Annotated in this window: 103 protein-coding genes and 2 tRNA genes (2 of these 105 cut by a window edge); 60 read left to right on the top strand and 45 right to left on the bottom strand. The window is 51.9% G+C overall.

From position 1 onward, the window contains the following. On the top strand, nucleotides 1-2,339 hold the 3' portion of the coding sequence (gene ptrA / locus FGI04_RS14230) for a pitrilysin (RefSeq protein WP_342700461.1). It extends 559 nt beyond the left edge of the window; the window shows 2,339 of its 2,898 coding nt (coding positions 560-2,898); its start codon lies off the left edge, out of view; its stop codon occupies nucleotides 2,337-2,339. 99 nt (nucleotides 2,340-2,438) lie between these two features. Here the strand turns inward: ptrA and argA are convergent, their stop codons facing one another. Beyond that, on the bottom strand, nucleotides 2,439-3,764 hold the full coding sequence (gene argA, locus FGI04_RS14225) for an amino-acid N-acetyltransferase (RefSeq protein WP_342700462.1): 1,326 nt from the start codon (nucleotides 3,762-3,764) through the stop codon (nucleotides 2,439-2,441). Nucleotides 3,765-3,987: 223 nt separating this feature from the next. Here argA and amiC point away from each other — a divergent pair, with 223 nt between their 5' ends. Then, nucleotides 3,988-5,226: an N-acetylmuramoyl-L-alanine amidase AmiC gene (amiC, locus tag FGI04_RS14220; RefSeq protein WP_342700463.1), complete on the top strand. Its 1,239-nt coding sequence runs from the start codon at nucleotides 3,988-3,990 to the stop codon at nucleotides 5,224-5,226. 64 nt (nucleotides 5,227-5,290) lie between these two features. Here the strand turns inward: amiC and FGI04_RS14215 are convergent. Together FGI04_RS14215 and FGI04_RS14210 are read right to left on the bottom strand one after the other, a co-directional pair. Further along, a tRNA-Met gene (locus tag FGI04_RS14215) sits at nucleotides 5,291-5,367 on the bottom strand. 39 nt (nucleotides 5,368-5,406) lie between these two features. Further along, nucleotides 5,407-5,483: transfer RNA gene (locus FGI04_RS14210), tRNA-Met, on the bottom strand. Between the two features lie 212 nt (nucleotides 5,484-5,695). On the opposite strand from FGI04_RS14210, the gene mltA reads away from it, so the two are divergent. Then, complete coding sequence (mltA, locus tag FGI04_RS14205) at nucleotides 5,696-6,856, top strand: murein transglycosylase A (RefSeq protein ID WP_342700464.1); 1,161 nt, start codon at nucleotides 5,696-5,698, stop codon at nucleotides 6,854-6,856. Nucleotides 6,857-6,893: 37 nt separating this feature from the next. Here mltA and FGI04_RS14200 read toward each other — a convergent pair whose 3' ends face one another. Genes FGI04_RS14200 through FGI04_RS14190 form a run of 3 tightly spaced genes read right to left on the bottom strand, consistent with a single transcriptional unit; the run spans nucleotide 6,894 to nucleotide 8,852 of the window. Beyond that, nucleotides 6,894-7,373: a GNAT family N-acetyltransferase gene (locus FGI04_RS14200; RefSeq protein ID WP_407274685.1), complete on the bottom strand. Its 480-nt coding sequence runs from the start codon at nucleotides 7,371-7,373 to the stop codon at nucleotides 6,894-6,896. Continuing rightward, the gene (locus FGI04_RS14195) at nucleotides 7,373-8,386 is read right to left on the bottom strand and encodes a D-2-hydroxyacid dehydrogenase family protein (protein WP_407336894.1); all 1,014 of its coding nucleotides are present in this window, start codon (nucleotides 8,384-8,386) and stop codon (nucleotides 7,373-7,375) included. The genes FGI04_RS14200 and FGI04_RS14195 overlap by 1 nt, the downstream gene beginning before the upstream one ends. A 19-nt stretch (nucleotides 8,387-8,405) precedes the next feature. Continuing rightward, nucleotides 8,406-8,852: a GNAT family N-acetyltransferase gene (locus FGI04_RS14190; protein WP_407322219.1), complete on the bottom strand. Its 447-nt coding sequence runs from the start codon at nucleotides 8,850-8,852 to the stop codon at nucleotides 8,406-8,408. A gap of 249 nt (nucleotides 8,853-9,101) precedes the next feature. Between FGI04_RS14190 and tcdA the strand changes: the two genes are divergently transcribed. After that, nucleotides 9,102-9,929, top strand: a complete 828-nt coding sequence (gene tcdA / locus FGI04_RS14185) for a tRNA cyclic N6-threonylcarbamoyladenosine(37) synthase TcdA (protein WP_407336893.1) — start codon at nucleotides 9,102-9,104, stop codon at nucleotides 9,927-9,929. Here the strand turns inward: tcdA and csdE are convergent. Further along, entirely contained in the window at nucleotides 9,917-10,360 is a 444-nt protein-coding gene (gene csdE / locus FGI04_RS14180; protein WP_407336892.1) for a cysteine desulfurase sulfur acceptor subunit CsdE, read from the bottom strand. The genes tcdA and csdE overlap by 13 nt on opposite strands. A 3-nt stretch (nucleotides 10,361-10,363) precedes the next feature. Further along, nucleotides 10,364-11,569: a cysteine desulfurase CsdA gene (gene csdA / locus FGI04_RS14175; protein WP_342700469.1), complete on the bottom strand. Its 1,206-nt coding sequence runs from the start codon at nucleotides 11,567-11,569 to the stop codon at nucleotides 10,364-10,366. A 171-nt stretch (nucleotides 11,570-11,740) separates the two neighbouring features. Here csdA and FGI04_RS14170 point away from each other — a divergent pair, with 171 nt between their 5' ends. The 4 genes from FGI04_RS14170 to rlmM all read left to right on the top strand — a co-directional run bounded on the left by FGI04_RS14170 (nucleotide 11,741) and on the right by rlmM (nucleotide 14,810). Beyond that, complete coding sequence (locus tag FGI04_RS14170) at nucleotides 11,741-11,962, top strand: YgdI/YgdR family lipoprotein (protein WP_342700470.1); 222 nt, start codon at nucleotides 11,741-11,743, stop codon at nucleotides 11,960-11,962. A 350-nt stretch (nucleotides 11,963-12,312) separates the two neighbouring features. Next, the gene (locus FGI04_RS14165; protein ID WP_012883647.1) at nucleotides 12,313-13,239 is read left to right on the top strand and encodes a transcriptional regulator GcvA; all 927 of its coding nucleotides are present in this window, start codon (nucleotides 12,313-12,315) and stop codon (nucleotides 13,237-13,239) included. An 82-nt stretch (nucleotides 13,240-13,321) separates the two neighbouring features. Continuing rightward, nucleotides 13,322-13,708: a DUF423 domain-containing protein gene (locus FGI04_RS14160; RefSeq protein WP_016942131.1), complete on the top strand. Its 387-nt coding sequence runs from the start codon at nucleotides 13,322-13,324 to the stop codon at nucleotides 13,706-13,708. Nucleotide 13,709: 1 nt separating this feature from the next. Beyond that, nucleotides 13,710-14,810 (top strand): 23S rRNA (cytidine(2498)-2'-O)-methyltransferase RlmM, encoded by a 1,101-nt coding sequence (gene rlmM / locus FGI04_RS14155; RefSeq protein WP_407274688.1) that lies wholly within the window; start codon nucleotides 13,710-13,712, stop codon nucleotides 14,808-14,810. Nucleotides 14,811-14,913: 103 nt separating this feature from the next. Here the strand turns inward: rlmM and xni are convergent, their stop codons facing one another. Together xni and ppnN are read right to left on the bottom strand one after the other, a co-directional pair. Then, nucleotides 14,914-15,675 (bottom strand): flap endonuclease Xni, encoded by a 762-nt coding sequence (xni, locus tag FGI04_RS14150; protein ID WP_342700473.1) that lies wholly within the window; start codon nucleotides 15,673-15,675, stop codon nucleotides 14,914-14,916. A gap of 55 nt (nucleotides 15,676-15,730) precedes the next feature. Then, entirely contained in the window at nucleotides 15,731-17,095 is a 1,365-nt protein-coding gene (gene ppnN / locus FGI04_RS14145; RefSeq protein ID WP_016942128.1) for a nucleotide 5'-monophosphate nucleosidase PpnN, read from the bottom strand. Between the two features lie 385 nt (nucleotides 17,096-17,480). On the opposite strand from ppnN, the gene syd reads away from it, so the two are divergent. The 4 genes from syd to FGI04_RS14125 all read left to right on the top strand — a co-directional run bounded on the left by syd (nucleotide 17,481) and on the right by FGI04_RS14125 (nucleotide 20,298). After that, entirely contained in the window at nucleotides 17,481-18,029 is a 549-nt protein-coding gene (gene syd / locus FGI04_RS14140; RefSeq protein WP_342700474.1) for a SecY-interacting protein, read from the top strand. A 689-nt stretch (nucleotides 18,030-18,718) separates the two neighbouring features. Continuing rightward, complete coding sequence (locus FGI04_RS14135) at nucleotides 18,719-19,039, top strand: YqcC family protein (RefSeq protein WP_342700475.1); 321 nt, start codon at nucleotides 18,719-18,721, stop codon at nucleotides 19,037-19,039. Between the two features lie 2 nt (nucleotides 19,040-19,041). Next, complete coding sequence (gene truC / locus FGI04_RS14130; RefSeq protein ID WP_342700476.1) at nucleotides 19,042-19,827, top strand: tRNA pseudouridine(65) synthase TruC; 786 nt, start codon at nucleotides 19,042-19,044, stop codon at nucleotides 19,825-19,827. An 18-nt stretch (nucleotides 19,828-19,845) separates the two neighbouring features. Next, complete coding sequence (locus FGI04_RS14125; RefSeq protein WP_342700477.1) at nucleotides 19,846-20,298, top strand: flavodoxin; 453 nt, start codon at nucleotides 19,846-19,848, stop codon at nucleotides 20,296-20,298. Nucleotides 20,299-20,434: 136 nt separating this feature from the next. On the opposite strand, the gene FGI04_RS14120 is transcribed toward FGI04_RS14125, so the two are convergent. From FGI04_RS14120 to map, 4 genes are all read right to left on the bottom strand, one after another. Continuing rightward, a complete protein-coding gene (locus tag FGI04_RS14120) occupies nucleotides 20,435-20,821 on the bottom strand; it encodes a DUF3461 family protein (RefSeq protein ID WP_016942188.1) in 387 nt (128 codons plus the stop codon). Between the two features lie 124 nt (nucleotides 20,822-20,945). Continuing rightward, complete coding sequence (dapD, locus tag FGI04_RS14115; RefSeq protein WP_342700478.1) at nucleotides 20,946-21,770, bottom strand: 2,3,4,5-tetrahydropyridine-2,6-dicarboxylate N-succinyltransferase; 825 nt, start codon at nucleotides 21,768-21,770, stop codon at nucleotides 20,946-20,948. A gap of 74 nt (nucleotides 21,771-21,844) precedes the next feature. Then, nucleotides 21,845-24,529: a bifunctional uridylyltransferase/uridylyl-removing protein GlnD gene (gene glnD / locus FGI04_RS14110; RefSeq protein WP_342700479.1), complete on the bottom strand. Its 2,685-nt coding sequence runs from the start codon at nucleotides 24,527-24,529 to the stop codon at nucleotides 21,845-21,847. A 51-nt stretch (nucleotides 24,530-24,580) separates the two neighbouring features. Beyond that, nucleotides 24,581-25,375 (bottom strand): type I methionyl aminopeptidase, encoded by a 795-nt coding sequence (gene map, locus FGI04_RS14105; RefSeq protein ID WP_248588203.1) that lies wholly within the window; start codon nucleotides 25,373-25,375, stop codon nucleotides 24,581-24,583. Nucleotides 25,376-25,740: 365 nt separating this feature from the next. Between map and rpsB the strand changes: the two genes are divergently transcribed. From rpsB to tilS, 19 genes are all read left to right on the top strand, one after another. Continuing rightward, a complete protein-coding gene (gene rpsB / locus FGI04_RS14100; RefSeq protein ID WP_102801195.1) occupies nucleotides 25,741-26,466 on the top strand; it encodes a 30S ribosomal protein S2 in 726 nt (241 codons plus the stop codon). Between the two features lie 125 nt (nucleotides 26,467-26,591). Next, nucleotides 26,592-27,449, top strand: coding sequence for a translation elongation factor Ts (gene tsf, locus FGI04_RS14095; RefSeq protein WP_342700480.1), 858 nt, complete (start codon nucleotides 26,592-26,594; stop codon nucleotides 27,447-27,449). A gap of 170 nt (nucleotides 27,450-27,619) precedes the next feature. Next, on the top strand, nucleotides 27,620-28,351 hold the full coding sequence (gene pyrH, locus FGI04_RS14090; RefSeq protein ID WP_012883662.1) for a UMP kinase: 732 nt from the start codon (nucleotides 27,620-27,622) through the stop codon (nucleotides 28,349-28,351). A 141-nt stretch (nucleotides 28,352-28,492) separates the two neighbouring features. Then, the gene (frr, locus tag FGI04_RS14085; RefSeq protein WP_023639093.1) at nucleotides 28,493-29,050 is read left to right on the top strand and encodes a ribosome recycling factor; all 558 of its coding nucleotides are present in this window, start codon (nucleotides 28,493-28,495) and stop codon (nucleotides 29,048-29,050) included. A 201-nt stretch (nucleotides 29,051-29,251) separates the two neighbouring features. Then, nucleotides 29,252-30,445 (top strand): 1-deoxy-D-xylulose-5-phosphate reductoisomerase, encoded by a 1,194-nt coding sequence (ispC, locus tag FGI04_RS14080; protein ID WP_342700482.1) that lies wholly within the window; start codon nucleotides 29,252-29,254, stop codon nucleotides 30,443-30,445. Nucleotides 30,446-30,626: 181 nt separating this feature from the next. Continuing rightward, complete coding sequence (gene ispU / locus FGI04_RS14075; RefSeq protein WP_342700483.1) at nucleotides 30,627-31,388, top strand: (2E,6E)-farnesyl-diphosphate-specific ditrans,polycis-undecaprenyl-diphosphate synthase; 762 nt, start codon at nucleotides 30,627-30,629, stop codon at nucleotides 31,386-31,388. Between the two features lie 9 nt (nucleotides 31,389-31,397). Then, nucleotides 31,398-32,255, top strand: a complete 858-nt coding sequence (gene cdsA, locus FGI04_RS14070) for a phosphatidate cytidylyltransferase (RefSeq protein WP_407273052.1) — start codon at nucleotides 31,398-31,400, stop codon at nucleotides 32,253-32,255. 21 nt (nucleotides 32,256-32,276) lie between these two features. Continuing rightward, the gene (gene rseP / locus FGI04_RS14065; RefSeq protein ID WP_342700485.1) at nucleotides 32,277-33,632 is read left to right on the top strand and encodes a sigma E protease regulator RseP; all 1,356 of its coding nucleotides are present in this window, start codon (nucleotides 32,277-32,279) and stop codon (nucleotides 33,630-33,632) included. 34 nt (nucleotides 33,633-33,666) lie between these two features. Next, the gene (gene bamA, locus FGI04_RS14060; protein WP_342700486.1) at nucleotides 33,667-36,084 is read left to right on the top strand and encodes an outer membrane protein assembly factor BamA; all 2,418 of its coding nucleotides are present in this window, start codon (nucleotides 33,667-33,669) and stop codon (nucleotides 36,082-36,084) included. A 137-nt stretch (nucleotides 36,085-36,221) separates the two neighbouring features. Continuing rightward, nucleotides 36,222-36,719, top strand: a complete 498-nt coding sequence (gene skp, locus FGI04_RS14055; RefSeq protein ID WP_012883669.1) for a molecular chaperone Skp — start codon at nucleotides 36,222-36,224, stop codon at nucleotides 36,717-36,719. A 3-nt stretch (nucleotides 36,720-36,722) separates the two neighbouring features. Beyond that, complete coding sequence (gene lpxD, locus FGI04_RS14050) at nucleotides 36,723-37,748, top strand: UDP-3-O-(3-hydroxymyristoyl)glucosamine N-acyltransferase (protein WP_016942174.1); 1,026 nt, start codon at nucleotides 36,723-36,725, stop codon at nucleotides 37,746-37,748. Nucleotides 37,749-37,898: 150 nt separating this feature from the next. Next, nucleotides 37,899-38,354 (top strand): 3-hydroxyacyl-ACP dehydratase FabZ, encoded by a 456-nt coding sequence (gene fabZ / locus FGI04_RS14045; RefSeq protein ID WP_012770826.1) that lies wholly within the window; start codon nucleotides 37,899-37,901, stop codon nucleotides 38,352-38,354. 3 nt (nucleotides 38,355-38,357) lie between these two features. Continuing rightward, a complete protein-coding gene (gene lpxA, locus FGI04_RS14040; protein WP_019844310.1) occupies nucleotides 38,358-39,146 on the top strand; it encodes an acyl-ACP--UDP-N-acetylglucosamine O-acyltransferase in 789 nt (262 codons plus the stop codon). Between the two features lie 3 nt (nucleotides 39,147-39,149). Next, the gene (gene lpxB / locus FGI04_RS14035) at nucleotides 39,150-40,298 is read left to right on the top strand and encodes a lipid-A-disaccharide synthase (protein ID WP_210176629.1); all 1,149 of its coding nucleotides are present in this window, start codon (nucleotides 39,150-39,152) and stop codon (nucleotides 40,296-40,298) included. Then, nucleotides 40,295-40,891 carry a ribonuclease HII gene (gene rnhB, locus FGI04_RS14030; RefSeq protein ID WP_342700488.1) on the top strand — a complete coding sequence of 199 codons (597 nt, stop codon included), beginning with the start codon at nucleotides 40,295-40,297 and terminating at the stop codon, nucleotides 40,889-40,891. Before lpxB ends, rnhB begins: the two co-directional genes overlap by 4 nt. 97 nt (nucleotides 40,892-40,988) lie before the next feature. Then, entirely contained in the window at nucleotides 40,989-44,471 is a 3,483-nt protein-coding gene (gene dnaE, locus FGI04_RS14025; RefSeq protein WP_342700489.1) for a DNA polymerase III subunit alpha, read from the top strand. A gap of 12 nt (nucleotides 44,472-44,483) precedes the next feature. Continuing rightward, the gene (accA, locus tag FGI04_RS14020) at nucleotides 44,484-45,443 is read left to right on the top strand and encodes an acetyl-CoA carboxylase carboxyl transferase subunit alpha (RefSeq protein ID WP_210193872.1); all 960 of its coding nucleotides are present in this window, start codon (nucleotides 44,484-44,486) and stop codon (nucleotides 45,441-45,443) included. Between the two features lie 207 nt (nucleotides 45,444-45,650). Continuing rightward, the gene (locus FGI04_RS14015; protein ID WP_407336891.1) at nucleotides 45,651-46,040 is read left to right on the top strand and encodes a VOC family protein; all 390 of its coding nucleotides are present in this window, start codon (nucleotides 45,651-45,653) and stop codon (nucleotides 46,038-46,040) included. After that, the gene (tilS, locus tag FGI04_RS14010) at nucleotides 46,030-47,376 is read left to right on the top strand and encodes a tRNA lysidine(34) synthetase TilS (protein ID WP_407336890.1); all 1,347 of its coding nucleotides are present in this window, start codon (nucleotides 46,030-46,032) and stop codon (nucleotides 47,374-47,376) included. Before FGI04_RS14015 ends, tilS begins: the two co-directional genes overlap by 11 nt. Before the next feature lie 45 nt (nucleotides 47,377-47,421). Here the strand turns inward: tilS and rof are convergent, their stop codons facing one another. Next, the gene (gene rof / locus FGI04_RS14005; protein WP_012883679.1) at nucleotides 47,422-47,682 is read right to left on the bottom strand and encodes a Rho-binding antiterminator; all 261 of its coding nucleotides are present in this window, start codon (nucleotides 47,680-47,682) and stop codon (nucleotides 47,422-47,424) included. Beyond that, a complete protein-coding gene (locus FGI04_RS14000; protein ID WP_012883680.1) occupies nucleotides 47,669-47,869 on the bottom strand; it encodes a YaeP family protein in 201 nt (66 codons plus the stop codon). Before FGI04_RS14000 ends, rof begins: the two co-directional genes overlap by 14 nt. Before the next feature lie 238 nt (nucleotides 47,870-48,107). Here FGI04_RS14000 and FGI04_RS13995 point away from each other — a divergent pair, with 238 nt between their 5' ends. Next, entirely contained in the window at nucleotides 48,108-48,656 is a 549-nt protein-coding gene (locus FGI04_RS13995) for a YaeQ family protein (RefSeq protein WP_016942165.1), read from the top strand. Nucleotides 48,657-48,701: 45 nt separating this feature from the next. Beyond that, nucleotides 48,702-49,304 carry a copper resistance protein NlpE N-terminal domain-containing protein gene (locus tag FGI04_RS13990; RefSeq protein ID WP_407336889.1) on the top strand — a complete coding sequence of 201 codons (603 nt, stop codon included), beginning with the start codon at nucleotides 48,702-48,704 and terminating at the stop codon, nucleotides 49,302-49,304. Between the two features lie 93 nt (nucleotides 49,305-49,397). Here FGI04_RS13990 and mutS read toward each other — a convergent pair whose 3' ends face one another. After that, nucleotides 49,398-51,956: a DNA mismatch repair protein MutS gene (gene mutS, locus FGI04_RS13985; protein WP_407340096.1), complete on the bottom strand. Its 2,559-nt coding sequence runs from the start codon at nucleotides 51,954-51,956 to the stop codon at nucleotides 49,398-49,400. Between the two features lie 446 nt (nucleotides 51,957-52,402). On the opposite strand from mutS, the gene FGI04_RS13980 reads away from it, so the two are divergent. Further along, complete coding sequence (locus FGI04_RS13980; protein ID WP_342700498.1) at nucleotides 52,403-52,573, top strand: hypothetical protein; 171 nt, start codon at nucleotides 52,403-52,405, stop codon at nucleotides 52,571-52,573. A 255-nt stretch (nucleotides 52,574-52,828) separates the two neighbouring features. Here the strand turns inward: FGI04_RS13980 and FGI04_RS13975 are convergent, their stop codons facing one another. Both FGI04_RS13975 and FGI04_RS13970 read right to left on the bottom strand, forming a co-directional pair. After that, nucleotides 52,829-54,418: a methyl-accepting chemotaxis protein gene (locus FGI04_RS13975; RefSeq protein WP_407336888.1), complete on the bottom strand. Its 1,590-nt coding sequence runs from the start codon at nucleotides 54,416-54,418 to the stop codon at nucleotides 52,829-52,831. Nucleotides 54,419-54,963: 545 nt separating this feature from the next. Continuing rightward, a complete protein-coding gene (locus FGI04_RS13970; protein ID WP_407336887.1) occupies nucleotides 54,964-55,854 on the bottom strand; it encodes an oxidoreductase in 891 nt (296 codons plus the stop codon). Between the two features lie 568 nt (nucleotides 55,855-56,422). On the opposite strand from FGI04_RS13970, the gene FGI04_RS13965 reads away from it, so the two are divergent. The 6 genes from FGI04_RS13965 to uidA all read left to right on the top strand — a co-directional run bounded on the left by FGI04_RS13965 (nucleotide 56,423) and on the right by uidA (nucleotide 63,789). Beyond that, the gene (locus FGI04_RS13965; protein ID WP_407336886.1) at nucleotides 56,423-58,336 is read left to right on the top strand and encodes a BglG family transcription antiterminator; all 1,914 of its coding nucleotides are present in this window, start codon (nucleotides 56,423-56,425) and stop codon (nucleotides 58,334-58,336) included. A 109-nt stretch (nucleotides 58,337-58,445) separates the two neighbouring features. Next, nucleotides 58,446-58,772, top strand: coding sequence for a PTS lactose/cellobiose transporter subunit IIA (locus FGI04_RS13960; protein ID WP_407320989.1), 327 nt, complete (start codon nucleotides 58,446-58,448; stop codon nucleotides 58,770-58,772). A gap of 12 nt (nucleotides 58,773-58,784) precedes the next feature. Then, entirely contained in the window at nucleotides 58,785-59,090 is a 306-nt protein-coding gene (locus tag FGI04_RS13955; RefSeq protein ID WP_342699382.1) for a PTS sugar transporter subunit IIB, read from the top strand. Between the two features lie 58 nt (nucleotides 59,091-59,148). Next, nucleotides 59,149-60,417 (top strand): PTS sugar transporter subunit IIC, encoded by a 1,269-nt coding sequence (locus FGI04_RS13950; protein ID WP_342699383.1) that lies wholly within the window; start codon nucleotides 59,149-59,151, stop codon nucleotides 60,415-60,417. A 279-nt stretch (nucleotides 60,418-60,696) separates the two neighbouring features. After that, complete coding sequence (gene uidC / locus FGI04_RS13945; RefSeq protein ID WP_016941722.1) at nucleotides 60,697-61,971, top strand: glucuronide uptake porin UidC; 1,275 nt, start codon at nucleotides 60,697-60,699, stop codon at nucleotides 61,969-61,971. A gap of 48 nt (nucleotides 61,972-62,019) precedes the next feature. After that, nucleotides 62,020-63,789: a beta-glucuronidase gene (gene uidA, locus FGI04_RS13940; RefSeq protein WP_407320990.1), complete on the top strand. Its 1,770-nt coding sequence runs from the start codon at nucleotides 62,020-62,022 to the stop codon at nucleotides 63,787-63,789. A gap of 181 nt (nucleotides 63,790-63,970) precedes the next feature. Here uidA and FGI04_RS13935 read toward each other — a convergent pair whose 3' ends face one another. Then, the gene (locus FGI04_RS13935) at nucleotides 63,971-64,819 is read right to left on the bottom strand and encodes a helix-turn-helix transcriptional regulator (protein ID WP_342699385.1); all 849 of its coding nucleotides are present in this window, start codon (nucleotides 64,817-64,819) and stop codon (nucleotides 63,971-63,973) included. A 189-nt stretch (nucleotides 64,820-65,008) separates the two neighbouring features. On the opposite strand from FGI04_RS13935, the gene FGI04_RS13930 reads away from it, so the two are divergent. Further along, nucleotides 65,009-65,590 carry a YbhB/YbcL family Raf kinase inhibitor-like protein gene (locus tag FGI04_RS13930; RefSeq protein ID WP_407273058.1) on the top strand — a complete coding sequence of 194 codons (582 nt, stop codon included), beginning with the start codon at nucleotides 65,009-65,011 and terminating at the stop codon, nucleotides 65,588-65,590. A 171-nt stretch (nucleotides 65,591-65,761) separates the two neighbouring features. Here FGI04_RS13930 and FGI04_RS13925 read toward each other — a convergent pair whose 3' ends face one another. From FGI04_RS13925 to FGI04_RS13875, 11 genes are all read right to left on the bottom strand, one after another. Continuing rightward, a complete protein-coding gene (locus tag FGI04_RS13925) occupies nucleotides 65,762-66,550 on the bottom strand; it encodes an aspartyl/asparaginyl beta-hydroxylase domain-containing protein (protein WP_407273059.1) in 789 nt (262 codons plus the stop codon). A gap of 13 nt (nucleotides 66,551-66,563) precedes the next feature. Next, nucleotides 66,564-67,124, bottom strand: a complete 561-nt coding sequence (locus FGI04_RS13920) for a GNAT family N-acetyltransferase (RefSeq protein ID WP_407273060.1) — start codon at nucleotides 67,122-67,124, stop codon at nucleotides 66,564-66,566. 19 nt (nucleotides 67,125-67,143) lie between these two features. Next, on the bottom strand, nucleotides 67,144-68,481 hold the full coding sequence (locus FGI04_RS13915; protein ID WP_407336885.1) for an MFS transporter: 1,338 nt from the start codon (nucleotides 68,479-68,481) through the stop codon (nucleotides 67,144-67,146). Between the two features lie 2 nt (nucleotides 68,482-68,483). Beyond that, nucleotides 68,484-69,152 carry a TfuA-like protein gene (locus tag FGI04_RS13910; RefSeq protein ID WP_407336884.1) on the bottom strand — a complete coding sequence of 223 codons (669 nt, stop codon included), beginning with the start codon at nucleotides 69,150-69,152 and terminating at the stop codon, nucleotides 68,484-68,486. A 3-nt stretch (nucleotides 69,153-69,155) separates the two neighbouring features. Beyond that, nucleotides 69,156-70,307, bottom strand: coding sequence for a YcaO-like family protein (locus FGI04_RS13905; RefSeq protein ID WP_342699391.1), 1,152 nt, complete (start codon nucleotides 70,305-70,307; stop codon nucleotides 69,156-69,158). Next, nucleotides 70,304-73,321, bottom strand: a complete 3,018-nt coding sequence (locus FGI04_RS13900; RefSeq protein WP_407336883.1) for a carbamoyltransferase C-terminal domain-containing protein — start codon at nucleotides 73,319-73,321, stop codon at nucleotides 70,304-70,306. Before FGI04_RS13900 ends, FGI04_RS13905 begins: the two co-directional genes overlap by 4 nt. Before the next feature lie 38 nt (nucleotides 73,322-73,359). After that, entirely contained in the window at nucleotides 73,360-74,193 is an 834-nt protein-coding gene (locus FGI04_RS13895) for a multinuclear nonheme iron-dependent oxidase (protein WP_342699393.1), read from the bottom strand. Then, the gene (locus tag FGI04_RS13890; RefSeq protein WP_342699394.1) at nucleotides 74,190-74,774 is read right to left on the bottom strand and encodes a hypothetical protein; all 585 of its coding nucleotides are present in this window, start codon (nucleotides 74,772-74,774) and stop codon (nucleotides 74,190-74,192) included. The genes FGI04_RS13895 and FGI04_RS13890 overlap by 4 nt, the downstream gene beginning before the upstream one ends. Nucleotides 74,775-74,776: 2 nt before the next feature. Beyond that, nucleotides 74,777-75,037, bottom strand: coding sequence for a ubiquitin family protein (locus FGI04_RS13885; protein ID WP_407336882.1), 261 nt, complete (start codon nucleotides 75,035-75,037; stop codon nucleotides 74,777-74,779). 15 nt (nucleotides 75,038-75,052) lie between these two features. Further along, entirely contained in the window at nucleotides 75,053-76,138 is a 1,086-nt protein-coding gene (gene moeB, locus FGI04_RS13880) for a molybdopterin-synthase adenylyltransferase MoeB (protein ID WP_407320997.1), read from the bottom strand. Between the two features lie 98 nt (nucleotides 76,139-76,236). After that, nucleotides 76,237-76,359: a hypothetical protein gene (locus FGI04_RS13875; protein WP_012883698.1), complete on the bottom strand. Its 123-nt coding sequence runs from the start codon at nucleotides 76,357-76,359 to the stop codon at nucleotides 76,237-76,239. 543 nt (nucleotides 76,360-76,902) lie between these two features. Between FGI04_RS13875 and FGI04_RS13870 the strand changes: the two genes are divergently transcribed. Further along, nucleotides 76,903-77,073 (top strand): type 2 periplasmic-binding domain-containing protein, encoded by a 171-nt coding sequence (locus FGI04_RS13870; protein WP_407274960.1) that lies wholly within the window; start codon nucleotides 76,903-76,905, stop codon nucleotides 77,071-77,073. Nucleotides 77,074-77,106: 33 nt separating this feature from the next. Here FGI04_RS13870 and FGI04_RS13865 read toward each other — a convergent pair whose 3' ends face one another. Together FGI04_RS13865 and FGI04_RS13860 are read right to left on the bottom strand one after the other, a co-directional pair. Then, the gene (locus FGI04_RS13865; protein ID WP_407273066.1) at nucleotides 77,107-78,042 is read right to left on the bottom strand and encodes an ornithine cyclodeaminase family protein; all 936 of its coding nucleotides are present in this window, start codon (nucleotides 78,040-78,042) and stop codon (nucleotides 77,107-77,109) included. 10 nt (nucleotides 78,043-78,052) lie between these two features. Next, complete coding sequence (locus FGI04_RS13860; protein ID WP_407273067.1) at nucleotides 78,053-79,216, bottom strand: DSD1 family PLP-dependent enzyme; 1,164 nt, start codon at nucleotides 79,214-79,216, stop codon at nucleotides 78,053-78,055. 102 nt (nucleotides 79,217-79,318) lie between these two features. Between FGI04_RS13860 and FGI04_RS13855 the strand changes: the two genes are divergently transcribed. After that, nucleotides 79,319-80,230, top strand: coding sequence for a LysR family transcriptional regulator (locus tag FGI04_RS13855; RefSeq protein WP_407336881.1), 912 nt, complete (start codon nucleotides 79,319-79,321; stop codon nucleotides 80,228-80,230). Nucleotides 80,231-80,360: 130 nt separating this feature from the next. On the opposite strand, the gene FGI04_RS13850 is transcribed toward FGI04_RS13855, so the two are convergent. Continuing rightward, on the bottom strand, nucleotides 80,361-81,581 hold the full coding sequence (locus tag FGI04_RS13850) for an MFS transporter (RefSeq protein WP_342699400.1): 1,221 nt from the start codon (nucleotides 81,579-81,581) through the stop codon (nucleotides 80,361-80,363). Between the two features lie 315 nt (nucleotides 81,582-81,896). Here FGI04_RS13850 and FGI04_RS13845 point away from each other — a divergent pair, with 315 nt between their 5' ends. Continuing rightward, nucleotides 81,897-82,238 (top strand): zinc ribbon domain-containing protein YjdM, encoded by a 342-nt coding sequence (locus tag FGI04_RS13845; protein WP_012883700.1) that lies wholly within the window; start codon nucleotides 81,897-81,899, stop codon nucleotides 82,236-82,238. 86 nt (nucleotides 82,239-82,324) lie between these two features. Here the strand turns inward: FGI04_RS13845 and FGI04_RS13840 are convergent, their stop codons facing one another. From FGI04_RS13840 to FGI04_RS13825, 4 genes are read right to left on the bottom strand one after another with little or no spacing between them, the layout of a single operon-like run. Beyond that, the gene (locus tag FGI04_RS13840) at nucleotides 82,325-83,050 is read right to left on the bottom strand and encodes a GGDEF domain-containing protein (protein WP_407273070.1); all 726 of its coding nucleotides are present in this window, start codon (nucleotides 83,048-83,050) and stop codon (nucleotides 82,325-82,327) included. 4 nt (nucleotides 83,051-83,054) lie between these two features. After that, on the bottom strand, nucleotides 83,055-83,474 hold the full coding sequence (locus FGI04_RS13835; protein WP_210193901.1) for a DUF1987 domain-containing protein: 420 nt from the start codon (nucleotides 83,472-83,474) through the stop codon (nucleotides 83,055-83,057). 2 nt (nucleotides 83,475-83,476) lie between these two features. Further along, nucleotides 83,477-84,028 (bottom strand): SiaB family protein kinase, encoded by a 552-nt coding sequence (locus tag FGI04_RS13830; protein WP_016941735.1) that lies wholly within the window; start codon nucleotides 84,026-84,028, stop codon nucleotides 83,477-83,479. 17 nt (nucleotides 84,029-84,045) lie between these two features. Further along, a complete protein-coding gene (locus tag FGI04_RS13825; protein WP_407336880.1) occupies nucleotides 84,046-85,290 on the bottom strand; it encodes a SpoIIE family protein phosphatase in 1,245 nt (414 codons plus the stop codon). Nucleotides 85,291-85,909: 619 nt separating this feature from the next. Between FGI04_RS13825 and FGI04_RS13820 the strand changes: the two genes are divergently transcribed. Both FGI04_RS13820 and FGI04_RS13815 read left to right on the top strand, forming a co-directional pair. Then, nucleotides 85,910-86,494: a hypothetical protein gene (locus FGI04_RS13820; protein ID WP_342699403.1), complete on the top strand. Its 585-nt coding sequence runs from the start codon at nucleotides 85,910-85,912 to the stop codon at nucleotides 86,492-86,494. A 748-nt stretch (nucleotides 86,495-87,242) separates the two neighbouring features. Continuing rightward, a complete protein-coding gene (locus FGI04_RS13815) occupies nucleotides 87,243-87,773 on the top strand; it encodes a GNAT family N-acetyltransferase (protein ID WP_407336879.1) in 531 nt (176 codons plus the stop codon). A gap of 72 nt (nucleotides 87,774-87,845) precedes the next feature. Here the strand turns inward: FGI04_RS13815 and FGI04_RS13810 are convergent, their stop codons facing one another. Then, nucleotides 87,846-89,117 (bottom strand): MFS transporter, encoded by a 1,272-nt coding sequence (locus tag FGI04_RS13810; protein ID WP_407336878.1) that lies wholly within the window; start codon nucleotides 89,115-89,117, stop codon nucleotides 87,846-87,848. 10 nt (nucleotides 89,118-89,127) lie between these two features. Beyond that, a complete protein-coding gene (locus tag FGI04_RS13805) occupies nucleotides 89,128-90,555 on the bottom strand; it encodes a M20 family metallopeptidase (protein ID WP_407336877.1) in 1,428 nt (475 codons plus the stop codon). A gap of 222 nt (nucleotides 90,556-90,777) precedes the next feature. Between FGI04_RS13805 and FGI04_RS13800 the strand changes: the two genes are divergently transcribed. Then, nucleotides 90,778-91,728 carry a LysR family transcriptional regulator gene (locus tag FGI04_RS13800; protein ID WP_407273074.1) on the top strand — a complete coding sequence of 317 codons (951 nt, stop codon included), beginning with the start codon at nucleotides 90,778-90,780 and terminating at the stop codon, nucleotides 91,726-91,728. A 22-nt stretch (nucleotides 91,729-91,750) separates the two neighbouring features. Here the strand turns inward: FGI04_RS13800 and FGI04_RS13795 are convergent, their stop codons facing one another. Next, entirely contained in the window at nucleotides 91,751-92,407 is a 657-nt protein-coding gene (locus FGI04_RS13795) for an HAD family hydrolase (protein ID WP_407273075.1), read from the bottom strand. A 39-nt stretch (nucleotides 92,408-92,446) separates the two neighbouring features. Here FGI04_RS13795 and FGI04_RS13790 point away from each other — a divergent pair, with 39 nt between their 5' ends. The 6 genes from FGI04_RS13790 to FGI04_RS13765 all read left to right on the top strand — a co-directional run bounded on the left by FGI04_RS13790 (nucleotide 92,447) and on the right by FGI04_RS13765 (nucleotide 99,158). Then, complete coding sequence (locus FGI04_RS13790; protein WP_342699409.1) at nucleotides 92,447-92,707, top strand: hypothetical protein; 261 nt, start codon at nucleotides 92,447-92,449, stop codon at nucleotides 92,705-92,707. 311 nt (nucleotides 92,708-93,018) lie between these two features. Continuing rightward, the gene (locus FGI04_RS13785; RefSeq protein ID WP_407273077.1) at nucleotides 93,019-94,119 is read left to right on the top strand and encodes a 5-methyltetrahydropteroyltriglutamate--homocysteine S-methyltransferase; all 1,101 of its coding nucleotides are present in this window, start codon (nucleotides 93,019-93,021) and stop codon (nucleotides 94,117-94,119) included. Between the two features lie 309 nt (nucleotides 94,120-94,428). Continuing rightward, on the top strand, nucleotides 94,429-95,475 hold the full coding sequence (locus tag FGI04_RS13780) for an asparaginase (protein WP_407336876.1): 1,047 nt from the start codon (nucleotides 94,429-94,431) through the stop codon (nucleotides 95,473-95,475). Between the two features lie 375 nt (nucleotides 95,476-95,850). Then, entirely contained in the window at nucleotides 95,851-96,372 is a 522-nt protein-coding gene (gene aroL / locus FGI04_RS13775) for a shikimate kinase AroL (RefSeq protein ID WP_407336875.1), read from the top strand. Nucleotides 96,373-96,407: 35 nt separating this feature from the next. After that, nucleotides 96,408-96,692: a pyrimidine/purine nucleoside phosphorylase gene (gene ppnP, locus FGI04_RS13770; protein ID WP_012770784.1), complete on the top strand. Its 285-nt coding sequence runs from the start codon at nucleotides 96,408-96,410 to the stop codon at nucleotides 96,690-96,692. Between the two features lie 675 nt (nucleotides 96,693-97,367). After that, nucleotides 97,368-99,158, top strand: a complete 1,791-nt coding sequence (locus FGI04_RS13765; RefSeq protein WP_342699413.1) for a methyl-accepting chemotaxis protein — start codon at nucleotides 97,368-97,370, stop codon at nucleotides 99,156-99,158. Nucleotides 99,159-99,210: 52 nt separating this feature from the next. Here the strand turns inward: FGI04_RS13765 and rdgC are convergent, their stop codons facing one another. Then, complete coding sequence (gene rdgC / locus FGI04_RS13760) at nucleotides 99,211-100,122, bottom strand: recombination-associated protein RdgC (protein ID WP_342699414.1); 912 nt, start codon at nucleotides 100,120-100,122, stop codon at nucleotides 99,211-99,213. A 192-nt stretch (nucleotides 100,123-100,314) separates the two neighbouring features. Here rdgC and mak point away from each other — a divergent pair, with 192 nt between their 5' ends. Further along, the gene (gene mak / locus FGI04_RS13755; protein WP_407336874.1) at nucleotides 100,315-101,226 is read left to right on the top strand and encodes a fructokinase; all 912 of its coding nucleotides are present in this window, start codon (nucleotides 100,315-100,317) and stop codon (nucleotides 101,224-101,226) included. 94 nt (nucleotides 101,227-101,320) lie between these two features. Here mak and FGI04_RS13750 read toward each other — a convergent pair whose 3' ends face one another. Together FGI04_RS13750 and sbcD are read right to left on the bottom strand one after the other, a co-directional pair. Next, nucleotides 101,321-105,004 (bottom strand): AAA family ATPase, encoded by a 3,684-nt coding sequence (locus FGI04_RS13750; protein ID WP_407336873.1) that lies wholly within the window; start codon nucleotides 105,002-105,004, stop codon nucleotides 101,321-101,323. Next, the gene (gene sbcD / locus FGI04_RS13745) at nucleotides 105,001-106,233 is read right to left on the bottom strand and encodes an exonuclease subunit SbcD (protein WP_407336872.1); all 1,233 of its coding nucleotides are present in this window, start codon (nucleotides 106,231-106,233) and stop codon (nucleotides 105,001-105,003) included. The genes FGI04_RS13750 and sbcD overlap by 4 nt, the downstream gene beginning before the upstream one ends. 320 nt (nucleotides 106,234-106,553) lie before the next feature. On the opposite strand from sbcD, the gene phoB reads away from it, so the two are divergent. The 6 genes from phoB (at nucleotide 106,554) to proY (ending at nucleotide 114,192) form a co-directional block, all read left to right on the top strand. Further along, entirely contained in the window at nucleotides 106,554-107,243 is a 690-nt protein-coding gene (gene phoB / locus FGI04_RS13740; protein WP_012883719.1) for a phosphate response regulator transcription factor PhoB, read from the top strand. A gap of 27 nt (nucleotides 107,244-107,270) precedes the next feature. Then, nucleotides 107,271-108,593: a phosphate regulon sensor histidine kinase PhoR gene (gene phoR / locus FGI04_RS13735; RefSeq protein ID WP_342699418.1), complete on the top strand. Its 1,323-nt coding sequence runs from the start codon at nucleotides 107,271-107,273 to the stop codon at nucleotides 108,591-108,593. 97 nt (nucleotides 108,594-108,690) lie between these two features. Beyond that, nucleotides 108,691-109,665, top strand: a complete 975-nt coding sequence (locus FGI04_RS13730) for a PstS family phosphate ABC transporter substrate-binding protein (RefSeq protein WP_407336871.1) — start codon at nucleotides 108,691-108,693, stop codon at nucleotides 109,663-109,665. Nucleotides 109,666-109,909: 244 nt separating this feature from the next. Next, nucleotides 109,910-111,025 carry a cobalamin-independent methionine synthase II family protein gene (locus FGI04_RS13725; RefSeq protein WP_342699420.1) on the top strand — a complete coding sequence of 372 codons (1,116 nt, stop codon included), beginning with the start codon at nucleotides 109,910-109,912 and terminating at the stop codon, nucleotides 111,023-111,025. A gap of 399 nt (nucleotides 111,026-111,424) precedes the next feature. Continuing rightward, nucleotides 111,425-112,744, top strand: a complete 1,320-nt coding sequence (gene brnQ / locus FGI04_RS13720) for a branched-chain amino acid transport system II carrier protein (RefSeq protein ID WP_342699421.1) — start codon at nucleotides 111,425-111,427, stop codon at nucleotides 112,742-112,744. A 98-nt stretch (nucleotides 112,745-112,842) separates the two neighbouring features. Beyond that, on the top strand, nucleotides 112,843-114,192 hold the full coding sequence (gene proY / locus FGI04_RS13715; protein WP_342699599.1) for a proline-specific permease ProY: 1,350 nt from the start codon (nucleotides 112,843-112,845) through the stop codon (nucleotides 114,190-114,192). A 328-nt stretch (nucleotides 114,193-114,520) separates the two neighbouring features. On the opposite strand, the gene FGI04_RS13710 is transcribed toward proY, so the two are convergent. Next, nucleotides 114,521-115,343 carry the 3' portion of an MFS transporter gene (locus tag FGI04_RS13710; RefSeq protein ID WP_407336870.1) on the bottom strand. Its footprint extends 401 nt past the window's final position, so only the last 823 of its 1,224 coding nucleotides appear in the window; its start codon lies beyond the right edge, outside the window; it ends in the stop codon at nucleotides 114,521-114,523.

Below are 115,343 nucleotides of genomic sequence, written 5' to 3'. Positions count from 1 at the left end.
CCATCAACCCGGCACATCCTGGTTCCCGCTTCGCAGGCGGCAATCTGGAAACCCTGAGTGATAAGCCCGGCAGTAAGCTGCATGATGAGCTGGTCGCGTTCTACCAGCGTTACTACTCCGCCAATCTGATGAAAGGTGTGATTTACGGCAAGCAGCCGTTGCCGGCGCTGGCGGCTATTGCGACCTCGACATTTGGGCGGATTGCGAATCATCAGGCGAGTGTGCCGCCGATTACCACACCGGTAGTCACGGATGAGCAACGCGGGCTGTTTATTCACTATGTTCCGGCGCAACCTCGCAAGCAGCTAAAAATTGAGTTTCGGGTTGATAACAACAGTCCGGCGTTTCGCAGTAAAACGGATACCTACATCAGTTATCTGATTGGTAATCGTAGTCAAAATACGCTTTCTGACTGGTTGCAGAAGCAGGGACTGGCTGAGTCCATTCGTGCCAGCTCTGATCCAATGTCCGAGCGTAACAGCGGTGTATTCAATATCAGTGTCGATTTGACCGACAAGGGACTGGAACAGCAGGATGATGTGATTGCCGCCGTATTCAGCTATCTGGATAAACTGCGTAACGAAGGCATTCAGTCGCGTTACTTCGATGAGATCTCGCGGGTGCTCAACATTGACTTTCGCTACCCCTCCCTGAACCGTGATATGGGGTATGTGGAATGGCTGGTGGATACTATGTTGCGTCTGCCGGTGGAGTACACCCTTGAAGGGCCTTATCTGGCTGATCGCTTTGATCCCGATGCTATCAAGAGCCGGTTATCGGGCATGACGCCACCGAATGCCCGCATTTGGGTGATAAGCCCGGAACAACCCCATGACAAGGAAGCCTATTTTGTCGGCGCACCTTATCAGGTGGATAAAATCGGCGATGCCAGAATGACGAAGTGGCAGAAAATGGCCCAATCGCTGGCGCTTAGCTTACCGACGCCTAATCCTTATATCCCGGATGATTTTTCACTGATCACGGCTGATGCGGCAATTACGCACCCCAGGAAAGTGGTCGACCAGCCGGGGTTGCGCGTGTTTTACATGCCAAGCCGCCATTTCGCCAGCGAACCCAAAGCCGATATTACCGTGATGTTGCGTAACCGCATGGCGAATGATTCTGCCCGCCACCAAGTGTTGTTTGCCCTGAACGACTATTTGGCAGGTGTCGCGCTGGATGCGCTCAGTTATCAGGCTTCAGTTGGCGGTATCAGCTTTTCGACCAGCAGTAATGACGGGTTGGTGATGACAGCCAGCGGCTATACCCAACACTTGCCAGAATTATTGCTGACACTGGTTGAGCAGTATGCCAGTTTTAACGCGACGCAAGAGCAACTGGAACAGGCGAAATCCTGGTACGCCGAGCAACTCGACGCCACCGAGAAGGCTAAAGCCTATGAACAGGCGATGTTCCCCATTCAGGGGTTATCGAGCGTACCGTATAGCGAGCGAAGTGAACGGCGCAATTTGCTCAAGGACATCACGCTGCAAGAGCTGATGGAATACCGTAAGGCGTTGCTGCAGCAGGCGGCACCAGAAATGCTGGTGGTGGGTAATCTGGCTCAGGATCGCGTGGTCAGACTGTCCTATAGTCTGCATGAGCGCCTGGGATGCGGGGGTACGCAGTGGTGGCGTGGGCAAGCTGTCAGCATTAGTCAGTCACAAAAGGCCATGTTGCAACGTGCCGGCAGCAGCACCGATTCAGCGCTGGCGGCGGTCTATATTCCGGCGGGATATGGTGAGGTACAAAGTGCGGCGTACAGCAAGCTGTTAGGGCAGATTATTCACCCCTGGTTCTTTAATCAATTGCGGACTGATGAGCAATTGGGATATGCCGTGTTTGCCACACCGGTTTCCATTGACCGGCAGTGGGGGATTGCGTTCCTGTTGCAAAGCAATAACAAGCAACCGGCCTACCTTTACCAGCGCTATCAGGATTTTTTTGGCAAGGCTGAGCAGCGGTTGAACGCAATGAGCGCCGAGACTTTTACCCAGAATAAGCAGGGGCTTATCAATGCGCTCAGTCAGCCGCCTCAGACGCTGGATGAAGAAGCCGCCCGCTTGCGTGGCGATCTGGACCGGGAGAACTTTGCCTTCGATACCCGTCAGCAGTTGATCGGGCAGTTGGCGTCCATCTCATCGGCACAATTAACGGACTTTTTCCGACAGGCGCTGCATCCGCAAGGGTTGGCCATTTTGTCCCAGATTTCCGGGAGTGCGAGTGGGCATGTTGACTATGCCCGGCCATTGGAGTGGCAATTCTATGCATCAACGTCCGCGTTGCAACAGACGTTACCACTAAAGCCCACTGAGCAAAAACAAACGGAAACGCAGTAGAACCCTGTAAGGGAGTATTGAGCGGTAACGCGTGGTGATGGGCCACGCGTTATGAGTTTGTAAGCAATGACTTTATGAGTATTGCTTTAACTGATCTGTTTACAGGTCGATGACCAGGATCTTGGAACGACGTTGGTAGTTGTAAAGCTCCTGCTTGCGTTTTGGCAACACCTCCACTTCCGCTGGCTGGAAACCACGTTCCTGGAACCAGTGAATGCTGTGGGTGGTCAATACAAACAAGCGTTTTAACCCTTGCTGGCGCGCTTGCACGGAGATGTGATGCAGCAACTGATCGCCACGCGATGAATTGCGGTATTCCGGGTGGACCGCTACGCAGGCCATTTCACCGATACTCTCCTCTGGAAACGGATAGAGTGCAGCACAGGCAATGGTGAGATTGTCGCGGACCACAACGGTGAATTTGTCGATCTCCATTTCCAGTTGTTCGCGAGAGCGGCGCACCAGAATACCCTGTTGTTCCAGCGGACGAATCAGCTCCAGAATCCCACCGATATCGTTGATGGTCGCCCGGCGGATTTGCTCGGCGCTTTCCATCACGATTTGGGTACCGATGCCGTCACGGGAGAACAGTTCCTGCAGCAACGCGCCATCTTCCTGGTAGCTTATCAAATGGCTGCGGCGCACTCCGCTGCGACAGGCTTTCACCGCTCCGCGCAGGAAACGTACGACTTCGGAATTGTAGTCGCCCGCGTCTTCCAGTGACTGAATGCGCTGCTGGGCTTCGTCGGGCAGCAACTCCGATACGATGTTGCCTTCGACATTCGTGACCCCTTGAGAGGCACAAAAGCCAATCATTTTCTCGGCTTTGAGCTTGATAGCCAACTGAGTGGCGACTTCTTCCGAGGTCAGATTGAAACTTTCGCCAGTGACGGAAACCGCTACCGGTCCCAGCAACACAATGGCACCGCTGTCCAACTGACGATGTAACGCTTCTTCGTCAATCCGGCGGATGCGCCCGCTGTGGCAGTAATCTACGCCATCATCGACCCCCAGCGGTTGTGCGATGATAAAGTTACCACTGACCACATTGATGTGTGCACCCTGCAACGGTGTGTTCAGCAGACTCATCGACAGCCGTGCGGTGATATCCAGTTGCAGCATACCGGCTGCCTGTTTCACCAGCTCCAGCGTGGTACTGTCCGTTACACGGGTGTGCTTGTGGTAGCGAGGTTCATAGTGATGGGCCATCAGATTCGCATCTATCTGGGGGCGTGCGCCATAAACCACCACCAGCTTGATACCCAGACTGTGTAACAGACCGATATCATTAACAATTTTGGTAAAGTTTTGGTGTTCGATGGCCTCGCCGCCGAGCATAATGACAAACGTTTTACCACGATGTGCGTTGATGTAAGGAACTGAGTGGCGGAAGCCTTGAACCAGTTCTGTACTACGTTCCTTCACTGCGAGCCCTCTTGAATTTTTATTCGATATTTTCGTATTTTTATTCCTTGCCAACTAAAAGGCAAGCGATAACTTTTCGGTCTGACCTGATAGTTTAGCGAAGCCCGCCTGACACAGTAAAAAACATGAAAATGATTTTTGCATGACAGCGTGAGAGGTATTGGTTAAAGTTTTTGACGTTTTTCTCAATCTGTCTGATTTTTATAGTCATTAGCGGAGCCGCATGTCTGATCCGAAGCACCATCTGACCCGTCGTCATTTATTGCAGGGCGCCGCCGCCACCTGGTTATTGAGTATCAGTGGCGTGGGGCTTGCCGCTACCTCGCAGGTGATTGCTGTGCGAGTGTGGCCTTCTTCAGCGTATAGCCGAGTGACGCTGGAATCCAGCCAGCCGCTCAAATACCGGCAATTTATGCTGGAACACCCTGACCGGCTGGTCGTCGATATTGAAAATGCCTCGCTAAACAGTGTGCTGAAAAATGCGGGTCGACAATTCGAGCGGCCAGATCCCTTCATCAAGACGGCTCGGGCCGGGCAATTCGATAAAAATACCGTGCGTCTGGTGCTGGAGTTGCGTCAGAAGGTTAACCCCAAGCTATTTACGTTGGCCCCGGTCGCGGGCTTTCGACACCGTCTGGTCATGGATTTGTATCCCACTGCTGGGCGTTATGATAATGCGGAGGATCCGCTACTGGCCTTGCTGGAGGATTACAATAAAGGCGATCTGGAGCGGACGCTGCCGCCGGAAAGGCCTAACGATGGTAAGGGCGGGCGTGAAAGACCGCTGATTATTATGCTGGATCCGGGGCACGGCGGCGAAGACCCTGGCGCTATCGGTAAAAACCGAACCCGTGAAAAAGATGTGGTGCTGCAAATTGCCCGGCGCCTGAAAGCGCTGATTGAGCGTGAGCGCAACATGAAGGTCTACATGACCCGCAATGAGGATGTGTTCATTCCGCTTAAGGTGCGGGTCGCCAAAGCGCGTAAACAGCGTGCCGATTTGTTTGTCTCTATCCATGCAGATGCCTTTACTAACCGCTCAGCTCGCGGTTCTTCCGTGTTTGCATTGTCTAAAAAAGGTGCGACCAGTTCAGCGGCGCGTTATCTGGCACAAACGCAGAATGAATCGGATTTGATAGGGGGCGTGAGTCTCAGTGGTGATCACTATTTAGACAGCACGATGTTTGATATGGTGCAAACCGCGACCATTAACGACAGCCTGAAGTTTGGTAAGGAGATCTTGCACCGGCTGGGGACTTTTAATCATCTGCATAAGAACAGCGTCGATCAGGCCGGTTTTGCGGTGCTGAAAGCACCGGATATTCCATCCGTACTGGTGGAAACGGCATTCATCAGTAATCTGGAGGAAGAGCGTAAGCTGCGAACCAGTCGTTTTCAGCAGCAAGTAGCGCAATCAATTATGGATGGGATAAAGGCTTATTTTGCAGCGCAGGCGCGTTAAGCGCCGTGGCGAAAATAGTCTGAGCGACAGACATAAAAAAACACCCATCAGGGTGTCTGTTTATTGGTTGCGGGGGCCGGATTTGAACCGACGACCTTCGGGTTATGAGCCCGACGAGCTACCAGGCTGCTCCACCCCGCGTCCGTCTTCTTTCTTTTGATATGATGCTGGTACATCAATTGGTTGCGGGGGCCGGATTTGAACCGACGACCTTCGGGTTATGAGCCCGACGAGCTACCAGGCTGCTCCACCCCGCGTCCGTGGATGCGCACTATACTCCGCGTTCGCTTCGATGCAACCTCTTTTTTCAAATAGTTTACGTTTTTACAGATAGATGGTGAAAATCTCATCATGGTGTTTCTTTTTTAGACTGCTGTGGCTCGTTTTGTCATGATGCGTTTTATTACCTCCGTCTGTTTGCTATCGTTTTGCGTGGTTTCACACTCAAGAAAACAAGAGAGCACGGAAAATGAAAGGATGGTGGGGGAAATACGTGTTGACCGGTGTGGTCATCGCGATTCTGGCAGGTTGCCAGACCCGGCCCAGCGATCGCGGTCAACAGTATAAAGATGGGCGTCTTGACCAACCGCTGGAGTGGGTAAATACGCCGAATGCCAATGGTAAGCCGGTGAATGCAGGCGATTTTTCTCAGCAGATTAGCCAGATCCAGGCCTCCTCTCCCGGCCTCTATTCCCGTAACAGTGATATTTTTCAGGCCGTCCAGAACTGGCTACAGTCTGGTGGTGACACGCGCCATCTGGCGCAATTCGGTCTCAATGCCTGGCAGATGGAAGGTGTCGACAGTTTCGGCAACGTGCAATTTACTGGTTATTACACCCCGGTAGTGCAGGCGCGTCGCTACCGTCAGGGGGAGTTCCGCTTCCCGTTGTATGCCATGCCGCGTGTGCGTAAAAACGGCCGTTTACCGGACCGTGCCGCCATTTATTCCGGTGCATTGAGCAACGAACTGGCTATCGCCTGGACCAATTCGCTGATGGACAACTTCATGATGGAAGTGCAGGGCAGCGGCTATGTTGATTTTGGTGATGGTGGTCCTTTGACCTTTTTTGGTTATGCCGGCAAAAACGGCCATGCTTACCGCAGTATCGGCAAGATATTGATTGACCGAGGGGAAGTCCCCCGAGAAGAAATGTCGATGCAGGCAATTCGGCAGTGGGCCGATCGGCACACCGAGGCGGAAGTGCGAGAGCTATTGGTGCAGAATCCTTCTTTTGTGTTCTTTAAGCCTATGGCATCAATGCCCGTGAAAGGGGCGAGCGCGGTACCGCTGGTAGCGCGAGCGTCGGTCGCGTCTGACCGTTCATTAATACCGGCGGGTACCACGTTGCTGGCGGAAGTCCCGTTGCTGGACGCACAAGGCAAGTTTACCGGTAAGTATGAGATGCGCCTGATGGTAGCGCTGGATGTGGGAGGCGCGATTAAAGGACAGCACTTCGACATCTATCAGGGGATCGGCCCGGAAGCGGGTCATGCCGCCGGGTTTTACAACCATTATGGCCGGGTGTGGGTGCTGAAAAACGCGCAGTCTTCCTCTGCCATGCCGTTGCTCAGTGCAGGTAATAACGCCGCCGCACATGTTGGCGGGTTGATAGCCAGTAATCCAAATTAACCGATGACCCCGCCAGCGCTATGCGGTGGCGGGTTTATCAACTGAGCGTTTTGACCATCGGGATACACGGCAGTGAAAAGCCGCGTGGCGACTGATAAAGACTGATCTCACCGCCTTCGAACCCCTGAGCGCGGTAAAACGGCGCGGCGTTAAGGCTGGCATCGAGCCTGATTTCCACCAGACCCGCCGCGCGCGCCAGCGTTTCCAGATGCAACATCATCCGTTTGCCGACCCCTTGCCCCATCACATCCGGTTCCACGAACACCGCATCTATCATTCCGGTATGAAGATTGACCATCCCCGTCCCGACAATCCGGGTAGCTATCTCTGCCAGATGAAAATGGTGGGTGACGGTGTTCTCAAATCTCTCGCTGAGTTCACCGCTGGTCCACAGCTGTAGTTGTTCTGCCGGGTAATCGTGTCGGCAACCGTGCAAGATGGCGCGATTACGCAGTTCAAATGCGGCCGGTGCATCGGCCCGGCGAGCCTTACGCAGCGTGATGGTCGGTGTCTGCATTACTCGGTTCCTGCGGCGGTATCATGAGATGCGGCGTCGGCAAGTGCTGCGTGGTTCACCAGATTGGTTGGGTGACCGGCAGCAAATGCCACCGCATTCTCGAAGGCGGCTTTAAAGTACAGCTCGTAGCTACCTCGCTCGACATAACCGATATGCGGTGTAGCCAGGACATTGGGCAGCGTCAGCAGCGGCTCGTTTTCTGACGTGGCCGGTTCATTGTCGAACACGTCCAGGGCCGCCTGTTTGCCCGGATGAGCACGGAGTTCATGCCAGAGCGAGCCCGGTTCCACCAGTTCGGCGCGGCTGATGTTAACGAACAGCGAGTCCGGCTTCATCAGTGCGAGGTCTTCCTGAGTGACGCAGTGGCGTGTGGCCGCGTTCAAACGCAGATGTAACGACAGAATATCCGCGCTGGCGAAAAAAGATGCCTTGCTGTCGGCTGCGGTAAAACCGTGCTGGCGTGCCAGCTCCCGCGATGTGTCACTGCCCCACACCAACACCGTCATCCCAAAGGCGGCAGCGTAGCGGGCGATACGCTGCCCGATTTTACCGTACCCCCAGATACCGAGCGTCAGACCGTATAAGGTTCTACCAAGCCCCAGAGGGCCGTTTTGCTGCCAATTGCCCTGAGTCAACTGCGCATGATAGCCAGGCAGATGGCGTGACGCCGCCATAATAAGGCTCCAGCATAATTCTGCGGGCGCAATCGGTGAGCCGGTGCCTTCAGCCACCGCAACACCATGCCGGGTACAAGCGTCTACGTCGAGGTGCTGGCTCACTTTACCGGTCTGGCTGACCAGTTTTAGCGAAGGGAGCAGGTTCAATAGCGCGTCGTTAATACGGGTGCGTTCGCGAATCAGCACCAGCGCGTCAACATGTTGCAATTGGGCCGCTAGTTGGGCGGTATCGGTATAGGTTTTATTTAGAATCCGGACCTGATGGTCTTGCAACAGTGAAAAGCAATTCAGTTGTCTGACGACGTCCTGATAGTCATCCAGAATGGCGATGTTCATGCTAATCCTTAACCGCGTTTTATGGTGTGTTGGGGAGGCAAGTCATAATGAACTCGCGCTCGTTTTGGTCGGTGACCCGAAACCCCAGCCGGTGATACAGATGGCGGGCCGGGTTATTTTTCAGCACGCTCAGCACCACCGGCTGGTGTTGCGTGGATGCCTGAGCGAGCAGCTTTTCAATCAGTTGTTTGCCAAGTCCACAGTTTTGAAAGTCTGGGTGGATTTGAATCTGTATCAGATACCAATGTTGCTCTTGTGGCATGAAACAATACTTGAACAGCCCGGCAGGTTGCCCGTCGACCTCTACAATATGCGCGTGTTCAAATCCATAACGCACTCGGCGCATCAGGCTCTCAGCGTCTGTCGAGGCGCCACTATCCGTCAGGTATTTCCCCATGGTGAGCCGGCGTAGTTGTAGCAGGAAGTCGATATCGGATTCGGTAGCGGGGATCAGGTCAACATGCATGGTTCTTTCTCCGGCAGCGCTGGGTTTCATGATGTATCAGTAGTTAAAGTGCCACAGCTCACCGGAGTTCGTCACCTGCCAGAGTGATAAATAGGCGTGTCGACCCGGTTTGTGTAAACCGGATGGGGCAAGGGAAGGCGGTTGGACAACAGGATGACCTACAGGTAGCGCTTCTGGAACGGTATACGCTGCGTAAACCGTTTGGCTGGGGTATCATCGCTGCCGTTTGTGATTGAAAGAAGGTGAGCGATGAGTACGCAGTTATCCGAAAGTTATTTGCAGCGTTTTGGCGGTACGGCGCGATTGTACGGCCAGCGGGCGTTGTCGCTGTTTGCTGGAGCACATGTCTGTGTTATCGGTATCGGCGGGGTTGGCTCGTGGGCGGCTGAGGCGTTGGCTCGCACCGGTATCGGCGCGATTACCCTGATTGACATGGATGATGTGTGCGTCAGCAACACCAACCGGCAGATTCACGCCTTGCGTCAGCACACCGGGCAGTTGAAAACCGAGGTGATGGCACAGCGCATTCTGGCGATCAATCCGGAATGTAAGGTGACTTGCGTTGATGATTTCATCAGTACGGATAACGTGGCGGAACTGCTGGATAAGCGTTTTAGCTATGTGATTGACGCGATTGATAGCGTGCGCCCTAAAGCTGCGTTGCTGGCCTGGTGTCGCCGTAACAAGATTTCGGTGGTGACGACCGGCGGGGCTGGTGGGCAGATTGATCCCACCCGTATTGAGGTCGCTGATTTGGCGAAAACTATTCAGGATCCGCTGGCGGCCAAGCTGCGCGAGCGGTTAAAGCACGATTTCAATATCGTTAAGAACAGCAAAGGTAAGCTAGGGATCGACTGTGTGTTTTCCAGTGAGCCTCTGGTCTACCCGCAGCCGGATGGCTCGGTTTGCGCCTCACGCAGCACTGCTGACGGTGTGAAACGCATGGACTGTGCATCCGGTTTTGGTGCCGCGACGATGGTAACTGCCACGTTTGGCTTTGTGGCAGTATCCCATGCATTGAAAAAAATGATGGCGCGTGATGCTCGTCAGGCTACGGCATCCAATCAGGATTCGTGACAGGCGATCTCCTGGATGCGGTTGGCCAGTGCGGCCAGTCCGCCTGCACGTGAGGCGCTCAGTTCGGTACGCAGACCCAACGTATCGAACAGCGCCAGCGGGTCGTTCTGTCGTAATGTTTGTGCCTTTTTACCTTCCACCGCTGTCAATATGATAGCCAGCAGTCCACGCACAATGCGGCCGTCGCTGTCGCCATAGAAATGCAGTGTGCCGTCCGTCTGGCGTTGATATCCCAGCCAGACGCGGTTTTCACAGCCAGACAGTTCAATCTGTTCCTGACGATAGGCTTCCGGCAGGGACGGCAAGGTTTTACTGAGCAGAATCAACTGGCGGTACCGCTCTTCCCAGGAACGGCAGGCGCTAAAACGTGCCATCAATGCCGCTTCATCGATATCGGTACCAAACGGGTGATGTGTGGAGTCGGTAGTCATCAATCAATCCATCAGTAATTCAAGTGCTTTTTGGGTCGAGTGGACCAGTTTGTCCACATCCTGTTGCTGGTTGTAGGGCGCAAATGAAGCGCGCAGCGTGCCCGCGACCCCCAGCGCCGCCATCAGCGGTTGGGCACAGTGGTGGCCTGCCCGCAGGGCGATGCCGTCTTCCGCCAGCAATGTCACCAGATCATGGTGATGCACTCCTTCTATAGTGAAGGACAGCAGGCTGGAATTGGGAGCCCGGAAACTGCGAAAGCCGGGCAATACGCTCAGTTGTTGCTCTGCATCGCTCGCTAACGTGATGCTGTGCTTGTCTGCGGCGATACGATCCTGTTGCTGCCACCAGTCAATCGCTGCCGCCAGACCGATAACCCCAGCAATATGTGGCGTACCCGCTTCAAACCGTTGCGGGATCGATTGAGGCGTAAAACCGTCAAACGATACCGTCGTCATCATTTTTCCCCCTCCGTGCCAGGGCGGCATGCTTTCCAGCAGGTCGGGTTTACCGTACAGCACGCCAATACCGGTCGGGCCATACAGTTTGTGACCAGAGAAGGCATAAAAGTCGGCATCTAACGCTGAGATATCCGTTTGCCCATGCACAATGCCTTGCGCGCCATCGACCATCACCACGGCACCGGCCTGATGTGCCAGTGTAATCGCGAGTCGCAGATCCGGCATTCCACCCGTCACATTCGACATCTGGCTAATCGCCAGCAGGCGAGTTCGGGTATTGAGCAGCGAGGGGAGCAGATGGAGGCTGGGTTGATGGTCTGCGTCAATCGGCAGTTTTACCACGCGCGCCCCTGTTTGCTGCGCCACCATCAGCCACGGGATCAGGTTCGCATGGTGCTCGGATTCACAGACCAGAATTTCATCACCGGGTTGTAACCGGGGGCGGGCATAACATTGTGCTACCAGGTTGATGGCTTCCGTTGTCCCTTTCGTCCAGACAATGCTGCGCGCCTGCCGGGCGCCAATGAAGCTGGCGACTTTTCCGCGCGCCAGTTCAAACGATGCCGATAACTGGCGGGCAGCACGGTGCTGGCTGCGGTGCACATTACCCGTTTCACTGGCGTAACACTGCTCAATTGCGGTGATGACGGCATCCGGCTTCAGCGCGGTGGCGGCGCTATCGAGATAGACGCCTGGCTGACGAAGCGCAGGAAAGTGCTGGCGAAAAGATGGGGCGTTGAACGGTTTCATGTCGATCCTCTGTTGAACGACAGATCCTGTCCCATTTTTGTGGCTGAAACAAGTTTAGGACGATCCTGAACGAAAACTGCGCGCATCTTGCTACCCTTAACCTTGCTGGTTTTAGCGTTTAATAACGAGAAATGCCATAATTTAGGCATTAAAAATCATCAGGAGTTAATTATGAAGAATAAGATTGTTGTTCTTATCGCGCTGGGTGTGGTGTTGTCGTTGTCAGCCTGTTCCAGCAACTATGTGTTGGAAACCTCTGATGGGCGGACTATCGTTGCTAATGGTAAACCCAAAGTGGATGATGAAACGGGCCTGATTAGTTACACCGACGCCTACGGTCATCATCAACAAATTAACCGTAATGACCTGAAATCAATGACGGAAGCGAAGTGACGGATAACGTCAGAGTCGACAGTACAGACGAAAAAAAAGCACCGCAAAAATGCGGTGCTATGCAAAAATCACTTAGACAGACAGGGTAAATGTACAGGAAATGAAAGGTAGCATCGCTACCACGTCTGAAATGCAGACAGTAAATAAATAGCAAACACAACATCACAACCACAAGCCAAAAACACATCAGCTAGCTGGTGTGCTTCTCGTTCCGGCTCAGGGAAGTGGCGCTACTATAGGTATTTGCTGGTACATCCTCAACGGACAATTTATAATGCATCGGATTACAAAAACTAATGGCAAATCGCGGTACGGCTACCGGGATAAGCCGCTTATGAAGAATCCGGTTTATGTCGAAACGATTGCCGCCTCTCAATGCCCTACGTGTCTTTGATGCTGCTGCCCGCCACCTGAGCTTTACCCGTGCAGCCGAAGAATTATTTGTTACCCAGGCTGCCGTTAGCCATCAGATCAAATCGCTGGAGGATTTTCTCGGCCTGAAATTGTTTCGCCGTCGTAACCGTTCTTTATTGCTGACGGAGGAAGGACAGAGTTATTTTCTGGATATCAAGGAAATCTTTTCCGCGCTCAATGAGGCAACCCGTAAGTTGCAGGCACGCAGTGCTAAAGGTGCGCTCACCGTCAGTCTGCTGCCCAGCTTTGCCATCCATTGGCTGGTCCCCCGTTTATCGAGTTTTAATACTGAATACCCCGGTATTGATGTGCGAATTCAGGCTGTTGACCGTGAAGAAGAACGATTGTCTGACGATGTGGATGTGGCGATTTTTTACGGCCGGGGTAACTGGCCGGGGCTGCGGGTGGAAAAGCTCTACGCTGAGTATCTGCTACCGGTTTGTGCGCCGCAGTTACTGGCAGGAGAGCATCCGCTGAAAACGCCGGCGGATTTGGCATGGCATACGCTGTTGCATGATGCCTCACGGCGTGACTGGCTGGCTTACACCCGCCAGCTAGGTATCGCACAAATTAATGTGCAGCAAGGGCCGATTTTTAGTCATAGTGCGATGGTGCTGCAGGCGGCGATCCACGGGCAAGGGGTGGCGCTGGCTAACAATGTGATGGCACAAACGGAAATTGAGGCTGGCAGATTGGTGTGCCCGTTTAACGACGTGCTGGTCAGTAAGAATGCGTTTTATCTGGTTTGTCATGACAGTCAGGCGGAACTGGGTAAAATAGCCGCCTTTCGTCAGTGGATCCTGGCGCGGGCGGCCAGCGAACAGGAAAAATTCCGTTTCCGCTACGATAACACGGCGCGTTGATCGACCGTTTTCGTTGCACATTCCGTTTACACTGAGCCCTCCGGGTTCAGTCTCTTTTTCTTGATATGGATACACTCGAACGATGAACAGCCGTTTTATGTTGATATTTGCTGCCGTCAGTGGGTTTGTCTACGTGGCATTGGGCGCATTTGGCGCTCATGTACTGAGCAAGTCGCTGGGCGAAGCTGAAATGTCCTGGTTGCATACCGGGCTCCAGTATCAGGCGTTTCATACGCTGGCGATTCTGGTGTTGTCGGTGATGATGCATCAACGGGCGAATGTCTGGTTTTACTGGAGCGCGGCGTTTCTGGCGTTAGGTACGCTGCTGTTTAGCGGCAGTCTGTATTGCCTGGCCTTGTCGCAGCTCAAACTGTGGGTATTTGTCACCCCGGTAGGGGGCTTCTGCTTCCTGACGGGTTGGCTGTTACTGTTAATTGGAGCCTTACGCTTAAAGAAAAAGGCTGAGTAGCATGAATAAAGTGATTTTGTATTGCCGCCCTGGGTTTGAGAAAGAATGCGCGGCGGAAATTACCGACAAAGCAGCGCATCATAATGTTTATGGCTTTGTACGGGTAAAAGACAATAGCGGTTATGTGGTGTTTGAGTGCTACCAGCATGAAGATGCCGATCGACTGATTAAAGAATTACCGTTCCAGGAGTTGGTGTTTGCTCGTCAGATGATGGTTTGTGGCGAGTTATTACGTGACTTACCACCGGAAGATCGCATCACGCCGATAGTGGGCATGCTGACTGGGGCGCTGGAGCGTGCCGGTGAGCTTCGGGTTGAAGTACCGGATACGAACGAAAGCAAGGAACTGATGAAGTTCTGCCGTAAGTTCACGGTGCCGCTGCGCGCTGCACTACGGGAAAACCGCATCCTGCTGGCGCAGGAGAAAGCCAGCCGCCCGGTGATTCATGTGTTGTTTATCGCCCCCGGTTGCTGCTATGTCGGCTATTCCTACAGCAATAACAATTCGCCGTTCTATATGGGCATCCCCCGGCTGAAATTCCCTGCGGACGCCCCCAGCCGTTCGACGCTGAAGCTGGAAGAGGCCTTTCATGTTTTTGTACCGGCTGACGAGTGGGATGAACGTCTCGCCAGTGGTATGTTCGCGGTGGATTTAGGTGCCTGCCCAGGGGGCTGGACCTATCAGCTGGTTAAACGCAGTATGATGGTGCATGCCGTCGATAACGGTATGATGGCACCGAGCCTGATGGATACCGGGCAGGTTATCCATCATCAGGCTGACGGTTTTCGTTTTGAGCCACCACGCAACAATATCTACTGGCTGGTGTGCGATATGGTAGAAAAGCCGGCCAAAGTCACCAGCCGGATGGCGGACTGGCTGGTTAATGGCTGGTGTCGTGAAGTGATCTTCAACCTCAAACTACCGATGAAAAAGCGTTATGAGGAAGTGACCCAGAATCTGGCCCTGCTGGCGCAGCGGCTGGAAGAGAACGGCATTAACTTCGAGATCCACGCCAAGCACCTCTATCATGACCGTGAAGAGGTGACTGTCCACGCACGACGTATTTGGGGTGCGATTCCCGGTCGTCGCGACGAGCGCTAAGTGTGTGACAGGGCTGCCGTTGGCCGCAAGGTGCATGCCATTGCGCAACGGTCCAACGACAGCCTGACTTTATGTCTCTAACCCCACATGTCTAACCCCACGCCTAACCCGATACGGGCAGACGCAATTGTTGCAGGTTGCCGTTCAGTACCAGATCGGTTCTGAGTGTCGCAACCTGACGGCAACGGTAAGCCATCTCTTGTTGCGATTCGAGCTTGCGACGCCATTTCTCCGGTATCTGTTCTAACTGCTGGTACAACGCTTCCAGCGAGCCTGCCTGTTGCAGCAACTGTGCGGCCGTTTTTGGCCCAATACCGCTGACGCCGGGTATTTTGCTGCTGCTGATACCCGCCAGCCCCCAGTAATCCGGTAGCTGTTCTGGTTGCACGCCAAATTCCTGCTGGATGAACGGAACATCCAACCAACGCTTTTGAAAGTAATCCCGAATGCGCAGGGTGGGTGCCAGTAACTGGCAGTAGCCTTTGTCGGTTGACACGATGGTGGCCTGGTGCCCTTGGGCGGCGACTTTGCTGGCAAGCGTGGCGGCCAGATCGTCCGCTTCATTGCCTGGCGAGTGCCAGCTAGCGACCCCGAGCGCCAAAAAGGCCTCTCTTATCTGCGGTAACTCATGCGACAAATTTTCCGGCATAGGTGCGCGCCCGGCCTTGTACTCCGGTAGCAACTGATGGCGCCAGCTCTGGTCGCGATGTTCGTCGTCAAAAACGGCAACGGCGTGGGTGGGTCGACTGTGCTGGAGCAACTGATTCAACGCATGCTGACAGGCGGTCAGACAAGGCGAGCCCTGTACCGCATGAATGCGTCTTATCAGGTTGAGCGCGTCGACAATCAATAGGTGTACGGCCATAAGCGGTGATCATGTGAGTGGTCGCCACCAGCTAATGCCGGTGGCTGACTGATGGTCAGGAACAGATTTCATAGCATGGCACATAGGCGCTGCCGGGCAGCTTCATGCGCTGCTGGGAGACAAAGTCCTGCAACAGCCGGTCCATGTTTTTCATGATGTCGGCGTTACCGTGCAACTTGTAAGGGCCGAATTCTTCGATCAGGCGGATACCTGCGTCTTTGACGTTACCGGCCACGATACCAGAAAAGGCCCGGCGCAACGTTGCAGCCAGCTGTTCGGCGGGCTGGTCGGGATGCAGGTTGAGATTCGCCATGTTCTCATGCGTCGGCTCAAACGGCAGTTGCAGGTCTGGCGCGATACGCAGCGACCAGTTGAAGCTGTAAGCATCGCCGGTGTGGCGTCGGTGCTCTTTCACCTGCGGCATGGTTTTCTTCATTTGCCGGGCGACTTCGGCCGCATCGTTAATGATGATGGAATAATAGCGACGAGCCTGACGACCCAAGGTACTGACAATGAATTCATCAAGCACCCGGAAGTAGTCGGCGCTTTCCCTCGGACCGGTAAGAATAATCGGCAGCACCTGCTCGCTATTGCACGGGTCCATCATGATGCCCAGCAAATACAGGAACTCTTCCGCCGTACCCACCCCGCCGGGGAAAATCACGATGCCATGGCCGATGCGCACAAAGGCTTCCAGGCGCTTTTCAATATCCGGCATGATAATCAGTTCGTTCACCAGCGGGTTAGGGGGCTCAGCCGCGATGATGGAAGGCTCGGTCATCCCGATAAAACGTCCGTCCCGGTAACGCTGCTGGGCATGGCCTACGGCGGCACCTTTCATTGGCGCTTCCATCGCGCCCGGACCGCAACCGGTGCAAATGTTCAGTTCGCGTAAACCCAGCTGACTGCCGACTTTACGGGCATACAGGTATTCGTTTTCATTGATGGAATGACCGCCCCAGCATACAACCAGATTCGGCTCCTCGCCGACGTGTAGGGCTCTGGCGTTACGCAGAATGGAAAACACCAGATTGGTGATGTGGGTGGAGTCTTCAAGATCCAGATTCTGATAACGACCAGCATTCGCTATCTGGCCGTTCACAAACAGGATGTCGCGCAACACGGCGAACAGGTTGGCTTGCAGTGAGCGGATAATTTGCCCATCAACAAACGCCTCTTCGGGGGGGTTGACCAGTTCCAGTTTGACGCCACGCTCACGGCGCAGCACGTTGATGTCGAAATCCTCGTAGCGGGAGAGCAACTCCTTGCTGTTGTCCGTTTGACTGCCAGAATTCAGTACAGCGAGGGAGCAGTTACGGAATAACCGGTAAAGATCGCTGCTGGCGGTGCTTTTCAGCATGTCGACTTCCAACTGCGACAATAAATCCATGGATCCTAACGGGCTGATGTGTGTGATCATACTACTCCCTGAAACGCAGTGTGCGGCTACAGTTGTTCAAGACATTGTTGTCGTTCATTGATAAATCCATACACTCATAAAACCATACAGTTATCAGACTTATGTATTGAGACAATACCGGGTTGATGCAATATCGTGCAGATACAACACGATGCCGATACGAGATAACCGGGATACAAACGCGGGTTCAATGCGTTTGTGTGGTATGTTTCTCTGATACCTCACCTTAACGTGTCGCATAGTCTTTTGCCAAGGTATGCTCGCGCTTCAACGGTAAAGTTGCGCAGCGTTACGCACTTTGATGCGTATTCTGTCGACGTCGGGCACCATAATCAGGATAAAATGCGTACCAGTAGTCGTTAACCGGTACAGAGTGAGAGGCAAGATGGAGCAGCAGGTATCACAGGCGCTGAGCGTGTTCACCCGGCATTATGTCGAGCTATGGCAACGAGAAACCGGGCACCCACCGGCGAGCGATGAGCTGTACGGCGTGGCTTCCCCCTGTATTGTCACCACATTGGAAAACCAGGTGCACTGGTTGCCACAGACGTCGGCCACCCCTGTGCAACTGGATGGCGTTGAGAAGGCATTGGAGATTCAGTTACATCCGGATATTCATGCTTTTTATACCAGCCAATTTGCCGGTGATATGACGGCACGTTTTGAGGCGCTGGATTTCACGCTGCTTCAGGCCTGGAGCGAGGATGATGTCATTCGTCTGCAAGAGAATCTGATTGGTCACCTTTTGACACAAAAACGACTAAAATTGTCACCTACATTATTTTTGGGGACAACGGATTCTGAAATGTCGCTAATCTCTTTATGTAACCTGAGTGGCGAAGTGGTGCTGGAAGAATTTGGTACACGCCAGCGTCGGGTGTTGTCACCCAATCTGACTGATTTTCTATATAAGCTATTGCCATTGATTCCATAATGCTGAATCGTGTTTCGCTTTTCGGCGTGTGAGAGATCTCTTACATTGTGTGTAAGCGATCTCTTATCTTTAATATTAAACTAAGATTTCCATTCGATTTTTGTATTATTAATTAATGAATTAATGGCAATCGCCATCAAGACGCACTTTTTGTATGGTTATTGTGGCATTTGGGTGGCTTGCTGATTCGCTTTAATTAATACATCTTATTATTCAGTTTCGTAACACGGTAACAGGTTATGTCGACCATGCCAGGAGGGCAGGACGCGTAAACGTTGTTACAGCCAGACTCTTTTTTCAGGATGAAATAAGGGACACCTCCAGGAAGGAGAATGAGAGCCGGCCTGGGAATGCCGGTGGGGCAGGAGCCTAAAGGAATGGGATCACGGATGATTGTGAAGGAGCGAACGTCACGGATGAAAGAGGGATCGCCAGCAAGGATTGTGGGTTAGGACGACCATAAAGGACAAGTTTTCAAGGACGAGCAGGGAAGCAACAAGGTAGCGGGATTGCTGCAAACGAACCAGAGGGAACCGAGAAATCGGTTCCCTCTTTTCGTTGTGGGGGTTATCCCTTTTTTATTCTCTCGCTTGCTGTGGTTGCGTTGATGTCGGGGATCGGAGTGCCAGAATACAGTAACGATGCTATGCTTTGCCGCCCTGTTATTGTGCCTGATGAGAACCTGGCCCATGAGTGTAGAGATTCAGATTCGACAATCGCTGTTTGCTATTGAGCGTGCGCTGAAAGCGAGCCCGCTATGGCAGTCTTCTGCGCCTGACGAAACCGCATTTGCCAGCCAGGAGCCGTTCTGTATCGATACGATGGCGGCGGAACAGTGGCTGCAGTGGGTTTTTTTACCGCGTATGCATGCATTGCTGGATGGTAACGCACCGTTGCCAACGCGGCTCGCGATTCTGCCTTATTTCGAGGTGGCGTTCGATGGCCGTTCGGCGGAAATAGGTGAGTTGCTGACGCAACTGCGTGTGCTTGACGCTTTGTTTGAGGGATAAGGATGCTGGAGATTGTTTATCAGGATGAGCATCTGATAGCGGTAAATAAACCATCAGGTTGGCTGGTGCATCGCAGTTGGTTGGATCGCAAAGAAAAAGTGGTGGTGATGCAAACGGTGCGCGACCAGATTGGTCAGCATGTGTTTACCGTACACCGCCTCGATCGCCCAACCTCCGGCGTGTTGTTAATGGCGTTATCGTCGGATGTGGCGCGCCTGCTGGCGCAGCAGTTTGAGCAACATCAGATGGAGAAAATGTATCACGCAGTGGTACGTGGCTACGTGATGGAAAATGGCGTCATTGATTATGCTTTGACGGAGGAACTGGACCGCATCGCTGATAAATTCGCCGACCCGGATAAAGCGCCACAGCCTGCCGTCAGCCATTATCGGGTGCTGGCTCATGCTGAATTGCCTGTGGCTATCGGGCGTTATGACACGGCCCGTTACAGCCTGCTGGAGTTAACGCCTAAAACCGGCCGTAAGCATCAACTGAGGCGACATATGGCGCATTTGCGTCATCCCATCATTGGGGATACGACCCACGGCGACCTGCGTCAGAATCGTGGCATGGCGTCGCACTTTGGCTGTGCCCGCTTGATGCTGCATGCCAGCCAGTTATCGCTCATCCATCCGGTGACCAACGAGCCGCTGGTTATCACAGCGCGCTGGGATGAGGCATGGCAAGGCGTAATGACGCAGTTTGACTGGCAAGGCCATCTCCCTGATGTTGAAAGGGTTGAGTTTCCGTCGGCGTCGGGTCAGGATAGCAACCTGACGTCAGCGTAAAAAAGGAGAGTCAGCGTCATGGCGCAAGTAGGTATTTTTGTTGGCACCGTATACGGTAATGCGTTGCTGGTTGCGGAAGAAGCGGAAAGCATTCTCAAAGCTCATGGACATGAGGTGAAAATTTTCGAGGATGCTTCAGTGGATGACTGGCTGGCTTACAGTCAGCAAACGGTACTGGTGGTGACCTCTACCACCGGACAAGGGGACTTGCCTGAGTCTATCCTGCCGTTGTACGAGGCGTTGCGCGAAAAAGTGGGTTATCAGCCAGACCTACATTATGGGCTGATTGCGTTGGGCGATAGCAGCTACGATACCTTCTGTGGCGGTGGGCATCAGTTTGATGCACTGTTACAGGAGATGGGTGCAAAACGTGTTGGCGAGTTGTTGGAAATTGACGCGGCTGAGCATCCGGAGCCGGAAGTGGTTTCCTGCCCATGGGTAGAGTCCTGGGCAGCGATGCTGACGGCCTAATGGCTGTCTGCATTCAGGTTGTGAAAACGGGGCCATCAGGCCCCGTTTCTTGTATGGCTGGCGTAGGGTTGTCGTATCACAAACCGCGTTGGTGATACGGCATCAGCCTCAATAGCAAGGGGTGATGCCCGCTAGCTTAACGTTGGGTCAGTTTTTCCAGATCGGCTTCGATTTCGCTGATCTTATTGGTGACCACGCTTTCCAGATGGCGCAGGTCAGACAGAATCTTACGTTTCAAATCCACTTCAGCCTGATCACGCTGGCAAATCTGATCGAGTTCATCCACGACATAACGCAGATTGGGGCTGATCTCGTTGATTTCTTTGTAACCCTGCCCGGCATTGTCTGCCACGATGGTTTTACGCTGGCGTGGGTACTTGAATTTGACGCTTTTAGCGAAGAATTCCCCTTTATCCTTGCGAAAGTAAATTTTCAGAATATCGTTGTTGGCCTCCTGACGGAGACTGTACCTGTCGATATCTTCCGGGTTGGAAATCCCAAGACTTTTCAGATTGTCGTACATAACACCACCTTTCTTGTTTTACGTCGGCCTGAAAAACTGTGCCAGTACTGTTGGTCGTGACGGCGAGATGCCGTAAAAAATGGCGGGTTGTGTTACCCGCCATTCAGTTTAGTCGATAGTGGTATTAGTCGATAGTGCGCAATAACTCATTAATGCCCACTTTACCGCGGGTTTTCGCGTCCACTTTTTTCACGATCACCGCACAATACAGGCTATAGCTACCATCTTTGGATGGTAGGTTGCCGGAAACGACCACAGAGCCTGCCGGTACACGGCCGTAATGCACTTCGCCGGTTTCACGATCGTAAATCTTGGTGCTCTGGCCGATGAAGACACCCATCGAAATGACTGAGCCTTCTTCAACGATCACGCCTTCAACGACTTCAGAACGCGCACCGATGAAGCAGTTATCTTCAATGATAGTCGGGTTGGCCTGCAGCGGCTCAAGTACGCCACCGATACCCACACCGCCGGACAGGTGTACGTTTTTACCAATCTGGGCGCAGGAGCCGACGGTTGCCCAGGTGTCCACCATCGTGCCTTCGTCAACGTAGGCACCGATATTGACGTAAGAAGGCATCAGCACGGTATTACGGGCGATAAATGCCCCCTGGCGCACGCTGGCCGGAGGGACAACACGGAACCCTTCACGCTGGAAACGTGCTTCGTCGTAACTGGCGAATTTCATGGGCACCTTATCGTAGTAGCGGGTTTCCGCGCCTTCCATCAGGTGATTGTCATTGATGCGAAAAGAGAGCAGCACCGCTTTCTTCAGCCATTGGTGCGTTACCCACTGACCGTTGATTTTCTCAGCCACACGCAGCACACCGCTGTCCAACTGGCTGATAACCTGATTTACCGCTTCGCGCGTCACCGCGTCCACACTGGCCGGGGTGATCTCTGCGCGACGCTCAAATGCGGTCTCGATGATGTTCTGTAATTGCTGCATCCTGTTTCTCTTTCGTGATTAATCAAACCAGGCCGCGTGCCACCAATACCCGATGGTGGAACGCAGCTTAATATTTAAGAAGCTACTTTATCGTTTGGGTCGAGGGCTTCTGTCAACCGTTGTTGCAATTTAAGCCGCAATTCGGGGCTTAATGCCCGCCTTTCGCCATCAGCCAGAATAAACAGGTCTTCGACCCGTTCGCCGATGGTGGAAATGCGCGCGCCATGCAGCGACAAGTTGAGGTCGGCAAATACTTCGCCGACCCGAGCCAACAAACCGGGCTGGTCGAGAGCAATCAGCTCCATATAGCTGCGCCTGTCGGTATGGGTCGGCAGGAAGCTGACTTCCGTTGGTACGCTGAAGTGGCGCAAGCGGGAGGAAGGTCGCCGCACCCTGGGATGCTGGTAATCTCGCTGGGTCAGGGCCTGCTCGATGGCATGGCGAATCATATCGTGCCTATCCGGTGCCAGTGGGCTGCCGTCCGGCTCCAGCACGATAAACGTGTCCATCGCCATACCGTCGCGGCTGGTGAAGATCTGGGCGTCGTGTACGCTGAGATTCCGGCGGTCCAGCTCGCCTGCGACCGCCGCAAACAAGTAGGGGCGATCCGGGCTCCAGATGAAGATTTCGGTACCGCCGCGGCTGGCCTGATGGCTAATTAAGACCATCGGCTTACTGGCATCATGCTCCAGTAAATGGCGGGCATGCCAGGCCAGTTGATTTGGCGAGTGACGCAGGAAATAGTCTGCACGGCAGCGACTCCAGATATGGTAGAGCGCTTCTTCGTCGATATTATCCATACGCAGCAACGCCAGTGCCTGCAAACGGTGGTGACGCACCCGTTCGCGCAAGTCCGGCGAGTTCTGCATGCCGCGGCGCAACTGTTTTTCGGTGGCGAAATACAGCTCGCGCAACAGGCTTTGTTTCCAGCTGTTCCACAGCGTTTCGTTGGTGGCGCAGATGTCTGCCACGGTCAGGTTCAGCAGGTAACGCAACCGGGTTTCACTTTGTACCTGTTCGGCAAACTGCTGAATGACTGCTGGGTCTTGAATATCGCGTCGCTGGGCGGTGACTGACATTAACAGGTGACAGCGTACCAGCCAGGCCACCAACTGCGCTTCTCGTGAGTTCAGCCCATGCTGTGCGGCGAACTCCAGCGCGTCTTTGGCTCCCAGTTCCGAGTGATCGCCGCCGCGTCCTTTGGCAATATCATGGAATAGTGCTGCCAGTAGTAATAATTCCGGTTGCGGCAGGCGCGGATACAACTCCACGCACAGTGGGTGGGATGCGCGTGTCGCCTCTTCGGTAAAACTCTCCAGTTTCAGCAGCACCCGGATGGTATGTTCATCCACGGTGTAGGCATGGAACAGGTCAAACTGCATTTGCCCGACAATGTTGCCCCACAATGGCATATAGGCCCACAGGACGCTGTGGGTATGCATCGGCAACAGCGCGCGGCTGACGGCGCGCGGGTGGCGCAGAATGTTCATGAACAGGCTACGGGCTTCCGGTATGGTGCATAGTGGCTGGCTCAGGTGACGACGCGCATGGCGTAAATGCCGCAGCGTGGTTGAGTAAATCCCGGTGATTTCCTGATTGCGCACCATCAGGTGGAACATGCGGATAATGGCTTCAGGCTTGCGCTCAAACAGCGTTTCATCACGTAAGTCGATAAGCTGACCACGTAACTGAAAATCTTCATCCAACTGGCGGGGTTTCTCGTTGGTATCCAGCGCCAGTATGGCTTCATCAAACAGTTGCAGCAGCATCTGATTGAGTTCGCCGACCCGGCGCGTCATACGGTAGAAATCCTTCATCATTCGTTCAACCGGCGCGTTGCCTTCGCCTTGATATTGCAGCAGTTGTGCCACATTAAGCTGCCTGTCGAACAACAAGCGGTTATCATAACGCGGCAGGATCAGATGCAAAGCAAAGCGAATACGCCAGAGAAAACTCTGGCACTCGTTGAGCTCGTTACGCTCAGCTTCCGTCAGGAAGCCGAATCCCACCATTTCGTTAAGCGATGTCGCGCCAAAGTGGCGACGAGCGACCCATAGCAAGGTGTGAATATCTCGTAATCCGCCTGGGCTGCTTTTGATATCCGGTTCAAGGTTGTAGCTGGTACTGTGGTAGCGCTGATGGCGTTCGCGCTGTTCTGCTATTTTGGCGGCAAAGAAGGTTTCTGATGGCCAGAACGCATCGCTGAAAATGTGCTTTTGCAGCATGAGAAATAGCGCCACGTCACCGCAAATCATACGGGATTCAATCAGGTTGGTGGCGACGGAAATATCCGCCCGTCCTTCTTCCAGACATTCATCCAGCGTACGCACACTGTGCCCGACTTCCAGCCGCAAGTCCCACAGTAGGGTGATAAACGTCCCGATCGCCTGAGATTGTACATCGGTGAGCTTGTGCTGGCTTAGCACCAGCAGGTCAATATCCGACAGCGGGTGCAATTCTCCGCGCCCGTAGCCGCCCACCGCGACCAGTGCGGTTTGTTGCGTACTTTCAAACCCATAGAACCGCCACAGTCGTTGCATCAGATGGTCGATAAATAGCGTGCGGGCATCAATCAAGGCTTCTGCACTCACACCCGCTTTGAATTCTTCCGCCAGCCAGTTCTGAAACTGTTCCAGGTGGGTTTTCAGCGTCTGACATTTCAGCATGTCATCCGTGAAGGTTAGCGGTGATGCGGGAATGGGGTGAGCCGTGGAGGGCGGAGAGCCGGTGATATCATGCGGGGAATTGTTGTCGATCATGTTGCGCCACCATAAACAAAAAAAAGCCGGCGTTAGCCGGCTTATGCTCAATTATTCCTGATGCGTGATGATGTTGGGGATGGTGTCATCCTTACGCAACGTCATTATTTCGCAGCCGTTTTCAGTCACCACAATAGTATGCTCGTATTGCGCCGACAAGCTACGATCCTTGGTTTTTACCGTCCAGCCGTCTTTCATGGTCCGAATGCGGTAATCACCGGCGTTAACCATCGGTTCTACGGTAAACACCATACCCGGTTGTAACACGACGCCGCCGTCGTCGGCATCATAATGCAGTACCTGCGGTTCTTCATGGAAACCACGGCCGATACCATGACCACAGTACTCGCGTACCACAGAGAAATCCTGCGCTTCGACGTATTTCTGGATTTCGCGGCCCAGAGTGCGTAACCGGATACCCGGTTTTATCATCCGCAGCGCCAGATACAGGCTCTCCTGCGTTACTTTGCACAGGCGTTCCCCCAAAATCGTCGGTTTGCCGACGATGAACATTTTGGACGTATCGCCGTGAAAATCGTCTTTGATCACCGTAACGTCAATGTTGACGATATCGCCGTCCTTGAGGATTTTGTCATCGCTCGGAATACCGTGACATACCACTTCATTGACAGAAATGCAGACGGACTTAGGAAAGCCGTGATAACCGAGGCAGGCGGAAATCGCATTTTGCTTGTTGGTGATGTGGTCATGGCAAATGCGGTCCAGTTCACCGGTGCTCACGCCGGGCACCACATAGGGCTCGATCATCTCCAGCACTTCTGCCGCCAGACGGCCAGCCACACGCATTTTTTCGATGTCTTCAGAGGTCTTTATTGAGATTGCCATTGAATTCAGTCCGCAGGTATCGTCGTTTTGACGAAAGAGGGTCAGTAAATAGTGATTTATGGTATCAGCCTAGCCTGACACTGCCAAATCATCATTCCTTCATGGGACTGTCATCGCGGGTAGGACGTGCGGCGGTAGAATGCAACAAAAGTTGGTGTCCGGGGGCTGTTTATGGTATAAAGCGCGCCGGTGTTCCGGCTGGAATTTCAGATGACTGAGTTCCTGTCGGTTCAAACTGAACTCACTATGTGTATAACACACACGTGTCGACACATTCACCGGGGTGCCTGTAATGGATTTCCATTCTGGTCGGTGTAATGGGACACGTGGAGGCATAACCCCATACTTAATCTACAGAGGTAATCATGGCAACTGTTTCCATGCGCGACATGCTCAAGGCGGGCGTACACTTTGGTCACCAGAAACGTTTCTGGAACCCGAAAATGAAGCCGTTCATCTTCGGTGCTCGTAACAAAGTTCACATCATCAACCTTGAGAAAACAGTACCAATGTTCAACGAAGCCCTGGCTGAGCTGAGCAAAATTTCTTCCCGTAAAGGCAAGATTCTGTTTGTTGGTACTAAGCGCGCAGCGAGCGAAGCGGTAAAAGAAGCTGCTATCAACTGCGACCAGTTCTTTGTGAACCATCGCTGGTTGGGCGGTATGCTGACTAACTGGAAAACTGTTCGTCAGTCCATCAAGCGTTTGAAAGATCTGGAAACTCAGGCTCAGGACGGCACGTTCGACAAGCTGACCAAAAAAGAAGCGCTGCTGCGCACTCGTGAACTGGACAAGCTGGAAAACAGCCTGGGCGGTATCAAAGACATGGGCGGTCTGCCTGACGCGCTGTTCGTTATCGACGCGGATCACGAACACATTGCTATCAAAGAAGCAAACAACCTGGGTATCCCGGTATTTGCAATTGTTGATACCAACTCCGATCCGGATGGCGTTGATTACATCATCCCTGGTAACGACGACGCCATTCGTGCAGTAAGCCTGTACCTGAATGCTGTTGCTGCTGCTGTCCGTGAAGGCCGTTCTCAGGATCTGGCTGCTCAGGCAGAAGAGAGCTTCGTCGAAGCTGAATAATAAGGCAAGCTCTGTTGAGCCCTTATTAACCAGGTATTGACATATGTTGGTTAGGGGGCCTTGTCGGGCCCCCTTTTTACTTATCTCTTACTTATCTCCGCCACGAGATAACCGAGGAAAAGATAATGGCTGAAATTACCGCTGCCCTGGTAAAAGAACTGCGCGAACGTACCGGCGCAGGCATGATGGAATGTAAAAAAGCTCTGGTTGAAGCCAATGGCGACATCGAGCTGGCAATCGACAACATGCGTAAATCTGGCCAGGCTAAAGCTGCGAAAAAAGCGGGTCGTGTTGCCGCTGAAGGTGTGATCCTGACCAAGATTGCCGCTGACGGCAAATACGGCATCATCGTTGAGCTGAACTGCGAAACTGACTTCGTAGCAAAAGACGCTGGCTTCAAAGCGTTTGGCGAAGAAGTGGCTACCGCTGCACTGAACGACCGCATCACTGACGTTGACGTTCTGAAAGCGAAATTCGAAGAACAGCGTACCGCGCTGGTAGCGAAAATCGGCGAAAACATCAACATCCGTCGTATCGCTGTGCTGACTGGCGACGCGCTGGGTTCTTACATGCACGGTGCTCGCATCGGCGTTATGGTTGCTGCTACCGGTGCTGACGAAGAGCTGATCAAGCACATCGCTATGCACATCGCTGCCAGCAAACCGGAATACGTCAACGCTGAAGACGTACCGGCTGACGTGGTTGCCCGCGAGCATCAGATCCAGTTGGATATCGCCATGCAGTCTGGCAAGCCGCGCGAAATCGCTGAGAAAATGGTTGAAGGTCGTATGCGTAAATTCACCGGCGAGATCTCTCTGACCGGTCAGAACTTCGTGATGGACCCGAACAAAACCGTTGGTCAATTGCTGAAAGAGCATAATGCTTCCGTGAGCAACTTCATCCGCTACGAAGTGGGTGAAGGTATCGAGAAAGCTGAAGTTGACTTTGCTGCTGAAGTCGCAGCAATGAGCAAACAGTCTTAATAAAAAGGGAGCCGCCAGTTGGCGGTTCCTTTTTATCCAGCCAAGCTATTCGCGATACCCGTAATTCGTGATACAAGCAATTTCATGGCATCTGGCCCCTTATCGATGGTGCGCCGGGTGTGGCAGTAATAACCCCCAGTACGATGACAGCCTGTTAGGACAAGAACACCATGGCAACCAACGCAAAACCCGTATATCAACGTATCCTGCTGAAGCTGAGTGGCGAAGCGCTGCAGGGAGCTGAAGGTTTCGGTATCGATGCGAGCATTCTCGATCGCATGGCCCAGGAAATAAAAGAGTTGGTTGAATTGGGCATTCAGGTCGGTGTAGTCATCGGTGGTGGTAACCTGTTCCGCGGCGCGGGTTTGGCCAAAGCAGGCATGAACCGCGTGGTGGGCGATCATATGGGGATGTTGGCAACCGTGATGAACGGTTTAGCGATGCGTGATTCTCTGCATCGTGCTTATGTCAACGCCCGTCTGATGTCGGCCATTCCGCTTAATGGTGTGTGCGACAATTACAGCTGGGCTGAAGCTATCAGTCTGCTGCGTAACAACCGTGTGGTGATTTTTTCTGCCGGTACCGGCAACCCCTTCTTTACCACCGACTCAGCGGCTTGCCTGCGTGGCATTGAAATCGAAGCCGACGTGGTATTGAAAGCCACCAAAGTAGACGGCGTTTTCTCGGCTGATCCGGTTAAAGATCCTAATGCAACGCTCTACGAATCACTGAATTATCAGGAAGTCCTGGAGCGTGAGCTCAAAGTCATGGATCTGGCCGCCTTTACGCTGGCTCGCGACCATAATCTGCCAATCCGTGTGTTCAATATGAACAAGCCAGGGGCGCTGCGTCGTGTCGTGATGGGCGAAAAAGAAGGGACGTTGATCAGTAATAACGGCTAACGTCTAATTTAAGGTAATATCTTGTTTTGGTGACACAAGATTGCGCCTATATTGCCAGCCTGCTGCTGGCAATCGATGATTCGCTGGGTCATGCAAGCCGTGCGTGACCTGACTGGCAACCAGTTTTCAAGGGTTCACAACGTGATTAATGAAATCAGAAAAGACGCCGAAACACGCATGGATAAATGCGTAGAGGCTTTCAAGAACCAGATCAGTAAAGTGCGTACTGGTCGTGCGTCCCCTAATCTGCTGGATGGTATCCATGTGGAGTATTACGGTAGCGCAACGCCGTTACGCCAGTTAGCCAATATCGTGGTGGAAGACTCCCGTACGCTGGCTGTCACTGTATTTGACCGGACCCTGGGCCCGGCGGTGGAAAAAGCTATCATGGCATCCGACCTGGGGCTGAATCCGATGTCTGCCGGTACAGTTATTCGTGTTCCGCTGCCGCCGCTGACGGAAGAACGCCGTAAAGATCTGATCAAAGTGGTGCGTGGTGAAGCAGAGCAAGGGCGAGTGTCGGTGCGTAACGTTCGTCGCGACGCGAATGACAAGCTCAAGGCACAGCTGAAAGACAAAACCATCAGCGAAGACGAAGAGCGTCGCGCTCAGGATGACGTTCAGAAATTGACTGACGGTTTTATCAAGAAGATTGACGCCGCTCTGGCGGAGAAAGAAAAAGAACTGATGGATTTCTGATTCATCGATTCGTTACAGCGCCGCTGGCAGGTGTGCAGTGTTGTCTGCTCCTTCCGCGGCGTTTTGTTTTTCAGATTTTTTAATGCGGGATGTTTTGCGTAACGCCACGCATTTTCACACCAGCCTCATCGACAGGCCGGCGCTGACGTTACAGACTGGCACCACGCCTGTCATCAACCCTAGCTTTATCAGGTCATATTCATGAAGCAACTGACAATCCTCGGCTCCACCGGTTCTGTTGGCGTTAGTTCACTGGCCGTGGTCAGAGCCAATCCAGACAAATTTTCGATAATGGCATTGGTCGCCGGGCGTAATGTTTCGCTGATGGCGGAACAGTGCCTGGAATTCTGTCCGGCGTATGCATCAATGGCCGATGAAGATGCCGCGCACGAACTGCGTATCCGTTTACGTGATGCGGGCAGTCGAACGGCTGTGTTATCAGGCGCGCAGTCTGCCTGCGAGCTGGCAGCGCTGGATGGGGTCGATCAGGTGATGGCGGCGATTGTCGGTGCTGCAGGGTTGTTGCCGGCACTCGCGGCTATTCGTGCGGGTAAACAGGTTCTGCTGGCGAATAAAGAATCGCTGGTGACTTGTGGTCGCCTGTTCATGGACGAGGTGTCGAAGAACGGGGCGAGACTGTTGCCAGTTGATAGTGAACACAGTGCGATTTTTCAGAGTTTACCTGAGCCAATCCAGCGGCAACTGGGATATGCTTCATTAACGCAATACGGGGTTGAGCGAGTGGTGCTGACCGGTTCGGGGGGGCCATTTCGTGAGATTCCGCTTGCTGCATTGGAGAGTGTGACTCCTGAACAGGCGTGCGCCCATCCAAACTGGTCTATGGGGCGAAAGATTTCGGTGGATTCCGCCACCATGATGAATAAGGGACTGGAATATATCGAGGCGCGATGGCTGTTTAATGCCTCGGAATCACAGATGGAAGTGGTTATCCATCCCCAATCCGTTATCCACTCCATGGTGCGTTACCGGGATGGCAGTGTGATGGCGCAATTGGGTACACCCGATATGCGAACTCCCATAGCCTACGCGATGGCTTACCCTGAGCGTGTTTTTTCCGGTGCACCGGCGCTCGACTTTAGCCGGTTGGGCGCGTTGACCTTCTCTGAGCCGGATTTTCAGCGCTACCCTTGTTTGCGCCTGGCGATTGAGGCGTGTAATCAAGGGCAGGCTGCCACGACGGCACTCAATGCGGCAAATGAAATTGCGGTTGCGGCATTTTTACAATCCGGTATTCGGTTTACCGATATCGCCGCAGTCAATCAGTGCGTGATGGAACAACTGACATTACCTGAGCCGCAAAGCGTTGATGATGTGTTGTCTATCGATACCTGGGCAAGACAAGCCGCAGAAAGTGTATTGCGGCGTTATCAGTGACCTTACGCGGGTGTGTTTGTTCACATGCGCCTGAAATGGTATAGTCTGCGCCGCTTGATGCAGGTGGTTATTAATAAAATACCACGTTGATGAAAGCTGTGTGCTCACAGCTTTTTTTATGCTGTCAGGTTTGGCTGCGACTGGATAATCATTTTCTTGCTCGAGGAAATCAATACACGCTATGCCCGCCGAAAATCAACACGGTAATCAAAAGTTGTTACCTAACGGCCCTCGTCATGTCGCGATCATCATGGATGGCAACGGCCGCTGGGCTAAACAGAGGGGAAAGCTGCGGATCTCCGGTCATCAGGCGGGAGTGAAGTCAGTACGCCGTGCGATCAGTTATGCGGTCAGCCAGAACCTTGAAGCCTTGACGCTATACGCATTCAGCAGCGAAAACTGGAACCGCCCGGCGCAGGAAGTTTCTGCGCTGATGGAGCTGTTTGTGCGTGTATTGAATAGCGAAGTCAAAAGCCTGCACAAGCACAATGTCCGTTTGCGAGTCATCGGTGATATTAGTCGATTCAGTAGTCGATTACAGGGACTGATCCAACGTTCTGAAGCGATGACAGAAAATAATACGGGCCTGACTCTGAATATTGCTGCGAATTATGGCGGCCGTTGGGATATTATCCACGGGGTCAGAAAAATCGCCGAGCAGGTTCAGGAAGGGATACTGCGTCCTGATACTATTGATGAGTCAACTCTGAATCGTTACATGTGCTTAAACGATCTGGCTCCGGTTGATTTGCTAATAAGAACCAGTGGAGAACATCGCATCAGCAATTTCCTGCTATGGCAGATTGCGTATGCAGAACTCTATTTTACCGATGTTCTCTGGCCGGATTTTGACGAACAAACCTTTGAAGGTGCCATTCATGCCTTTGCTCAACGTGAGCGTCGCTTTGGGGGAACTACGCCTGACGATGCAGATGCATCGTAGGGGGTATTTTTGCTGAAGTATCGCCTGATTACTGCGCTGATTCTTATTCCTTTGGTTATTGCGGCGCTTTTTTTCCTGCCGCCGTTGGTTTTTTCTCTGGTGACGCTGGCTGTTTGTATGCTGGCTGCCTGGGAATGGGGTCAACTGGCTGGTTTGGTTTCTTACACACAGCGAATCTGGCTTTCCATTGCCTGTGGTTTCCTGCTGGCAGCGATGATGCTGACCTTGCCGGATTACCACTATTCCATCACGTTTGTGCCGGTCTACCTGTCCCTATGGATTTCTCTTGCCTGGTGGGGCGTGGCGCTATTACTGGTGCTGTTTTATCCCTCTTCCGCTGCAATGTGGCGACATTCCCGTGCGCTGCGTTTGTGCTTTGGCCTGCTGACTATCGTGCCCTTTTTCTGGGGTATGTTGGCGCTGCGCCAATTCGAATATGAAACCAATCCTTTTAGCGGTGCCTGGTGGTTGCTGTATGTGATGGTGCTGGTGTGGGGCGCTGACAGTGGTGCTTATCTGTTCGGCAAGCTGTTTGGTCGGCGTAAATTGGCACCCAAAGTGTCGCCGGGAAAAACCTGGGAAGGTTTCATCGGCGGGCTGGCAACATCTGCAATGATTGCGTTACTGTTTAGCCATTATGCGCCATTGTCTATCTCAACCTTTACCCTGTTGGTGTGTTCTATTGTCGCGACACTGGCCTCGGTATTGGGGGATTTGACTGAAAGCATGTTCAAGCGTGAGGCGGGTATCAAGGATAGTAGTCACCTGATCCCGGGTCACGGTGGGGTACTGGATCGTATTGATAGTCTGACTGCAGCCATACCGGTATTTGCCTGTCTGATGCTGCTACTGTTCAAGGCTGTTTAGGAATACAGGTAGAGTCGGTTTATGCTGAATATTCTCTGGAGCCTGGCTGCATTCGTCGTCGCACTCGGTGTGCTTATCACCGTGCATGAGTTTGGGCATTTTTGGGTTGCCCGTCGTTGCGGCGTTCGCGTCGAGCGTTTCTCCATCGGCTTCGGGAAGGCATTGTGGCGTCGGCGTGACCGTCAGGGTACCGAGTATGTTATCGCGCTGATTCCTCTGGGCGGTTATGTGAAAATGCTTGATGGTCGGGTCGATGACGTTCCTGAAGAACTCCGGCATCGGGCATTCAACCACAAAACGGTCTGGCAGCGGGCAGCTATTGTCAGTGCCGGGCCGATTGCCAACTTCGTGTTTGCCGTTATTGCCTACTGGCTGGTGTTCATCATTGGTGTGCCGGGTATCCGTCCGGTAGTGGGCGAGGTTTTGCCCGGATCGATTGCTGCACAGGCGCAAATTTCACCGGGAATGGAACTAAAGTCAATTGATGGCATCGAAACGCCTGACTGGGATAGCGCGCGTCTGGCTTTGATTGGCAGGATTGGCGAACCTGACGTGGTTTTCGAAACCGCACCGTTAGGTTCCACCAGTACAGAGACCAAACGGCTTGATCTGCAACGCTGGCATTTCGATCCGGAACGACAGGATCCGGCGGTGTCGCTGGGGATTATACCGAAAGGGCCTCAGGTCGAAGCGGTGCTGACTCAGGTCCAGCCCCGCTCTGCCGCTGAAAAAGCGGGTTTGCAAGTCGGGGACAGGATCGTTAAAGTCGATGGTCAATTGCTGGCTCGCTGGCAGCAGTTTGTCATTGCTGTGCGTGATAACCCTGGCAAACCGATTGCGCTGGAGGTGGAAAGAGGCGGTGATACGCTGTCCGTTACGCTAACACCAGACAGTAAAACGGTGGGAAAAGGGCGGCTGGAAGGGTTTGCCGGCGTAGTGCCGAAAGTGACCCCTTTGCCTGATGAGTACAAAACCGTACGCCAGTATGGGCCGTTCAGCGCCATCTATGAAGCTGGGAATAAAACCTGGCTGTTGATGAAACTGACAGTCAGTATGCTGGGTAAGTTGATTACCGGCGATGTGAAGCTGAATAACCTGAGCGGTCCGATTTCTATCGCACAGGGGGCGGGCATGTCAGCAGATTATGGATTGGTGTATTACCTGATGTTTTTGGCGTTGATCAGCGTCAATCTGGGGATTATCAATCTGTTCCCTCTGCCGGTACTGGATGGTGGTCATCTGCTCTTTCTGGCGATCGAAAAGCTAAAGGGTGGACCGGTTTCCGAGCGTGTGCAGGACGTCAGTTATCGCATTGGCACAGTGTTGCTGGTGATGTTAATGGGGCTTGCACTTTTCAATGATTTCTCCCGCCTGTAGGCGTGGATTAGGTTAGGAAAAACGCATAACAACGATGGCGATGAAAAAGTTGCTCATAGCGTCGCTGCTGTTTAGCAGCGCCACCGTATACGGTGCAGACGGGTTCGTAGTGAAGGATATTCATTTCGAGGGCCTGCAGCGGGTTGCCGTCGGTGCGGCATTGCTCAGCATGCCTGTTCGGGTGGGGGATACTGTCACTGACGAGGATATCGGTAACACCATTCGGGCTTTGTTTGCGACCGGGAACTTCGAGGATGTCCGTGTCCTGCGTGATGGGAATTCGCTGCTGATTCAGGTCAAAGAGCGTCCGACCATTGCCAGCCTGACCTTCTCCGGCAACAAAGCGGTGAAGGAAGAAATGCTCAAGGAGAACCTTGAAGCATCAGGTGTGCGCGTCGGTGAAGCACTGGACCGCACCACCTTGTCCAACATTGAAAAAGGGTTGGAAGATTTCTACTACAGCGTAGGTAAATATAGCGCCACAGTGAAGGCCGTGGTGACGCCTCTGCCTCGTAATCGTGTCGATCTCAAACTGGTGTTTACCGAAGGGGTATCTGCCAAGATTCAGCAAATCAATATCGTCGGCAATAAATCTTTCAGTTCCGATGAGCTGATTTCCCGTTTCCAGTTACGCGATGAAGTGCCGTGGTGGAACCTGGTGGGGGATCGCAAATACGAGAAGCAGAAACTGTCTGGCGACCTGGAAACGCTGCGCAGTTTCTATCTCGACCGTGGCTACGCGCGTTTCAATATTGATTCAACGCAGGTGAGCCTGACGCCGGATAAAAAAGGCATTTACATCACTGTCAACATTACCGAAGGTGACCAGTACAAACTCTCGGGTGTGGTAGTGCGTGGCAATCTGGTAGGACACGCCACTGAAATTGAAGATTTAACCCGCATCCAACCGGGGGAGCTGTATAACGGCGCCAAAGTAACCCGGATGGAAGAGGACATCAAAAAGCTGCTGGGACGTTACGGGTATGCTTATCCCCGTGTGGTGACGCAGCCTGAAATCAATGATACCGACAAGACAGTACGGCTGAACATCAATGTGGATGCGGGTAACCGCTTCACTGTGCGTCGTATCCGTTTTGAAGGCAACGATGTGTCCAAAGATTCCGTACTGCGCCGTGAAATGCGCCAGATGGAAGGTGGCTGGCTTGGCAACGATCTGGTGCAACAGGGTAAAGAGCGACTAAACCGTCTTGGGTATTTTGAAAGTGTCGATACCGAGACCCAGCGCGTGCCCGGAACACCGGATCAGGTTGACGTGGTGTACAAGGTCAAGGAGCGTAATACCGGTAGCCTTAACTTCGGCGTGGGTTTCGGTACAGAAAGCGGCATCAGCTTCCAGGCTGGTGTGCAGCAGGACAACTGGCTGGGAACCGGTAACTCGGTAGGCATCAGCGGGACCCGTAACGATTACCAGACCTATGTTGAACTATCGATGACTGACCCGTACCTCACGGTGGATGGCGTGAGTCTCGGTGGTCGTGTTTTCTACAACAACTTCAAAGCGTTGAATGCTGATCTGGCTGACTATACCAACCAAAGCTATGGTATCGGTTCAACGCTGGGCTTCCCGATCAACGAAAACAACTCGTTACGCCTGGGTCTGGACTACGTGCATAACTCGTTGTCGGATATGAAACCTCAGGTCGCAATGTGGCGCTATCTGAATAAAGCGGGCGTTGATCCTGATCCTAACTCGACGTCCAGCGCCAGCTTCAGTGCCAACGATTTCTTCCTGACGCCAGGGTGGACTTACAACAACCTTGACCGTGGCTACTTCCCGACCGCAGGTAACCGTGTCAACCTGAACACCAAGGTGACGGTGCCGGGTTCGGATAACGAGTACTATAAGGTGACCTTTGACTCAGCCAGCTATTTCCCGCTGAGCGAGAGTCGCAATTGGGTGCTGATGGCGAAAACCAAAGCGGGTTATGCTGATGGGCTGAGCGGCAAAGAAGTGCCGTTCTACGATAACTTCTTTGCGGGCGGCTCCAACACAGTTCGTGGTTTCCGTTCCAACACCATCGGTCCGAAAGCGGCCTATTACACCGCTGGGTCTTGTTCAACATCGGACGTGTCATCGTGTAGCATCGCTAACTCGACTGATGCGGTGGGTGGTAACGCGATGGCGGTGGCCAGTGCCGAGTTAATTGTCCCAACGCCGTTTATTAGCGATAAGTACGCCAGCTCTGTGCGTACGTCGTTCTTCGTTGATGCCGGTACCGTGTGGGATACGCACTGGGAAAATACCGCTCAGACGTTGGCCGCGGGGATACCGGATTACAGTAAGCCTGGTAACATCCGTATGTCTTCGGGTCTTGCCGTGCAGTGGGTTTCACCTCTGGGGCCATTGGTCTTCTCTTACGCTCAGCCGTTTAAGAAGTATGATGGGGATCGCTCCGAGCAGTTCCAGTTTAACATTGGTAAGACCTGGTAAATGGGCTGCGTAGGTTTGAGTTTGAAAGGAAGATGTATCGGCATCCGGTGGTGATTTGAGCATATAGCTTGACTGCCGATGCCGTGATTACGATAAGCGCGTTCAGCGCAGAAATACTTAGGGTAAGGAGTTTTAACGTGAAAAAGTGGTTGTATGCCGCAGGGTTGGGTTTAACGCTGGCTGTTTCTGCTGGTGCTCAGGCTGCTGATAAGATTGCGATTGTCAATGTTTCCAGCATCTTCCAACAGTTGCCGCAGCGTGAAGCCGTAAGCAAACAGCTGGAAAACGAGTTCAAAGGCCGTGCCGCAGAACTGCAGTCCATGGAGCGTTCTCTGCAGGAAAAAATGCAGAAGCTGCAGCGTGATGGTTCTACCATGAAAGCCAGCGATCGTTCCAAAATGGAAAGCGACGTGATGGCTCAGCGTGAGCAGTTCTCCAGCAAAGCACAGGCTTTCGATCAAGACAATCGCCGTCGTCAGATGGAAGAACGCAACAAAATCCTGAGCCGTATTCAGGACGCGGTAAAAGCCGTTGCCACCAAGCAGGGTTATGACGTGGTTATCGACGCTAACGCGGTTGCCTATGCCGACAATGCGAAAGACATTACTGCTGACGTGCTGAAACAGGTTAAATAATCCATGTTTTCAATTCGACTGGACGCCTTGGCTCAACAGTTGGATGCACAATTACACGGTGATGGCGATATCGTCATCACCGCTGTTGCTTCTATGCATTCAGCACAAGCTGGACAGATTACATTTTTATCCGATAGCCGCTATCGTGAACAACTGAGCAGCACCCAGGCTTCAGCGGTGGTACTGACTCAAGCGGATTTGCCGTTCTGCAATAATGCCGCTGCACTTGTGGTAAAGAATCCTTATTTGGCCTATGCGCGTATGGCGCAGTTGATGGATACAACGCCGGCGCCTGCACAGGGGATCGCACCTTCAGCGGTGATTGCTCCTGATGCGCGTTTAGGAGATGGGGTTTCGATTGGGGCTAATGCAGTTATTGAATCCGGCGTTGAGTTGGGTGACGGCGTCGTGATTGGTGCCGGTTGCTTCGTTGGTAAGCATGCCCGTATTGGTGCGGGCACCCGGTTATGGGCCAATGTGACGATTTACCATAACGTCGTATTGGGCGAGCAGTGCCTGATTCAGTCCGGTGCGGTAATCGGTTCGGATGGATTTGGGTACGCTAATGATCGTGGCAATTGGATCAAAATTCCCCAGCTGGGAACGGTCATCATCGGCGATCGTGTTGAGATCGGTGCCAGCACCACTATTGATAGAGGGGCGCTGGACGACACCATTATTGGTAACGGTGTCATCATTGATAACCAATGTCAGATTGCACACAACGTTGTGATTGGGGACAATACCGCAGTTGCTGGTGGGGTCATCATGGCGGGCAGTCTGAAGATTGGCCGGTATTGCATGATTGGCGGCGCCAGCGTGATCAATGGTCACATGGAGATTTGCGACAAGGTTACAGTCACAGGGATGGGGATGGTCATGCGGCCGATCACCGAGCCGGGCGTTTATTCATCCGGGATCCCATTACAACCGAACAAGGTCTGGCGCAAAACAGCCGCGCTGGTGATGAATATCGATGAGATGAGTAAACGACTCAAGGCTGTCGAGCGTAAGCTCGAAGACCGTTAATCGTCCGTATTCGTAACACTGTGTTTCGGGTGTAAGACTCACGCCGATGTGCGTAATTTTTGTTTGCGGCCTGCATGTTGTTCCTCCCTTGTTGGGGAATACGCAGGCCGTGTTGTTCATGCTATCGTTTTTATTGACAGGAAGAGTATTTTGAATACAGACACGCATACTCTGCATATCGAAGAGATTCTGGATCTACTACCACACCGCTATCCGTTCTTGCTGGTGGATCGTGTACTGGATTTTGAGAAAGGAAAATTCCTGCGAGCGGTAAAAAATGTTTCTTTTAACGAGCCGTTCTTTCAGGGGCATTTCCCTGGCAAACCGATTTTCCCCGGAGTGTTGATTCTGGAAGCAATGGCGCAAGCTACAGGTATTCTGGCGTTTAAGAGCCTGGGTAAGCTGGAGCCGGGTGAGTTGTATTATTTTGCTGCCGTAGATGAAGCACGTTTCAAACGTCCAGTTGAGCCGGGCGACCAGATGATTCTGGAAGTCGAGTTCATCAAGGAGCGCCGTGGTATTGCGCGTTTCAAAGGCGTTGCTAAAGTTGATGGTGAAGTGGCTTGTGAAGCGGAAATGATGTGCGCTCGTCGTCGGGAGGGCTGATTAGTGATTGATCAAACCGCCTTTATTCACCCCAGTTCCATTGTTGAAGATGGCGCTGTTATCGGTGCCGGTGTGCATATTGGTCCATTTTGCCATATCGGTGCGCAGGTTGAGATCGGTGCAGGTACGGTACTGAAGTCCCATGTCGTTGTTAACGGCATTACCAAAATCGGTTGTGACAATGAGATTTATCAGTTTGTCACGATCGGTGAGGTCAATCAGGACCTGAAATACGCCGGTGAGCCGACCCGTGTTGAAGTGGGCGATCGTAACCGTATCCGTGAGAGTGTGACCATTCATCGTGGTACCGCGCAAGGTGGTGGGTTGACTAAAGTCGGTAACGATAACCTGCTGATGATCAATACCCATATTGCTCACGACTGTGTTGTCGGCAATCGCTGCATTCTGGCGAATAACGCTACGCTGGGTGGTCATGTCAGCGTTGATGATTTCGCGATTATTGGCGGCATGACAGCCGTGCACCAGTTTTGCGTCATCGGCGCGCACGTGATGGTGGGCGGTTGTTCTGGCGTAGCGCAGGATGTCCCTCCGTATCTGATAGCACAAGGCAACCATGCCACGCCATTTGGTATCAATATTGAAGGGCTCAAGCGCCGTGGGTTTGAGAAAGAGACCCTGCACGCTATCCGCAATGCGTACAAGTTGATCTACCGCAGCGGTAAAACGCTGGATGAGGTAAAAGCTGACCTTGAGGCTCTGGCGGCAGAGCATCCAGCGGTACAGGCCTATCTTGATTTCTTTACCCGCTCGACGCGCGGCATTATTCGATAAGACATGACACAACGTCCCTTGACTATCGGACTGGTCGCCGGAGAAACCTCCGGCGATATTCTTGGTGCAGGTTTGATTCGCGCGCTAAAAGCACACGTACCTGATGCCCGCTTTGTCGGTGTGGCTGGGCCGCTGATGCAGGCAGAAGGCTGCGAAGCCTGGTATGAGATGGAAGAGCTGGCGGTAATGGGCGTAGTTGAAGTGCTGGAACGCCTGCCCCGCTTGCTGAAAATCCGTCGTGACCTGACGCAGCGTTTCAGCGAACTGCAACCCGATGTGTTTGTCGGTATCGACGCGCCTGATTTCAATATTACCCTGGAAGGTCGCCTCAAGCGCAATGGTATCAAAACCATCCACTATGTCAGCCCGTCGGTATGGGCGTGGCGACAAAAGCGTGTTTTCAAGATAGGTAAAGCGACGCATCTGGTGCTGGCGTTTCTGCCGTTCGAAAAAGCCTTTTATGACCGATTCAATGTACCTTGCCGTTTTATTGGTCACACCATGGCGGATGCGATGCCATTGCGTCCGGACAAAGCGGCGGCCCGGCGTGCGCTGGGATTGCCGGAGCAGGGGCGTTGTCTGGCGATATTGCCGGGTAGTCGTGGTGCCGAAGTGGACATGTTGAGTGCGGATTTCCTGAAAACGGCGCAGATGCTGCGGCAAACCTATCCGGAACTGGAAATTGTGGTACCGCTGGTTAACTCGCGTCGCCGTGAGCAGTTTGAAAAAATCAAAGCGGACGTTGCGCCCGATATGACAATTCGGCTGCTGGATGGGCAGGCGCGTGAAGCGATGATAGCCTGTGATGCCACGTTGCTGGCGTCCGGTACGGCTGCGCTGGAGTGTATGCTGGCGAAGTGCCCGATGGTCGTCGGTTACCGAATGAAGCCCTTTACCTATTGGCTGGCGAAACGACTGGTGAAAACACCGTGGGTCTCATTGCCCAATTTGCTGGCAGGACGCGAACTGGTCAGAGAATTACTGCAGGATGATTGTACGCCTGACAAACTGTCGGCGGCGTTATTGCCCTGGCTTGAAGGCGGCGATGCGGCACAGCACTTGCAGCAGACATTCTTACATTTGCATGAACAGATTCGATGCGACGCTGATGAACAGGCGGCGCAGGCTGTACTGGAGCTGTGGCGGTCATGAATGAGGTTTTTGTTTATCCACCGGCCCATTGTATTGCCGGGGTGGATGAAGTTGGGCGTGGCCCGTTGGTTGGCGCAGTGGTAACGGCGGCGGTGATTTTGGACCCGAATCGGCCGATCGTTGGGCTGGCAGATTCTAAGACGCTCAGCGAGAAACGTCGTCTGGCGTTATATGATGAAATCCGTGAAAAGGCATTGGCCTGGAGTCTGGGTCGTGCCGAGCCGGAAGAAATTGACACGCTTAATATCCTGCACGCCACCATGTTGGCGATGCAGCGTGCGGTGGCCGCTTTGCCTATTGCGCCAGATTTTGTGCTGATAGACGGCAACCGTTGTCCGATTTTGCCAATGCCGTCACAGGCGGTAGTCAAGGGCGACAGCCGGGTGGCGGAAATCAGTGCGGCCTCGATTCTGGCTAAAGTGACGCGGGACCGTGAAATGGAAGTGCTAGACCAGCAATTTCCAGAGTATGGATTTGCACAGCACAAAGGGTATCCTACGGCATATCATCTTGAAAAGCTGGCGACGTTGGGCGCCACCCTTCACCACAGGCGCAGTTTTGCCCCGGTTAAGCGGGCGCTGGGTCTGGCGTAACGCAACCGTATGTAACACAAGTGCCTGTAACATAAACGCATAATGTGCCTGAAGATCTGCATCAGGCGGGTTACTGAAAAGATTATGGGATCCGGAAATGGCCGAACCACGTTTTGTTCACCTGCGTGTTCACAGTGACTATTCCATGATCGATGGGCTGGCGAAGACCGGCCCGTTGGTAAAAAAAGCCGCCGCGCTGGGGATGCCCGCGCTGGCAATCACCGACTTTACCAACCTGTGTGGGCTGGTGAAGTTCTATGGTGGCGCGCATAGCGCGGGTATCAAGCCGATCATCGGGGCAGACTTTTATCTGCAGAGCGAAGAGTTAGGCGACGAACTGGCGCATCTTACCGTTCTGGCGATGAATAACGAAGGTTACCAGAACCTGACGTTGCTGATTTCGCGCGCGTATCAACGCGGGTATGGCGCTGATGGCCCGACTATTGATCGGGAATGGCTGGTGGAACATCAGGCCGGAATACTGCTGTTGTCCGGTGGGCGTCATGGTGATATCGGCAAGTTTTTGTTGCGTGGTAATCAGGCGTTGGTGGAGCAGTGCGTCGCGTTTTATCAGCAACATTTTCCTCAGCGTTTTTACCTTGAACTGACGCGTACTGGCCGACCGGATGAAGAAAGCTACCTGCATGCGGCAATCAAGCTGGCGACCGCGCATGGCCTGCCGGTCGTTGCGACTAACGATGTCTGTTTTATCAGCCAGGATGACTTTGAAGCGCATGAAATCCGCGTAGCGATTCATGACGGCTTTACACTGGATGACCCTAAGCGCCCCCGTAATTACAGCCCGCAGCAGTACATGCGCAGCGAAGACGAGATGTGCGAGCTGTTTGCCGACATCCCTGAGGCGCTGATTAATACAGTAGAGATCGCCAAACGCTGTAACGTGACTATTCGGCTCGGTGAATATTTCCTGCCGCAATTCCCGACCGGCGACATGTCGACCGAAGACTATCTGGTGATGTGCGCCAAAAAAGGGTTGGAAGAGCGACTGGCGTTCCTGTTCCCGGATGAAGAAGTACGCGCTCAGCGTCGCCCGGAATACGATGAACGTCTGGATATCGAACTCGGCGTTATCAACCAGATGGGGTTCCCCGGCTACTTCCTGATTGTGATGGAGTTTATCCAGTGGTCCAAGGATAACGACGTACCGGTCGGGCCGGGACGAGGCTCCGGTGCAGGCTCGCTGGTGGCGTATGCGCTGAAGATAACCGATCTGGACCCGCTGGAGTTTGACCTGCTGTTCGAACGTTTCCTCAACCCGGAACGTGTGTCGATGCCTGACTTCGACGTCGACTTTTGCATGGAAAAACGCGATCTGGTGATCGATCACGTCGCGGATATGTATGGCCGTGATGCGGTGTCGCAAATCATCACCTTCGGTACCATGGCGGCCAAAGCGGTAATCCGTGATGTGGGCCGTGTGCTGGGGCACCCTTATGGTTTTGTTGACAGAATTTCCAAGTTGGTGCCGCCTGACCCGGGGATGACGCTGGAGAAAGCCTTTGCGGCTGAGCCGCAATTAGGTGAGATCTACGAGGCGGATGAGGAAGTCAAAGCGCTGATCGATATGGCGCGCAAACTGGAAGGGGTGACCCGCAACGCCGGTAAACACGCCGGGGGTGTGGTGATTTCGCCGACCAAAATCACCGATTTTGCGCCACTTTATTGCGATCAGGAAGGTAATCACCCGGTTACCCAGTTTGATAAGAGCGACGTAGAATACGCCGGTCTGGTGAAGTTCGACTTCCTCGGCTTGCGCACGTTGACCATCATTAACTGGGCGCTGGAGATGATCAACGCCCGGCGCGAAAAGCAAGGGCTGGAACCGGTCGATATCGCCGCCATTCCGCTGGACGACAAGAAAAGTTTCGATATGCTGCAGCGTTCGGAAACCACAGCGGTATTCCAGCTTGAATCGCGCGGCATGAAAGACCTGATAAAGCGCCTTAAGCCAGACTGCTTTGAAGACATGATAGCATTGGTGGCGCTGTTCCGTCCGGGGCCGCTGCAGTCAGGGATGGTGGATAACTTCATTGACCGTAAACATGGGCGTGAAGAAATATCCTACCCGGATATCCAGTGGCAGCATGAAACGCTGAAACCGGTGCTGGAACCGACCTATGGTATCATTCTGTATCAGGAACAGGTGATGCAGATTGCCCAGGTACTGGCGGGGTATACCCTCGGTGGTGCGGATATGTTGCGCCGTGCGATGGGTAAGAAAAAGCCCGAAGAAATGGCCAAACAGCGCTCGGTATTCAAAGAGGGTGCTGAGAAGATGGGCGTCGACGGTGAACTGTCGATGAAAATCTTCGACTTGGTGGAAAAGTTCGCCGGTTATGGGTTTAACAAATCGCATTCGGCTGCTTACGCGCTGGTATCGTACCAGACGCTGTGGCTAAAGGCGCACTACCCGGCGGAATTCATGGCGGCGGTGATGACCGCTGATATGGACAACACCGATAAGATAGTCGGGCTGGTAGATGAATGCTGGCGTATGGGATTGAAGATCCTGCCGCCAGACATCAACAGCGGGCTGTACCATTTCCACGTTAATGATGACGGCGAGATTGTCTATGGCATCGGCGCCATCAAAGGGGTGGGCGAGGGGCCAATCGAAGCGATTATCGACGCGCGCAACAACGGCGGTTATTTCCGCGATTTATTTGATCTGTGCGCCCGTACGGATATTAAGAAGCTGAACCGGCGAGTGCTGGAAAAGTTGATCATGTCTGGCGCGTTTGACCGCCTTGGGCCCCATCGGGCGGCGCTGATGAATTCGCTGGCGGATGCCATGAAATCCGCAGAGCAGCATGCGAAGGCGGAGGCTATCGGTCAGGCAGATATGTTCGGCGTACTGGCGGAAACCCCCGAACAGGTGGAGCAATCCTACAGTACCGTGCCGCCGTGGCCAGAGCAGGTGGTGCTGGATGGGGAAAGGGAAACGTTGGGGTTGTACCTGACCGGCCACCCCATCAACCAGTATCTGAAGGAAATCGAACGCTACGCAGGGGGCGTGCGTTTGAAAGACATGCACCCCACGGAGCGGGGAAAAATGACCACTGCCGTTGGGCTGGTGCTTGCCGCTCGGGTGATGGTGACCAAGCGGGGTAACCGCATTGGAGTCTGCACGCTGGATGATCGTTCCGGTCGTCTGGAAGTCATGTTGTTTACCGACGCGCTGGAAAAATATCAGAATCTGCTGGAACAGGATCGTATTTTGATAGCCAGCGGACAGGTCAGCTTTGATGACTTCAGCGGTGGACTTAAAATGACAGTCAGAGAGTTAATGGATATCAGCGAAGCGCGTGAAAAATATGCGCGCGGGCTTGCTATCTCGCTGACTGACAGGCAAATTGATGACCAGTTGTTAAACCGTCTTCGTCAGTCGTTGGAACCCCATCGATCGGGGACGATTCCGGTGCATCTTTACTACCAGCGTCAGGATGCACGCGCCCGGCTACGTTTTGGTGCCGCATGGCGTGTGACGCCTACCGACGTGTTGCTGAATGATTTACGCACCCTGGTTGGTAATGAACAGGTTGAGCTGGAATTTGACTAAAATAGGAATACTATGAGTCTGAATTTTCTTGATTTTGAGCAGCCGATTGCAGAGTTGGAAGCGAAGATTGATTCCCTGACCGCAGTCAGTCGCCAAGATGAAAAATTGGATATTAACCTGGACGAGGAAGTAAAGCGTCTGCGTGAAAAGAGCGTAGAACTGACGCGTAAAATCTTCGCCGATCTGGGTTCCTGGCAGATTGCCCAACTGGCTCGCCATCCGCAGCGTCCTTATACCCTGGACTATGTTAAGCATATTTTCTCCGACTTTGATGAGTTGGCAGGTGATCGCGCTTATGCCGATGACAAAGCGATCGTCGGTGGGATTGCCCGTCTCGACGATCGGCCGGTGATGATTATTGGTCATCAGAAAGGCCGTGAAACCAAAGAAAAAATTCGCCGCAATTTCGGTATGCCGGCTCCGGAAGGCTACCGTAAAGCACTGCGTCTGATGGAGATGGCCGAGCGCTTCAAAATGCCGATCATCACCTTTATCGACACCCCAGGGGCCTACCCGGGTGTGGGCGCAGAAGAGCGTGGTCAGTCTGAAGCGATTGCCCGCAACCTGCGTGAGATGTCCTGTCTGCGTGTACCGATCGTGTGTACCGTTATCGGGGAAGGCGGTTCTGGCGGTGCACTGGCTATCGGTGTTGGCGATAAAGTGAACATGCTGCAATACAGCACCTATTCGGTAATTTCGCCGGAAGGTTGTGCCTCGATTTTGTGGAAGAGTGCGGATAAAGCGCCACTGGCGGCAGAAGCCATGGGCATTACCGCTCCGCGCCTGAAAGAGCTGAAACTGATTGATTCCGTCATCCCTGAACCGCTGGGCTCTGCTCATCGCGATGTAGCAGCGATGGCGGCATCACTGAAATCTCAGTTGCTGTCTGACTTAAAAGAACTGGATACACTGAGCGAACAGGAACTGTTGAACCGTCGTTACCAGCGTTTGATGAACTACGGCTACTGCTGATTTCGCTTACACTACGCCATAAAAGTCCGCGATTGGGAACGATCGCGGACTTTTTGTTATGCTGGTAACGGTTTTTAGACGATGTCATGATTTCCATGGCGGTGATTGCCGGGATTGTCTTATCAGACCCTTTCTCCTTATTTCATTTATTATTCATGGCATCGTATCGATAAGCGTGGTGGTACGCCTTTTCGGAGAACCAACCTTATGCTGACACTGCTGGATATTCACCATATCGCGATTATTGCCTCGGATTATGAGCGCAGTAAGCGTTTTTATTGCGACGTGCTCGGTTTTACGCTGCAACAGGAGGTTTACCGGGTCGCCCGTGATTCCTGGAAAGGGGATCTGGCGCTAAATGACCGCTATTTAATTGAACTGTTTTCATTTCCCTCGCCGCCTGCACGCGTCAGCCGACCGGAAGCCTGCGGGTTGCGCCATCTGGCGTTTGCGGTTGAGGATATCGAACACGCGGTAATTGCGTTGCACGCTGCGGGCGTGAATTGTGAACCGGTACGGACGGATGAGTATACCGGGCGTCGGTTTACGTTTTTCGCTGATCCTGATGGGTTACCGCTCGAATTGTATGAACGCTGAGATCGATATTTCCTCCACACTGCTGACGGCCGTTGGCGAACAGCTCGCTACCGGCGGGCGTTATCTGGTGGCTTACAGCGGTGGTCTGGATTCTACTGTGTTGCTACATGTGATGACGTGCCTGCGTTTGCCTCGCGCCCTGTCGCTACGAGCGGTGTATGTGCATCACGGTTTGAGTGTGAATGCTGATGCGTGGGCAGAGCATTGTCGTACCCAGTGTATTAACTGGCAGGTGCCATTTGATGTGCTGGCAGTGACGGTGGATGCACGAGACGGCGGCATTGAGGCAGCGGCCCGAACGGCGCGTTATCAGGTTTTACGTCAACAGTTGTGCGAGGGAGAAACACTGCTGACAGCTCAGCATCAGGATGATCAGAGCGAGACCTTTCTGCTGGCGCTTAAACGCGGCAGTGGCCCGGCGGGATTAGCCTCAATGGCGGCGTGCGCCACCCTGAACGGTGTGTCGTTGTTGCGACCGCTGTTGGGTATCAGCCGTGAGCAACTGGAGTGTTATGCCCGGTCGCATCAGTTGGTTTGGGTTGAGGACGACAGTAATGCCGATGAGCGTTACGACCGTAACTTCCTGCGTCGGCAAGTGCTGCCGGTGCTCAGGCAGCGCTGGCCCCATTTCCCCTCTGCCGTAGCGCGCAGTGCGGCACTCTGTGCCGAGCAGGAACAACTGTTGGATGAATTGCTGGCGGAGTCGCTGGCAGCGTTGCGCAATGCTGATGGCGCATTAAGTGTGGATGCCCTGATTCCCATGAGCGCGATCCGGCGATTTGCGCTGCTGCGTCGCTGGCTGTCGGAGCAGGGGGCACGCATGCCGTCCCGCGAGCAATTGATGCGATTATGGCATGAGGTGGCACTCAGCCGTGATGATGCCAACCCGCAGTTACAACTCGGCTCATGGCAGGTCAGACGATTTCGTCGTTATCTTTATTGGCTGCCGACGATGCAGTCGGTAACCGATTATGTGTTGCCGTGGCAACCGAGCATAGCGCCGTTATCTCTACCGGATTGTCTCGGGCAACTGACGCTCTCGACATCAGGGACCCGGGTGCGGCAGCCGCGTCGCGATGAAAGCGTGACGGTACGCTTTGGTTTTCAAGGGTATGTACAGATAGTCGGACGTGAACACGGCCGCCCGATAAAGAAGTTGTGGCAGGAACTGGGGGTACCGCCGTGGTTGCGCGATCGTACACCGTTGATATTTTACAACGAGCAGTTGATTGCCGCGGTGGGGCGGTTCGTGACCCGTGACGGGCAGGCAATGCCGGATGATGGCGGGTCGTTTATCGATGGCGAATGGTTTATCGACTGGTGCAAAGCGCAATGAAAACGGACAACCTAAGGTTGTCCGTTCGTGTTGCGAGGAAGGGGGTCAGGGTTCACTGACGACAACTTTTCCAATCTCTGGGTGACTGAAGCTGAGGATATGGTCGAGACGGAGTTCGCGTTGTTGGCCCGCGTCGTCAATCACCAGATATTCGATGTTCTTTCGAGAGATCATATCGCTGGCTTTACCCACCACGACTTCGCCGTTACGCAGTTCTACCGTTAACGTCAAATGCTGCTGGCAGGTGGCCTCCAGGTTATCGTAGTCATCACAATTAATGGGTTGATATTCATTACTCATTGACATAATCGCTCACCAATAAGTTAGCGGCGGCATAGGCCGCCTGTTCCCTGACAGAGGATGGTAACTCGCTGTTTGTCGCGATGCCATCCAGGGTTTTCAACACACAACCCAGCGCGTCGGGTATATACCCCAGATCACCACTGGCGATCTCCGCGTACAGACGGCGTACTAATTCACTGTATTGTTGCACAATATCCTCCCTTAGAGCTTAACCCGGTAGAGATTCATGCACCCTTCGTTGTTATCGTGACTGCAATGTAATTCTACGAAGATAAACTCTCCTCTTCTTTCCGACTATAGCATAGGCCCCGGCAGGTTATCAGCATAATGCAACAGCATATTCTGCCGCTACCGCCGGTTTGACGCGCGCGACTGTGATGTCGGTCGCCGCTGGGGTAGACTACCGGTTCTGTGACAAGGGGTAGAGAATGGCCTTAAAAGCAACGGTTTATAAAGCCAGTGTTAACATCGCCGATATGGATCGCGCGTTTTTCCAGGATGTCAGCCTGACGTTGGCTCAGCACCCTTCGGAAACCGACCAACGCATGATGCTGCGACTGTTGGCATGGATCTGTCATGCTGATGAGCAGCTGCGTTTTACCAAAGGATTGTGTGCGGATGACGAACCAGAAATCTGGCGACACAGCGACGACGGTCGAGTGCTGTTATGGGTGGAACTGGGTCTGCCAGACGAGAAGCGTCTGAAGAAGGCCTGCAGTCTGTCACCGGATGTGGTGCTCTATGCTTACGGTGAGCGTGCCGCCCGGGTTTGGTGGCAAAGCATGGCTGATAAAGCGCGAGCCCTGACTAACCTGACGGTACGTTTTTTGGATGATCAGCAACTGGCGAGCCTGGCAGCGTTAGCCAGACGCACCATGACGTTACAAGCGACGTTACAGGAGGGAACTATTTGGCTGTCCGACGATCAGAATAATCTGGAATTGTCGTTCAGTGACTGGCAAATTGCACAGGGTTAGGGATGATCTGACGGCATGCCAGCACAACACAGCAGGAGAATAAGGATGAAAAAACTGGCGACAGGGGTGATGCTTGTTGTTCTATTATCGGGGCTGATGGGATGCCATTCCCGTTCTCAGGTTCAGGATGAGCCGCTACGCCCGATGGCGCAGTATTATCGCGGTAAGCTGCCTTGCGGTACCTGCGGCGATGTGGATACCTCGCTTTTTTTAAGTGCGGATGGCAGTTTTGTTATGCAGGAGAGCTATCCGTCGGGGGCTGATGGCAAGGCTACGGTTGCGGAATCCGGTCGCTGGAGTCGCACTGCCGAGCGCCTGGTGTTGACCGATAGTCATGGTGAGAAGCGTTATTTCCGCCCGTCGAACAACGATCTGGAAGCGTTGGGTGATGATGGTCATCCGCTGGCGGCAGCTTCGCGTTACCGGCTCCTGGCGGTAGATAAGCAAGAGGCATCGGTGGCACCTGATTGCATTAGCTGGCTTTCGAATGCCGACATGGGGACGGGGACTACCGTGGCTGAGCGTCATATCACCAAACAACCGGGTGGGTATGTGTTCTCGGTGACAACCACGCAAGGGGTGGCAGCCATCCGTGTGAGCTATTACTCCCATTCCCGCGTGATCGCTTATCCTGCCTCGTCGTCTTGATCTCGTCGTTGTAAATCACGACGTGAGCAGGTCAAATCGACCGGTGTGAGCGGAGAACCTGAGCCGTGCTGTTCCCCGCTCGGTGTGTTCCCTTTACAGCATGCCTTTTAGTTTATACAGCCAGTCCAGTGCCTGACGCGGTGTCAGCGCATCGGGGTCGATAGACTCCAGCGCTTCCAGCGCCGGTGACGGCTCAACTGGTGCGAGTAGCGCCAGTTGCGAGCCATCGACATGGCTGGCGGAGGCATGACCAGCCAGCGACTCCAGTTCTTTCAGCTTTTGTCTGGCCCGTTTGATGACCTCTTTGGGTACGCCAGCCAGCGCAGCAACCGCCAGCCCGTAACTCTTGCTGGCCGCCCCTTCCTGCACGCTGTGCATGAACGCTATCGTGTCGCCGTGTTCCAGTGCGTCAAGATGGATATTGATCACCCCTTCCATTTTCTCCGGCAGGTTGGTCAGCTCGAAGTAGTGGGTGGCGAACAATGTCATGGCTTTGATGTTGTTTGCCAGTGCTTCGGCACAGGCCCAGGCCAGCGACAAACCATCATAGGTGGAGGTGCCGCGCCCGATTTCATCCATCAGTACCAGGCTGTGTTCGGTGGCGTTATGCAGAATATTGGCGGTTTCCGTCATTTCCACCATAAAGGTAGAGCGGCCAGACGCGAGGTCATCAGCGGCACCGACGCGGGTAAAGATACGGTCAACCGGGCCAATGACGGCCTGTTCGGCCGGGACGTAACTGCCAATATGTGCCAGTAAGACAATTAACGCCGCCTGGCGCATGTAGGTGCTTTTCCCGCCCATATTGGGGCCGGTGATGATCAGTAGTCGACGCTGGGGAGACAGTGACAAGGGGTTGGCAATAAACGGTTCGCTCAGTACCTGCTCGACGACGGGGTGACGGCCACCGCTGATCTTGACCCCCGGTTTGTCACTCAGGGTCGGGCAGACGTAATGCAGCGTATCGGCGCGCTCTGCCAGATTGCTCAGTACATCCAGTTCTGCCAGTGCAGCCGCACTTTGCTGGAGTTCCGCCAGATGTGGCAATAACAGGTCGAACAGCTCGTCATACAGCGCTTTTTCCAGCGCCAGCGCCTTGCCCTTTGAGGTCAGTACCTTATCTTCGTATTCTTTCAGCTCGGGAATGATATAACGCTCGGCGTTTTTGAGCGTCTGACGGCGGACATAGTTCATCGGCACCAGGTGGCTTTGCCCACGACTGACCTGAATGTAGTAACCGTGTACACCGTTAAAACCGACTTTCAGCGTATCGATACCGAGCCGTTCACGCTCGCGGATCTCCAGTTTATCCAGATAATCGCTGGCGCCGTCAGCCAGCATGCGCCATTCGTCCAGCTCGTCGTTGTAGCCGCTGGCAATCACCCCACCGTCGCGTACCAACACCGGCGGAGCTTCTACCACAGCGCGTTCCAGCAGGTCGCGCAGTTCATCGAAATGGCCGATAGAAGCGCGTAACTGCTGTACGGCTTCGGCGTTGACGGTTTCCAGCAAGGCATGGATATCGGGTAGTTGCTGAAATGCGTGGCGCATTCTGGCTAAATCACGCGGGCGTGCGGAGCGTAACGCCAGACGCGCCAAAATACGCTCCAGGTCGCCAACCTGTCGCAGAAACGGTTGCAGTTCGGCGGCGGTATCCTGCAGCGCGCCGATAGCTTGTTGACGTTGCAGCAATGCCTGAGTATCGCGAATAGGGGCATGCAACCAACGCTTAAGCATACGGCTGCCCATCGCGGTTACGGTTCGATCGAGCACAGAGGCCAGCGTGTTGTCGACCCCACCAGACAGGTTCTGCGTCAATTCCAGATTACGGCGGGTTGCCGCATCCATAATAATGCCGTCCTGCTGGCGCTCCATGGTGATGCCACGGATATGCGGCAGCGATGTGCGCTGGGTATCTTTGGCATACTGCAACAGGCAACCTGCGGCACGCAGGCCCAGTCGGGCTTGCTCTACGCCAAAACCTGTCAGGTCACGGGTGCCAAATTGCAGGTTTAGCTGCTGGCGAGCGGTATCAAGCTCGAATTCCCACAACGGACGGCGGCGCAGCCCGTGGCGGTGTTCAATCAGGGACATCGCGTCGAACGTTTCCGGATAGAGCAGTTCTGCCGGGTTGGTGCGCTGCAACTCAGCCGCCATGGTTTCCTTATCAACCGGCTCGACCAGACGGAAACGACCTGAGCTGATATCCAGCGTGGCGTAACCAAACCCCTGGCTTTCCTGCCAGATGGCGGCCAGCAGGTTATCTTGTTTTTCCTGTAACAGCGCTTCGTCACTGATGGTGCCGGGGGTAACGATGCGAACCACTTTACGTTCTACCGGCCCTTTGCTGGTCGCCGGGTCGCCAATTTGTTCACAAATCGCCACGGATTCGCCTAACTGCACCAGCCTTGCCAGATAGTTTTCTACCGCGTGATGAGGGACACCGGCCATTGGAATCGGCTCACCCGCTGACGCGCCACGTTTGGTGAGCGAGATATCCAGTAATTGCGACGCGCGTCTGGCATCGTCATAAAACAGCTCATAGAAGTCACCCATACGGTAAAACAGCAAAATATCGGGATGCTGGGCTTTCAACTTCAGATACTGCTGCATCATGGGGGTGTGGGCGTCTAAACTCTCTGGTGTACTCATCGCGTTGTGATGTCCATCTTCTTAAATTTTAATGCGTTAATGATACTGGCGATGCTCATTAGCGCGCATGAAATCCTGTGTTGTACTGCTGGTCGGTTTGGTTATCACCCGATAATAAGGGACATAGCCGACCCGCATGGCTTTCATTCGTATGCAGGCTGCATGATAACGGAGTCTTCAAGGCAGGAAAACAAGAGGGGACGCCGCATTCTTCGAGCGCGCTCGAAACAATCGCGTTTGGTGATGGCGGTGACGTGGCTATCGATGAACATCGAGGCCTGGATGGCTGATGGGGTAAATAGGCGTAAATCAAAAATAGCAGAAAGTATCACTCGTCTAAGCTTGCAGGGGGCGAGTGAGTATATGTGATGTTGTTTCGATGTTTTGGTATACAGTTTGTAATGCGGTGTTTTTTGAACAACTATCGTTGGATTAGGGAGGGCTTAATGATCAATAACAGAAAAAAAGAGCAGGCAACTTATGCTAAACCTTCTCGCTCTGACATTGTGCGTTCTGTAGCGACGTCAACGGCTGTCGAAACAGGCCAGCCATCAGCTAGCGTCGAAGCTTCGCTTGAAGCCGCACGCAAGAAATTCGCGCATCTTAGCCTTGCTTAGTCCCTTCTTAATGCCTCACTGACCCTGTGTTTCATCGGCTCATGGTTCATCGACATACCTGAGTGAACAACTGAGATATACTGGGTTTTGTTCTGCTCGCAGTGTGATGTCCCTCTTCTTAAATTTTATGCGTTAATGATACTGGCGCACTGCGCAGCATAGCTGGCAACACTTCTCCCATCATTACCAGCTATGCCTATACCTCAACGAGCAATATGACGTTCTGGACGTGATGCCGTCTCAGTGGCGTCTGTATCAAAATGTTGACCAATGTTCAGCCGCGGGTTCTGAGGTTTTGCGTGTTGCGTTTCTTCCTCCTGAAGAGTCCTGGCTGGACGCCAACAGAGGCGTTGCCTGATCTGCAACAGCCAGGTATCCATGATCGGCACTGGCTTGCATTGCCTTGTTTTCCAGTTGGAATCGTCCCACCAACCCGGCAAGTAATTGCGACTGGTGGGTGAGGTTTTTCGCCGTCGTGGCGTCTTTTTCGACCAGCGATGCGTTTTGTTGTGTTACGAGGTCGAGCTGCCCTACGGCATCGGTGATTTGACTGATGGCGGAGACCTGCTCCTTCGCCGTAGAACTGATCTCTGTGATGAACTCCGAGACTGTGTGTACTTGCGAAACGATGCTGTCCATCGATGCGCCAGCGCTTTCAACCAGATGCGAACCGTTTTCGACTTTCTCCATACTGGAGCTGATCAGTTTTTTGATCTCTTTAGCGGCTTCAGCACTGCGTTGGGCCAGTGAGCGGACTTCACCCGCAACAACGGCAAAACCTCGACCCTGCTCACCGGCGCGAGCGGCTTCAACCGCTGCGTTCAGGGCCAGAATGTTAGTCTGGAAGGCGATGCCATCAATGATGGCGATGATCTCCGTGATTTGCTGGGCGCTGGTAGTAATGTCTTGCATGGTTGAGATCACCTGATGCATCACATCACCCCCTTGTTGCACTGTATCACGGGTTGACGACACGAGCCTGGTTGCTTGCTCCGCTGTTTCCGCGTTCTTTTGTACCGCGGAGCGAATCTCCATCATTGACGCTGTAGTCTGCTGCAAGCTGGATGCCTGCTCTTCCGTACGCTTGCTCAGATCGGTGTTGCCTGTGGATATCAGCATTGAATCGGTGAAAATAGCGTCGGAACTGGTACGCACCATCGCGACGATGCTTTGCAGACTATCTTTCATGTTGGCCAACGCGTTGAGCATTTCTCTGGCTTCGTCGCGGCCATGTACCTGGATGTGGCAGGTCAGGTCGCCCTCGGCAATCTTCTGTGCCGCGTCGCAGGCATTCAGCAACGGTGATGAGACCGCTGTGTGCAGACGACGGCGTGCACCGATGTAAAGGGCTAAACACACACATAGCGCCCCGATAAGCACGCCCATGCTGGTTCTGGCGTTCGATGCCTCGAGCGCATCAAAGGCTGCCAGGTTCTTATCAGCGAACGCATTAGAAACCTCAACAGTCTTGTCCACCGCTACGCGATGCGCTTCATAGAGTTTGTGTACGCCAGTCAGCCCCGCGCGCGCGGCCGCGGTATTGCCAGCGGCCAGCGGCTGCAATACGTCACGGCGCGCCGCCTCCAGGAATTTCAGCGCGGCATCGTGTTGTTCTCCCAAAAGATATTGCTCAATACCGAAGGTCGGTGTCTTGCGCCAGTAGTCCACGCGAGTGGTATAGTCCTGGGCCAGTTTGTCGAACGTTTTGGTCGCTTCGGCTGGTGATAGCGTGCCATCAAGCCCTTGCGATAACGTTAGCCTCGCTTCTATCAGGTATAGAGGCGGTGGCAGGATATCCGCAGTGATGTCTTTAGCGGTGAAGATCTTACTGGCCTGCGAGAGCATCTGTTGCCCTGACCGCCAATTGACCGCACCTTGTGTTAACACAGATCCTAGACCGATAAGCAGCAAAAAAAGTAGGATGGATTTTATCGATTTCATTGGAACATCCTCTGAGTAGCGTCCTGGCAGAGAGTTTTTCTGCACCCGAATTCGTTGCCAGCGAGAAGCTCGTGGCTGACTAAGCACACAGGGTCAAATGGCCGCCTCATCGTCCTGCACGTCATTCCTGAACGCGGCTCATGAATTCCTACAATAATTGTAATCGTTCTGGCACATATTGCTCGGGGCAATGGTCATGATAATCGGTCATTTCAGGCTATTTTTAAGGGAAATGTGTTGCCGGAATGGGAGCTTTGTTTTTATAAAACAAGGTGATTTTCAGGATTTTTTTGTCAGGAAGATTCCAGCCCTTGTTGTGGGCTGGTTGTGTTGACCCGCTTCCTGTCGGTTAGTGCAATCCAGAATTAGACAATTATTCTAATGATTTGGACCCAGGCCTAAAACAGAACGATTGGGTCTGTCCGTATAGGTGCTCTACTTACCTACCATCAACCCGGTCCCTCGCTTGCTGCTGCCAACAGGGGAACCAGCACATCGCTGATGGGGGTGGGAATACCGTGTAAATGACCGTAGCGCTGGATCACGCCATTGCGGATATCCCACTCCAGTGGGCGATTAGCCTGTCGGTCGGCGAGGATTGAGGTGCTTAAATCTGCTGGTGCATGATGGAAAACATCAACGATCTCCTGTGGAACGCTATCATCAAGCTTCGCGCCTTGCGCACGTGCGACTGCCAGACATTCACGCAGATAGGCCAGCGCCAGCTCGGCAATATCCCCGCGAGAGAACATCCCGGCGCGGCGATTTGCCAGCACCATCAGGCCACCGACGGCATTTTGCAGCAGTTTACGCCAGGCCACCGAAGTGAAATCCGATGACAATTCAACCGCGCAGCGGGTGCCGCTGAGCGCATCAACGACCCGTTTTGCCTGCGGCACATCCGGCAGTGTCAGTCGTGGTTTGGCGCGCAGCCAGACAGAGGCATCTGGCTCACGCTGTGCCGGGAACCAGACGACTGAAGGCAGCACCTGTGCGCCGTTGACCAACGGGGTCAGTTGGTTTTTCTGCTCGACACCATTTTGCAGTGCACACACGACAGTATTTTCATCGCACAGTGTCGCCAGCCAGTCGGTGCAATCAGCCACCTGGGTCGTTTTCACCGCAAGAAACACCAAATCGAACGGATGGTTGAGCGTCGCAGGGTTATTCAATACCGGGCCAGGCACCACCACTTCACCGTCATCGTGGCGCAGAACTAACTGAGGATGCGCAGTGCGCCCGCAAAGGACTGGCGTGCGGTTAATGTCATGCAGTAGCGCCGCGATAGTGGTGCCGATAGCACCGGGGCCAATAAGCGCAATCGAAGGATGGTCTGGCATCTTGTCTCTCCTGATTTGACTAATTCATCACCAGTGTGCCGGTAGTCATCGTCGAGCGCAATTGGGTAGGATCGGGATGACGGACAGTCAGGCACTCCCCTATATAACAGATATGAGCCTATCTACGTCACCCGGCTTCAATCACCCAGTGGCACTGTCTCTATATTTTCAGCCGCTACGAAAATGTCGTCTCCATTCTCTGAATGGCGACCTCTCGGCAGGTAATATTGTCGGGTACGCTTCCGTGTATTAGTGAGTTTGTATATATCCAGTCTTTTAATATGCGGAGTGACTCTTTGAGTCAATTGAATTGTGTTTAATAACCGTGAACGGTAATGCGTGGCTATGTATTAACGTGATTTTTGGTGATAGTGCATTTTATTTTTTGTTCTTATTAGTCTCTTATCATTGATGAGAGAGTGTTTTTGTGTGACGAGGATCAAAAAAACAACCCTTATGTCCAAATGATTACCAGAACTTCATGGTGACGGCTTGGGTGGAGTTTCCTGATTAAGGGTGATAGAGTCAAATTGGGGTGAAACATGATGATTATTATAAAGGGGATGAGATGTATAGTAAATTATCAGTCCTTTTTAATGAGTTGCTTGATGGTGAGTATCATACTGCTCGTGATTTGGCAGCCAGGATTACTGTTAGTGAAAAAACAGTTCGTAGTAGATTAAAAGATCTTAATGATTTTTTAATTTCACATGGTGGAATGATTACATCAAGATCTAATATGGGGTATAAACTTGTTGTTGATAATCATGATGATTTTAATGAGTTTGCCATTTCACTCGGTAAGGATATTAAAGGGCCGCATCCAACAACCTCAAATGAAAGAGTTTTCTTTATCCTGAATTTCCTTTTAAATCGTAATGACTATATAAAATTAGATGATTTATGTGACCAGTGTTATGTCTCTCGTAATACGATTAGTGCGGATATGAAAAAAGTAGAATATATACTTCACATACATCATCTTATTTTAGAGAGACGCCCTAATTATGGGGTTATTATCAATGGGAGTGAATTTAATAAAAGAGTTTGTATCGTTAATAATCTTATAAAACGCAGTGATTATATGAACGCTGACGGTAAGAAAGATGAGAAACTAAAGATTATTGGTAATGTTGTTTTGTCTGTTTTATATAAGTATGAATTGCGTATATCAGAGGTTTCATTAGAGAGTTTTATTTCGCATATTTTTATTGCTGTATATCGACTTCAGCAAATGCAACTGGTCGCTATTGATGGTGATCGAATAATGGAAATGATGAAACCAGATGTGCTTGTTGCAGCAAACGAGATCTCACATGCTATTCAAGAGGCATTTCAGATTGTGCTGCCTGAAAGTGAGGTTTTATATATTTCACTGCATATGGGAGCAAAACTATCTTCTGATTCTTATAAGAAATCAGGAGGGAATATCATCATTTCAAGGAAAATTGATGAATTGACATGGAGAATGTTAGAGATTTTATATAAGAGTTTCAAGATCGATTTCATGGATAATCTTGAGCTAAGAATGTCGTTGAATCAGCATATGGTGCCATTGGATATAAGAATGCAGTATGGCATTCCACTGAGTAATCCATTATTGCATGAAATCAAGAAGGAGTATGCATTTGCTTATACTATGGCTGCAACGGCATGTATTGCGCTCTCTGAACACTATGCTACCAAGATCCCAGATGATGAAGTCGCTTATTTTGCAATTCTTTTTGAGCTGGCTTTGGAGAAAAAAGATAAGAATATTGATAAGAAAAATATCATTGTAGTGTGCTCATCAGGCAAAGGCACGACTCAATTATTTATGTATAAGTATAAGCAGGCCTTCGGGAAATATATCGATAGAATTTATGAATGTACCGCCTGGGAGTTATCGTTATTCGATTTTTCAAAAAATAGCATTGACTATATATTTACAACTATCCCTATTAATGTTGATGTGCCGGTTCCTGTTTTTGAGGTGAATCTTTTTCTTGAAAATAAGGATATAGCTACATGTAGTGAGATATTTGAAAGTAGTAGTAATACTTTTCTTAATAGATATTACCTTCCCGAGCTTTTTTTTACGGATATCGATGCTTCGACTAAAGAAGAGGCCCTTGATATATTATTTCGATATACAAGTAAACACCATCAGTTACCGGAAGGGTTTCTTGATGCGGTAATGAAGCGTGAAATGCTGGGACAAACTGACTTTGGTAATTTAGTTGCCATTCCTCATCCCTTTCAGGTCATGACTGAGGTGAGTTTTGTCACTGTAGGAATCTTAAAAAAGCCCATTTGGTGGGGACATAATGAGGTACAGATCGTTTTTCTCATCTCTATCTCTTCCGAAGAAGATGCCGATATAGGCCGTTTTTATCAATTGACAACAAAGTTATTATTTGATGCTGAGGCTATCAATAAATTGATTGCTAATCAATCATTTGATGTGATGATGATGCTACTGAAAGGTTTGCCGACATCATAAGTAGATTGCAATGTTGACCAGATTAAACATGGTAAATCTTCCGCTGGAGAACATGACTGCCGGTCGCTAAGATTGCCTTAAATAGCCATAGTGAGCAGGAGGAGTATTAATGATGGAAATTAGCCTGGAAGATATTATTACAGAGTTAGTGGTGAACGGTGGTAGTGCTAAGAGTAAAGCCATGCAGGCAATGAAAGCAGCCCGGATGGGGGATTTCGATACGGCAGAAATACGCATTGCCGAAGCGAATGAATCTTTGCAACAAGCGCATTTTTTTCAAACGGAATTGATTCAGGCAGAGGCGCGTGGAGAAAAAAAAGCCTCTGTTTCACTTATCATGGTTCATGGACAGGATCATTTAATGAATGCGATGACAACCAGAGATATTGCTCTTGAAATGATAGAAATGTACAAAATTATTAAAAATAAGGAATAGCAAGGAGAGTCTATGATTCATATTACTTTGGTTTGTGCAGCGGGTATGTCAACCTCCATGTTGATGGCGAAAATGCAACAAAGTGCTAAAAGCAAGAACATTGATGCTAGCATTATTGCAATGCCAGAGGAGAAATTTAAAAATTATAATGGTCAAACGGAAATACTATTGTTGGGTCCACAAATTTCTTATCTTGAAGATGATTTAAGAGAAAAATATGAGCCGCGTGGAATAAAGGTTTCTGTTATTGATATGGTTGACTATGGAACCATGAATGGTGAAAAGGTACTAATGGATGCACTAAGTCTGTTGAATTAAATTTCAACTGAAAAGGTATTAATTTTCACGGTTCAACATTCGTAGCCAGGGGAGCCCTATGTCTAATTTTGATAGAAAAAAGATAACCAATAAAATCCATCCTGTAGTAAATAAAATTCAGACCAGTAAACTGGTGAATGGCATTACAGGCGGAATGATGGGGGCAATGCCTATTACTATATTAGGTGCATTTGCTGCATTGTTCTTAAACCTACCAATCCCAGCCTACAAGGAGTTTATCATACAGGCAGGCATTGCTGGGGCATTAAAAACAATTATCATGTTCACTACTAATTTCCTGGCTGTTATATTTGGTGTGGCTATTGCTGGGAGTTATGCGAAACAGCATGATGAAGATGGTTTGTTTTGTGGACTACTGGCGCTACTGAACTTTTTTATCGTTACACCAGTCGATTTTTCTGAAAAAGGATTGCCGTTGATTCCCATGCAGTGGCTGGGAGGTACAGGTATATTCACTGCTATTGTCGTTAGCCTGCTATCAACATGGATCTATATTTTTTTGAAACGCCAGGGATTCACTATAAAAATGCCGGAAAGCGTTCCTCCCGTTGTTTCAAGTAGTTTTAGTAGCCTGATTCCTGGATTTGCATCTATTATATTTTTTACGGCAGTCTCTGTTGTTTTTACCATTACGCCATTTAAAAGCCTGCATCAATTTATCTATGCATTTCTGCAGCTTCCGTTGCAAGGTGTCGGCGGGAATATTGTTTCCATCATAATACTGTGGACTCTGGCACAGTTACTGTGGTTTATGGGTATTCATGGCACAATGGTAATATATTCTGTCGTTTTGCCTATTTTTACCGCAATGGATGCTGTGCAACTTTCAGCATATTCTGCCGGTGAGGCATTGCCTAATATTACTGGTCGCTCATTCGTCAGTACTTATACAATGTCTGCCAGTGCTATTGGTTTGACACTGCTTATGCTGTTTTTTTCAAAAAGTCAGCAGTTTAAAACATTAGGAAAATTGACAACAATTCCAGCATTGTTCGGTATAAGCGAACCTCTGGTGTTTGGTACGCCTATGGTTTTTAACTTTCGCTTTGCCATTCCATTTATCTTTATGAATGCTATCAGTTTGGGTATTGCTTATCTGGTTACTTATATAGGCCTGGTACCAAGAGTCGCAGGGATAACACCAATAACAGGCATGCCGATTATATTGAGCGGTATTATGGAAGGAAGTTGGAAGATTGCTGTGTTACAGGTTTTTTTAGTCGGTGTGCAAATTCTGGTTTGGTACCCGTTCTTCAGAAGAGCTGATAACGCCTCTTATGCTTTAGAAATGGGTGAGAAAAAATAAATACAATAACAGGTTGCTCTGATTAGTAATTATACCCTAAATGATTCGAGTTGAGGGAAAGGCATATTGGTGTTTCCAAAACGCTATGCCTTAGTTCTTTAACGAGAAGCTTATTATGTACAGGATAATAACACTAATTCATCTTTCACGTGAAGTATGATGTCGATATCAATTAAATTAGATGATTTGCTAGTTGCTATTTTTAATTCTGATTAACCATGTGTCTGGTATTTATCGTTATTTTAAATAAAAACCTCATGTACTCTATAGAGAATAATTATGATGAAAAATAGAAAATTATCCATTTTGTTTTTTATTTTGGTGTCTGGCACATTAGCAGTACAGGCCGCGGAAATTAATGATAATGAGGATTCATTAAGAATTCGTCTAAAAAATGATTTCCGGCGTGCAGATCGACCCAGTGCTGGTGCTGCATCAAGAGATATTTATGGGTGGGTTCAGGGGACCATGCTTGATGCCAATACCCATTATTATTCTGATTTTATCGGAGCCGAAGCCGGGGGGTATTATGTTTATAAACTAGGTGCGAAAGCGCGTTGGAGTACCCGTGGATATCTTGCAGACTATGACAGCTTTGGTCTTGCTTCCGGTGCGATCAAGCTAAAGCCGACAGATAATATCTATGTAAAAATAGGCCGTTTTGGTACTGATAATGGTTATGGTAGTTTACCATATCGAGTTCCGCTTATTGCGTCTGGCTCAACGAGAACCATGCCAACACTTTCTGAAGGTGTCATTGGTCGTTATGATGTCGATAAAAATATTGATATATGGGCTATGTACAGAACCCGTGTATTCCTCTGGCCTGATGCGGCTGTGGGGGTTCGCAATGAAGGGATCTATAACTCTGCGACAGGTCGCTATGATACAAAACGTGCCCGTTCTTTTTTAGCGGGCAGTTGGCATGACGATAGTAGTCGTTATTCCCTCGGAGGTTCATGGCAAAGTGATGTTTCATCTCAATATGAAGCAATTGTTGAGAAAAAATTCTCTCTCGAAAATAAAGATACGATAAAAGTCGAACTACTTGCATTCCACGCAATGCTGGATGGGGTTTCACGCTCTCGCAGTACTCATGATAATACTCAGGTATATTCGGGGCAGGTAACTTACAGTATGCCAAAATTAAGTTTCTTTGGCGCTGCTGGTATGGTCACCCATGCCATGAATAATATTGGCTCCAATGTGGATACAGATATTGGATATCCCAATTCTCTTAGCATTGATAGAAACAAAGAAGATATGTTTTCTTTCCAGGCCGGGGTGCAATATTTTTTCCAGCCTAATTTTAGCGTAATGATTGCACCACTTATTACCCATGGGTATGAGGATGCCAATAGAACCATTGAAATTAACGGCCGAGGTATTCTTACCGGGGTGTTCTATAACATAAAAGAAGGGCCACTCTCAGGTGTGAAAATGTATGTGGCATCCGATGTGGCAAAAGAAAAAAGAAATGGTAGCAAACTCGGCAATGAGTTGAATTACTGGGATGTAAAAGCAGGAATACAGTACGATTTTATGTGGAAGTAAATACTGTGTTTGTCTTCTCGATATGAAAAGCCACCAGAAGGAATCGCAATGTTAAAACCAATAGAGTCAGAATCCCGAGAATATAAACTGCTCGATGGTCTGTGGGCGTTTAAAGTTGATAGTGACAGACAAGGATACACGCAAACATGGTGGAAAGCGCCTCTTGAGGGTGGGCGTAAGATTGCTGTTCCCGCAAGTTATAACGATCAATTTTCCGATGAGAGTGTGCGTAACCATGTTGGTGATGTGTGGTACCAGACGGAAATATATATACCGAAGGGGTGGAATCAGCAACGTATAGTACTGCGTTTCGATGCTGTGACGCATCGCGGCACAGTATGGCTGGATGATGAGCAAATTATGTGTCATCAGGGGGGATATACACCTTTCGAAACGGATATTAGCGCCCTGATCGGTTCGAAACGGACTGTACGTATTACGGTATGTGTGAATAATGAACTGTCATGGCATACGATCCCACCAGGGGTTGTCGTGGAAGAACATAACGTGCGTAAGCAGCACTACTTTCATGATTTCTTTAATTATTCCGGTATTCATCGGCATGTATGGCTGTATACCACGCCACAACAGTTTATCCGTGACATCACGGTTAATACACATTTCCTGGATGATGTCAGTAAAGGCTATGTGCAGTACCACATTGATGCGCCCGGTGCGGTGATCTGTCAGTTGATGGACAGAGAAGGAACCATCGTTGCGCAAAGCGAAGGGACTCAAGGGCGACTTGAGGTGGCTCACCCCATACTCTGGCAACCAGGGAAGGCTTTTCTATATCGGTTGAAAGTGATAGCAGGGGATGACTGTTACGAACTTCCCGTTGGTATTCGCTCGGTTCGTGTGGATGGAGACCGTTTTTTAATCAATAACCAGCCCTTTTATTTCACCGGATTTGGTCGGCATGAAGATGCCGATTTCCGTGGTAAAGGGTTTGATAATGTTCTGCTGGTACATGACCATGCACTCATGACGTGGGTGGGTGCTAATTCTTACCGAACCGCTCATTATCCTTATGCCGAAGAAATGCTGGATTGGGCTGATGAACATGGCATTGTGGTGATAAATGAAACCCCAGCAGTAGGATTTAACGTTTCATTGCCGATGATCCGTAATTTTACGCGGCCAGAAAAACTCTTTTGTTCTGAAGCCATCAATGAGGTAACTCAGCAGGCACATCTCGATGCTATACACGAATTAATATCCCGGGATAAAAATCATCCATCGGTGGTTATGTGGAGTATCGCCAATGAGCCAGATGCGCGTGAACCGGCCAGTCGGGATTATTTCTTGCCCCTTGTTCAGGCAACAAAGGAACGGGATCCTACTCGTCCGATTTGCTGTGTTAACATCACCAAATCCTCATTGCAGGAAGATCAAATCAGCGATCTGTTTGATGTACTGTGCCTGAATCGCTATTACGGCTGGTATGAGAATCCGGCTGATCTGGTGGCTGCAGAGAAAACGCTGGAAAGCGAACTTATTGCCTGGCATGAGCATCATAAAAAACCCATTATTATCACTGAATATGGTACCGATACGCTGTCAGGGCTGCATTCGGTATATAACGAAATGTGGTCTGAGGAATATCAATGTGCATTTCTTGAAATGTATCACGGCGTATTTGATCGGCTGCCATTTGTAGTGGGTGAGCATGTATGGAATTTTGCTGACTTCGCTACTTCGCAAGGCATCATTCGTGTAGGCGGAAATAAAAAAGGGGTTTTTACACGAGACAGAAAACCGAAATCCGCAGCCTTTTTACTAAAAAAACGCTGGACGAAAATGTCGTCGAGGCCGTAGTACGTATCAGGTCATGTAAAAATCCACCTCTTCGAGAGGTGGATTTTTACTTATAACACCGACTATTCGTTAATACTGTACGGGCGTTGAAGGTGCTGATCGTCAATACATCGATCAACGCCAGTGCGTGGTGCACCTAATATTGCTGTGGAGATAGTAACGTATAAGATATCAGAACTCATCATCTGCGTAATGCCGAGGGCACGATGCCGAAGCGGCGGCGGAAAGCTGCGGTGAATTTGCTGTGAGATTCGTAACCGACATCAAGGGCGATGGCGGCAACCGAGCGTTCGGATGACTGCAATAACACCATGGCTGTTTCCAACCGGGTTTCCCGCACGCAGCGGGTAATGGTGTTGTCCTCCTGCGCCAGTCGGCGGTTTAAGGTGCTGATGGTGGTGGAGAGCGCTTGGGCTACCCGACCCGCTGACCAGTCGTCATACGGGCGTTGTGCCACCAGCCGACGCACGCGCTCACTCCAGTTCATTGTCCCTGGCGGGGCCAGGACCACACCGGCGTGTTCCGCCAGTAGCAACAACACCTCCAACATTCTGTGTTCACTTAGCGTGGCTGAACTGCCTGTATCACGTAGTGCATCGACCGTGCGTAAAAACGCGGTCTTGATAGCAACGTTATCCGCCACCCTGGCGACTCGGCGTAGTGGTTCCAGCGCGGCAAATTGACCGAAAGACTGGTAAAAGCGCGCTATCGTCTCGGGTTGCAGGTTGAGGATCTGTGCCACATAGCGCCCTTGTGGTGCCGGGTCGTTGACAACATCCCATTGGGTGCCACGCGGCAATATAAATATTTCTCCAGGTGCAAAATCACTGCGGCCTTCCGGTGCCAGCAACTGCTTGGTGCCAGAAACGACTAGCCCAATCAGGTCAGCACGAATGACCACGGTACGTAATGCGTATTGGCTGCGGGCAACAATCTGATGCAAAAGCAGCGGGCTGGCAGCAACGTGGTGGGGGATAGACTCGACGGGATTCGTCAGGGACAGGGCAGCATGATGGTGGGTTAGTGTCATCCCGTATCGTTATCCGTGGTGAAAATGGAGCAGAGATTGCACGAACCGGAACAACGGGAGCAAGGGCGGTTCGCTACTATTGGTATCACAGTTTTAGTCTGTGTGCTGACACTCATCGTCGAGACGTCGCCACTTGGAAAAAGCGGTGAGTGACGGCCCAAGCCTACCATGAATAACAGGAGTATCAATATGAAAACCGGTTTGCGGATGCCCCGTTCCTGCGTTTCGTTATTTGCTGGTGCCATCATGACTGCTGCCGCAGCCCATGCGGATACGCTGACGTTGTCCAGCCCGGCAATTGCGCCGAACAGTACGCTGCCCGCCAGCTTTGAATTTAACGGTTTTGGCTGCAGCGGGCAGAACCAGTCCCCTGCGCTGAACTGGCATGGCGCACCGGCAGGTACCCAGAGTTTTGCCGTCACTGTCTATGACCCGGATGCACCGACAGGGTCTGGCTGGTGGCACTGGATGGTTATCAATATTCCCGCGAATGTAAACAGCCTTGCCACTAATGCAGGCGAGATTGGCGGTAAGCACTTGCCAACCGGCGCTAGCCAGGTGCGTATTGACTACGGGGTGGCGGCATGGGGTGGGGTCTGCCCGCCAGCGGGTGACAAACCGCATCGGTATATTTTTACCGTCTACGCTCTGAAAGCCAAAACGCTGGAGGTGCCTAAAGACGCGAATCCGGCACTCGGTGGCTTTATGATTAACGCCAATACGCTCGCCAAAGCCAGTTTCACGGCTTACTACGGCCGTGCGGCGCAATAATTGCCATCCATCTTTCCCCGTCAGAAGGCGGGGATACTTCTTTGCTGATAAACCCGTGGTACGAGGTTTGGAAAAGGAGTAGGGCAATCCATTCTTTGACGATAATCGCCGCTCACTGCTCAAACCATTTACCCTGAGAGGCGGTGGTTGTCTCGTTTGCCGCCCGGTGTATTATTGAGCGGAATCGCTGATTTTTGCCAGAACCGGACCTAATAATCTAATACCATGTACTTCTGCGTCAGTAAGTTCAGGATGTAAAAAATTAATCAATAGAATATCCCGGTCTTCATCTGCATGGTTGTAGACGTGATGGAGAAAACTATGATCGAAGAAAATGGATTTTCCCTCTTCCCAACGACGCTCCTCTCCTGCAACAATAAGCCCACAGTCCTCGGGAATATTAATGCCAAAGTGGCAAGTTATTTGCGCATTAGTCCAGTCATAATGTTCAGGAAGCCAGGCGCCGCTTTTTAGTCTCATAAAAGTGACCTCTCCACGCCATGGAAAGAGACTATCTTCAATCTTATCGATTAATTTTTTCAAATGAGGAAAGTGAATTATTTTTTCACTGAACTCTCCACGACTCCAGAGCGAAATGGATGACCAGTCTTTCTCTGAGAGATTCTTGAACAAATTACTGGAGGAATATACCTTAAGCTGATCAGTCGCAGCTGTGAACTCCTCTTTAATTGCCTGAAAATTTTCGGCTAATAGCCTGGCTATTGACGTGGTTTTTTCACTTGCACTCTCGTCAATCCATGGCCCATTACTCAGTCCGGGAAAAAACAGTAGGCGCGGTTTTTGTAATGGGTGCAATGGCTTATGGTGGGATTCGCCCAACATACCGGCCATAAAATCTGATAGTCGCTCTGTTGAGCTAAGTCCATAGATGTCGGATACCTTTGCCACTATCTCAGAAAAGGATTTTCTGAGATAGTGGCTTAATTCACGCTTATCCATGTTGTTTATCCTTCTATTTTTCAGCGGTTATGTATGAGTTCAAAACATGATCTTGCCACTTGCCATTTATTTTTAAGTAGGATTTTGCGAATCCTTCTCTCTCGAACCCCAGTCTTGCCAATATATTCTGGCTGCGTATATTATCGGGCAGGTGATTTGCCATAATACGATGCAAACCATAATTTTCATGGACATAGGCGATGGCACTTTGTAGCGCTTCACGCATCAACCCTTTACCCTGGTAGGATTTATCGATTGAGAAGCCTAAATAACCCGCCTGAAATACACCATAAACAAAGTTAGTGAAATTAATACTCCCAATGATTTCGTCTTCGCCTTTAACCGTGAACACAAGCAGCAGGCATTTTTGGGCTTTGAAATCAGGTTGAGAGTCAATAATACGTTGCCTGATATTCTCAAGTGAGAAGTAATCTTCTGTACGCAATGGCTCAAACGGTGCGAAATTTTCCCTATTTTCAATTAAGAATCGTTGAAGCTGTTCGGAAAAGCCCTCAGTAAGACGGTATACATCAGTTCTGGCTGTAGAGAATAGCTTGACTTTTTCTGTACTCATGTTTTTTTCCGATAAAATGTTAGTTAGATGGCTGCAACTCAGAAGCATCAGGCTCATCTAGTGGTACTATTTTTAGCGATAGTGCAAAAACCCCGCCAATTAAAGCAATCGCGAGAATTTCTATCAAAACATTTTGTGCGGGTTCCGCACCAATACCGATAAATGTTAAATAGACAGAGTAAGCCCCGTATAACACAATGACTGAGCTCATTACCAGACTAAGCGTAAATGCGCGAATTTCTTCAGGAAGACGAGCCAGTAAGTTACTGATTGCCACGTCTTGTCCCATTGTTACGCAGGCGCGGAAAAATAAAACGTATAAGATGAGTGAAAATATTCCATCCACATGTATATAAAGTAGGTAGCAACCAGCAGATAATAAAGCCAGGCTACCAAAAGATAATATAACCAGGGTTTTATCATTGAACTTCGCTGCGGCACGAGGGACAATGATTCCTTTAACATAATGAGCGGCATCAAAAGAGGCAATAAATAAGAATAATGGAATTAGATAGATAATGCTGATGTCCATGATGTTATACTCCCTGAACTCTGCTACCATCAGATAAGTATGAACATGCACCATTGAGAAATTAAGCAAAACAATTATCAATGATATCTTTATTAACATGATTAATTGTTCGCGACTCATGGTCTTGAGATGGGAAATAAATGTCTTAAGTGTGTTCTTATTACTTGATTTTGTCTGTTGAGACTGGCTATTCGATTCTTTTGTTTTATTTTTCTGTGGGTAACGCCATAACCAGATACCTAAAATTATAAACATAATTGTCGGGATGAATAGCATCGCTTCTGCATATCCGATAGTACGATACATGATAAGTAAAATGAGAAGGAAGATAATTGGGACAATAGATACAATTTCCTTACCGTAGCGTTGAGAAAGCAGAAGCGCTTTGGTGCGTAGACCACTTTCCTCGCCGTGTTTAATTATTTGGCTATCTATCATATCTTGCAGCATGGCCTGATAGGCTCCTGAAATCAGACTCATGCCGATAGCACTGAGAAACGAGCTGAGGATCAACAGAGATATCTGTAAGCTGGCGTCGTGAGTGCTTGTCAGAGAGAAAAATAGCGTGAGTAGTGCAGAGGCAGTAAAATAGCTACCCAGCGCAACACTTCTAAAATGCCCTAGCTTATCGGCGAGTAAGCCTGAGGGAATTTCAAGAAGAATGGATGAATAGAATGCGATAGAAACGCGTAGTGATACTGCAGAATTAAACATCCCCCCTAACGCACCCACCAAGAGATGGCTTAACTGATTTGATGTCGATTGCATCGCACGGAAGGTACTATCCAGATAACCGATGCCTTTTAACCAATGACTATTCTTCATTTTTATTGCTCACGTCTTGCCAGATAAAATTGAGTTAGGTAGCTAATAGCGAGTTGCGCATCATGTTTCTTAGGATGCAAAGCATTATCATGAAATAATGACCTTAATTCACTTTCCATGAGCTGTGGCGAAAAAGAGCGAATGACTTCTATGACCTGATCGATATAACGCTCATACCAACTAATAGCACGGATTTTTGCCAGAATGAGCCGGGCAGTCAGTGATGAGAACTTTTTTTGCATCACGAGATAGCGAGTAATATGGTCTATATGCACCCATGAAAGTGTTATTTCTTCATAACTCCCGGAATGATAGCGTACTGCCACATCAGCATCAGAGTGGTAATACCCCATAATATAGCCATGAAAAATTTTCCCTACGCCTACCATCCCTGAGTTATAGCAATCAGCCGCACGCAGTGCCCCCATACTGGAGCAACCCAGCAATAATCCACCTGCCTGAATAAACTCCAGGCACTCAACCACTGTTACAGACATTTTAGTGCCGAATAAACCATCAGCGATTAATACCGGGCGACCACTGCCTGCCAATACCGCTAATTCCCCACCCTGGATCGGTGGGCGATACTCAATAGCATCATCATGTTTTTTAATTGCTGAAACTGACGGGCCCCCAAATACGATCGGTTTCCGTTTTGGTGAAAAAAGCATAAATTACCCCACTCGGCCTGGATTCACATGCCAGTCATAGAGGCCAGGAATAATGGCTTTAACTGTATGAAAAGGCAGGTCGTTTAGCGATAAATCCACAATGTAAACATCGTCTAACCCTTGCTTTTTGAGAGCGTCAGTAAGAAATTGCGTCGCTACTGCCAGGTTGGCGGGAGGGTGTTCTGATGGTGGCATCGTGGCACCATCATAGTGCTTGTGGAATAACGTCTTCAATTTGCTAAATTTAGATGTATCAAACAGAGACTGAGAACGGTACTTCTTCTCCTGCCGATTTAAGTCTTCACGTGATGCCTGCAATGCTACGACTAACCCCTGAACCGCTTCCATCATCGCGGCATCCAGCGCGTCAGACTCTGTAAAACCTGAGGCAGAACCCGCAATCATAAATTTTGGCCCCATACTGACGGGGTCATACAGCGCCACATAGTAAGTTGGCAGAGGGCCGTGTATACGCAGCGCGAAGCTTTCGTACCCTTTATTGCTAAGGTTTTCCCACAGTGTCATGGTTGATTGTCTGGAAATGGTCGAGAGATCAACAAAGTCAGCACATATCTGGGACAGGCAGTTTTTATAAAACAAGGATGTCGTATTACGCTCAATTGATTCCATGATCGCAAAACAGATGGCCTCTTCCTGACTTCCTCCGCAGGCCAGTCCGGATGTATGAGCCTGTATATTAGAGTGAGGCTTGTCAGGGCCATGATATGGAAATTGAACCTCAATAGCAGGGATAAGCCGTTCACGGCCCGTACGATACTCGTACCCTTTTATCCATTGCTCAATGGCGCACCCTGGCGTAAAACCTAATTGCTGTAGTGTTTTTTTATCATCCGCGGTTGCCTGATGGTGAAAAATAGCGTGCTCACACCAGCAAGCACAGTACCTTTCATACGCTTCCATCAATGCGCTGCAGGTTGCCGCGGTTAAGCTACGACCTTTACCTTGTGTGGACGAGATCTGACCTTTTTTTATCTCAGTTCTCACTGCATTAACGATAGATACTCCGGGAAGATTAATGAACTCGCCAACTGACGTTAGTCTTGAAATACCTAAACGTTTACGCAATGGTAGCGCAAGCGCTAATACTTCTTTTTCGGTATAACGTCTTAAACCGGGATGGGCTGCTGTCTTCAACAATCATTCCTCCCAGTTAAAAAATCATGGGCAAGGTTCAGACACTTCAATTGAATATATTTATTTATCTGTTTTCTGACCGTTAAAGGAAGGTCGGCATAGATTTTCTGTGCATCAACCAAACTATGGGTTCTGACTAACTCTGTTAGTGAATGATAAAGTTGGGCGCTAATTAACTGTGACTTCCCTTGATAGTCATGAGTAAGCCAGTACTTTATTTCGTTTTTCTCCAGTGCACTGTGTAGCTTGCAGCCTGGGCTAAGACGTAACAATCCTTGCAGGCTTGTTTCATCTAATCCCCACTGGCGAAGTTCAACGATATGGTCGCCAAATACGACGGCATCGATATGTGTTGAAAGCAACATCTCTATTGCTTGCTGTGGTTCTTCAACGATGGGCTGCCCACGCACATTGAATGAAGTATTGAGTAAAACGGGAAAACCAGAGAGTTTGCCAAAAGCATTCAACAATGTATGGATTTCGCTATTGTCATACTCTGAGACTGTTTGTACCCGTGCCGTACCGTCAACATGGGTGACAGCCGCGAGTTTGTCCCGGTATGCTTGCTTCACTGGCAGCACTTCGAGCATATATTTATGTTCACCATCCCCTTCAAAATAATGGCTAAGGTGTTCAGCGGCGACCATCGGAGCAAAAGGGCGAAAGTCTTCACGGAATTTCACCCATTTGTTAATGAATTTCCAGGTATCGATAGAACATGGGCTTGCCAGTAATGAACGAGCGCCGAGGGCGCGTGGACCAAATTCAGAACCTTTACTACAGGAGAAATACCCAATGATTTGTCCGGCGTTTAATCGCTCCGCTAGTTCGGCAGTGTCAATCGGCGTAATGGTTATTCTGTCGGCAAAGCGGTTTGTGGCAAAGGCAATGTCCCGGTAATGGTACACTTTACCCAGATAGTCGTGGCTAAAAGCATCGTTCAGGATTCTTCCATGCCTTTTATAATAAGCGGCACTGGCAGCTCCGATTGAAATACCGGCATCATGCTGTGCCGGGAATAGATAGAAGTTTTTTAATTTAAGGTGATGACGGACTTTGAAATTGACAACGGAATTTAAGGCTATTCCACCCGTCATGACCAACGGTGTGCTATTTGTAATCTGGTAGCGTTCAAGGCGAGAAAATATGCCTTTTTCCAACACAGCCTGTACCGATGCGGCCAGGTTGGCATAATCCATAGGATTAGATTTCTTTTCAGTGAATTTTTGCTTCCACGAATAGCCATATGAGATGCCCGAAGGTGTTTCAATAGCGATTTCATCGGCATACTCAGGGATGCCATACGGTGCTAATCCCATCAATTTACCGGAGGCTTGCCAGGAGTTAAAGACGAACTGGCTGACCGATGCATAGGCTTCTCCAAGGGAAAAACTGCCATTTCTTATATTAAACGATGGACTGTATTCCCTATTGACCAACCGATAACCCTGCTGATCAAAAGCATAGTGCGATATGACATGTAACTGTGGCTTAATGCCGTTTAGACCAGCATTGAGATATGCGGCAAACTCTTCGCCGCTGCACAGAAGATCGTCGCAGCCCACGACGGTGCCACCTGAACCATCAACGACCAAGGCATTACCTTGGTCGAATCCTGAACCAGACCAGGCTGCAAAGGCATGGCATAGATGATGACTGGCAAATACCGCGTTGGCAGAGAATGGATCAAACAGCGTGAAATCAGCTGCATGGACTGGCTGATTAAGACCGATATATTCAGGTGTTGCAGACTGGATATTATAGGCAAAACAATTCACATCGTGATAAGTCAAACCAGCCGCTGAAAGGCAGTAATCGACAGCAAGGGTACTATCGAGAATGCTTCTGCCATCATGTTTAATCCGTGTCAGGCGCTCTAGCTGAATACCGTAACGAATTTTACCGTTGATCATCAGGCATGCTGATGCATCATGGCTGGCGGAAATGCCGACAATCACATCATCATCAGGTCTAATGAGGGGAACTGAGGATGTGATGTCTGCGGTGATGCTCGCTTGAGAAGCAACGGTGATCCGGTCAAACAGTCCGACGGCCTGAAGACATAGTGTCTGTTCGTTGGTACGACTTAGTGTATCGGGTGAAATGAGCAGTGTTCCGTTTTCTCCGACAATCTTCTGCCCATCGATGATTACCGTCAGTTGGGTGGTGCGCGCGATGCTTCCCTGAAAACTGGCGACCAGACCGATTTTTGCTCCGGCGTTTGCCTGGGGCAACGTGAGTCTGAGTTCTATTTGCGTCGATCTCTCCACATTCACATGCCAGCACTGCGGCATTAGTTGCGAAAGTGGCTCATTTGCAAATAAGTACAACCCCTGATAGCTCTCACTGAGGGATATCATACCGGCGTGCAACGCGAGGCGATCGTGTGGGCTGCCCGATTTTATAAGGCTGTCGCGCAGATTGGCTGCCAGGCCCGCGAGGTAAACAACAGCAGCAGACGTTCCTTTTACCGAGTCTGTCTCGCCCGTGTGATTTCGCGTCGGGTAGTCAAACTCTCTGACGATAAATTCTATATTGCCAGTACCGACGGGCGTTTTCCCGGGGATCGTATTGTTTGTTAACAACAGGGCGACACCAATCACCTCTGGTGAAGAACCAGGAAAGCGCTGACGCTCAAAATCATGGCCTACTGATGCCAGGATGTAAGGCTTTTCAGCACTGTCGGAAAAATTAGACAAGGTTGCATGCAGTGAATGAGAAAATTCAGTTTCAGCGGAAGAATACGCGTGAGCTTCAATATGGCAGTGTCCAAATTGCTTAGCGGCACGATTTCTTACGTTATCGTAACCTTGGGTGAAAGCATCAAGGTAGCTGGCAGAAATAATACGGGAAAAATCCTCCCCGGAATAAGAAAAAAGATGACTGGTTAATAAACTGGCGATTTTGACGGTGTGAGGATTTAATATCTCTTTATTCGATACTTCAGCCAATCGTGCGATTTCATTTCTTATTGCACTATCAAATAGAAGGATATTCGTATTGTTAATGTCCATACATTGCCTCATCAACCAGTGTTGTTATATTTTTAAAGTCAAAATGAAGGGGTGAAATTCATTCTTTGACAGGAGTTTTCTATATTTGCTAAATCGGACACGATAACTTCAGATGAGATGCCTACGCCTAATTCATAGGTGACGGCCTTAAGGTTGCTACACTTTTCCAGTGCCTGTTCTAGCAGTGGGAAAACACCATCAACAATTTTTTCTGAGTGCGTGTCACGATACCGCCAGTGATGCGTGGGGTGGACGCTGCCACCGGCAATATGAATTTCATTGACAGCAGGAAGTGGAAGGCTATTCAGAACATCTTCCGGTTTCAGACCACAATAGATGGCATAAGAAAATACATGACTGATATCAAGAACGACACCACACCGGGTAGCATCAACCAATCGATGAAAGAACTCACCTAGCGTCATATCACCCGCCGCAATACTGAAAGAGGGAATTTCAGCACTGAATGGAATGCTGGAGACTTGCTGGATGCGATTGACCCCATCGATTGCCATGGTGAGGACTGGCTCACAAAGTACCGGCGCTGCGAAGTAGGGGAGGTTATAAGGACCAATGTTCCAGATACCAATATCCTCCAGACACCACGCAGCATTCAGCGCGTTACTGATGTCATTCTGATGTTCTAATACATCAGGCCGTAATCCATCAATGCCAGCAGGCTCCATACCTGAAAAATGGTGAATGATGGGATAATCGATAAAGCTCTGACGGAATGCTTTGGCGACAGTTATATCTGGAATTGCGACAACAGATAGATGGCTAATACCCTTTTGAGATAATAGCAATAGCTCACTTAATTTATGACCATAGCTATGGGTATAATCAATACCTAATCCTACCAGCGAGCTCATGCTGTCTCCTTAAGTGAAATGGCTACCTTCCCATTTTCATTGTGCAAGCGTAAACACGCCGTTTTATTCGCGAACGTGATATCTGAAAGATGATCTGCTTTGTTCAATGATGATAATGAAAAATATTTATCGAGAATGATTTCTTCAGTTGTGGATTTTCCTGAAATATGATTTATTTCCGATTGCCATGGTGAGTTTTTAGAGTTTGTTGATATACCAGAGTAAATTCCATCAATCAGGAATATCATCTTCTCTTCTTCAGTCAAGTCGGATTTTTCGACCACAAATGAACAAAAGCTTTCGATAAGGGTTCGGCTATTCCAGTTCCAGAAACTGTCAGACTCACAATAGGCTCTTACCAGAGAAAGAAACTGTTCTTTGCTAAAAAAACGTGGGGAAAAATGCATGTCTGAATATAGTACCGTTCGCAAGTTCCGTTGCCTTGCTGCCCGTTCAACGAGCAGCCTTTCGCTATCCATGGTTTGAGCAAGATATTGATATTCTTTATCTGCATCCTTTATTCGGTAGCGGTCACTGTATAGCATTGATACATAGGCTTTCTGTAGCTTTTTGGCGTCCAAGGTTAACCTCCCGAAATAGCTATTTCGAATGTCAAATGATCGCCATCGGTTAGGACTGGATTACTATCAACTGACATTGTGCTGTTAATGAAAAGGGTAATGAAAGGTTTTAACTTGCAGATTTCACCTTTCTCAATGGCTATTAATTTGAATGCTTCTGGATGTATATTCCTGATTTCAAGCAAAACTTCATTAATGCTTTTGGCTTCTGTTTCTATCTTGCTCGTGATTTTTAATGATTCGGGCAGTGATATCTCAATCATTGTTATGCAGCTCCATTAATGATTCTGGCATTGGCATCCAGGGCGTTTTTTCGTAGTCAATAACTGATGTTGATTGTTGAGCATGTCTATTTTTAATAATTTTCCATTCAAACAATCACCAATCCCAAGAATAATTTTTAGTACTTCATTTGCCTGATATATGCCAAGCATTCCAGGGATAACACCAATAACACCATTTTCTGTGCAGGATGGGGCTAGTTCTGCAGGGGGGGCTTCAGGATAGACGCAACGATAACAGGGCGCCTGGTTATTAGAACGTGTCATGACTTGCCCTGAATAGCGAAACACAGCCGCAGAGACTACTGGCTTCCCAGCTTTGACGGCTGAGTCATTAATAATATACCGGGCTTTAAAGTTATCTGTGCAGTCGACGATGATATCGTAACCGTCTACTAATCTATCAATATTTTCTGGTGTGATTCGATCGTCGATAGTATGTACTGTGATTTCTGAATTTAGCGCCCGCAGTGTATGCAATGCAGAATCAACCTTTTTCTTTTTGAGCATTTTTTCGTTATGGATGACCTGCCGTTGCAAATTGCTTAGATCGACAATGTCATGATCGACAACTGCAATTTCACCAACACCGGCCGCTGCGAGATATAACAGACATGATGAGCCGAGACCACCAGCTCCAATAACCAGTACCTTCGCTTGCATGATTTTTAACTGGCCATCGGTACCGATATCTTGCAGAGACAGATGTCTTGCGTAACGCTTTTTATCATTTTCGCTCAGACTCAGTGGATACTCGATGGGATTTCCCTGAGCTTTCCAGGCTTCAAAGCCGCCTTGAAGGGAATAAATGTTAGAGTAATCAAGCAGCATTAAATTTAATGCCGCATACCGGGAACGTAAACCACTGGCACAAAAGAGGACTATTGGTTTATCTAATTCTATTTTTCTTTTCTTTAGCTCTATTTCTAAAAATCCGCGACCTATAGTAAGTGCATGGGGAATAGTACCATCAAGATATTCATGGCTTTCTCTTACATCAATCAAAAGAAAACCAGCGTTGTCTTTCAACTCATCTACAGATATTGAACGGATGCTGTCAATTCCATCGACTATGTTGTTCATAAATAAATACCTTTCGATTGTTGAAAGTGATGTGTGATTTTGATGTCATGTTTAGATAAGAAATTAAGGAAAGGTGGCCGCATTGCGGCCACTTTTTCTTACTCTTGCCACTCTTTGTTAGAAACAGTGCAAGTGACATCCAGCAGAATTTCATTTTCTGCTTCAGCATTTTCTGCATTCAGTTCAGCAACAGCCAACTCTAATTCTTGAGCCTTATCCATATAACTTTCCTTATAGTTGCACATTGATTTTTTTGAATTACGCAGAGCATGTTTATTCTGCGTAACAAATATTATTTACAATAAATAATTGTGTCAATAATGTTAAATAATGTTTTTTAATTTGGGATAAAGTTCCGTTCACTTAGTATTGGTATGGTTAATGGAGTGTTTATGTCTTTTCTGGGCTAAAAATCAGAAGTTAATTTCTTCTTTATACAAAATAATAACTTTTAGTTTTAATTATTTTTGGAATTAAATATTCAACTTAAATATCAAATAAAATAATTATCATGATTATATTTTGATATTTTAAAAATGGGGCGTGTCAGGTTGTTATTCATTCCATTGGTTTATGGCGATGTGGTTACGTTAAGGAATTATTTGTTTGATGGTTTTTCCGGGTTGAAAATGCTTTCTATTAAGGCCCGTTATCTTTATTAGATCGTATTCTGAAATGGCTATCTGGTTTTTCATTATGTGTGATGTTCAGCGGACTATCCGACCTGGCAAAAACGACATTTCACTTCTACCCAGCCGACCACACTGTTACAGGCTGCGCTTCACGGGCTGGGGATCGCCTTGTTACCCACATTACTGTGTCAGGATTACCTGCAAAAAGGTAACCTGACACAGGTTTTAACGTCGTGGTGTCCTAAGTCTGTCACCTTTTTTGCTATTCATCTTTTGCTATTCATCCCGGCAGTAAGGCGATGATGGCGGCGACTCGGGCATGTTGGGATCTGTTGGTCACGCGAACCCGCCATCTTGATGATGGTGGGCGTTAATCACTGCTTTCGCTATATACAAATCCTGAATCGCCAGGCCGGAACTGTCGAAAACGGTGATATCGGATGCCGCTTCCCGGCCGCTGATTTTACCTGCCAGCACGTCACCAATCGCGAACACGGCTTTATCCTCACTGGCATGTTGGAACTCGCCGATGCGGCGGGATTGAACCGGAAAATCGCAGAACAATCGGCCGGTTGCCAGCAGTTCGACCGGCAGTTCCTGTTTACCGACTGCGTCCGACCCCATTGAAGAGATGTGGGTGCCGGGGCGAACCCAGGCGGCATCAAAAAGCGGTGCTCTGGCGGTGGTGGCGGTGATGATAATATCCGCCGCCCGGCAGGCCGCCTCCGGCTGGCAGGCTCGCGCTGGTAGTGCGCTGGCACGCAGCGTATTCACCAGGCGTTGAGTGGCGGCTTCGGAACGACCGACGACAAGAATCTCTGTAATCGGGCGAAGGCGCGCTACTGCCTCAACATCGTAACGGGCTTGATGGCCGGTACCGAAAATCGCCAGTACTGAAGCGTCGTCGCGCGCCAGCACGTCGGTGGCAACCGCATCGGCTGCCGCGGTGCGATAAGCGTTTAGGGTGCCGGCTTCAACCGCCGCATGAATAATCCCCCGCGACTGGTCGAAAAGGAAAATGATTGAGTTATGGCACGGCAGACCGTCGTCAGCATTGCCTGGCCAGTAAGAACCCACTTTGAGCCCGGCCAGATCCGGCGTTGCGCCTGACTTCACGGTAAATCGGTTATTGGCGTCGGAACCGTGACCATGAACGACGGGAAAAAGGGCGGTAGCAGGATGTACGGCATCGATCAGTGCGGCGTGCACCGCCTCATAAGCCATTGCGTGGCTGGCTAATGCGGCACTGGTTTTTTCGTTAATCATAAGCATGCTGATGTCCTCACCATCCACCAAAACGTGACCATTGCGCCAGCGGCGCATCGGCCTGAGCGGGAATGACATGATAGGTATCGAACTGACCTGCCGTCGCACAGGCGTGATTCGGCAGAATACGCAGTCGTGTGCCGACCGGCAGATGTGGCAACACAGCGGTGCTGCCGGGGCGTAATGCAATGATGCCGTGCTCCTGATTCGCCGCCGTGACGATAAGGTCGGGAATGATCTGCCCATTGCTATCACAGACGAGGCCGTAGCCCTGATCGACCGCCTGACTGGCGGTACCGCGATCGCGTGAGAGCGCCATCCAGCCTGCATCGACCATAATCCAGCCACGCGCCGCCTGATGGCCGATAACGGTGGTCAGCACCGACAGGGCGATATCGTCAGTGCGGCATACGCCGATCCCGGCCATGACCAGATCGAAAAAGACGTAGACACCGGCGCGGACTTCGGTCACGCCAGCCAGATTGCGGGCGGCATGTGCGGTAGGCGTGGAGCCGATGCTGACGATAGGGCAAGGCAACCCGGCCTGACGCAGGTGGTCAGCCGCTGTCACGGCAGCGTTACGCTCCTGCTCGGCAAAGACGGCGTGGGCGCTGGCACCGGCTACGTTGTAGCTTTCTCCTGCGTGGGTCAGCACGCCGCGCAGCAACCCGCCGCCTTCATGCAGTACACGGCCTATCTCAATGAGTAGCGGTGATGTTGGTGGTAAACCACTGCGGTGACCATCGCTGTCGATTTCCAGTAAGGCCGGGATGCTGACGCCATAGGCTTGAGAGGCCGCTGCTACGGCTTGTGCCTGTTCGATGGAATCCAACAGGACGGTCAGGTTACAACCTGCTTTTATCAGGTGTGCGGCGCGGCCCAGTTTCTGCGGTGCAATCCCGACGGCGTACAGAATGTCGTTGATGCCGGATTCAAAAAAAACCTCGGCCTCACGTAACGTCGAGACGGTTGCCGGTCCGGTGCCGTTAGTCAGTAGACGGCGGGCAACCTCTGGCGATTTTGCCGTTTTCAGGTGAGGACGCAGGGTGATACCAGTCAGTTCCGGGCGATTTCGCAGTCGGGCGATGTTGGACAGCATGATGCTTTCGTCGAGGATAAGCGACGGTGTCGGTAGCGCCGCCAGTTGTTCGGTGCGTGTCGGTTTTTCGTCCCATGTCATAAATGCGGTTCTCATTTTTGTTCTGTCGGTATGAGATTTTTACTGTGTTGGCATTTAGAATGGAATTTATCAAAACTGTATCTATCATTAAGATAAATATTAATGATCACCTCACGAGACCTGCATTTCTTTTCCATTCTGGCCAGTTCGCCGTCTCTGGCGGCAGCCGCTCGGGCGCTTGATGTTACGGCACCGGCCGTTACGCAGCGACTGCAAGCGCTTGAGCAGCGTTTAGGCGTCCAGCTTGTCGATCGTTCCAGTCATCGCTATCACCTGACCGCAGAAGGCGCTCTATTGGCGGAGAAAGGGGCCGATGTGCTTGATCAGATTGAGGGAATTGCTGCCTTACTCGCCGAGCGTCGAAATGAAGTGATCGGCCCATTGCGGGTACTGGCCCCGTTGGGATTTGGGCGAACCTATGTGGCTGAAGCCGTGACTCGCATGTGTCGGCAGTTTCCGACGATTCAACCTTCGCTGATGCTGTCAGACGCGCCGATTGGTACGCTGGATACCGATGATTGGGATGTGCTGATCCATGTCGGCCCGTTGACGGATTCCAGTCTGGCGTTACGGTCACTGGCACCCAACCGCCGTATCCTGTGCGCTGCACCGGACTATCTGGCGAAATACGGTTGGCCTGAGCATCCGCAGGATCTGCACCATCATGTCTGCGGGGTGTTGCGTGAGGACCGAGCGGATGCATCGCTGTGGGGCTTTGTCCGCCGTGATGGTAGCGAAACGAACACTGTGCGTATCAGACCGGCTTTCACCAGTAATGACGGCGAAGTAGTCAGGCATTGGGCTGCTGCCGGACTTTGCCTGATTCAGCGTTCCGAGTGGGCTGTTGCGGATGATTTAAAAGCCGGGCGGCTGGTTGAAATCATGCCAGAGTGGAGCCTGCCAAACGCGGATGTTGTTGCGTTACTGGGGCCGCGTGCTGGACGGGCGGCTTGCATGGAGCGGTTCGTTAATATACTCAAAGCGATGCTGGAGCCAACGCCCTGGCGCACCTGAGGTGGTCATATCTGACTGAAAACCACGGCTAAACCGTCGTATGGTGGTGAATACATCACTACGGTGATCTTCGGCACCGAGTCGCTGCCGAAAGGGGAGAATCCCACCTTTTCCATGTCCACGACCGGTCTCAGGCATTTTCTCCGGCTTCGAGCGTTTGGCGTTGAGTGAGTGTGGGGAAGCATTTCATCCACAGCGCGACGACCAGCAAGGTGCCAATTCCCCCGACGACGATAGCCGGTACGACCCCCAACCAGGCCGCTGTCACGCCGGATTCGAATTCCCCCAGTTGATTCGATGTGCCAATGAAGATGGAGTTAGCTGCACTCACCCGGCCACGCATGTCGTCCGGTGTTTCCAGTTGCACCAGCGTTGAACGGATGACAACGCTTATCATGTCGGATGCGCCCAACAATAGCAGGGCGAGCAACGACACAAACAAATTGGTGGACAGGCCAAACGCGATGGTGGCGATGCCAAACATCGCGACGGCGGAAAACATGATTTTTCCGACATGACGGGTAAGCGGGTGTCGGGTCAGGTAAACCGACATCAGCACGGCGCCAAGTGCGGGCGCACAGCGCAACAACCCTAATCCCCACGGGCCAGTGTGCAGGATATCTTTAGCGACGATAGGCAGTAGCGCGGTAGCGCCACCCAGCAACACGGCAAACATGTCCAGCGAGATAGACCCGAGAATCACCGGATTACGGCGGATGAAATTCATGCCGCCAAACAGTGTTTCCAGACTTACTGGTGCGCGAGCTGGCGCTTTGTACTCATAGCGCAGGTTGAGCAACACCAGAAATGACATCAAAAAGCAGGCTACGCTGGCGGTATACAGCGTGGTCGCACCGATGAGGTAAATCACCCCGCCCAGTGCCGGGCCGACGATCACCGTCGCTTCACGGGCTGAGGCCATCAACGCCACGGCGCGGGACAGTTGGTTGGGGGCGATCAGATTCGGCAATAGCGCTTGGGTGGCTGGCATTTCGAAGGCCCGTGTCGCCCCCAGCAGCGCGGAACACGCATAAATCATGGTGGCGCTGATGGTGTGGGTGACGTTGCCCAGCACCAACACCAGTATGGTGGCTGCCATCAACAAGCGGCAACAAAGGATAATCACCCGGCGGTTGTACTGATCGATGGTATGACCGGCAACCAGCGTCAGCGCTAACTGTGGCAGGAACTGCGCCAGCCCGACCAGACCCAAATTCAGCGCGCTGTTCGTCAGGTCATACATTTGCCAGCCAATCCCGACCACCAACATCTGAAACGCAAAAGAGGACGCAATTTGTCCTAACCAAAAGCACAGAAAGGTGGGGTTTTTGAGTGGGGACGCGATTTCCACAGGGTGTTATCCATGCCAGTTGTTGTAATGAGAAGTGTTCAGTGTACCCAACTTATTGTTTTATTAAACTGAAGTTTGCTTCACAGATGTAAGGAAAAGATAACCATTGACCCATGCCTCTCATGGTGCGTTGTGGTAATGAGAAAAGTGAATAAATTGAGTGACTTTGATGAAAATGACAAACGAATATCGGTTTGTCCGGCTCTTTTTGCTGACAGTGTTGAGTAAAAGACGATAAAATAGTAAACACGAAATTTATTATGTATTGATATATTTAAAATTTATCAAACTTATTTGGTATTAATGAGGATTATTATGCAACAGTTGCCTGCTTGCCCTAAATGTCAGTCTGAATACACCTGGCAAGATGATGCGATGCTGAATTGCCCGGAATGCGGACACGTATGGTCGATGGAGGGTGACGCGGGGGCGCAGGAGGAAGGGCTGGTGGTGCGTGACGCCAACGGTAACCTGCTGGCAGACGGCGACACCGTTACCGTCATCAAGGATCTCAAGGTTAAAGGAAGTTCGTCGACATTGAAAATCGGCACCCGTGTGAAAGGGATTCGTCTGGTGGAAGGCGATCACAACATCGATTGTAAGATCGAGGGTTTTGGCGCAATGAAACTGAAATCTGAATTCGTGAAGAAAAACTAAGCCGTTCCCCGCCTCATCGGGCGGGGCGTACTGCCCGACATATTGTGGGATATTACGGTGAGGTACTGTGGGCTACTACCAGTGAGTTAGCTGGCAGTATCGATCGGCATATAGTCCACCCGGTTACGGCCCTGGTGTTTGGCCCGGTATAACGCGGCGTCGGCCGTGCCGTACAGGGTATCGAATCCGGTGTGTGGCGGTGCCCAACTAACGCCGAAGCTGGCGGTGACCTGATGTTCAGGCAGTGGTTCCAGTGGTGTGTGATTCAGACTGGCGTGGATGTGCTCGGCGATATCCACCGCCGCCATCAGCGTGTAGCCGTCCAGCAGGATGGTGAACTCCTCGCCGCCGACGCGGCCAATACTGCCTTTCCCTTGTAAGACATCACGAATACGAGCAATCAGCGAGCAGATGACGGCATCACCGGTTGGATGGCCGTAAGCGTCGTTGACCTGTTTGAAATGGTCGATATCCAGCACGATCAATGCTGCCTGATCCTGCTCCAGCGCGTGATCGACCAGGTCGATGATCGCGCTGCGGTTGAAGACGTCGGTCAGTGGATCATGAGTGGCTTTGTACTCCAGCTCCACCGCCAATTGATGCAATTGGGTATTCAAGCGGGTCAGCTCGCGCTCCGCCCGATCGCTACGGGTGATCAGCCGGTGGGTTTCACGTACCAGACGTTGGTAGTGTTCTGCCAGCATAATCAGGCTTTCCCGATACACCTCCGCTGGCATGTCGGCCTGAGCGGCGATATTACGCGCCGACAGCAGGATGTCATATTCGGGGGTGAACAGTTCGTAGCTACTCATGCCGTTACTCCAGAATGTGAGGGTGGAATTCGAGTGCAGAAAAGTCGATATGCAGCTCCTGTCCAAACTCCTCGGCGATGTCATCGTCCTGGTCGTAATACCAGTGCAATGCAATAGAAAGCTGCTGCTGGGCGGCCTTGTCGAGAATATTGAACAGGCTAAAGAGCATCTTGGTGCTGGAGCTATTGAAGTAGGGCAGCGATACATGCACGTCAATGCGTGTTGGTGAGGAGGGGAGTGCGGCAAGGCAGGCTTGCAGGTAGTGTTGTACCCGTTCAATCAGCGGGCCATAAAATGCCGCCGCGTTTTCCGGGTAAGACTCGCCGGAAAGTGAAAGCTGATGTGTATCAAAGCGAAAATCCACGGTCGGCGTGCTGGCTGTGCCGGTAATATGGAGATTGTTCGTTGTTATTATGTCTGTCATGGTTAAATCACCGCCTTCAGATAAAACGTGGAGAGCCCGGTGGCGTCGTCGCTACGAAAGGTGAACTGCAGTGGCTCGCTGGCGTCGCGGGCCACGGTCAATAGACCGATATCCGCCCCTTTGCTGGAAGCCGGAATGTCTTCACGCAGCGAGGTCTTATAGGCAAGTCTGATTTCATCAAGTGTCATCGTACACAGCGGTTCCAGCCGCTGGCGAAGTATCTCTGCATCTGCCGGGTATACCCGATTGGCGCTTAATAAAAAGTATTTCCCCGCTTCAACGCCGATACACACCGAGCCATGACGGATTTCATTGGTCTGCTCTTCCGTCGTCAGTGCCGAGGCAGAATAGTGGATGATGTTTTGCACCATTTCCACAAAACTGGAAAACAGTTTGCGGCGTACGCTGGGTGGCACCCGGCTTTTTTCCAGTTGTAAACGCACTGTTTCTGCCAGTGAGCAGATAATGTTTTGTGAAAAGTACCCCACATAATACAGCGCGATATCCTGCTGTTGGGTGAGGTCAAAGAATTCAGCGTACTTCGTTTCAGACATGTTCCGGTTTTACCTGGTTAAGCGTGTTCATGGTGCCTGAAGCCCCAAAATGTAAGATCGTCTCGTCGCGCCTGCGTTCCTTGCCAGGCGCGATGGTGTTGTAAGAGTTGAGTGGCAAGTTGACTCATCGGCAGTTCCCCGTGGCGTTGCAGCAGATTTTGCAGACGACGTTTGCCGAATTTAATCTGTCGTTCGCCGCCGATTTGGTCGAGTAAACCATCGGTGGCGGCAAAGAACAGATCCTGCGCTGACAACGGGCGCTGAAACGCCGGCCAACTGTAGTCATATGGCGTATTGGTATAACCGACGCCCATCCGGTCGCTATCCAGCGTCAGCAGGTCACCGCTTTGCGCGTCGGTCACGAATGCGGTCATACGTGCGCTGGCCCAGTTGAGGGTCTGTTCAGTGGTATTCACGTAGACCACCAGCGCGTCGCAACCATCATCGGAAGCGGACATCTGCCCCGGATAACCGCTCTTCTGACCCAATGTGTCTTTGATGTATCGATTGATGCTGCCAAGCAATTGCCCCGTCTGGTCCGGGCGGTATTGCGCCAGGGCCTGTTCCAGCGCTGAATTGAATATCAGTGTCATAAAGGCACCCGGTACGCCATGCCCCGTGCAATCGGTAAGCACGGCCAGCCAACCTTGTTCATACCGCCTGAAGGCATAGTAGTCGCCCCCGACGCAGTCGCGCGGTTCCCACACCAGACACCAATCCTGCAAGGTCGCTTCCAGTGTTTGACGGAATGGGGTCAGCATCGCCCCCTGAATGACGCTGGCATACTCTATGCTTTGGACAATCTGCTGGTGCTGGCGTACATGGATGTCCGACACAATGCGGAACAAATCGATACCCAGGCCGATGCCGAGGTAACGACTGTTTTCGGTAATGATGAAGCCGTCAGCCAGAAAGCGTTCACCGTTGATGACCGCCTTGTCCGCGACATCGCTCAACGAGGCTGAGGCCTCGACGATAAGCGGCGTTTTATCCATAAACGCGATGCAGCTTTTTCGGTCATACAGCTCACGGTAATAAGGCCGTGACATTTGCGACAGGAAACTATGGCGGTTGAGCAGGCCAAACGGGCGCCCGTCTTCCACGACGGGCAGGCTAACCAGGTCTTTGTGGCGGCTGAACAACTGCAATACAGTGGCGTTATCGGTGGAGGGAGAGACATCCGGCGTGGTGATACACAAGTCGCGTGCGCTTGGAAAAGAAACGAAATGTAACCGATGTTCCTGTGGCGGTAAGGCACTCATTGTCTTGTCTTTCTGGGAGAATAGGCTATCGTCACGGTAACAGCCGCAGATGACGGAAACATGACAGCACGCTGAAATGCTAAGGAATTGTCAGGTTTCTCTTTACAGTCATGGCTAAATATTTCTGATGTGCTCGTTTCCTGAGCGTTTTTATGCTTTTTTCGTATTAATGAAAAAATAAAATGGCCGATATATTTTAGGAGTGGATCTGTCTTTTCTATTTCGTTCACGCGGTGCGAAAAGTGAGACGGCACCGTGTGGTTTGTAAACCACTCTTTCTATTTCCTGATAGTTTTAGACGGCACCACCCTAAATAACGTGAGTGAAGGAAGGTCAATACCACGTTATGCATACCCCAAATAGTTCGAGTTGCAGGAAGGCGGCAATCGAGCGAATCCCCAGGAGCTTACACAAGTAAGTGACTGGGGTGAGTGAGGGCAGCCAACACACCTGCAACTTGAGGTATGAAGGGTATATACGGGTGTAAATGTGTTAAGCCGTCTGTTTGATACATGCTTTTGCAGGTATGTTGTCTTTTTTTCGGTGTGTTGGTGTTACGTCGCGGTAGTAAATCAGTGCCCTTAGAGGCATGTTTTCGTTAGAAAAAAGGAGTGATATCGTGGTTATATCAGGCATTCAGAATCAAAACATTACATCGTCTTCCTATCCACAGCAGACTTATGTTGCGAATAGTAACTCAAGCGACAGCACCGATACTCTCGGCGCTAATCAATCTGTTTCCCTGAAAACAGGGAAAACAAATGATTCGCTAAATAATGAGTTTCAGGATAATAATTCCAGCGATGTTACTGATACGCGTGATCGTAGTGCATCATCACTGGACGAGCGTTTAGCTAAAGAAAAATTACAGAAACAGCAAAATGAATCCTCCGTGGAGCGCTCATTGCGGATGACCGGTATCCCGCTGTATGGCGGCGTGTTGGTGTCTGTCGTAAAATATCCTGATGGTCAAAGTGAAAGTTATAACGTATTTACCGGTAAACGTATCTCATCTACGGATCCCAGTCTGAGTGGCGTGCGTGCGCCAGCGAGTGCGGCGGAGTTTGGTTATTATAGCCAGGGCTTATATAGCGGTATGTCGGCAGCGGAAGTGTACGAGAAAATACAGCAGCTATTGGGCGCAAGTTCCGGTGACGTTGCCTGGAAATTGCCGGGCAGCAGCGAATTGCCGCGAACCAGTTGATATGCAAATGTATTGCTGACGCTCTATCCTATATTAAATAACATTAATAGCCTGATTTATTATCAGGTAGTTATTTATTTTTAAATTTTATTTCCTTGGTCTTTCCAAAACCAAGGTTCATGTTTTTCCATGAACACCGGTTTTTCATGGATATCGGTTTTTGATGCATAACAGCTTTTCCCGGCTTGATCAGCCACATTTCACTCCAGAGAGCTCCTGTCTCTGATGGCCTCGTCACCGCTTATTTTCTTATTGGTTACAATGAGATGTTCTAATTACAGGTATATACCCTTCATACTTCAAGTTGCAGGTGTGTTGGCTGCGTTACTCGGCCCATCAATGGGCCTCGCCCTTCGGGCCGCTGCAAGCAGCGTTCAAATCGGCGTATGCCGATTTGTCGTTCACCCGAATCACTTACCTGAGTAAGCTCATCGGGATGAAATGAGAGACATCCTGTCTCTCACCAGAGGCCAGCCGTTGGCTGGTCAAATTCGTTCCCAACGAATTTGTCGCTCTCTTGCCGCGTTACAAGGCTCTAACGTGCCTTGCCCTAAAGGGCCAACGCATCGCGTTGTTCAACACGCGAGCGTGTTGTCCTGCAACTCGAATTATTTTGGGTATAAGTAATTGTTTCTGTTGCTCTGTTCGGGCGTTGGTTAAGCTGGCGGCTATGGGTTGCCCTTTTAGTGAGTGATGAGGCCACAACATCGGACTTTATCTCACTCGCTGTTCTGACAAGGATACAAGAATGACCACGATTCTCATTGAGGATGCCAGGGAAGAACATATTGCCGCTATCCAGGATATTTATACCCATCATGTTTTGCATGGCACCGCGACGTTTGAAACTGAACCGCCCGATGAGGCGGAGATGCTGGCTCGCTGGCGGAAAATTCGTGATGCTGGCTTGCCCTGGCTGGTGGCAACGGAAAATCAACAGGTGTTAGGGTACAGCTATCTGGGGTTTTATCGCCCGCGCTACGCGTATCGTTTCACACTGGAAGATTCTATCTATTTGCACCCGGATCAGGTGGGAAGAGGTCTCGGTAAGCGCTTGCTATCCGAGGCCTTGCTACGGGCAGAGCAGCAGGGATACCGTCAGGTGGTGTCGGTCGTCGCTAACAGCGGCAATCAAGCCTCGCTGCAATTGCACCTGTCGCTGGGGTTCGAACTGGCAGGCACGTTACGTTCAGTCGGTATGAAGCACGGACGCTGGTTGGATACTGCCTTGTTGCAGCGTACGTTAGGCGAAGGCGACAGTTCATTGCCACCAGCCTGAATGGGGGTGAGCGAGTCTGCGATAACGGAGCCCGTCAGAGCCGCCGGGTGCTCTGACGGGGATGTGGCTGTTTCAACGATGATGTAACTGGGCTTGCCACAACGCCAGCACGCTCATCAAGGCGGTGATCATCAGGTAGTAACTGGGTGCCAGGTTACTGCCGGTGGCGCTTATCAGTAGCGTACAGATGAACGGGGCAAAGCCGCCAAACACGGTGACCGCCACGTTATAGCTGATCGCCATGCCGCTGGCGCGGGTCGAGATCGGGAACAGATCGGCCATCATCGACGGCACGGTGGAGAAATACACCGATTTCAACAACGCCATCCACCCGACCACGATAATCAGTGAGGTGGCCGACAGGTATTGGGTCATCAGCCAGAATGCCGGGTAGATAGTCACCGCCAGCAACAGCAGTGATCCCCACATCAGTGGCAGGCGTCCGATTTTTTCCGCCCACAGCCCTACCAGCGGCGTAATCACCGTCAGGATAATGCCGGCAATCAGCGTGGCGCTAAACGCTGCGCCTGACGGCAAATGCAACGTTTTGGTCGCATAGGTAGGGACATAGTTCAGCATGTAGTTGATGGCGGTGGAAATCACCATCAGGCCGACTGCAATCAGGAACAGTGTTTTCTGTCGGGTAAACAGGGTTTTGATCGGTGCCTGCGTTTTCTCTGCCTGCGCAAAGTTTGCCGGTTCATGCACATGACGGCGGATATACAACCCCACCGGGCCAATCAACAAGCCGAAGGCAAACGGAAGGCGCCATCCCCAATCCTGAATCTGGGCGTCACTCAATGACTGTGATAATCCCAGGCCGAATGCCGAGGCCATCAGGGTACTGGCCCCTTGGGTGGCAAACTGCCAACTGGCGATAAAGGCGCGACGTTCAGGGAAATGCTCCACCAGAAACGCGGTGGAACTGCCGAACTCGCCACCTGCGGAAAACCCCTGAATCAGCCGCGCCAGCATAATCAGGATCGGTGCCGCTATGCCGATGCTGGCATACGTGGGCATCAGGGTTATCATTGCGCCACCCAGCAGCATCAGGCTGATGGACAACAACAAAGAGGCCTTGCGCCCGGCTCTATCCGCATAGGCACCCAGCACAATGGCACCCAGCGGGCGAATGAGAAAAGAAGCGCCGAAGCTGCCGAAAGCCAGCAGCAAGGATACGGTTGGATCCTGCGCAGGGAAAAAAGCATGGGCGATGTAATTGGCAAAAAAGCCGTATACCGCGATGTCAAACCACTCCAGCGCGTTGCCGATGCAGGTGGCAAACAGCGTTTTATACAGGCTGGGGCGCGCGGTACTGTGGTGTGAAACAGATGCAGTTGTCATGATGTTTCCCTCAGCGTGGCGTATTGGCGTCACGGTGTGCGCGATGTTGCGCCATAACCGTATGGCCTTGTTCACCCAGTTCCCAGAACAGGCGGGTCATGATCTGCAAGCCTTCGCGGGCGACGCTGATCAGCATGTGTTCATCCACGGCATGTTGGCCGCAGGCAGGGTAAGAGTGAGGGATCCACAATGTCGGCAGGCCGAGAATATCGGCAAACACTTCATTGGGCAGCGAACCGCCGAGGTTGGGCAGCAACGCCGGTTTTTTATCGCTGGTCTGGCGCATCAGGTCGAGCGTCCAGTTGACCAGCGGGTCGGTAGGGTCAAGGCGTGTGGCCGGGGTGCCACGCACGTCACTGATTTCCACCATCGTAAAACCGTGAGCGTCGAGGTGCTGACGTAAATGCTGTGTTAGTTGCTGCCAGTCGGTGCCGACCACGAAACGTAACTGACAGACTGCGGTGGCGTGGCCGGGAATGGCATTCATCGGTCGTTGTGGGTTACCGGTCAGAAAAGACAGTACTTCCAATGTATTCCAGCCGAACAGCTTTTCAGATGCGCTTAACCCAGCTTCACCCCAGTTTGGGTCGATGGACGGATCCGTGGCTTGCCCGCCGGGTGTGATATCCGAGAGGATGGTTCGCAAGGCTGGCGTCAAATGCGGCGGCTTCAGTGCCTCTACCTGCATCTGACCGTGCTGATTGACCAGACAGGCAATCGCGTTAGCCAGTTGCGTTCCAGGGTTGCTCAGTAACCCGCCCCAGTTGCCGGAGTGGTAATCACGTTCACGGGCGCGGATGGTCAGTCGAAAATTGACGCAGCCGCGCGAGCCGAGGAATAACGTCGGACGTTCTGCGTTAAGTCGTGGGCCGTCTGACGCGATGAACACGTCGGCTTGCAGTGCTTGCGCATGTTGATGACATACATCGGCCAGGCCTGGTGAGCTTATCTCTTCGCCCATCTCGAACAGCCACTTGCAGTTAAAGCCCAATCGTCCCTGGCGAGCCTGAAATACCTGCTCCAACGCCGCAATATTGACGGAGTGCTGACCTTTGTTATCGGCGCTACCGCGTCCGTACCAGCGGCCTTCCCGTTCCACCAGTTGCCACGGGGAAAGCCCTTCGCTCCAGTGCTCATCATCGCCGAATACCACGTCGCCGTGGCCGTAGCACAGCACGGTGGGCAGGCTGTCGTCTTCAATGCGAGAGGCGATTAAAAACGGACGGTTAGCGCCTGTCGGGTTATCGATTTGCTGTAATTCGAAACCGAGTGCCTGTAGCGCCGGTATGATTTCCCCAGTGAGATAGTGCTGTAGCTCGGCGTCCCGGTCGTTTCGCTGACTTTCGCTGGCGATGGCGACGCGACGGGCTAAAACGTCACGAAAGCGACCGCTATCGAAGTACGCCAGAGCCTGTTGAATAACCTGTGGTGTTGTCATGTGATGCCTGTCTGTGATGATGTTTGATGTTGTGTTTTTTATGTTGGATAACTTTTTTTTGAACTGATTTTTATCGAACGGATTCGTGTCGTACTGTTCTATATCGTTCTCTTCACCCTGTTCTAAATCATCACCAGCATTGCCACAATAATAATAATTGCAAGCAAGCCTTGCTTTTAATATAAAGCTTGGTTGCACAAAAACGAGGCAGGCGAAAAAGCGATGCATAGCAGTGAAATCAGGTATTTTCTGGCGGTTGCCAATACTGGCTCGCTGAGCGCCGCCAGCCAGCAATTGTTTGTGGCGGTATCAGCTATCAGCCGACAGATTCATAAACTGGAGGAGCGCATCGGTGCGCCGCTATTTGAGCGCCACGCTCGCGGTATGGTGTTGACCGATGCCGGGCAAATACTGGAAAACCATGTGCGTAAAAGCATGATGGACATGGAATACGCCATCGCGGAGATTCAAGGGTTAAAGGCGGTACGGCGCACGTTTGTTCGGGTAGCCTGTACTGACGGGATGGCATTTGATCTGCTGCCGGGGTTATTTGCCCGTTTTCGGCGGGATAACCCGGCGGTCACGTTCTTCCTGCAAGTCGGCAGCGCGATACAGGTATCGGAAATGGTACGCAACGGCGAGTGTGATGTGGCACTACAGTTTAGCTTATCCCCGGATCGGGGCGTTGAAGTCATGGCGTCTTATCCCGCACCGGTACTACTGCTCATGCGGCCTGATCATCCGCTAGCGAACACATCTATCCAGCTATCGGACCTACATGAGTTTCCGCTGGTACTGCCGCAACAGGGGACCACTATTCGCCAATTGTTCGATCTCTCTTGCCGGATGAGCGGCACGTTTCTGGAGCCGACACTCAGTTGCAACAATTTTTCCGCGCTTTACTACTTTATGCAGCAAACGCCGGATGCCGTCACCGCCTGTAGCCATTTCTCGGTACTGTATCGAGCCAGGGAAGACGGCTTGTTGCTTAAGCCGGTACACAGCGAACCGTTGACCCAACGCAGCCTGCAGGTGCAGACGCTCGCTGGTAAGCACCGTTCTGCCGCATTAAGCTATTTTATCACTTTTATGATTGACGAACTGGGGCGCGAGCACGCAAGACTGGCGGCAGATATCGGACTGGAGCCGCTACCTGCCGGGGTGTTGAAATAGCTGAGAGTAATAGTCGGTGGGCCTAGCGTTCCCAGCGGCAGATATGCCAGCCTTTCTCTTGGGCTAGCTCCGCCAGTTCAGGCGCCGGGTTAACGACATAAGCCTGATCAACGAATTCCAGCATGGCGCGGTCGTTAAGCGAGTCGCTGTAACCGTAAAGTTGCCCAAAAGGCTCGGCATCACGCTGTGTCAGCCATTCACGGATGCGGGTAACCTTGCCGTGCTGATAAGTTGGCACCCCGTGAATATCGCCGGTAAAGCGACCATCTTCCAGGGTCACACCAATCGCCAGCGCGTGATCGGCTTCCAGGTGACGAGCAATCGGCCCTACCAGATGTTCGCCGCTGGCGGAGATGACGACCAAGGTATCGCCACGCTGGCGGTGCCACGCCATCTGTTCGCGTGCTGCCGGGTAGAGGCGGGGCAGAATATCGCGCTGGATAAAGCGTTCTATCCAGGCGGACACGGTCTCTGTTGTCAACCCAATGAGTGGCGACAGTGAGAGATACATATAATCTTCGATCGCCAATGTACCCTGATAGTAGCTCTGCATCAGATGTTTTTCTCGTTGCAGCAGCTCTTTGCCAGCGAATCCCTGTGATTCGAGCCAGCGTAACCACAAGCCGGTGCTGTCGGCGCAGATCAGGGTTTCGTCCAGATCAAACAGGGCTAAATCCATCGGGGTCCTCCGGGAAAGTCAGAACGGATAGTGAAAACAGTGCGTATAGTGAAAACAGTGCGTATCGGGCTGTCGGTATTGTGGGCATTCGCACTGACGCCCAGTGTACCAGTGATTGATGACAACGGCGCGTCAACAAAAGGTACACGACGTGAGCGCGAGCAACGCGTGGCGTATGGCGACTCCCAACCTTGCGAGCAAGCGCGCACAATCGCAATGAGATACAACAAGCTGATTGACGAAAATCATCCGTTGAATCATAAAGATGGCGGTCAGTTTGTGGATGTTTTTATTTTGTGAATGTTTTTATCTTGTGAATGTTTTTATTGCGGGTAGACCAGCGGTTTGGCAACCCGCGATGGCAGGCAGTTATGATTTATCCAATCGGCTTAATGGATAGCGGAAAAATAATTAATTTTTGTTATTTGTTGTCATGGAGTAATCGATGCGACAATCGCCCGTTTTCATCTATTGACCTCGGTGGGCTGAATGGTAACAGTTCACCCGCTCAATGATAACCCGAACAAACCAAAGCGCATTGAAGCGCTGACAATGTTGTGTAAACCCTCGTATAAGCCAACAGTGTCGTATAAACCAAAAGGACGCGTGAGATGCGCACAGTAAAGAAACCTTACCCATCGTTTCATGCTGAACATGTAGGCAGTTTTGTACTGCCACGTCGTTTGAAGCAGGCTCGGCTGGCGTGGCGGCAAGGGCTCATGACCCGTGATCGGTTAACCGAAATCGAAAACGAAGAAGTGCTGAATGTGGTCGAACGCCAGAAGGCGTGCGGTCTGCACGCGATTACCGACGGCGAACTGCGCGTTCGGGATGGCATTAGCGATTTTTTCTCTTGTCTGACGGGGATCGAGGTTGATGAGACTGTTTCCTCTGACGGTGATATGCCCCACTCACTACGGATCGTGGGCAAACTGGATTTTGACGACAATCATCCCTTTCTAACTCATTACCGCTTTTTGCATCAGGCAGTGGGCGAGGGCGGGGAAAACCTGGCGAAACAGACCCTACCCAGCCCGAATATGCTGATGTACCCGGCCATTCGCACCAATGAGACTTATCCGTCATTGGATGCATTTTGTGATGATCTGGTCGCGGTGTATCGCAAAATTATCCAGGCGTTTTACCGCCAGGGTTGCCGCTATATCCAGCTTGACGATCTGTTTTGGGCTCGCCTGTGCGACGGTCAAATGATGGCGCGAGAAAATGCCGCCGGGTTTGAATTATCTGAGTTGCTTGAGCGTTGCACCCGCATGCTGAATCAGGCACTGGAGCAACGTCCGCAGGATATGTTTATCAGTTTGCACATGTGTTGTCGTCGCTTTTCACCCAACTGGGTGCATGGCCGTGGGCGTGAGGTCATGGGGTATGCGATGGCGAACCTGTCGGTAGACAGCTTGTTTATCGAGTATGACGACCGCCGCCCGGTTGGGTTGGAACCGTTACGCCAGGTGAGTTGCCAAAAGGTGGTGCTGGGTGTCATCGATTCCCACAGTGCTGAGTTGGATGCGCCGCAGTCGGTCAGGATGGCCATCAATACCGCATCGTTGTATGTACCGTTGCAACAGTTAGCCATCAGCCCGAAGTGTGGCTTTGGACACTGCGGACAGGAAGGGATCACGGAAGAACAGCAGTGGGCCAAGCTGCGGCATATGGTGAATATCGCTCATAACGTCTGGACCTTGCCGGAATAGCCTGTCCGGTAAAACAGCGCTGTGATATCGCGTCAGCGTTGATGACATGCGCTTGACGCAGGTTCGTCAATCGTTCGTCTTTCTCCCCCCTGAAACGTGTTGGTTGAAAATAGTTAGGTCATTCAGTGATCTGGCTCTCCTGTTGACTATCAGGTGCTATACATAATTCTTATGGCACTGCAACATAAACGCCGATGCCAGTCCTGCAGACTGGCAGCTAATGCGTTTTACGAGAAAAAATGATCGGCTGGTGCCAGTGTTATGGCAACACAGACCGATCATCTTCTGACCAAATAAAGAGAATCTGTTATGGAAAGATGGTTTAAATCTCTGTTTGTTCTTGTTTTATTTTTTGTTTTTACGGCGAGTGCGGCAGATAAACTGCCCAATATCGTTATCCTGGCGACCGGCGGTACTATTGCCGGCTCAGCGGCAACGGGTACCCAAACCACGGGTTACAAGGCTGGCGCGCTTGGCGTGGATACGCTAATCAACGCTGTGCCTGAGGTGAAGAAACTGGCTAATGTGAAGGGGGATCAGTTCTCCAACATGGCCAGCGAAAACATGACCGGTGATGTGGTGCTCAAGCTGAGCCAGCGTGTGAATGAACTGCTGGCACGGGATGATGTGGATGGTGTGGTGATCACCCACGGTACCGACACTGTGGAAGAGTCGGCCTACTTTCTTCATCTGACGGTAAAAAGTGACAAGCCGGTGGTGTTTGTCGCAGCGATGCGTCCGGCAACGGCCATCAGCGCTGACGGCCCGATGAACCTGCTGGAAGCGGTACGCGTGGCGGGTGATAAGCAGTCTCGCGGTCGTGGCGTGATGGTGGTGATCAATGATCGTATCGGCTCTGCCCGCTACATCACCAAGACCAACGCCTCTACGCTGGATACGTTCCGGGCGAATGAAGAAGGCTACCTGGGCGTTATCATCGGTAACCGCATTTACTACCAAAACCGTATCGACAAGCTGCATACCACCCGGTCGGTGTTCGACGTGCGTGGCCTGACTTCGCTGCCGAAAGTCGACATTCTTTATGGCTATCAGGATGACCCGGAATATCTGTATGACGCGGCTATCCAGCATGGCGTAAAAGGTATCGTCTATGCCGGTATGGGCGCGGGTTCAGTGTCGGTTCGTGGTATTGCCGGCATGCGCAAGGCGCTGGAAAAAGGCGTTGTTGTGATGCGTTCTACTCGCACAGGCAATGGTATTGTGCCGCCGGATGAAGAGCTGCCAGGTCTGGTTTCTGACTCTCTTAACCCGGCACATGCTCGCATTCTGTTGATGCTGGCATTGACTCGCACCAGTGATCCGAAAGTCATTCAAGAGTATTTCCATACTTATTGATTGTCTTTATGTTGATTGCCTTCGTGCTGATTGCTTTCGCGTTGATTAATCTCGCGTTGATCGCTTTTACGTGTGAGTGCGATTTGAACTACACAGGCCGCCTTTGGGCGGCCTTATTGTTGGTAACAGAACCATCAATAGCAGTGGATGTTTCATGGGAAGATTAGCCATGTCTGGTGTAAATCATGGCGTGTTGTGCTGGATTTGTGCGGAAAGCTGGCGTGAAGTGGCTTTCCCCGTACCAGAGCCGTACGGAGGCTTTCTTAATGAGGATTATTGCCTGTATGATTCTGCTCTTGGTACGACAGGCGCTGGCTGACGGCAACCTTGCTGCGGGGAGCTGGCCTGAAAAAAAGAAGAAGGACAGGTCGTGACATGACAGAACCCATTTTTATGGTCGGCGCCAGAGGGTGCGGAAAAACCACCGTCGGCCGTGAGCTGGCGCGGGTGCTTGGCTATGAGTTTGTCGATACGGATATTTTTATGCAGCACACCAGCGGCATGACGGTGGCGGACGTGGTGGCAGCGGAAGGCTGGCCGGGGTTTCGTCGCCGGGAAAGCGAGGCCTTGCAGGCTGTCGCGACATCGAATCGAGTGGTGGCGACCGGTGGCGGCATGGTGTTGTTGGAGCAAAACCGCCAGTTTATGCGCGCACACGGAACGGTCGTCTATTTGTTCGCACCAGCCCAGGAGCTGGCGTTACGCTTGCAGGCAAGCCCACAGGCACACCAGCGACCGACACTGACCGGGCGGCCTATCGCCGAGGAAATGGAGGCGGTGCTCCGTGAACGCGAAGCGTTGTATCAGGATGTAGCGCACTATGTGGTCGATGCGACCCAACCGCCCGCCGCGATTGTCTGCGAATTGATGCAGGCGCTGCGTCTGCCTGCGGCCTGACGGACAACTGATTTTTTAACAGAAGGGTTGGCATTATGCTGAATGTAAATGAGTATTTTGAAGGAAAAGTAAAATCCATCGGGTTTGACGGTAGCCGCATCGGTCGTGCCAGCGTCGGGGTGATGGAAGCAGGAGAATACACGTTTGGTACCGGTCAGGCGGAAGAAATGACTGTTGTCAGCGGTGCGTTGAACGTGTTGCTGCCGGGGGCACAGGAATGGCAGTTGTTCGAAGCCGGTGCCGTGTTCAACGTGCCGGAAAAAAGCGAATTCAAACTGAAAGTATCCGAGCCGTCCTCTTATCTGTGCCGCTATCTGTAATCCCTACTCGTTTCCTTTCGTGATAATCGGCTGCCGTAATCGGTAGCCGTTTTCTTTTGGGGCCAGTGGTGCATTCTGCACATCCCGTGTCCGCGTAATCTGTTGATCATGTTGTTGTCATATTTTCGTCGAAACGTTTTGCTATTTCGTTTTATAGTGATAGTGACGTTTGGTAATTATCAGAAAAACAGATGGTGATAGTGAGAATATATATTTATCTATACCCGTCATACTTCAAGTTGCAGATGCGTTGGCTGCCCTCACTCACCCCAGTCACTTACTTGTGTAAGCTCCTGGCGATTCGTTCGATTGCCGCGTTACAAGGCTCTAACGAGCCTTGCCCTAAAGGGCCAACGCATTGCGTTGTTCAACACGCGAGCGTGTTGTCCTGCAACTCGAATTATTTGGGGTATATATTGTTGATTTGTTATTAATTGGGAAAGCAATATTCTTTTCTTATAGAAAAAATTTCAGATAAGTCTGTAAATCTGATATCAGCCATTGTATTTTCCTGTAAGGAGACCTTGCTTTGGACTCCGATGTCGTGAGTCCGCGTGATGGTAAGTGATACTTATGGCTGATGGTTTCCTTTTTTCTTCGAATGGAATGCCTCGTTACCAATGAGGCGATCGGTGTAGTTATCTAGGGAAGCATTTCAATAATAACGTGGTCATTATGCTCAAAACTATTCGCGCTCGAATTCTGGCCGTGTGTACGGCTATCATTGTGGTTGCCTTGGTAATTAATACATTTTTAAATTACCGGGTAACCGATAAATATAACGATGAATCTATCAATAACCTGCTTGCTGCCGTAACCGCTGGTCATAGTCTGGCGATCAGTGATTGGGTAGCTTCCAAAAAACAAATTATTACTTCACTCAACGCCGTTGCGTTAACCAATGACGACCCCATCCCGGTATTCAAACAGATGGCGGCCGCAGGCAGTTTCATCAATGTGTACATGGGGTATGCCAATCACACGGCGAAATTTTCAGACCCTGGCGGTATCCCGCCCACTTATGACCCGACCGTTCGCCCCTGGTATCAGCAGGCGGTGAGAGAAGGGAAGGCTATCGCGACAGCACCTTATCTGGACATGGCAACCAATACCATCGTGGTGTCGTTTGTTGCTCCGGTGCTGGATGGCAGTAACGTCAAAGGGGTGTTGGGCAGTGATGTGACTATGGACAGCGTCATCGCCAACGTCAAAGCCATCCATCCAACACCATCCAGCTATGGCATTCTGATTCAGGCCGATGGCACGATTATCGCCCACCCGGATGCCAAACTGACGCTGAAAAAGCTGACTGAGATAGCTCCACAGTTGAATCTGGCACAGGTGCTGAAATCCAGCAGCCCGGTACAACTGAATATCAGTGGACGTGACATGCTGGTGAGAGCTCAGCCGGTGGCGGGTACCGACTGGTATGTGCTGGTCGCGCTGGATAAGGCGGAAGCTACGGCGGGGATGGGGTCGCTGCTGTGGACGTCGGTTATCGCGCTGGTGATCATCAGTATTATAGGCTCGGTGGTGCTGGGGCTGCTTATTAGCGCGTCGCTGCGTCGCCTGCTGCAGATTCGTGACGCCATGGACGACATCAGTCACGGTAATAACGATCTGACCCAGCGTCTGCCTGATGAGGGCCACGATGAGGTGTCGCAGATCGCCCGTTCGTTCAATAGTTTTGTCGATAAGCTCAGCATGATCATGCTGCAGATTCGCGATATCAGTACGTCGCTGCAAATGGCGACCGATGAAGTGGCGACCGGCAACAATGATTTGGCCTCCCGTACCGAAGCTGCTGCTGCTAGCCTGCAACAGACCGCCGCTGCGCTCGAGCAGATTTCTGCGACCGTTACCCAGTCAGCCGGTTCTGCTCAGCAGGTGAATGACCGGGCGCTGGCGCTGGCGAACGATGCCAGTGTCGGGGGCAAAGTGGTATCCGAAGTCATCAATACCATGGAAGAGATTGAGGTGGCGTCCGGCAAGATTGGCGACATCATCGGGGTTATTGACGGCATTGCCTTCCAGACGAACATTCTGGCGTTGAATGCAGCGGTGGAAGCGGCCCGTGCGGGTGAGCAAGGGCGTGGTTTCGCTGTGGTGGCCGGTGAGGTGCGTAATCTGGCGCAGCGCAGTGCGCAGGCGGCGAAAGAGATTAAGGCGTTGATCGAATCTACCGTTGAGAGCGTGAATGTCGGTTCGCGTCAGGTTCGCCAGGCCGGGAACACCATGAATGAGATTGTCGGCGGCGTATCGTCAGTAACGACGGTCATGTCTGAAATCACACATGCATCGGGAGAACAGATGCGCGGGATTCAGGAGATTAACAAGGCCGTCGCGCAACTGGATTCGATGGTGCAACAGAATGCGGCCATGGTGCAGGAAGCGGCGTCTGCGTTCGCATCGTTGCAATCGCAATCTGAAGAACTTCACTCCTCCATCAGCCACTTCAAGCTGTAAATCAACAGGGCGCCGGGTAACCCGGCGCCCTGAGGCCGACGTTGATTACCGGTCAGCGTTGTGCCTCGCCGCCTAAGGCCTCGGTGAGGCTGGTTATTAATGCGGCAACTTCGCCGGTCATCAGCGTAAAATCTGCATCAAACCGTTGTGCCACGTCTTCCCGGTCGATATCGTCGTTTTGTTCACGTAGCGTATCGGCGAATTTCAGCCGTTTGAGTGAGCCATCATCTACCAGCACCAGCTGGATGCGCTCCTGCCAGTCCAGCGCCAGTTTGGTTACCACTTTGCCTGCTTCGATGTGGGTGGCTATCTCGTCACTGACCAGTTCCTGCTTCTTACAGCGGATCACACCGCCATCTTCCAGCACAGCTTTCAGTTCGGCTTCGTCCTGCAAGGTAAAACCGGCGGGCGTTTGACCGGAGCGGACCCACTCGGTCAACGTCAGTTCAATCGGGTTTTCCATCGTGAGTGGGACCACCGGCAGCGACCCCAGCGTTTTACGCAGCAGCGCCAGTGTATCTTCCGCTTTCTTGGCGCTGGCGGCATCCACCATAATCAGATGATTGACGGTGTCTATCCACAGCGAAATCTGGCTAAAACGACTGAAGGCGCGAGGCAACAAACTGTGCAGTACGTCGTCTTTCAGCGCGTCTTTTTCGGTTTTCTTCAGTTTACGGTGCTGCTCGCCTTCCAGTTTGTCGATTCTGGCCTGCAGTGCTTGTTTGATGACGGGAGCCGGCAGGATTTTCTCTTCTTTGCGTGCACAGATCAGAATCTGACCATTAGTCACGTGCGTCAGGGCATCACCGTGAGGGCCCATCGGCGATACCCAGCCGGTTTTGGTCATATCCTGACTGCCGCAGGGGGTGAACGCGAAGGAGGCCAGCTGTGTCTCCATGGCATCCGCAGAGAGGCTGATATCGCGACTCAGGCGATAGATCATCACATTTTTAAACCACAGCATTTTTCTTCCCAGACTGGCGCGTCTCTGGCGCGCTTTCTCGTGATCACACGAAGCGAGTTTCAAGACGCAAGGGTTAATCGCAGCGGGCATAATAACGAATTGTGGTGAGAGGCGGTACGATTACGATAATGTCATCGTCAGTCATACGTGAGTTCGATAGATAATGGACTCGGTAGAGAAACAGGAGACAACGTGCGAATAGGTATTGATTTGGGCGGCACCAAAATCGAGGTGATCGCGTTGACGAATGACGGTGAGGAAGCCTTTCGCCATCGTGTGGCGACGCCGCGCCACGATTATCGTCAAACCCTGCTTACTATCGCCAGCCTGGTTGAGATGGCGGAGCAGGCCACCGGTCAACGCGGCAGTGTGGGGATTGGTATTCCCGGTACGTTGTCACCGGTAACCGGCCGGGTCAAAAACGCCAACTCGGTCTGGCTGAATCAGCAACCGCTGGATCAGGATCTGGCGCAACTGTTGGGCCGACCGGTACGGGTGGCGAATGACGCCAACTGCTTTGCGGTATCCGAAGCGGTGGATGGTGCCGCGGCAGGAGCCAGTAAGGTGTTCGCGGTGATTATCGGTACCGGCTGTGGCGCGGGGATGGCGTTGGATGGACGGGTACACAGTGGGCGCAACGGCGTCGCGGGTGAATGGGGTCATAATCCACTGCCGTGGATGGATGAGGACGAATGGCGCGACCAGCAGGCCATGCCCTGTTATTGCGGCCGTACCGGGTGTATCGAAACGTTTATTTCCGGGACAGGCTTTGGCATGGATTATCAACGTCTGAGCGGTCATGCATGGCATGGTCATGAGATTATTGCGTTGGTTGAACAGGGCGACCGACTGGCGGAGCAGGCATTGCAGCGCTATGAACAGCGGCTGGCGAAGTCGCTGGCGCACATCGTTAATGTGCTGGATCCTGATGTGATTGTGCTGGGTGGGGGAATGAGCAATGTGAAGCGGCTGTATGACACCGTCCCCGCGCTGCTAAAACAATGGGTGTTTGGCGGTGAGTGTGACACACCGGTTCGACAGGCGATGCATGGTGATTCCAGCGGCGTACGCGGTGCGGCCTGGTTGTGGCCGCGAGAATCATAACCGAAAATCATAACTGAGAATCATGTCGATGACAGGGGACGTCGTCGACGTCCCCTGATGGACGTCCCCTGATGACTCACTTTCACAGCATGACTCATTTCACAGCATAGGCGCTGTCGAGCTGGCTGATGCCGAGGCCGTTGCGCTTTTTGACCCGAATCTGCACCTGTATGCGCTCTTTCATCGCTTCCACATGGCTGATAACGCCGATGGTTTTGCCGGAGGCATTGAGGTTGTCCAGCACGTCCAGCGCGGTATCCAGCGTTTCGCCATCCAGTGTACCGAACCCTTCATCAAGAAATAGCGAGTCGATACGGGTTTTCGCGCTCACCAGGTCGGATAACGCCAGCGCCAGTGCCAGGCTGACCAGAAAACTTTCGCCGCCGGACAAGGTTCGGGTGTCTCGAACGGCGTCAGCCTGCCAGGTATCGACCACCTGCAACTCCAGCGTGTCAGACGCTTTGCGTTGCAACAGGTAGCGCCCATGCAGCCGTGAGAGCTGGTGGTTGGCCAGAAACACCAGGTGATCCAGCGTCAATCCTTGTGCGAAACGGCGGAATTTATCGCCTTTTTGCGAACCGATTAACTGATTGAGATAGCCCCAGTCATCACACACGTGCTGACCACGTTCGATAGCTTCAAGTAACTGACGTTGCTTATCGCGGCGTTGCTGGTCACTGGCCAGTTGCTGGCGTAACTCGCCTTGTCGTTCGGCTTCGACTTTTACCATATCGCCGAGTCCGGAAAGTAACTGGCGGATATCCCAGTCGTTGATGCCTTCTGGCATGGATTCCGGTCGCGACGCCAGATGGTGTTCCAGCGCGCTATTTGCCTGTTGTAGCAAGGCATCGACCTGTTGCTGGCGCTGGTTAAGGCGCTCTTTTAAGGTGACGAGCTGCTGGCGTTCAGCCTCATCCAGCAAGGCCTGACGAAACGCGGTTTCGTCATCGAACCCGGCAGCGACCAGTTCTTCGGCAAACTGAGCCTGAAGCTGTCGTAACGCCGTCTCGGCATGCTGGCTTTGTTGCTCCAGACTGTCGATTTCCCCGCCAAGACGGCTTTGCAGTGACTGGCCTTGTTGCCACTGTTGCTGCGCTTGCAGGCCTTCCTGCTCCAGTGTCTGGCTGACCTGCCGCAATTGCTTGAGCACGTCATTGACCGCCTGATTGCCCATCAATTGCCAGCGTTGTTGCTGTGCCTGTTCCAGCGTGCGTTGGGTTTCTGTCAACTGCAGCTGGCCGGTTTTGATGGCATTCTCGGTCTCTTCCAGTCGCCGCTGGCTGGCGATGATTTCCGCTTCCAGCGCGGCCAGTTGTGGGCGGCACTGATTCTGTTCGTGCTCGTTTTCCTGCCAGCGTAACCATTCTGTCTGGCGCTGGCGTAACCACTCTTCCTGCTGTGCCAGTGTCGGCGCGGTCAGCCCGAAGGTTTCCATCGTTTGGCTCAGGCTGTCGTGCAGCCGAGCCAGTTCACGTTCGGTTTTATCCAGTAATAACCGCAGTTCATCACGTGATGCCTGCAACGCGTCCTGCTGCTGGCTGTTCAGCGCCAGCTGTTGTACGGTTTGCGCCAGCAGTTGCTGGGCAGACGTGAGTAAATCCTTACTTTCCTGAATGTGACGTTGGTTGCGCTCACGACTGGCAATTTGCGCCTGTAGCGACTGTTCTTGAGCATCGCAGGATTCAATCCACTGGTGTAGCGTCGGCAATTGGAGTGGATCGAAGCTCACCAGTAAACGCTCACTCACTGACTGGCACTGTTGGCGCAGCGACTCGTAATCACGCTGGACGCTCTCAAGTGCGTTTTGTTGCTGCTGGCGATGTTGTTTTTGCAACTGAAGCTGGGTTTCGGTTTGCACGACGTTAGCTTTCAGCGTCTCGACTTCCTGACGCAGCGCGTGCAATCGAATCTGGGTTTCTGAGGGGCGCAACGCCTGATAAAGCTCCACTGCCGGGTGGTGCGTTGAACCGCACAGCGGACATTCTTTGCCCGGTTGCAATTGCTGACGTTCTTTTTCCAGGCTAACGATGTGCAGTTCCAGCTCGTGACGTTTATCGAGATCCGCCAGATGGCTGGCCTGATTTTGATAATCCCGACGTTGCTGCACCTGCAGTTCTTCCAGCGTTTGAATCCGTTGCAGTGTCTCCAGCTGTTGCGCTTCCAATAGGGTGCGCTGGCTAATCAACCGTTGCAGTACCGCTGCACTGGTAGCCAGTTGCTGGCGATCCGGACGTTCCGCCATGCGTCGTGCCAACTGCTGACGCAAGCCTGCCAGCGGGTGTTCCGCTTCCATCTGTTCATCCTGCTTCAGATGGTCATTCAGCAGTTGTTGGGCGCGCTCACTGGCATTTTGCTGCGCCTGCTGTTTCTCGACCAGCGAAGCGCGCTGCTGGTCGAGGTATTCCGCCTGAATCTGTTGCTGTGCCGCCTTTTCCTGCACGACGTGCAGGTCCTGCTGCCATTTCTGCTGCTGCGGGAATTGCGCCTGCCACAGTGGAATATGGCTACCCAGATGCTGGTGGCGGCTATGCTGCTGGCGATAGGTATCAATATCTTCCAGCCGCTGCCGTGTTTGTTCTTGCTGGCGCTGCAATCTGGCCAGCGTGGTTATCAGCATTTTTTGCTGTTCAACCAGATTATCTAACGCTTGCTGTTGCTGGTTGCGCTGTGTCTGTAGGGTGGCGATGTGATGATCAAGCGGCAGAATCCGCTCGTTGATCAGTGTTTCTTGTTGCTGACGGTAGTCCGCATGTTGCTGGCGTGCAGACAGCGCTTTTTCCAGCTGTGTTTTCAGTTGGTTCAGGGCTTCCTGCTGGCGGCTGATTTGCTGGTGCACGTTCGTCAACTGTTGGCTCAGCCGCTGTTTTTCCCGTTGCGCCCGCCCTCGCTCGTCGAAGCGGGGGCGTAGTTTTTCCGCTGGTTCGCCACGTTCCAGTTTATCCAGTTGCGGTTGTGACTGCTGCTGTAATTGCTGCTGTGAGGCGTGTTGTTGTTGCGCGTGCTGTTGTGCCTGCTGGAGCTGTAGCAGCGTGTCGTACCAACGTTGATGCGCCAGGACCTCTTCCCGGTGTATCGATATGGATTGCTCCTGTTGGCGGATGGCCTCCAGTTGCTGTTCCAGCGCCTGGCGTTGCTCGTCACTCAATAATTCCAGCGTGGCGACCTTAGCCCGTAAGGTTTCCAACTGGCTTTGGGCTTCTTTGTGTTTCTCAAAAACGCGTTCGGAGATCTGCCCATAAATATCGGTGCCGGTCAGCTCTTCAAGTAATTCCGCCCGTTGATTGGCATCGGCGTTGAGGAACGCGGCGAATTGCCCCTGAGATAACATCATCGACTTGGTGAAACGATCGAAATCCAGCCCGGTAAGGTCGGCTATCATCGCCAGCTTGTCGTTCACTTTATCGGTCAGGATCTTGCCGTCGGCGCACAGTGCCAGCTCAACCTTGGGGGGCTGCAGATTGCCTTCCGGGCTGTTGTGGGCCCGACGCTGGCTCCAGAACGCGCGGTAAGCGACGTTTTTTACCTCGAATTCCACCTCAGCCAGACATTCGGCCGTGTGGCGGGTCATTAATTCGTTATGGCTGGGGCTGACTTTCAGGCGTGGTGTCTGGTGGTAGAGCGCCAGACAGATGGCGTCCAGCAAGGTGGTTTTCCCGGCACCGGTAGGCCCGGTGATGGCGAAAAGGCTATTGCTGACAAACGGCTCGCGCGTGAAGTCGATTTTCCACTCGCCCTGCAATGAGTTAAGGTTTTTCAGGCGCAGGCTAAGAATTTTCATACGGACGTCTCCTGTCGCTGTGCGTCAATCTCCTGCATAACCCGATTGAACAATCCCTTCAGACGTTGCTGGCGAGCCTCATCCAGACCGTCTTCCAGCGCCAGACGTCGTTCAAATACTTCAGCCGGTTGTAACTCTTCCAGCGTCTCTTTTTCCAGTTGCACCAGCATTTGTTGCTGCTGTTCCCGGGCACGACGCAGCAGGATCACGTCCACATTGAGAGGCTCGGTCAGTGCCTGAATATGTTGCTGGATATCGCTCAGGTAGTCCTGCGTGGCGATTTCAATATCCAGCCATACCGGTTTGTCGCCATGATAATCGCGGAACCCGGCCAGACGGCGTTCTATCTCCGGCAGATTGCCTTTCACCAGTTGCATCGGCTGTTCGCTCGGTATCGTCAGCGCGGTGACTTCTTGCAATTTCCCCTGCTCAAAGTGCACCAGATAGACCGATTTCTCATGATTGAGTTCATCAAAACTCAAGGGGATAGGTGAGCCGCTGTAGCGGATGTGTTCGCATTGCGCCACACGCTGTGGACGATGAATATGCCCAAGCGCAATGTAGTCAGCCGGTGGGAACGCCTGTGCCGGGAAGGCATCCAGCGTACCGATGTAAATATCGCGCACGGAATCCGATGTGGCGACGCCCACGGTGGTGAGGTGCCCGGTGAGCACAATCGGTAGTTCTTTCCCCAATGCTGCACGCTGCTCGCAGGCAAGCTGGTAGCAGCGCTGATAATGACTGGCGATAGCGTCCTGTAACGCCTGTTGTTTTTGCGTGCCAGACTGGCCCGCCTGGCTGGTGAGCACATCGCGCGGACGCAGAAACGGAACCGCACACAGCATCGCGCCGGGTTCGCCGTCGCGGTTATTCAGTACCCGCACTTGCTCATGGATATCGCCGTCAAAACCGGCGAACACCTGGGTATTCAGGCAGGCCAGCAACGCGCGGGATTCGTTCAGGGTCGCGACGGAGTCATGATTGCCGCCGAGTACCACCAACTGGCAACCGGTACGCTGCAACGCCACCACAAACTGGTTATACATTTCTCGGGCGTAGCTGGGTGGTGCGCCATTGTCGAACACATCACCTGCTACTATTACTGCATCGGCCTGATATTGCTCAACCTGCTGTACCAGCCAGTGCAAAAAAGCCTGATGCTCAGGCGCACGGCTCCGGGTATAAAAGTACTGACCGAGATGCCAGTCAGACGTATGAATAATTCGCATGAGACTCCCTGCAGGTGAGTGCAAACGAGATGTTGTTTTGGGCGGTGTTCAGACAACGGCACAAGGCGGGCACCGTAGTTATGGCGAAACGCCGCGTCTTTATCATCGGCGATTATAGGCGTGCAGTTTAGGGCATGTCCCATAATATCTGTATGAACTGGCGACATGGCGTGGTACGGCGGAGAAAATGAGCCGGGCGGTGGCGGTGGCAAGGCCGCGTCAGAGGCGTGGTTTGTCGGGGGATTTTTCATAAATCTGTCATAAAACTGACGCATAATGCACACCGCACGCTAACCGTGACGATTAACGGCAGGATTGATATGGCAAGACGTATTTTGGTGGTGGAAGATGAAGCGCCGATTCGCGAGATGGTGTGCTTCGTGCTTGAGCAGAACGGCTATCAGCCGGTTGAGGCCGAGGATTACGACAGCGCGGTGAACCGCCTGGCTGAACCTTATCCTGAGCTGGTGCTGCTGGACTGGATGCTGCCCGGTGGGTCCGGTTTACAGTTTATCAAGCACATGAAGCGTGAAGCGCTGACGCGGGATATTCCGGTCATGATGCTGACGGCCCGTGGTGAAGAAGAAGATCGTGTTCGCGGTCTTGAAGTCGGTGCCGATGATTACATCACCAAACCGTTTTCACCTAAAGAGTTGGTGGCGCGCATCAAAGCGGTGATGCGTCGGATTTCGCCGATGGCGGTGGAAGAAGTGATCGAAATGCGCGGCTTAAGTCTGGATCCTTCCTCTCACCGGGTGACCACGGAAGAGCATGCGCTGGACATGGGGCCAACGGAGTTCAAACTGCTGCATTTCTTTATGACCCACCCTGAACGGGTATATAGTCGTGAGCAGTTGCTCAATCATGTGTGGGGCACTAACGTTTATGTTGAGGATCGCACTGTGGATGTTCATATCCGCCGTCTGCGCAAGGCGTTGGAGACCAGTGGACACGACAAGATGGTTCAGACCGTTCGGGGAACTGGATACCGTTTCTCAACACGTTATTGATAGCGTGAGTCCCGGAGAAAATCTGACGTGCTAGAACGTTTGTCCTGGAAAAAGCTGGCGCTGGAGCTGGCTTTTTTTTGTTTGCCCGGCTTATTGCTGGGGCTGATCATCGGTTATCTGCCCTGGTTTTTACTGGCGTCGGTGCTGACGGCACTGTGCTGGAACTTTTATAACCAACTGCGCTTGTCCTACTGGTTGTGGGTTGACCGCAGTATGACCCCGCCGCCCGGCCGCTGGAGCTGGGAACCGTTGTTCTACGGTTTGTACCAAATGCAGTTGCGTAATCGCCGTCGGCGGCGCGAGCTGGCGTTGCTGATCAAACGTTTCCGCAGTGGGGCGGAATCGCTGCCGGATGCGGTGGTCATCACCACCGAAGAGGGCGTCATCATTTGGTGTAACCGGCTGGCGCAGCACCTGCTGAGTTTTCGCTGGCCGGAAGATAATGGTCAGAATATCCTCAATTTGTTGCGCTACCCAGAATTTACCCAGTATATGCAACAGCAAGATTTCAGCCGCCCGCTGACGCTGACGCTGAAAAATGCGCATCATGTTGAATTCCGGGTGATGCCGTATTCAGAAGGGCAGTTGCTGATGGTGGCGCGTGATGTCACCCAAATGCATCAACTCGAAGGGGCGCGGCGTAACTTTTTCGCCAACGTCAGCCATGAGCTGCGCACACCGTTGACGGTGTTGCAAGGCTATCTGGAAATGATGAACGACGAATCGCTGGATGGTGCTTTGCAGGCTAAGGCACTGCACACCATGCAGGAACAAACCCGCCGGATGGATGGGCTGGTGCGGCAACTGCTGACGTTGTCGCGTATTGAAGCCGCTGCGGCTATCGATCTTAACGAAAAGGTGGATATTCCGCTGATGTTGCGGGTGCTTAAACGCGAAGCCGACACCCTGAGTCAGGGGCGTCATGAGATTGTGTTTCGCGTCAATGAGCAGTTACAGGTGTTCGGCAACGAGGAGCAGTTGCGTAGCGCGGTGTCGAATTTGGTGTATAACGCGGTGAACCACACGCCGCAGGGCACGCGTATTGAGGTGTGCTGGCAGCAAACGCCACAGGGCGCGCAGTTCCAGGTTAGCGATAACGGTCCGGGCATTGCCGCAGAACATCTTCCCCGTCTGACGGAGCGTTTTTATCGTGTCGACAAAGCCCGTTCGCGCCAGACCGGCGGCAGTGGACTGGGGCTGGCTATCGTCAAGCACGCGCTCAGTCATCATGACTCTCGTCTGGAGATCCTCAGCGAAGAAGGTGTGGGATCCCGCTTCATGTTTACATTGCCAAATCGGCTGATTGTCCGTTCGGTATTAAATCAGAATGCCGCGAATCCGCTGCGCTAAGCAATGTGGCGGGGCTTGATTGTCCCCGCCGCAGTGCCGAGAATAGTGCGCTCTTGTCTTTCACTTCTTTCACTTTTCACTCCGATGGAAAACGCACATGAGACCCATCCATTACCTGTTTGCTTTGCTGTTATGCTTGTCTGGTCAGCTTGTTGCTGCGCCGCAGGCGATGCTGGCGGGTAACCTTTCCAGTGCGGGTTCCGACACGCTGGCGAACCTGATGACGTTCTGGGCGGCGGATTTCAGTCAGCATCATCCCGGTGTTAATCTCCAGGTTCAGGCGGCGGGCTCATCTTCAGCGCCAACGGCACTGGCAGCAGGGGCGGCGCAACTGGGACCGATGAGCCGGCCAATGAAAAGTAGCGAAATCGAAGCGTTCGAGCAGCATTATGGCTATGCGCCAACGGCGGTGCCGGTCGCGCTGGATGCACTGGTGGTATTAGTCAATCAGGATAACCCGTTAAGCGGATTGACGGTGCGTCAACTGGACGCCATTTTCTCGGTAACCCGCCGCTGTGGCGCGGGGAAAACGGTACAGCGCTGGCAGGAGTTGGGGCTAAACGGCGTCTGGCAACAGCGCTCGCTACTGCGTTATGGCCGTAATTCCGCGTCTGGCACGTATGGCTTTTTCAAGCAACAAGCGTTGTGCGGTGGCGACTTTCTGCCGCAGGTCAATGAGCTTCCCGGTTCTGCTTCAGTCGTGCAGGCGGTGGCCGCATCGGTGAATGCCATCGGTTACGCCAGTATTGGTTTTCGCGCCAGCGGGGTGCGAGTGCTGGCACTGGCTGCCAGCGACAAAGACGACTACGTGTTACCGACCGCCGACACTATCCGTAGCGGACGTTATCCTTACACCCGCTATCTCTATATCTACGTGAATAAAGCGCCGGGCCAGCCGCTGGAGCCACTGACAGCCGCGTTTTTGGACCGGGTGCTGTCAGTGTCAGGACAGGCGCTGGTCAGCCAGGACGGCTATCTGCCTTTGCCGGAACGAGTGCGTGAGCAAACCAGACAAGCACTCGGTCTTGATGACCTGACGCCTGCCTCAACGAGTGTTTCTGCAACAAATTGATGAAAATGAATTTATTTCATGTGTCGTGAAAATTCCTCCATTGTCGTTGAGAAAAATGCATGACAGGATAGTTTTACTTCTAGCCGTCTGGATGGCTATAAAATTCAGTGGCGAAATTATTTTTATTAAAAACTATTTACATAGAAAACTATTTCTACTGAAAACGCATTCATCTAAAAATCGACTTGTCTGAAACCAAACGTCTGAAATCGGCTATTTGGGGTCAGACGTGCAGGAGCAAAACATGACACAAGCCCTTCCTCCGTTTCGTGCCGATGTGGTCGGCAGTTTGTTGCGTCCGGCGGCTATTAAGCAGGCTCGTTTACAGTTTCAGGCCGGTGAGATCGATGCCGCCGCGTTACGCCGTGTTGAAGATCAGGAAATCCAGCGTGCCGTGGAATTGCAGCGTGCCGCGGGTCTGCAATTGGTGACCGATGGCGAATTCCGTCGTGCCTGGTGGCACTTTGACTTCTTCGACAGCCTCAATGGCGTGGAACGTTATGAAGCGGAGCAGGGCATCCAGTTCACTGGTGTACAGACGAAAGCCCGTGGCGTAAAAGTCACCGGTAAGGTCAGCTTTAATCCCCAGCATCCGATGCTGGAGGATTTTCGTTTCCTCCAACGTGTGTCTGGCGACGCTGTTGCTAAAATGACGATCCCCAGCCCGAGCGTGTTGCACTTCCGTGGCGGTCGTAAAGTGATTGATAGCACTGTCTATCCTGATCTGGCCGACTACTTCGACGATCTGGCGCTGACCTGGCGTGATGCCATCCGTGCCTTCTATGATGCCGGTTGCCGTTATCTGCAACTGGACGATACGGTGTGGGCTTATCTGTGCTCTGAAGACCAGAGACGCCAGATCCGTGAGCGTGGCGATGACCCGGATTATCTGTGCCGTACCTATGCGCAAGTGCTTAATAAAGCGCTGGAAGGCAAACCGGCCGATTTAGTGGTGGGCCTGCATGTCTGCCGTGGTAATTTCCGCTCTACCTGGATTTCCGAAGGTGGCTATGAACCTGTGGCGGAAACACTGTTCGGGACAGTGAATGTGGATGCCTTTTTCCTCGAATACGATACTGAGCGGGCGGGTGGATTTGAGCCGCTGCGCTTCATCAAGCCTGGTCATCAGAAAGTGGTGTTGGGTCTTATCACCACCAAAAACGGGCAACTGGAAAACGCAGATGAAGTACAAAAACGCATCGACGAAGCAACACGTTATGTGGCGCTGGACCAACTGTGCCTGAGCCCGCAGTGTGGCTTTGCCTCTACCGAAGAGGGCAATACGTTGTCGGAAGAACAGCAATGGGCAAAACTCAAACTGGTCGTGAATATCGCTAACCACGTTTGTCATTGCTGTTAGTCGGTGCTCTGTGCTTTTTTATAACGCCGGTATACCCTACCGGCGTTTTTTATTCTCATAAGTTTTTAATATGGTTATTTGTTGCTCTATGATGGAAATTTGAGCTTATCTTTCGCGCTGTAAACTGTTTTCATGCACAAATCATGTATAGTCTGTGAGTGAAAATATAAATTCTAATGCTGACTTTGTATTGAAGATCAGATTAATGTTCTGGTTTACCGATCACGTATTGCCTTTTATTGCTATAAACGTTTTACTTAGCCCCCATTAACGCTGTGCAATAAAACCTCACATCATAATCCTGCACATCGCTCGGCTGTCTCGCTGCTTGCGTGCGCCGCTTTACGCGCCCGGTTTGTGCCGGCAACACCATTTTTACAGGCAACAACAACATACATTATGAGTCATCGTTTAACTTCCAAAGATATCGTGGCATTGGGCTTCATGACCTTTGCCTTGTTCGTCGGTGCCGGGAATATCATTTTCCCGCCGATGGTGGGTCAACAGGCTGGCGAGCACGTGTGGGTAGCCGCACTCGGCTTTCTGATTACCGCTGTCGGCTTGCCGGTGTTGACGGTGATAGCACTGGCGCGTGTGGGTGGTGGTATTGATACGCTCAGTAGCCCGATCGGCAAGAAAGCGGGCGTACTGTTGGCGACGGTTTGCTATCTGGCTGTGGGGCCGCTGTTTGCTACGCCGCGTACCGCGACGGTCTCGTTCGAGGTCGGTATTGCGCCACTGGTGGGTGAGGGGGCGACGCCTCTGCTGGTTTATAGCTTGATCTACTTTGCCATCGTGATCGCGATTTCGCTCTATCCCGGTCGTCTGTTGGACACTGTTGGCCACATTCTGGCACCGGTGAAAATTATCGCGCTGACTGTACTGGGGATTGCAGCGTTGGTATGGCCGGCGGGTACGCCAGCGCCGACTGCGGAAGCCTACCAACAGGTGCCATTCTCCACGGGTTTCGTAAATGGTTATTTGACCATGGATACGCTGGGTGCACTGGTGTTCGGTATCGTCATCGTCAATGCGGCCCGTTCCCGTGGTGTGAGTGACGCAGGGTTGTTAACCCGTTACACCATTTTGGCCGGGCTGATTGCGGGGCTGGGATTAACGCTGGTTTATCTGAGCCTGTTCCATCTCGGTTCCTTCAGTGGCTCGCTGGTGCCGAACGCGCAAAACGGCGCTGAAATCCTGCATGCGTATGTACAGTACACTTTCGGTAACATGGGTAGCAGTTTCCTGGCGTTGCTGATCTTCATTGCTTGTATGGTCACTGCGGTGGGGCTGACTTGCGCCTGTGCCGAATTCTTCGCGCAGTACTTGCCATTGTCTTACCGTGCACTGGTGTTTGTGCTGGGACTGTTCTCGATGGTGGTGTCCAATCTCGGGTTGAGCCACCTGATTCAACTGTCTGTGCCGGTGTTGACCGCCATTTATCCGCCGTGCATCGTGCTGGTGCTGCTGAGTTTTACCCGTCGTTGGTGGAATAACAGCACGCATGTTATTGCTCCTGTGATGCTGGTCAGTCTGGTCTTTGGCCTGCTGGACGGTATCAAGTCATCGGCTTTTCAGTCATTACTGCCCGGTTGGACACAGAGCCTGCCGATGAGCGAGCAGGGGCTGGCCTGGTTGCCGCCATCCTTGCTCATTCTGCTGGTGGTCGGAATTTATGACCGTATCACTGGTCGTCAGGAAGTCACCGCACATTCCTGAATGAAGTGGGATGGATGCTTTTCACCACAGGCGTTTGCCTGTGGTTTTTTCGTTTGTAAAGACAGGGTTGCTCATTTATGGAACAACAATCCAAACCTATGGAACAACAATCCAGACTCAAGCGCGGCTTAAGTACGCGGCATATTCGTTTTATCGCGCTGGGCTCCGCCATTGGTACCGGGCTGTTTTACGGCTCGGCCAGCGCTATTCAGATGGCTGGCCCCAGTGTGCTGCTAGCGTATCTGATTGGCGGCGTGTTCGCTTATATCATTATGCGGGCACTGGGGGAGATGTCTGTCAACAATCCGCAAGCCAGTTCCTTTTCCCGTTATGCCCGCGACTACCTCGGCCCGTTGGCTGGTTATATCACCGGGTGGACCTACTGCTTTGAGATGTTGATCGTCGCGATTGCCGATGTTACCGCTTTCGGCATTTACATGGGGGTTTGGTTTCCCGAGGTGCCGCACTGGATCTGGGTATTAAGCGTGGTGTTGATTATCGGTGCCATCAACCTGATGAATGTGAAGGTGTTTGGCGAACTGGAGTTCTGGTTTTCGTTTTTCAAGGTCGCGACCATTGTGGTCATGATCGTGGCCGGGGTCGGCATCATCGTTTGGGGGATTGGCAACGGCGGCGAGCCTACCGGTATCCATAATTTGTGGAGCAATGGCGGTTTCTTCAGTAATGGCGTGATGGGGATGATCCTGTCATTGCAGATGGTGATGTTTGCCTATGGTGGTGTCGAGATCATCGGGATCACCGCGGGTGAGGCCAAAGAACCGCACAAGTCCATTCCGCGCGCCATCAACTCTGTACCCTGGCGTATTCTGGTGTTCTACGTCGGTACCCTGTTCGTGATTATGTCGATTTACCCGTGGAATCAGGTGGGTACCAACGGTAGTCCGTTTGTGCTGACCTTCCAGCATATGGGCATCACGGCCGCTGCCGGTATCCTGAATTTCGTGGTGATCACCGCCTCGCTGTCTGCCATCAACAGTGATGTGTTTGGCGTGGGGCGTATGTTGCACGGCATGGCGGAGCAAGGCCATGCACCACAGGTGTTCGCCCGGTTGTCACGTCGCGGAACCCCCTGGGTAACGGTCGTGGTGATGGTGCTGGCGTTGCTGGTGGCGGTGTACCTCAACTACATCATGCCGGAGAAAGTGTTTTTGGTGATTGCTTCGCTAGCCACGTTTGCCACCGTATGGGTATGGATCATGATTCTGTGCTCACAGATTGCGTTTCGCCGCAAACTGAACCGCGAGCAGGTGAACGCGCTAGCGTTTCCTCTGCCGGGTGGTGCAGCGACCGCCGTGGTTGGCGTGGTGTTCCTGGTCTTTATCATCGGCCTGATTGGTTACTTTCCGGATACCCGTATTGCACTGTACGCGGGTATAGTGTGGATCTTGTTGCTGCTGGCAAGCTACGCCCTTCGCCGTCGGACCTGAGTAATGACGGCGTCATCGGTCGCCGTCCTGCCGATTTTCCGGGGCGGCGGGCACGGCCGGGATCGCCAGCCCGCTCCAGTCATCGGGCCGCACATGGTTTTTTCCCAATGGCGTTCGAGCACGCCATTGGGATCGACCAAAATATCGGCTACGTTCTGCACATCGTGCACTTCATGTGCGCCGCACCTCATTTCCAACAGTGGGTTGTAAGCTGCCGACTACGCAGCCGTGATGCCGTAACGCTCGACGACGGCCGACAGGATGCCGAACTCGACGACATACAGGCCGAACAGGCTCAGTGCAATGAAGAACAATGGCTAGGTGCCGTTCATGGCCGTGCCTCGGTTTGCCGATCGGGCATCGCCGGGCATACACCGGCCGTCAGCGCTGTGTCGGGAAAGCCATGCCGCCTGGCGGCCCATACTACCACCAGCGTTGCCGTCAGTAGCGCTAGCAAGGCCGGTACGAAGGCTCCGGCACCGAGGCTATCTAGCAGCACGCCGCCGACGATGCCGCCACCGGCAATCGCCGTGTTCCAGGCGGTGACCAGCATGGACTGTGCGACATCCGCCGCGTCGCCTGCCGCCTTGGCCAGCGCCGTCTGGAACAACGTTGCCGCGCCGCCGAAGGCCAGACCCCAGATGGCCACCGCCGTGTACACCACGACTGGTGCATCGGACGCCACGCCGAGTGCCAGCGTGGCCAAGCCAAACACGAACGTGCTCGCCAGTGTTAGCACACGCAGGTGGCGGTCGATCAACACGCCAACGATCCAGATGCCCAGCAGGGACGAGACGCCGAACATCAGAAGTACCAAATCCGTCCGTTCGGCCAGACCCACTGCCGCGAGAAAAGGCGCGATGTAGGTATAGAGGATGTTGTGCGCCAGCACGAAGGCCAGCACCACGAACAGCACCGGGCGCACGCCGGGCATCGTGAACACGTACCCCAGCGACAAGCGCTTGCCCGCTGCCTGTCCGGCGAAGTCCGGCAACTTGATGTGCACCCACACCATGAGCACCAGTGCCAGCCCGCTCATGATGCCGAAGCACGTCCGCCAGCCCACCAGATTGCCAAGGAAGGTGCCGGCCGGCACGCCCAGCGACAACGCCAATGGCGTGCCGACCATCGCAATGGCGATGGCCCGGCCC

Source organism: Dickeya ananatis (genome assembly GCF_019464615.1).
Taxonomy (GTDB): domain Bacteria; phylum Pseudomonadota; class Gammaproteobacteria; order Enterobacterales; family Enterobacteriaceae; genus Dickeya; species Dickeya oryzae.
The sequence above is the reverse complement of the archived record's forward strand: the minus strand, read 5'-3'. Positions and strand labels throughout refer to the sequence as shown.

Coding starts and splice junctions, on each gene's coding strand:
- rdgC (WP_342699414.1), bottom strand. CDS start 100,122: ATGCTGTGGTTTAAAAATGTGATGATCTATCGCCTGAGTCGCGATATC.
- FGI04_RS13830 (WP_016941735.1), bottom strand. CDS start 84,028: ATGTCTGAAACGAAGTACGCTGAATTCTTTGACCTCACCCAACAGCAG.
- FGI04_RS13765 (WP_342699413.1), top strand. CDS start 97,368: ATGCTCAAAACTATTCGCGCTCGAATTCTGGCCGTGTGTACGGCTATC.
- FGI04_RS13900 (WP_407336883.1), bottom strand. CDS start 73,321: ATGGACATTAACAATACGAATATCCTTCTATTTGATAGTGCAATAAGA.
- ppnN (WP_016942128.1), bottom strand. CDS start 17,095: ATGATCACACACATCAGCCCGTTAGGATCCATGGATTTATTGTCGCAG.
- FGI04_RS13845 (WP_012883700.1), top strand. CDS start 81,897: ATGCAACAGTTGCCTGCTTGCCCTAAATGTCAGTCTGAATACACCTGG.
- FGI04_RS13800 (WP_407273074.1), top strand. CDS start 90,778: ATGCATAGCAGTGAAATCAGGTATTTTCTGGCGGTTGCCAATACTGGC.
- FGI04_RS13840 (WP_407273070.1), bottom strand. CDS start 83,050: ATGAGTAGCTACGAACTGTTCACCCCCGAATATGACATCCTGCTGTCG.
- mltA (WP_342700464.1), top strand. CDS start 5,696: ATGAAAGGATGGTGGGGGAAATACGTGTTGACCGGTGTGGTCATCGCG.
- truC (WP_342700476.1), top strand. CDS start 19,042: ATGCTGGAGATTGTTTATCAGGATGAGCATCTGATAGCGGTAAATAAA.
- rseP (WP_342700485.1), top strand. CDS start 32,277: ATGCTGAATATTCTCTGGAGCCTGGCTGCATTCGTCGTCGCACTCGGT.
- FGI04_RS14170 (WP_342700470.1), top strand. CDS start 11,741: ATGAAGAATAAGATTGTTGTTCTTATCGCGCTGGGTGTGGTGTTGTCG.
- FGI04_RS13930 (WP_407273058.1), top strand. CDS start 65,009: ATGAAAACCGGTTTGCGGATGCCCCGTTCCTGCGTTTCGTTATTTGCT.
- lpxB (WP_210176629.1), top strand. CDS start 39,150: ATGACACAACGTCCCTTGACTATCGGACTGGTCGCCGGAGAAACCTCC.
- FGI04_RS13920 (WP_407273060.1), bottom strand. CDS start 67,124: ATGAGTACAGAAAAAGTCAAGCTATTCTCTACAGCCAGAACTGATGTA.
- FGI04_RS13935 (WP_342699385.1), bottom strand. CDS start 64,819: ATGACACTAACCCACCATCATGCTGCCCTGTCCCTGACGAATCCCGTC.
- rnhB (WP_342700488.1), top strand. CDS start 40,295: ATGAATGAGGTTTTTGTTTATCCACCGGCCCATTGTATTGCCGGGGTG.
- FGI04_RS13895 (WP_342699393.1), bottom strand. CDS start 74,193: ATGAGCTCGCTGGTAGGATTAGGTATTGATTATACCCATAGCTATGGT.
- FGI04_RS14190 (WP_407322219.1), bottom strand. CDS start 8,852: ATGCATGTTGACCTGATCCCCGCTACCGAATCCGATATCGACTTCCTG.
- FGI04_RS13825 (WP_407336880.1), bottom strand. CDS start 85,290: ATGAGTGCCTTACCGCCACAGGAACATCGGTTACATTTCGTTTCTTTT.
- FGI04_RS13925 (WP_407273059.1), bottom strand. CDS start 66,550: ATGGATAAGCGTGAATTAAGCCACTATCTCAGAAAATCCTTTTCTGAG.
- FGI04_RS13875 (WP_012883698.1), bottom strand. CDS start 76,359: ATGGATAAGGCTCAAGAATTAGAGTTGGCTGTTGCTGAACTGAATGCA.
- FGI04_RS13810 (WP_407336878.1), bottom strand. CDS start 89,117: ATGACAACTGCATCTGTTTCACACCACAGTACCGCGCGCCCCAGCCTG.
- FGI04_RS13955 (WP_342699382.1), top strand. CDS start 58,785: ATGATTCATATTACTTTGGTTTGTGCAGCGGGTATGTCAACCTCCATG.
- FGI04_RS13960 (WP_407320989.1), top strand. CDS start 58,446: ATGATGGAAATTAGCCTGGAAGATATTATTACAGAGTTAGTGGTGAAC.
- FGI04_RS13975 (WP_407336888.1), bottom strand. CDS start 54,418: ATGCTCTCGCAGGCCAGTAAGATCTTCACCGCTAAAGACATCACTGCG.
- ppnP (WP_012770784.1), top strand. CDS start 96,408: ATGCTGAATGTAAATGAGTATTTTGAAGGAAAAGTAAAATCCATCGGG.
- phoB (WP_012883719.1), top strand. CDS start 106,554: ATGGCAAGACGTATTTTGGTGGTGGAAGATGAAGCGCCGATTCGCGAG.
- FGI04_RS13860 (WP_407273067.1), bottom strand. CDS start 79,216: ATGACATGGGACGAAAAACCGACACGCACCGAACAACTGGCGGCGCTA.
- uidC (WP_016941722.1), top strand. CDS start 60,697: ATGATGAAAAATAGAAAATTATCCATTTTGTTTTTTATTTTGGTGTCT.
- mutS (WP_407340096.1), bottom strand. CDS start 51,956: ATGAGTACACCAGAGAGTTTAGACGCCCACACCCCCATGATGCAGCAG.
- syd (WP_342700474.1), top strand. CDS start 17,481: ATGGAGCAGCAGGTATCACAGGCGCTGAGCGTGTTCACCCGGCATTAT.
- dnaE (WP_342700489.1), top strand. CDS start 40,989: ATGGCCGAACCACGTTTTGTTCACCTGCGTGTTCACAGTGACTATTCC.
- ispU (WP_342700483.1), top strand. CDS start 30,627: ATGCCCGCCGAAAATCAACACGGTAATCAAAAGTTGTTACCTAACGGC.
- xni (WP_342700473.1), bottom strand. CDS start 15,675: ATGGCCGTACACCTATTGATTGTCGACGCGCTCAACCTGATAAGACGC.
- lpxD (WP_016942174.1), top strand. CDS start 36,723: ATGTTTTCAATTCGACTGGACGCCTTGGCTCAACAGTTGGATGCACAA.
- map (WP_248588203.1), bottom strand. CDS start 25,375: ATGGCAATCTCAATAAAGACCTCTGAAGACATCGAAAAAATGCGTGTG.
- sbcD (WP_407336872.1), bottom strand. CDS start 106,233: ATGCGAATTATTCATACGTCTGACTGGCATCTCGGTCAGTACTTTTAT.
- glnD (WP_342700479.1), bottom strand. CDS start 24,529: ATGATCGACAACAATTCCCCGCATGATATCACCGGCTCTCCGCCCTCC.
- FGI04_RS14195 (WP_407336894.1), bottom strand. CDS start 8,386: ATGAACATCGCCATTCTGGATGACTATCAGGACGTCGTCAGACAACTG.
- moeB (WP_407320997.1), bottom strand. CDS start 76,138: ATGAACAACATAGTCGATGGAATTGACAGCATCCGTTCAATATCTGTA.
- FGI04_RS13805 (WP_407336877.1), bottom strand. CDS start 90,555: ATGACAACACCACAGGTTATTCAACAGGCTCTGGCGTACTTCGATAGC.
- amiC (WP_342700463.1), top strand. CDS start 3,988: ATGTCTGATCCGAAGCACCATCTGACCCGTCGTCATTTATTGCAGGGC.
- FGI04_RS13750 (WP_407336873.1), bottom strand. CDS start 105,004: ATGAAAATTCTTAGCCTGCGCCTGAAAAACCTTAACTCATTGCAGGGC.
- FGI04_RS14135 (WP_342700475.1), top strand. CDS start 18,719: ATGAGTGTAGAGATTCAGATTCGACAATCGCTGTTTGCTATTGAGCGT.
- rpsB (WP_102801195.1), top strand. CDS start 25,741: ATGGCAACTGTTTCCATGCGCGACATGCTCAAGGCGGGCGTACACTTT.
- FGI04_RS13910 (WP_407336884.1), bottom strand. CDS start 69,152: ATGCTTTTTTCACCAAAACGGAAACCGATCGTATTTGGGGGCCCGTCA.
- FGI04_RS13965 (WP_407336886.1), top strand. CDS start 56,423: ATGTATAGTAAATTATCAGTCCTTTTTAATGAGTTGCTTGATGGTGAG.
- rof (WP_012883679.1), bottom strand. CDS start 47,682: ATGTCAATGAGTAATGAATATCAACCCATTAATTGTGATGACTACGAT.
- FGI04_RS14120 (WP_016942188.1), bottom strand. CDS start 20,821: ATGTACGACAATCTGAAAAGTCTTGGGATTTCCAACCCGGAAGATATC.
- FGI04_RS13795 (WP_407273075.1), bottom strand. CDS start 92,407: ATGGATTTAGCCCTGTTTGATCTGGACGAAACCCTGATCTGCGCCGAC.
- FGI04_RS13980 (WP_342700498.1), top strand. CDS start 52,403: ATGATCAATAACAGAAAAAAAGAGCAGGCAACTTATGCTAAACCTTCT.
- FGI04_RS13950 (WP_342699383.1), top strand. CDS start 59,149: ATGTCTAATTTTGATAGAAAAAAGATAACCAATAAAATCCATCCTGTA.
- FGI04_RS13725 (WP_342699420.1), top strand. CDS start 109,910: ATGACACAAGCCCTTCCTCCGTTTCGTGCCGATGTGGTCGGCAGTTTG.
- proY (WP_342699599.1), top strand. CDS start 112,843: ATGGAACAACAATCCAGACTCAAGCGCGGCTTAAGTACGCGGCATATT.
- FGI04_RS13855 (WP_407336881.1), top strand. CDS start 79,319: ATGATCACCTCACGAGACCTGCATTTCTTTTCCATTCTGGCCAGTTCG.
- uidA (WP_407320990.1), top strand. CDS start 62,020: ATGTTAAAACCAATAGAGTCAGAATCCCGAGAATATAAACTGCTCGAT.
- ispC (WP_342700482.1), top strand. CDS start 29,252: ATGAAGCAACTGACAATCCTCGGCTCCACCGGTTCTGTTGGCGTTAGT.
- pyrH (WP_012883662.1), top strand. CDS start 27,620: ATGGCAACCAACGCAAAACCCGTATATCAACGTATCCTGCTGAAGCTG.
- FGI04_RS13785 (WP_407273077.1), top strand. CDS start 93,019: ATGCGCACAGTAAAGAAACCTTACCCATCGTTTCATGCTGAACATGTA.
- FGI04_RS14125 (WP_342700477.1), top strand. CDS start 19,846: ATGGCGCAAGTAGGTATTTTTGTTGGCACCGTATACGGTAATGCGTTG.
- FGI04_RS13915 (WP_407336885.1), bottom strand. CDS start 68,481: ATGAAGAATAGTCATTGGTTAAAAGGCATCGGTTATCTGGATAGTACC.
- FGI04_RS13730 (WP_407336871.1), top strand. CDS start 108,691: ATGAGACCCATCCATTACCTGTTTGCTTTGCTGTTATGCTTGTCTGGT.
- tcdA (WP_407336893.1), top strand. CDS start 9,102: ATGAGTACGCAGTTATCCGAAAGTTATTTGCAGCGTTTTGGCGGTACG.
- FGI04_RS13780 (WP_407336876.1), top strand. CDS start 94,429: ATGGAAAGATGGTTTAAATCTCTGTTTGTTCTTGTTTTATTTTTTGTT.
- csdA (WP_342700469.1), bottom strand. CDS start 11,569: ATGAAACCGTTCAACGCCCCATCTTTTCGCCAGCACTTTCCTGCGCTT.
- rlmM (WP_407274688.1), top strand. CDS start 13,710: ATGAATAAAGTGATTTTGTATTGCCGCCCTGGGTTTGAGAAAGAATGC.
- FGI04_RS14160 (WP_016942131.1), top strand. CDS start 13,322: ATGAACAGCCGTTTTATGTTGATATTTGCTGCCGTCAGTGGGTTTGTC.
- FGI04_RS13835 (WP_210193901.1), bottom strand. CDS start 83,474: ATGACAGACATAATAACAACGAACAATCTCCATATTACCGGCACAGCC.
- tsf (WP_342700480.1), top strand. CDS start 26,592: ATGGCTGAAATTACCGCTGCCCTGGTAAAAGAACTGCGCGAACGTACC.
- FGI04_RS14015 (WP_407336891.1), top strand. CDS start 45,651: ATGCTGACACTGCTGGATATTCACCATATCGCGATTATTGCCTCGGAT.
- tilS (WP_407336890.1), top strand. CDS start 46,030: ATGAACGCTGAGATCGATATTTCCTCCACACTGCTGACGGCCGTTGGC.
- FGI04_RS13995 (WP_016942165.1), top strand. CDS start 48,108: ATGGCCTTAAAAGCAACGGTTTATAAAGCCAGTGTTAACATCGCCGAT.
- FGI04_RS14165 (WP_012883647.1), top strand. CDS start 12,313: ATGTCGAAACGATTGCCGCCTCTCAATGCCCTACGTGTCTTTGATGCT.
- FGI04_RS13990 (WP_407336889.1), top strand. CDS start 48,702: ATGAAAAAACTGGCGACAGGGGTGATGCTTGTTGTTCTATTATCGGGG.
- FGI04_RS13885 (WP_407336882.1), bottom strand. CDS start 75,037: ATGATTGAGATATCACTGCCCGAATCATTAAAAATCACGAGCAAGATA.
- FGI04_RS14200 (WP_407274685.1), bottom strand. CDS start 7,373: ATGCAGACACCGACCATCACGCTGCGTAAGGCTCGCCGGGCCGATGCA.
- FGI04_RS13970 (WP_407336887.1), bottom strand. CDS start 55,854: ATGCCAGACCATCCTTCGATTGCGCTTATTGGCCCCGGTGCTATCGGC.
- bamA (WP_342700486.1), top strand. CDS start 33,667: ATGGCGATGAAAAAGTTGCTCATAGCGTCGCTGCTGTTTAGCAGCGCC.
- aroL (WP_407336875.1), top strand. CDS start 95,851: ATGACAGAACCCATTTTTATGGTCGGCGCCAGAGGGTGCGGAAAAACC.
- dapD (WP_342700478.1), bottom strand. CDS start 21,770: ATGCAGCAATTACAGAACATCATCGAGACCGCATTTGAGCGTCGCGCA.
- brnQ (WP_342699421.1), top strand. CDS start 111,425: ATGAGTCATCGTTTAACTTCCAAAGATATCGTGGCATTGGGCTTCATG.
- FGI04_RS13815 (WP_407336879.1), top strand. CDS start 87,243: ATGACCACGATTCTCATTGAGGATGCCAGGGAAGAACATATTGCCGCT.
- csdE (WP_407336892.1), bottom strand. CDS start 10,360: ATGACTACCGACTCCACACATCACCCGTTTGGTACCGATATCGATGAA.
- FGI04_RS13865 (WP_407273066.1), bottom strand. CDS start 78,042: ATGCTTATGATTAACGAAAAAACCAGTGCCGCATTAGCCAGCCACGCA.
- accA (WP_210193872.1), top strand. CDS start 44,484: ATGAGTCTGAATTTTCTTGATTTTGAGCAGCCGATTGCAGAGTTGGAA.